The sequence below is a fragment of the Paraliomyxa miuraensis genome, assembly GCF_026337845.1.
GTDB classification, from domain to species: Bacteria; Myxococcota_A; Polyangia; order Nannocystales; family Nannocystaceae; genus Paraliomyxa; species Paraliomyxa miuraensis.
The window spans coordinates 1-115074 of record NZ_JAOVZF010000156.1 but is presented as its reverse complement, the minus strand read 5'-3'; the positions used below and the strand labels follow the sequence as shown (position 1 = coordinate 115074).

At 69.1% G+C, this 115074-nt stretch carries 102 protein-coding genes (1 of these 102 only partly in view); 43 read left to right on the top strand and 59 right to left on the bottom strand.

Features of this window, described 5'->3' with window-relative positions; genetic code table 11:
- The 4 genes from OEB96_RS25930 to OEB96_RS25915 form a co-directional block, all read right to left on the bottom strand.
- Positions 1–1193: the 5' portion of a LeuA family protein gene (locus tag OEB96_RS25930; RefSeq protein ID WP_266219421.1), read on the bottom strand. The gene continues 61 nt to the left of window position 1, outside the view; the window shows 1193 of its 1254 coding nt (coding positions 1–1193); it begins with the start codon at positions 1191–1193; its stop codon lies off the left edge, out of view.
- Positions 1194–1252: 59 nt separating this feature from the next.
- Positions 1253–1996 carry a GNAT family N-acetyltransferase gene (locus OEB96_RS25925; protein WP_266219420.1) on the bottom strand — a complete coding sequence of 248 codons (744 nt, stop codon included), beginning with the start codon at positions 1994–1996 and terminating at the stop codon, positions 1253–1255.
- The gene (locus tag OEB96_RS25920; protein WP_266219419.1) at positions 1983–2666 is read right to left on the bottom strand and encodes a hypothetical protein; all 684 of its coding nucleotides are present in this window, start codon (positions 2664–2666) and stop codon (positions 1983–1985) included. Before OEB96_RS25920 ends, OEB96_RS25925 begins: the two co-directional genes overlap by 14 nt.
- A gap of 125 nt (positions 2667–2791) precedes the next feature.
- On the bottom strand, positions 2792–3991 hold the full coding sequence (locus OEB96_RS25915; protein WP_266219418.1) for an acetyl-CoA C-acetyltransferase: 1200 nt from the start codon (positions 3989–3991) through the stop codon (positions 2792–2794).
- Between the two features lie 260 nt (positions 3992–4251).
- Between OEB96_RS25915 and OEB96_RS25910 the strand changes: the two genes are divergently transcribed.
- Both OEB96_RS25910 and OEB96_RS25905 read left to right on the top strand, forming a co-directional pair.
- The gene (locus OEB96_RS25910; RefSeq protein ID WP_266219417.1) at positions 4252–5064 is read left to right on the top strand and encodes a hypothetical protein; all 813 of its coding nucleotides are present in this window, start codon (positions 4252–4254) and stop codon (positions 5062–5064) included.
- Between the two features lie 145 nt (positions 5065–5209).
- Positions 5210–6640 carry a hypothetical protein gene (locus tag OEB96_RS25905; protein WP_266219416.1) on the top strand — a complete coding sequence of 477 codons (1431 nt, stop codon included), beginning with the start codon at positions 5210–5212 and terminating at the stop codon, positions 6638–6640.
- A 33-nt stretch (positions 6641–6673) separates the two neighbouring features.
- On the opposite strand, the gene OEB96_RS25900 is transcribed toward OEB96_RS25905, so the two are convergent.
- Positions 6674–7276, bottom strand: a complete 603-nt coding sequence (locus OEB96_RS25900; RefSeq protein WP_266219415.1) for a DUF4276 family protein — start codon at positions 7274–7276, stop codon at positions 6674–6676.
- On the bottom strand, positions 7273–8508 hold the full coding sequence (locus tag OEB96_RS25895) for an AAA family ATPase (protein WP_266219414.1): 1236 nt from the start codon (positions 8506–8508) through the stop codon (positions 7273–7275). The genes OEB96_RS25900 and OEB96_RS25895 overlap by 4 nt, the downstream gene beginning before the upstream one ends.
- Before the next feature lie 97 nt (positions 8509–8605).
- Here OEB96_RS25895 and OEB96_RS25890 point away from each other — a divergent pair, with 97 nt between their 5' ends.
- The 6 genes from OEB96_RS25890 (at position 8606) to OEB96_RS25865 (ending at position 15160) form a co-directional block, all read left to right on the top strand.
- Positions 8606–9454 (top strand): mechanosensitive ion channel family protein, encoded by an 849-nt coding sequence (locus tag OEB96_RS25890; protein WP_266219413.1) that lies wholly within the window; start codon positions 8606–8608, stop codon positions 9452–9454.
- A gap of 143 nt (positions 9455–9597) precedes the next feature.
- The gene (locus OEB96_RS25885) at positions 9598–11127 is read left to right on the top strand and encodes a bifunctional GNAT family N-acetyltransferase/carbon-nitrogen hydrolase family protein (RefSeq protein WP_266219412.1); all 1530 of its coding nucleotides are present in this window, start codon (positions 9598–9600) and stop codon (positions 11125–11127) included.
- Between the two features lie 29 nt (positions 11128–11156).
- Complete coding sequence (locus OEB96_RS25880) at positions 11157–11831, top strand: cysteine peptidase family C39 domain-containing protein (RefSeq protein ID WP_266219411.1); 675 nt, start codon at positions 11157–11159, stop codon at positions 11829–11831.
- Positions 11832–11859: 28 nt separating this feature from the next.
- Entirely contained in the window at positions 11860–13332 is a 1473-nt protein-coding gene (locus tag OEB96_RS25875; RefSeq protein ID WP_266219410.1) for a RimK family protein, read from the top strand.
- A gap of 56 nt (positions 13333–13388) precedes the next feature.
- The gene (locus tag OEB96_RS25870) at positions 13389–14147 is read left to right on the top strand and encodes an N-formylglutamate amidohydrolase (RefSeq protein ID WP_266219409.1); all 759 of its coding nucleotides are present in this window, start codon (positions 13389–13391) and stop codon (positions 14145–14147) included.
- A gap of 53 nt (positions 14148–14200) precedes the next feature.
- Positions 14201–15160, top strand: a complete 960-nt coding sequence (locus OEB96_RS25865) for a cation diffusion facilitator family transporter (RefSeq protein ID WP_266219408.1) — start codon at positions 14201–14203, stop codon at positions 15158–15160.
- Between the two features lie 26 nt (positions 15161–15186).
- On the opposite strand, the gene OEB96_RS25860 is transcribed toward OEB96_RS25865, so the two are convergent.
- Positions 15187–15867 (bottom strand): cytochrome P450, encoded by a 681-nt coding sequence (locus OEB96_RS25860; protein WP_266219407.1) that lies wholly within the window; start codon positions 15865–15867, stop codon positions 15187–15189.
- 4 nt (positions 15868–15871) lie between these two features.
- Here OEB96_RS25860 and OEB96_RS25855 point away from each other — a divergent pair, with 4 nt between their 5' ends.
- Positions 15872–16204, top strand: coding sequence for a hypothetical protein (locus OEB96_RS25855; RefSeq protein ID WP_266219406.1), 333 nt, complete (start codon positions 15872–15874; stop codon positions 16202–16204).
- Between the two features lie 180 nt (positions 16205–16384).
- Here OEB96_RS25855 and OEB96_RS25850 read toward each other — a convergent pair whose 3' ends face one another.
- The 3 genes from OEB96_RS25850 to OEB96_RS25840 all read right to left on the bottom strand — a co-directional run bounded on the left by OEB96_RS25850 (position 16385) and on the right by OEB96_RS25840 (position 18981).
- Positions 16385–17623 (bottom strand): carboxylate-amine ligase, encoded by a 1239-nt coding sequence (locus tag OEB96_RS25850; protein ID WP_266219405.1) that lies wholly within the window; start codon positions 17621–17623, stop codon positions 16385–16387.
- A 71-nt stretch (positions 17624–17694) separates the two neighbouring features.
- A complete protein-coding gene (locus OEB96_RS25845) occupies positions 17695–18216 on the bottom strand; it encodes an RNA polymerase sigma factor (protein ID WP_266219404.1) in 522 nt (173 codons plus the stop codon).
- A gap of 246 nt (positions 18217–18462) precedes the next feature.
- Positions 18463–18981 (bottom strand): hypothetical protein, encoded by a 519-nt coding sequence (locus OEB96_RS25840; RefSeq protein WP_266219403.1) that lies wholly within the window; start codon positions 18979–18981, stop codon positions 18463–18465.
- A gap of 174 nt (positions 18982–19155) precedes the next feature.
- Here OEB96_RS25840 and OEB96_RS25835 point away from each other — a divergent pair, with 174 nt between their 5' ends.
- From OEB96_RS25835 to OEB96_RS25815, 5 genes are all read left to right on the top strand, one after another.
- Positions 19156–19662 carry an OmpA family protein gene (locus tag OEB96_RS25835; protein WP_266219402.1) on the top strand — a complete coding sequence of 169 codons (507 nt, stop codon included), beginning with the start codon at positions 19156–19158 and terminating at the stop codon, positions 19660–19662.
- Between the two features lie 63 nt (positions 19663–19725).
- Positions 19726–20343, top strand: a complete 618-nt coding sequence (locus tag OEB96_RS25830) for a MotA/TolQ/ExbB proton channel family protein (RefSeq protein ID WP_266219401.1) — start codon at positions 19726–19728, stop codon at positions 20341–20343.
- A gap of 24 nt (positions 20344–20367) precedes the next feature.
- On the top strand, positions 20368–20784 hold the full coding sequence (locus OEB96_RS25825) for an ExbD/TolR family protein (protein ID WP_266219400.1): 417 nt from the start codon (positions 20368–20370) through the stop codon (positions 20782–20784).
- A 19-nt stretch (positions 20785–20803) separates the two neighbouring features.
- The gene (locus OEB96_RS25820) at positions 20804–21637 is read left to right on the top strand and encodes a hypothetical protein (protein WP_266219399.1); all 834 of its coding nucleotides are present in this window, start codon (positions 20804–20806) and stop codon (positions 21635–21637) included.
- A gap of 58 nt (positions 21638–21695) precedes the next feature.
- Positions 21696–22991 carry a TolB-like translocation protein gene (locus OEB96_RS25815; protein ID WP_266219398.1) on the top strand — a complete coding sequence of 432 codons (1296 nt, stop codon included), beginning with the start codon at positions 21696–21698 and terminating at the stop codon, positions 22989–22991.
- Positions 22992–23022: 31 nt separating this feature from the next.
- On the opposite strand, the gene OEB96_RS25810 is transcribed toward OEB96_RS25815, so the two are convergent.
- Both OEB96_RS25810 and OEB96_RS25805 read right to left on the bottom strand, forming a co-directional pair.
- Complete coding sequence (locus OEB96_RS25810) at positions 23023–23508, bottom strand: FKBP-type peptidyl-prolyl cis-trans isomerase (RefSeq protein WP_266219397.1); 486 nt, start codon at positions 23506–23508, stop codon at positions 23023–23025.
- A gap of 47 nt (positions 23509–23555) precedes the next feature.
- Positions 23556–24488, bottom strand: coding sequence for a spermidine synthase (locus OEB96_RS25805; protein ID WP_266219396.1), 933 nt, complete (start codon positions 24486–24488; stop codon positions 23556–23558).
- Between the two features lie 195 nt (positions 24489–24683).
- Here OEB96_RS25805 and OEB96_RS25800 point away from each other — a divergent pair, with 195 nt between their 5' ends.
- Together OEB96_RS25800 and OEB96_RS25795 are read left to right on the top strand one after the other, a co-directional pair.
- Positions 24684–25238, top strand: a complete 555-nt coding sequence (locus OEB96_RS25800; protein ID WP_266219395.1) for a hypothetical protein — start codon at positions 24684–24686, stop codon at positions 25236–25238.
- Positions 25239–25352: 114 nt separating this feature from the next.
- Positions 25353–26528: an aspartate kinase gene (locus OEB96_RS25795; RefSeq protein WP_266219394.1), complete on the top strand. Its 1176-nt coding sequence runs from the start codon at positions 25353–25355 to the stop codon at positions 26526–26528.
- Between the two features lie 6 nt (positions 26529–26534).
- On the opposite strand, the gene OEB96_RS25790 is transcribed toward OEB96_RS25795, so the two are convergent.
- The 7 genes from OEB96_RS25790 to OEB96_RS25760 form a co-directional block, all read right to left on the bottom strand.
- Positions 26535–27224, bottom strand: coding sequence for a hypothetical protein (locus tag OEB96_RS25790; protein WP_266219393.1), 690 nt, complete (start codon positions 27222–27224; stop codon positions 26535–26537).
- Entirely contained in the window at positions 27221–28429 is a 1209-nt protein-coding gene (locus tag OEB96_RS25785; RefSeq protein ID WP_266219392.1) for an AAA family ATPase, read from the bottom strand. The genes OEB96_RS25790 and OEB96_RS25785 overlap by 4 nt, the downstream gene beginning before the upstream one ends.
- Positions 28430–28481: 52 nt before the next feature.
- Complete coding sequence (locus OEB96_RS25780; protein ID WP_266219391.1) at positions 28482–29045, bottom strand: hypothetical protein; 564 nt, start codon at positions 29043–29045, stop codon at positions 28482–28484.
- A gap of 12 nt (positions 29046–29057) precedes the next feature.
- Complete coding sequence (locus OEB96_RS25775; protein ID WP_266219390.1) at positions 29058–30587, bottom strand: hypothetical protein; 1530 nt, start codon at positions 30585–30587, stop codon at positions 29058–29060.
- Positions 30588–30662: 75 nt separating this feature from the next.
- Complete coding sequence (locus OEB96_RS25770; protein ID WP_266219389.1) at positions 30663–31235, bottom strand: hypothetical protein; 573 nt, start codon at positions 31233–31235, stop codon at positions 30663–30665.
- Entirely contained in the window at positions 31225–32073 is an 849-nt protein-coding gene (locus tag OEB96_RS46720) for an endonuclease/exonuclease/phosphatase family protein (protein WP_407674678.1), read from the bottom strand. Before OEB96_RS46720 ends, OEB96_RS25770 begins: the two co-directional genes overlap by 11 nt.
- 15 nt (positions 32074–32088) lie before the next feature.
- A complete protein-coding gene (locus tag OEB96_RS25760; protein ID WP_266219387.1) occupies positions 32089–33906 on the bottom strand; it encodes a hypothetical protein in 1818 nt (605 codons plus the stop codon).
- 259 nt (positions 33907–34165) lie between these two features.
- Here OEB96_RS25760 and OEB96_RS25755 point away from each other — a divergent pair, with 259 nt between their 5' ends.
- On the top strand, positions 34166–34999 hold the full coding sequence (locus OEB96_RS25755; protein ID WP_266219386.1) for a metal-dependent hydrolase: 834 nt from the start codon (positions 34166–34168) through the stop codon (positions 34997–34999).
- Between the two features lie 43 nt (positions 35000–35042).
- On the opposite strand, the gene mutM is transcribed toward OEB96_RS25755, so the two are convergent.
- From mutM to OEB96_RS25735, 4 genes are read right to left on the bottom strand one after another with little or no spacing between them, the layout of a single operon-like run.
- Positions 35043–35906 (bottom strand): bifunctional DNA-formamidopyrimidine glycosylase/DNA-(apurinic or apyrimidinic site) lyase, encoded by an 864-nt coding sequence (gene mutM / locus OEB96_RS25750; protein WP_266219385.1) that lies wholly within the window; start codon positions 35904–35906, stop codon positions 35043–35045.
- A complete protein-coding gene (gene rsmA, locus OEB96_RS25745) occupies positions 35899–36831 on the bottom strand; it encodes a 16S rRNA (adenine(1518)-N(6)/adenine(1519)-N(6))-dimethyltransferase RsmA (protein ID WP_266219384.1) in 933 nt (310 codons plus the stop codon). Before rsmA ends, mutM begins: the two co-directional genes overlap by 8 nt.
- Positions 36828–37862 (bottom strand): tRNA (adenosine(37)-N6)-threonylcarbamoyltransferase complex transferase subunit TsaD, encoded by a 1035-nt coding sequence (tsaD, locus tag OEB96_RS25740; protein ID WP_266219383.1) that lies wholly within the window; start codon positions 37860–37862, stop codon positions 36828–36830. Before tsaD ends, rsmA begins: the two co-directional genes overlap by 4 nt.
- Before the next feature lie 4 nt (positions 37863–37866).
- Entirely contained in the window at positions 37867–41163 is a 3297-nt protein-coding gene (locus OEB96_RS25735; RefSeq protein ID WP_266219382.1) for a response regulator, read from the bottom strand.
- A gap of 298 nt (positions 41164–41461) precedes the next feature.
- Between OEB96_RS25735 and OEB96_RS25730 the strand changes: the two genes are divergently transcribed.
- Positions 41462–42622: a rhomboid family intramembrane serine protease gene (locus OEB96_RS25730; protein WP_266219381.1), complete on the top strand. Its 1161-nt coding sequence runs from the start codon at positions 41462–41464 to the stop codon at positions 42620–42622.
- Between the two features lie 1027 nt (positions 42623–43649).
- On the opposite strand, the gene OEB96_RS25725 is transcribed toward OEB96_RS25730, so the two are convergent.
- Positions 43650–44285, bottom strand: a complete 636-nt coding sequence (locus tag OEB96_RS25725) for an RsmG family class I SAM-dependent methyltransferase (RefSeq protein WP_266219380.1) — start codon at positions 44283–44285, stop codon at positions 43650–43652.
- A 44-nt stretch (positions 44286–44329) separates the two neighbouring features.
- On the opposite strand from OEB96_RS25725, the gene OEB96_RS25720 reads away from it, so the two are divergent.
- Positions 44330–45568, top strand: coding sequence for an aminotransferase class I/II-fold pyridoxal phosphate-dependent enzyme (locus OEB96_RS25720; protein ID WP_266219379.1), 1239 nt, complete (start codon positions 44330–44332; stop codon positions 45566–45568).
- Complete coding sequence (gene bioD, locus OEB96_RS25715; protein ID WP_266219378.1) at positions 45568–46332, top strand: ATP-dependent dethiobiotin synthetase BioD; 765 nt, start codon at positions 45568–45570, stop codon at positions 46330–46332. Before OEB96_RS25720 ends, bioD begins: the two co-directional genes overlap by 1 nt.
- 24 nt (positions 46333–46356) lie before the next feature.
- Here the strand turns inward: bioD and OEB96_RS25710 are convergent, their stop codons facing one another.
- The 4 genes from OEB96_RS25710 to OEB96_RS25695 all read right to left on the bottom strand — a co-directional run bounded on the left by OEB96_RS25710 (position 46357) and on the right by OEB96_RS25695 (position 51278).
- The gene (locus tag OEB96_RS25710; protein ID WP_266219377.1) at positions 46357–47694 is read right to left on the bottom strand and encodes a tRNA modification GTPase; all 1338 of its coding nucleotides are present in this window, start codon (positions 47692–47694) and stop codon (positions 46357–46359) included.
- A gap of 40 nt (positions 47695–47734) precedes the next feature.
- Positions 47735–48166, bottom strand: a complete 432-nt coding sequence (locus tag OEB96_RS25705) for a helix-turn-helix domain-containing protein (protein WP_266219376.1) — start codon at positions 48164–48166, stop codon at positions 47735–47737.
- A 95-nt stretch (positions 48167–48261) separates the two neighbouring features.
- Complete coding sequence (locus OEB96_RS25700; protein ID WP_266219375.1) at positions 48262–50097, bottom strand: dynamin family protein; 1836 nt, start codon at positions 50095–50097, stop codon at positions 48262–48264.
- Positions 50094–51278 (bottom strand): M48 family metalloprotease, encoded by a 1185-nt coding sequence (locus tag OEB96_RS25695; RefSeq protein ID WP_266219374.1) that lies wholly within the window; start codon positions 51276–51278, stop codon positions 50094–50096. The genes OEB96_RS25700 and OEB96_RS25695 overlap by 4 nt, the downstream gene beginning before the upstream one ends.
- Positions 51279–51379: 101 nt before the next feature.
- On the opposite strand from OEB96_RS25695, the gene OEB96_RS25690 reads away from it, so the two are divergent.
- A complete protein-coding gene (locus OEB96_RS25690) occupies positions 51380–52210 on the top strand; it encodes a tetratricopeptide repeat protein (protein WP_266219373.1) in 831 nt (276 codons plus the stop codon).
- Between the two features lie 49 nt (positions 52211–52259).
- On the opposite strand, the gene OEB96_RS25685 is transcribed toward OEB96_RS25690, so the two are convergent.
- On the bottom strand, positions 52260–52844 hold the full coding sequence (locus OEB96_RS25685; protein ID WP_266219372.1) for a hypothetical protein: 585 nt from the start codon (positions 52842–52844) through the stop codon (positions 52260–52262).
- A gap of 537 nt (positions 52845–53381) precedes the next feature.
- Here OEB96_RS25685 and OEB96_RS25680 point away from each other — a divergent pair.
- Positions 53382–53723: a hypothetical protein gene (locus tag OEB96_RS25680; RefSeq protein WP_266219371.1), complete on the top strand. Its 342-nt coding sequence runs from the start codon at positions 53382–53384 to the stop codon at positions 53721–53723.
- A 31-nt stretch (positions 53724–53754) separates the two neighbouring features.
- Here OEB96_RS25680 and OEB96_RS25675 read toward each other — a convergent pair whose 3' ends face one another.
- The 7 genes from OEB96_RS25675 to dnaA all read right to left on the bottom strand — a co-directional run bounded on the left by OEB96_RS25675 (position 53755) and on the right by dnaA (position 63122).
- The gene (locus OEB96_RS25675) at positions 53755–54285 is read right to left on the bottom strand and encodes a biopolymer transporter ExbD (RefSeq protein ID WP_266219370.1); all 531 of its coding nucleotides are present in this window, start codon (positions 54283–54285) and stop codon (positions 53755–53757) included.
- A gap of 263 nt (positions 54286–54548) precedes the next feature.
- Entirely contained in the window at positions 54549–57047 is a 2499-nt protein-coding gene (gyrB, locus tag OEB96_RS25670; RefSeq protein WP_266219369.1) for a DNA topoisomerase (ATP-hydrolyzing) subunit B, read from the bottom strand.
- A 220-nt stretch (positions 57048–57267) separates the two neighbouring features.
- The gene (gene recF, locus OEB96_RS25665; RefSeq protein WP_266219368.1) at positions 57268–58443 is read right to left on the bottom strand and encodes a DNA replication/repair protein RecF; all 1176 of its coding nucleotides are present in this window, start codon (positions 58441–58443) and stop codon (positions 57268–57270) included.
- The gene (locus OEB96_RS25660; RefSeq protein ID WP_266219367.1) at positions 58440–59195 is read right to left on the bottom strand and encodes a trypsin-like serine peptidase; all 756 of its coding nucleotides are present in this window, start codon (positions 59193–59195) and stop codon (positions 58440–58442) included. Before OEB96_RS25660 ends, recF begins: the two co-directional genes overlap by 4 nt.
- A gap of 121 nt (positions 59196–59316) precedes the next feature.
- Positions 59317–59925, bottom strand: a complete 609-nt coding sequence (locus tag OEB96_RS25655; RefSeq protein WP_266219366.1) for a hypothetical protein — start codon at positions 59923–59925, stop codon at positions 59317–59319.
- Positions 59926–60096: 171 nt separating this feature from the next.
- On the bottom strand, positions 60097–61218 hold the full coding sequence (gene dnaN / locus OEB96_RS25650; protein ID WP_266219365.1) for a DNA polymerase III subunit beta: 1122 nt from the start codon (positions 61216–61218) through the stop codon (positions 60097–60099).
- A gap of 551 nt (positions 61219–61769) precedes the next feature.
- Entirely contained in the window at positions 61770–63122 is a 1353-nt protein-coding gene (dnaA, locus tag OEB96_RS25645) for a chromosomal replication initiator protein DnaA (RefSeq protein ID WP_266219364.1), read from the bottom strand.
- Between the two features lie 822 nt (positions 63123–63944).
- Between dnaA and rpmH the strand changes: the two genes are divergently transcribed.
- The 5 genes from rpmH to OEB96_RS25620 are packed head-to-tail and all read left to right on the top strand — an operon-like array spanning position 63945 to position 67059.
- Positions 63945–64094 carry a 50S ribosomal protein L34 gene (gene rpmH, locus OEB96_RS25640; RefSeq protein ID WP_266219363.1) on the top strand — a complete coding sequence of 50 codons (150 nt, stop codon included), beginning with the start codon at positions 63945–63947 and terminating at the stop codon, positions 64092–64094.
- On the top strand, positions 64094–64519 hold the full coding sequence (gene rnpA, locus OEB96_RS25635; protein WP_266219362.1) for a ribonuclease P protein component: 426 nt from the start codon (positions 64094–64096) through the stop codon (positions 64517–64519). Before rpmH ends, rnpA begins: the two co-directional genes overlap by 1 nt.
- Positions 64516–64815 (top strand): membrane protein insertion efficiency factor YidD, encoded by a 300-nt coding sequence (gene yidD, locus OEB96_RS25630; RefSeq protein ID WP_266219361.1) that lies wholly within the window; start codon positions 64516–64518, stop codon positions 64813–64815. Before rnpA ends, yidD begins: the two co-directional genes overlap by 4 nt.
- Positions 64812–66452, top strand: coding sequence for a membrane protein insertase YidC (gene yidC / locus OEB96_RS25625; protein ID WP_266219360.1), 1641 nt, complete (start codon positions 64812–64814; stop codon positions 66450–66452). The genes yidD and yidC overlap by 4 nt, the downstream gene beginning before the upstream one ends.
- A 49-nt stretch (positions 66453–66501) precedes the next feature.
- Positions 66502–67059 (top strand): Jag family protein, encoded by a 558-nt coding sequence (locus OEB96_RS25620; protein ID WP_266219359.1) that lies wholly within the window; start codon positions 66502–66504, stop codon positions 67057–67059.
- 250 nt (positions 67060–67309) lie between these two features.
- On the opposite strand, the gene OEB96_RS25615 is transcribed toward OEB96_RS25620, so the two are convergent.
- Together OEB96_RS25615 and OEB96_RS46715 are read right to left on the bottom strand one after the other, a co-directional pair.
- Positions 67310–68341 (bottom strand): HlyD family secretion protein, encoded by a 1032-nt coding sequence (locus tag OEB96_RS25615; RefSeq protein ID WP_266219358.1) that lies wholly within the window; start codon positions 68339–68341, stop codon positions 67310–67312.
- Positions 68342–68421: 80 nt separating this feature from the next.
- Entirely contained in the window at positions 68422–68664 is a 243-nt protein-coding gene (locus OEB96_RS46715) for a hypothetical protein (protein ID WP_407674677.1), read from the bottom strand.
- Here OEB96_RS46715 and OEB96_RS25610 point away from each other — a divergent pair.
- A complete protein-coding gene (locus OEB96_RS25610; protein WP_266219357.1) occupies positions 68580–69071 on the top strand; it encodes a hypothetical protein in 492 nt (163 codons plus the stop codon). The genes OEB96_RS46715 and OEB96_RS25610 overlap by 85 nt on opposite strands.
- Here the strand turns inward: OEB96_RS25610 and trmB are convergent.
- Positions 69044–69691: a tRNA (guanine(46)-N(7))-methyltransferase TrmB gene (trmB, locus tag OEB96_RS25605; protein ID WP_266219356.1), complete on the bottom strand. Its 648-nt coding sequence runs from the start codon at positions 69689–69691 to the stop codon at positions 69044–69046. The genes OEB96_RS25610 and trmB overlap by 28 nt on opposite strands.
- A gap of 151 nt (positions 69692–69842) precedes the next feature.
- On the opposite strand from trmB, the gene OEB96_RS25600 reads away from it, so the two are divergent.
- Together OEB96_RS25600 and OEB96_RS25595 are read left to right on the top strand one after the other, a co-directional pair.
- The gene (locus OEB96_RS25600; protein ID WP_266219355.1) at positions 69843–70526 is read left to right on the top strand and encodes a histidine kinase; all 684 of its coding nucleotides are present in this window, start codon (positions 69843–69845) and stop codon (positions 70524–70526) included.
- A gap of 1 nt (position 70527) precedes the next feature.
- Positions 70528–72117: a hybrid sensor histidine kinase/response regulator gene (locus tag OEB96_RS25595; RefSeq protein WP_266219354.1), complete on the top strand. Its 1590-nt coding sequence runs from the start codon at positions 70528–70530 to the stop codon at positions 72115–72117.
- Between the two features lie 43 nt (positions 72118–72160).
- On the opposite strand, the gene OEB96_RS25590 is transcribed toward OEB96_RS25595, so the two are convergent.
- The 7 genes from OEB96_RS25590 to OEB96_RS25560 all read right to left on the bottom strand — a co-directional run bounded on the left by OEB96_RS25590 (position 72161) and on the right by OEB96_RS25560 (position 80276).
- The gene (locus tag OEB96_RS25590) at positions 72161–73078 is read right to left on the bottom strand and encodes an alpha/beta fold hydrolase (RefSeq protein ID WP_266219353.1); all 918 of its coding nucleotides are present in this window, start codon (positions 73076–73078) and stop codon (positions 72161–72163) included.
- A 23-nt stretch (positions 73079–73101) separates the two neighbouring features.
- Complete coding sequence (locus OEB96_RS25585) at positions 73102–74133, bottom strand: extracellular medium-chain-length polyhydroxyalkanoate depolymerase (protein ID WP_266219352.1); 1032 nt, start codon at positions 74131–74133, stop codon at positions 73102–73104.
- The gene (locus tag OEB96_RS25580; RefSeq protein ID WP_266219351.1) at positions 74130–74762 is read right to left on the bottom strand and encodes a TetR/AcrR family transcriptional regulator; all 633 of its coding nucleotides are present in this window, start codon (positions 74760–74762) and stop codon (positions 74130–74132) included. The genes OEB96_RS25585 and OEB96_RS25580 overlap by 4 nt, the downstream gene beginning before the upstream one ends.
- A gap of 205 nt (positions 74763–74967) precedes the next feature.
- Positions 74968–77181: a nucleotidyl cyclase domain-containing protein gene (locus tag OEB96_RS25575; RefSeq protein ID WP_266219350.1), complete on the bottom strand. Its 2214-nt coding sequence runs from the start codon at positions 77179–77181 to the stop codon at positions 74968–74970.
- 132 nt (positions 77182–77313) lie between these two features.
- Positions 77314–77862: a TetR/AcrR family transcriptional regulator gene (locus OEB96_RS25570; protein ID WP_266219349.1), complete on the bottom strand. Its 549-nt coding sequence runs from the start codon at positions 77860–77862 to the stop codon at positions 77314–77316.
- A complete protein-coding gene (locus tag OEB96_RS25565) occupies positions 77862–79148 on the bottom strand; it encodes a pectin acetylesterase-family hydrolase (protein ID WP_266219348.1) in 1287 nt (428 codons plus the stop codon). Before OEB96_RS25565 ends, OEB96_RS25570 begins: the two co-directional genes overlap by 1 nt.
- A 72-nt stretch (positions 79149–79220) precedes the next feature.
- Positions 79221–80276 carry a N(4)-(beta-N-acetylglucosaminyl)-L-asparaginase gene (locus OEB96_RS25560; protein ID WP_266219347.1) on the bottom strand — a complete coding sequence of 352 codons (1056 nt, stop codon included), beginning with the start codon at positions 80274–80276 and terminating at the stop codon, positions 79221–79223.
- Positions 80277–80330: 54 nt separating this feature from the next.
- On the opposite strand from OEB96_RS25560, the gene OEB96_RS25555 reads away from it, so the two are divergent.
- Positions 80331–82208 (top strand): D-arabinono-1,4-lactone oxidase, encoded by a 1878-nt coding sequence (locus OEB96_RS25555; protein WP_266219346.1) that lies wholly within the window; start codon positions 80331–80333, stop codon positions 82206–82208.
- Between the two features lie 69 nt (positions 82209–82277).
- Here the strand turns inward: OEB96_RS25555 and OEB96_RS25550 are convergent, their stop codons facing one another.
- Positions 82278–83288 (bottom strand): hypothetical protein, encoded by a 1011-nt coding sequence (locus OEB96_RS25550; RefSeq protein WP_266219345.1) that lies wholly within the window; start codon positions 83286–83288, stop codon positions 82278–82280.
- A gap of 70 nt (positions 83289–83358) precedes the next feature.
- Between OEB96_RS25550 and OEB96_RS25545 the strand changes: the two genes are divergently transcribed.
- Positions 83359–84810, top strand: coding sequence for a hypothetical protein (locus OEB96_RS25545; protein WP_266219344.1), 1452 nt, complete (start codon positions 83359–83361; stop codon positions 84808–84810).
- A gap of 118 nt (positions 84811–84928) precedes the next feature.
- Here the strand turns inward: OEB96_RS25545 and OEB96_RS25540 are convergent, their stop codons facing one another.
- Positions 84929–86089: a cytochrome P460 family protein gene (locus OEB96_RS25540; RefSeq protein ID WP_266219343.1), complete on the bottom strand. Its 1161-nt coding sequence runs from the start codon at positions 86087–86089 to the stop codon at positions 84929–84931.
- Positions 86090–86478: 389 nt separating this feature from the next.
- On the opposite strand from OEB96_RS25540, the gene OEB96_RS25535 reads away from it, so the two are divergent.
- Together OEB96_RS25535 and OEB96_RS25530 are read left to right on the top strand one after the other, a co-directional pair.
- Complete coding sequence (locus OEB96_RS25535) at positions 86479–88176, top strand: CehA/McbA family metallohydrolase (protein ID WP_266219342.1); 1698 nt, start codon at positions 86479–86481, stop codon at positions 88174–88176.
- Entirely contained in the window at positions 88173–89087 is a 915-nt protein-coding gene (locus tag OEB96_RS25530) for an FkbM family methyltransferase (protein ID WP_266219341.1), read from the top strand. The genes OEB96_RS25535 and OEB96_RS25530 overlap by 4 nt, the downstream gene beginning before the upstream one ends.
- A 28-nt stretch (positions 89088–89115) precedes the next feature.
- Here the strand turns inward: OEB96_RS25530 and OEB96_RS25525 are convergent, their stop codons facing one another.
- Together OEB96_RS25525 and OEB96_RS25520 are read right to left on the bottom strand one after the other, a co-directional pair.
- Complete coding sequence (locus OEB96_RS25525; protein ID WP_266219340.1) at positions 89116–89943, bottom strand: hypothetical protein; 828 nt, start codon at positions 89941–89943, stop codon at positions 89116–89118.
- Between the two features lie 68 nt (positions 89944–90011).
- A complete protein-coding gene (locus OEB96_RS25520) occupies positions 90012–92987 on the bottom strand; it encodes a serine/threonine-protein kinase (protein ID WP_266219339.1) in 2976 nt (991 codons plus the stop codon).
- Between the two features lie 303 nt (positions 92988–93290).
- Here OEB96_RS25520 and OEB96_RS25515 point away from each other — a divergent pair, with 303 nt between their 5' ends.
- A complete protein-coding gene (locus tag OEB96_RS25515) occupies positions 93291–94307 on the top strand; it encodes a hypothetical protein (RefSeq protein WP_266219338.1) in 1017 nt (338 codons plus the stop codon).
- A gap of 44 nt (positions 94308–94351) precedes the next feature.
- Here OEB96_RS25515 and OEB96_RS25510 read toward each other — a convergent pair whose 3' ends face one another.
- The 7 genes from OEB96_RS25510 to OEB96_RS25480 all read right to left on the bottom strand — a co-directional run bounded on the left by OEB96_RS25510 (position 94352) and on the right by OEB96_RS25480 (position 99487).
- Positions 94352–95347 carry a DUF6265 family protein gene (locus OEB96_RS25510; protein WP_266219337.1) on the bottom strand — a complete coding sequence of 332 codons (996 nt, stop codon included), beginning with the start codon at positions 95345–95347 and terminating at the stop codon, positions 94352–94354.
- Positions 95348–95350: 3 nt separating this feature from the next.
- Positions 95351–96100, bottom strand: coding sequence for a hypothetical protein (locus tag OEB96_RS25505; protein WP_266219336.1), 750 nt, complete (start codon positions 96098–96100; stop codon positions 95351–95353).
- 41 nt (positions 96101–96141) lie between these two features.
- Positions 96142–96972, bottom strand: a complete 831-nt coding sequence (locus OEB96_RS25500; protein ID WP_266219335.1) for a DUF2306 domain-containing protein — start codon at positions 96970–96972, stop codon at positions 96142–96144.
- Between the two features lies 1 nt (position 96973).
- Positions 96974–97414, bottom strand: a complete 441-nt coding sequence (locus OEB96_RS25495; protein WP_266219334.1) for an acyl-CoA thioesterase — start codon at positions 97412–97414, stop codon at positions 96974–96976.
- A 26-nt stretch (positions 97415–97440) separates the two neighbouring features.
- Positions 97441–97995 (bottom strand): nucleotidyl transferase AbiEii/AbiGii toxin family protein, encoded by a 555-nt coding sequence (locus OEB96_RS25490; RefSeq protein WP_266219333.1) that lies wholly within the window; start codon positions 97993–97995, stop codon positions 97441–97443.
- Positions 97988–98185, bottom strand: coding sequence for a hypothetical protein (locus tag OEB96_RS25485; RefSeq protein ID WP_266219332.1), 198 nt, complete (start codon positions 98183–98185; stop codon positions 97988–97990). The genes OEB96_RS25490 and OEB96_RS25485 overlap by 8 nt, the downstream gene beginning before the upstream one ends.
- A 135-nt stretch (positions 98186–98320) precedes the next feature.
- Positions 98321–99487 carry an FHA domain-containing protein gene (locus tag OEB96_RS25480; protein ID WP_266219331.1) on the bottom strand — a complete coding sequence of 389 codons (1167 nt, stop codon included), beginning with the start codon at positions 99485–99487 and terminating at the stop codon, positions 98321–98323.
- Between the two features lie 136 nt (positions 99488–99623).
- On the opposite strand from OEB96_RS25480, the gene OEB96_RS25475 reads away from it, so the two are divergent.
- The 8 genes from OEB96_RS25475 to OEB96_RS25440 all read left to right on the top strand — a co-directional run bounded on the left by OEB96_RS25475 (position 99624) and on the right by OEB96_RS25440 (position 113035).
- Complete coding sequence (locus OEB96_RS25475) at positions 99624–101078, top strand: hypothetical protein (RefSeq protein WP_266219330.1); 1455 nt, start codon at positions 99624–99626, stop codon at positions 101076–101078.
- Positions 101079–101331: 253 nt separating this feature from the next.
- Positions 101332–103062, top strand: a complete 1731-nt coding sequence (locus OEB96_RS25470; RefSeq protein WP_266219329.1) for a DUF1592 domain-containing protein — start codon at positions 101332–101334, stop codon at positions 103060–103062.
- Positions 103062–104465 carry a DUF1552 domain-containing protein gene (locus OEB96_RS25465; RefSeq protein WP_266219328.1) on the top strand — a complete coding sequence of 468 codons (1404 nt, stop codon included), beginning with the start codon at positions 103062–103064 and terminating at the stop codon, positions 104463–104465. Before OEB96_RS25470 ends, OEB96_RS25465 begins: the two co-directional genes overlap by 1 nt.
- A 167-nt stretch (positions 104466–104632) precedes the next feature.
- On the top strand, positions 104633–106072 hold the full coding sequence (locus OEB96_RS25460; RefSeq protein WP_266219327.1) for a zinc metalloprotease: 1440 nt from the start codon (positions 104633–104635) through the stop codon (positions 106070–106072).
- Positions 106063–106902 (top strand): FG-GAP repeat domain-containing protein, encoded by an 840-nt coding sequence (locus OEB96_RS25455; RefSeq protein ID WP_266219326.1) that lies wholly within the window; start codon positions 106063–106065, stop codon positions 106900–106902. The genes OEB96_RS25460 and OEB96_RS25455 overlap by 10 nt, the downstream gene beginning before the upstream one ends.
- 58 nt (positions 106903–106960) lie before the next feature.
- Positions 106961–107437, top strand: a complete 477-nt coding sequence (locus OEB96_RS25450) for a hypothetical protein (protein ID WP_266219325.1) — start codon at positions 106961–106963, stop codon at positions 107435–107437.
- A gap of 599 nt (positions 107438–108036) precedes the next feature.
- On the top strand, positions 108037–108723 hold the full coding sequence (locus OEB96_RS25445) for a hypothetical protein (protein ID WP_266219324.1): 687 nt from the start codon (positions 108037–108039) through the stop codon (positions 108721–108723).
- Between the two features lie 427 nt (positions 108724–109150).
- Complete coding sequence (locus OEB96_RS25440; protein WP_266219323.1) at positions 109151–113035, top strand: serine/threonine-protein kinase; 3885 nt, start codon at positions 109151–109153, stop codon at positions 113033–113035.
- A gap of 506 nt (positions 113036–113541) precedes the next feature.
- On the opposite strand, the gene OEB96_RS25435 is transcribed toward OEB96_RS25440, so the two are convergent.
- Both OEB96_RS25435 and OEB96_RS25430 read right to left on the bottom strand, forming a co-directional pair.
- Complete coding sequence (locus OEB96_RS25435) at positions 113542–114042, bottom strand: hypothetical protein (protein ID WP_266219322.1); 501 nt, start codon at positions 114040–114042, stop codon at positions 113542–113544.
- 17 nt (positions 114043–114059) lie between these two features.
- A complete protein-coding gene (locus OEB96_RS25430; protein ID WP_266219321.1) occupies positions 114060–114737 on the bottom strand; it encodes a hypothetical protein in 678 nt (225 codons plus the stop codon).
- Positions 114738–115074: the final 337 nt, after the last annotated feature.

Sequence of the window (115074 nt, the reverse complement as noted above, 5' to 3'; positions counted from 1 at the left end):
TTCTTGGCCAGCCCGAAGATGTGCTCCACCAGCCCCTTCTCCGGCGCGATCCCCCGCTGCTCCAGCCAGAACACCACGTTGCTCTCCCCCGACATGAACCCGACCTCGATGGCCTGGTGCTTGCCAAACCACCCCGCGGGCACGCCCGAGTACACGCGATCGGCCAGCTCGTCGTCGCCCTTGTGGATCGCCTTGATCACCGCCGCCGCGTGCACGCCCGTTGCGGTACGGAACGCGTCCTCACCCACCAGCGGGTACTGCGGCGGAATCGTCACCCCCACCGCATCGGCCACCAGCTGACACCACGGGACCAGGTTGCGCAGGTCGTGATCGGCATCGAGCTCGCCGAGCAGCTTGAGGTTCATCAGCGTCTGGTCGAGCGCCGCGTTGCCCACCCGCTCGCCGATGCCCAGCGCAGTACCGTGGATGCGATCGGCACCCGCCCGGATCGCCCGTAGGTTGTTGGGCACGCCCAGCCCCCGGTCGTTGTGCCCGTGCCAGTCGATCCCGACGTGGGTCGCGCCGATCGACTCGAGCAGCATGCGCGTGAACGAGATCAGATCCGAGACGCCATCGGGCACGGCATGGCCCACGGTGTCACACAGGCAAAGCCGCTGCACCCCGTGGTCGACCGCCACCCGAAACAGGCGATCGAGGATCCGGGGCGGGGTCCGAGTGGTGTCCTCGGTGACGAACGTCATCGGCAGCCCACGCTCGCGGCAGAGGTCGGCGGCCATCACGGTGCGCTCCACCAACAGGTCGACGTCCCAATTCTCCGCGTACAAGCGGATCGGGCTGCTGCCCAGGAACGCATACACCGTGATGCTCTTGCCGGTCGCGTCCGCGATGTCGGCCACCGCGTTGATGTCGGCCGGGTGCGTCCGCGCGGCGCAGGCATACTCGATGCCCAGCTTCTCCTGCTCGGCGAACTCGATGAGCGCGGTGACGTCGGCCACCGCGCGCGGTCCCGCACCGGGCAGGCCCAGGTCGACCGCATCGATGCCCAGGCTGGCCGTCAGCCGCAGGATCGCCTGCTTCTGCTCGATGTCCGGATCGCGCACCGAGGGCGACTGGATCCCGTCGCGCAGGGTCTCGTCGAAGAAGCTGAGCTTGCGGTCGCGCAGCGGGCTCAGGGGGCCGCGACGGTTGCGGGCGTTCCAGTCGTAGATGAGCTCGTCGGGCTTGGCCTCCATGGCGCTCCTCTTGCGGCGTCATGGTAGCGCGAACGCAGTGCCGCGAGCGAGCGACGACCTCAGCGCAGGCGCCGAACCCCCACCATGGGCATCTCCACCCAAGGGGCTCCCCCGAGCTTGCGCAGGAGGGAGAAGACCGGGTCGTTGCCCTCGACGCAGTGGAAGAACACCCGATCGCCGCGGAGCGCGGCGTGCCGAAGCAAGCGGAATCCGATGCGGCTGGCGTACCCGGCCCGGGCGAACTCGGGAAGCGTGCAGACGGTGCTCACCTCCTGGTGGCCCGGTACCCGCATGCGCTCGCCTCCCATGGCGACCAGCCGGCCCTGGTGGCGCACGCCGAAGTAGATGCCCAGGGTGGCGGTGCGCTCGCGAAAGAAGAAGGGGTAGACCTCCTCGGCCAGCGCGAGCATGTCGGGCCGATCGTCCTCGCCCAGCTCCAGCACCAATGGATCGGGGTCGGTCGCGGCGAGGGCGGCCAGGTCGAGGTGGGACCGGAACTGGTGGACCACGTGGCGGCTGCACAGCTCCCAGTCGTCGTCGAAGCGAGGGGCGGGCCCCACGAAGAACACCCGCTCTCCCACGTCGCACAGCGGCACCACGTCGGGGAGCGGCACCAACGAGTGCTCGACGGCCACGAAGGGCGCGATGTCGTCGGGGAAGCGCCGGGCCGAGCCGTGCACGCGGGCCACGGCGCGGTGCGAGGTGGCGAGGGTGGTGAACACGGGGTTGTCCAGCCCGTGCCCTCGCTCGAGGTCTGGGCCGTGAGCCCGTTCGCGATCGTCGACGGGCTCATGCAGCAGCATCGCTCACCAGCTCCAGCGACTTGCGGTGGGTGGGGCGAACCCGGCGGCGCCCGGCGACGTCGATCGTGCCGAGCCGGGGCTGCACGAGCAAGCGGTGGTCGGTGACCTTGTGCTGGAATATGACGTGCTCGTCGTCGATCCACGCGCACTCGGCCCGGGTTCGCGCGAAGCTCTCGTGGTCGGGCTCGGTGATGGCGATCATCCACCGCACCCGGCTCTGCTCGAGGGCGTCGATCACCACCCGAAGCTGCTCGGCCTTGAGCCGGTGCATGCGGTCGTAGGAGATCTTCACGATCGATTCGGTGCGGTGCAGCGTCTCGAGCCAACCGGCGGCGTACTGGTTGTCGTGGAGCAGGAAGCGAGCGTGGGTCTCCACCCACACGGTGTAGGTCCAGCGTCGCGAGACCTCCACCAGCGCCGACAGCAAGGGGTGACGCGAGGGCTCGCCACCGCGCAGGGAGAGTCCGTTGACGGGCTCGCCCAGGCCTTGCAGCGCGTCCTCGAGCGTCTGCGGCGAGAGGAACAGCTCGGGGTTCTGGGCGAGGACCACGGCTGGATCCTCGCGGGTGCGCAGCGTGGGGGAGTAGCAGCCCGGACACGCTCGATCGCAGACGGTCGTGACCTCCACGATGAGGTCCGGGGTGAAGGTACCGGTGGCTCCACTGAACATGAATGGCACTCCCGGTGGGGAGTCCCGATCGAAGCCGATTTCGTTCAGCCTGAAAGCAAAAAAAGCGACCGAGTCGTGATGGTTCGTGCGGCATCGCGCCACCGCGCGATGCCGCACGCTCGGATCTACACGCTCTCGAGCACCAACGCGATGCCCTGGCCGCCACCGATGCAGGCCGAGCCCACGCCGTACTTGGCCTTGCGGCGGCGCAGCTCGTGCACGAGGTGCGCGGTGATGCGAGCGCCGGAGGCGGCCAGCGGGTGGCCGAGGGCGATGGCGCCACCGTCGACGTTGGTCTTGTCGCGATCGAGCCCCAGCTCCTTTTCGCAGGCCAGGTACTGCGGCGCGAATGCCTCGTTGATCTCCACCAGATCCATGTCTTGCAGCGACAGCCCCGCGCGCTCGAGCGCGCCGCGAATGGCGGGCACCGGGCCGATGCCCATGATCTTGGGCTCGACGCCGGCCACGTGCCACTGCACCAGCCGCGCCAGCGGAATCAGGCCGTGCTTCTTCACCGCCTCGCCGCTGGCGATGACGAGCGCCGCCCCGCCGTCGCAGATGCCCGAGGCGTTGCCGGCGGTGACGCGGCCGTCCTTCTTGAACACGGGGGGCAGCTTGGCCATCTTGTCGAGCGAGGCATCGGGACGCGGGTGCTCGTCGGTGTCGAACGTCTCGGGTCCCTTGCGACCCTTGATCTCCACGGGCGCGAGCTCCTCCTTGAAGCGGCCCCCCTCGTGCGCGGCCGCCCATGCCTTCTGGCTGCGCAGGCCGTACTCGTCGCTGGCCTCGCGAGAGATCTCGAACTGCTCGGCCAGGTTCTCGGCCGTGTTGGCCATGGCACAGCCCGCATGGGGATCGTAGAGCGAGGACCACAGCGTGTCCTCGAGCTCGGGGCTCTTGCCGAGCTTGGTGCCGAAGCGGATGTCGCGGGCGGCATGCGGTGCCTGGCTCATGTTCTCGGTGCCGCCCACCAGCGCGATCTCGGCGTCGTGCAGCAGGATCTCCTGCGCGCCGCTGACCACGGCCTGGAAGCCCGAGCCGCACAGGCGATTGACGGTGAGCGCCGGCACCGGGACCGGTACGCCCGCCTTCAGCCCCACGTGACGCGCCATGTAGAGCGCGTCGGCCGAGGTCTGGGCCACGTTGCCGAACACCACGTGGTCGATGATCGAGGGATCCACCTTGCCGGCCTCGAGGGCCGCCTTGGCTGCGACGACCCCGAGGTCGATCGCGCTGAGCTTGGTGAGCTTGCCGCCGAAGGTGCCAAATGGCGTGCGCTTGGCGGCAACGATGAAGATGTCTCGCGGGAGAGCTTTGGCGGGCATCGAAATTCCTCCAACCTGGGCGTCGACCTGCGAGCATCGAAAGGGCTCGCGGCGCGCAGCGAAACTGTAGTGCAGCCGATGCCTCGATGCCGTCGTGGCCCCGGACCTTTGCGACCGAAGTCGTGGATTTTCCTCACGGTTTGAGCAAGGGTCGCGTTTTGGGGTTGAATGCCAGGTGCGTGCTCGAAGGCAGAACCCCCAGCGTACGGCCAGTCGCGTGGCCGCGTCGCATGGTGACGCGACGATGGGGCGTGGCGACGATGATCGCAGCGAGCGTGCTGATGCTGGCGCCCGAGGCGGCTGCATCGACACACGGTGAGCCTGCGGCTTCGCAGCCCGAGCCTGCGGCTTCGCAGCCCGAGCCTGCGGCTTCGCAGCCCGAGCCTGTGGTCGAGGTCGCCACGCCGACCCCGGGCGCCGACGATGGTCGTGCGTCGCGATATCTCCAGCGACCCGTTCGCTTCGGAGCACACTTCGTCGATCACGGCGTGCTGCAGGTCGCGGCCGCGGGTGGCTACCCGCATCGCTATCGGCTCGAGCTGTCGCTGGGCGTGCTCGATCACCTCACGCTCGGCGCCACCACGCACTGGCTGCCCGGGCAGAAGGCGCCGAAGTTCTCGCCCGTGATCGCGGTGGCGTTCTTTCGCAATCGACTGTTCGAGGTGGGAGCTCGACACTTCTGGTCGCTCTACCCTCCGCCGGTCGACGACCTGGATCCGGTGACCTCGTCGTACCAGCGCAGCGCCCAGTGGATCCTGGGCACCGCGAGCTTCGGCCAGTCGTGGCTGACGGGTGGGTTCGACGTCGGGGTGGTCCGCGCTCGCGTCAACGACCCTGGCCAGGATCCCGAGCCCGACACGACCAACCCGTCGGTGATCCGCTGGATGTTCGGCGGTGGTCTGCATCTGCGAGCCGGCACGCGCCGCTGGGGGTTCACTGCACAGATGCTCCTGCCGCAGCTGCTGGCCGAGGTGCGCTTCGACGTGCGCTTCGGGCTGTTCGAGAAGCGCCCGCGGGGCGGGTGGAGGCCCCGCGGGAAGGCCGAGGACTGGGACCGCGCGCCGCCCTGGTGACCGGGGCGTTGCAATCGACGGCCACGCTCGTGCCGTGCCGCAGATGTGGGCGACGCCACGCTCGATCGACCCGCGGCACGCGGAAAACGGTGACCGTACCTCGGGGGCTCGTAGACGGGGCGCGTAGGATTGGTACGATGAGGCCGTGCGGGTCTCGGGGATCGCGTGGGCGTGCGCGCTCGCGCTGAGCAGTGGGTGTGCGATCGGCGACGGGCAGCCGGGCGCCACGGAGCAGGGCGACCCCAAGGGCGACACGGTCGTTGGCTCGGGTACGGCCGACTCGGCCTCCACCGATCCCAGCGCGACGACCAGCGCCACCGCGTCCACCGCGTCGACCGATCCCGACGACAGCAGCGGTCCGCCGCCCCAGGACTGCGGCGACGGCAACCAGGACTCGGGCGAGCAGTGCGACGACGGCAACCAGATCAACGCCGACGGCTGCAACGTGGACTGCCGCACGTCGGGCACGCTGCTGTGGGACGACGCGTTCGGCAGCGGGTACGGCTTCATCGACGATGGCATGGCCGTGGCGGCGGCGAGCGACGGCACCGTGTACGTGGCGGGCTACGTCAGCGACGCGGGAGAAGCCAGGGACGCGTGGGTGCGGCGCTACGCGGCCGATGGCGAGGCGCTGTGGACCAAGGCCTACGCGGGCGCGGGCGGGAACAACGACGAGATCCGGGGGCTGTTGCTCGACGACGCGGGCAACCTCTACGCGGCGGGCTACGAGAGCACGATGACCACCGGGCTCGATGCCTGGCTGCGCAACTACAACCTGCAGGGCACCGAGGTCTGGACCCAGACCTACAACGGGCCCGCGAACGCCACCGACGTGTTCCAGTCGGCGAGCTTCGATGCCGCGGGCAACCTGGTGGTCGGTGGCTACCACGGCGTGACGGGCGAGGCGGCCGACGTGCTGCTGCGCAAGTACTCTCCCGACGGCGGCGTGCTGTGGACGCGGACGTATACGGGAGCCCATGCGGGCAACGACATCATCCAGGACGTGGCGACCTCGCCCGCCGGGCACGTCTACGTCGCGGGCTACGAGACCGGGCCCGCGACGGAGGGGCGCAACGCGTGGCTGGCCAAGTACGACACCGACGGCAACGTGCTGTGGACGCGCTCGTACAACGGGGCCGAGAGCCTCGACGACTACTTCGTCGGGGTGGCGGTCATCGGCGACGACGACGTGGTGGTGTGCGGCTACGAGTCGGCGGTCGACTATCCCTGGCATGCCTTCGTGCGCCGCTACGACAGCCTGGGGATGACCACGTGGACCGACCAGTACCTGGGCGCAGGGGGTGAGGGCGCGCACTGCTTCGGGATCGCGGCCGACTCCGACGACAACCTGGTGGTCGTGGGCGGGGAGATCGTGGCCGGCATTCGCGGGGTGCTGGTGCGCAAGTACGCCGCCAACGGCGACGTGTGGTGGAGCCAGGTCATCCCCGGCGGCAGCGTCGGCCCCGACTACGGCCGCCGCGTGGCGATCGGCCCCGACGACGCGATCGTCGTGTCCGGAGCGGTCGACACGGGCGTGGACGTACGCGACATCTGGGTCGGCGTGCTGACGCCCTGATCGACACCGAGCGGCACGGGCATGCAGTAGAGGTCAGGTCCCTCGTAGTCGTCGCTCGAGCTCGCGGCAAAGCTTGTCGAAGGACGGACTTCCGCCGCGACACTGTGAAAGGTCCATCGCCGCCGTGAGACGAGGCTGATCGATCGGGGGGCTATAGGGGCTTCCAATGAAGCGCCGCTCGATCCACCCCTTCTTGAGGCGGCGCTTCTCGGGCTCCAGCGGTGGCTGATCGTCGATGCTCAGGTACTCGGATAGTGACTGCGCGGCAGCGACGAACCATGTCTCGTACTCCGGATTGGCCAGTACGCAGGTGGTATCCACGTCGTCTCGTCGCATCTGTTCGAGTAGCCTCGGGGCCAACTCGCACGGCGGATCGTCGTCCGCATCCAGCAACACGAGCACGAGCCCATGGTCGAAGCTCGCGCGATGCTGCTGCAACTTGAGCGCCGCCAGCCCCACCGCGCGCTCGAGCTCACGTGGTTTGGCGACCAGCTTGGAACGAGGCTGGCGAATCGGCGGCAGCACCACGGGCCACGGGCCTTGGAGTAGCTCGTGCACGGTGCGCGTGAGCAAGGTACGAATGGCCTGCAGCTCGCCGTGGCCCTCCACGATCGGGGCGATTCCAAGTGTACTCACGGATTGGCCTCTGCATCGGTCAATCCCGCAAACAGCTCCACTTGGCGCTGTCGTTCGACGTCGGCATCATCGGCCCGAAGCTGATCCATTCGCAGCAGCTCGCCTGGACTATATAGGTGTTGTTGCACCGCCTCGCGGCTCGCCGCATCGATGCCCGCGAGCTCGGTCTTGCCCTCTCGGGATTGCACCACCACGATCGTATCTCGATCGAGATCGAGGTCGTCGAGTAGCTCGGGGCTGTGGGTCGTGACCGCAATTTGAGTGCTGTGCGACGCTTCCCGAAGTGCCGCCACCAGGGCACCCGCCGCCGCCGGGTGCAGCGCCGTCTCGGGTTCCTCGATGCCGACGAATCGCACGCGATCTCGCTTGTCCGAGAGTTGTGCCACCGCCACCAGGATCCCCAGAGCACGCAACGTTCCATCGGACATGTTCATCGCGTAGAAGCGCCACGGATGCTCGGAGCCTTCCACCCGAGTACGAAATTCGATCGTTTCCTGGGGACCGATCGAGATCCGCTGGAAGCCTTCGACGCCTGGTACGATCCGCTCGAGGTAGCGCCTCACGCGGTCCATGTCCTCCGGAGCATCACGGCTCAGTCGGTCGATCACGCTGCTCACGTTCGATCCATCTCGGTGGAGGAGTTCTCCTGCGTCGGGACTCTGTGGACGTTTCATCGCCTCCGGATTGAGGTTGTAGAACCCCATGGAGGCCAGTGCGTCGTAGATGGGGCGAAATAGCGGCAATCCGGAGACCGTGACGAGGTAGAGACGATCAGACGAGGCTTGTGGCATGGAGCCACTCGTGGACTGCGTCACTTGCCCCTCTTCGACGCGGTAGTGGGCATCTCCCTCCGCCCAGCGCACCTGGAGATCCTCGCGCTTGACCACGAAGCCACCACCGCTCCGACTCGCGATCTCGAAGGCATAGGCCGCCCGAACACCACCCCGTACCTCGAGATCGAGGCCAATCGAGAAGTTGCGAGGGTGTCCAGTGCTGTGACGTCGAACCGCTGCCAGTCCTCCACGTTCCCGCAAGGCATGATCGAGGGTCGTGCTGAGCCCATCGGAGACGAAACGCATTGCGTCCAGGAAGTTGCTCTTTCCAGAACCATTCCGCCCCACGAGCGCGACCAACCGGCCCAAGGCGACGTTGCACGTCGCGATGCTCTTGTAGTTCTTGAGCCGTACGCGCCTCAGGAAGGCAGGTGACGGCGGGATGCGTTCCCGGGTCATTGGTGCGCAGTATAGCCGTTGTGCCGTCGCCCGTCCGCCGGGCCGCAGGGAACCACTACGTGCATCCTCCGGCCACCAGTGCTATCCCCCGCCCGCAATGGAGATCCTGCAAGAGCTCAACGACTTCGCACGCACCAATGCCGCGGCGCTGCTCTGGCGCCTGGTGGCCGCGCTCGCGACCCTGCTGGTGACCTGGCTGGCACTCCGGCTGGCGCGTCCCACCCTGCGCAAGGCGTTCTCTCGCAACACTTCGGCCCGCGCGCGCACGCTGCAGCCGCTGGTCCAGGCGCTGGTGTCGGTCACCCTCTTGGGCGCAGGCATCGTGCTGGCGCTCGAGCAGCTGGGCTTCGACCTCACGGCCGTGATCGCCGGCGCCGGGGTGGTGGGCCTGGCCATCGGCTTCGGCGCTCAGACGCTGGTCAAGGACGTGATCTCGGGGTTCTTCCTGATCTTCGACGAGGTGCTCGAGTCGGGCGACTGGGTGGAGATCGATCAGGTCGCGGGCACGGTGGAGGAGGTGGGCCTGCGGGTGACCAAGATCCGGGCCTTCGACGGTCGGCTGTGGTACGTGCCCAACGGGCAGATCCAGATGGTGGCCAACACCAACCGCGAGTGGATGCGCGCGGTGGTCGAGGTGAGCCTGGCCTACGAGCAAGACGTGCCGCGCGGCATGGAGGTGCTGGCCGAGGTCGGGCAGCAGTGGGCCAGCGAGAACGGCGACACGGTGATCGAGCCGCCCGAGACGCAAGGGGTGCTGCGGCTCGATGCCTCGTCGATCGTGGTGAGGCTGGTGATCAAGGTCAAGCCGGGCACGCAGTGGGCCACCGAGCGAGAGCTTCGCCTGCGCACCAAGGCGGCGTTCGATCGCGAGGGCATCGAGATCCCGTTCGGGCGGCAGGTGCTCTACCTGCGGCGCGAGGAGGCCGACAGCACCACCGCCGCATGAGGCCAAGGCGATAGGCCGAGGCGGTGGCGCGAGTAGCGCAGCGCCGCTCGAGCACCCTGCGGGGATCGGGCACCGTTTCGGGCGCCAATGGCTCTCACGGTAGACTTTCCACCATGGGCAAGGGCGTTGTACGAGCCAGACGCATGCGTCAGGAGGACCTCCCCGGGGTCGTCCGCTGCGAGCATGCGTGCTACCGCGACTATCCCCCCGAGACGCTGCTCGACCAGCGCAACTTCGAGCTCGAGCTCGCGGCGTTCCCCGAGGGGCAATTCGTGCTGGAGAAGGACGGCGAGATCATCGGCTACGCCATGTCGCTGATCGTGCAGCTCGACGGTCTGCCGCACGAGTACACCTATCGCGAGCTCACCGGCTCGAGCACGTTCAGCACCCACGATCCCCAGGGCGACACGCTCTACGGGGCCGACATCGCGGTGCACCCCGACCACCGCGGGCAGGGGCTGGCCGCCAAGCTCTACGAGCTGCGCAAGAAGCTGCTGCGCCGCTTCAACCTGCGCCGCATGCTGGCGTTCGGGCGGATCCCGGGCTACGCCGAGCACGCCGGGCGGCTGACCGCGCGCCAGTACGTGGACAAGGTGATCGCGAGCGAGCTGCGCGACTCGGCCCTCAATGCGCACCTGCGGGCGGGCTACCGGGTCGAGTCGGTGCGGCTGGACTTCATGCTCGACCACACCAGCCACAACTACTCGACCCAGCTGATCTACGACAATCCCTACTTCGACGCGGCCAAGCGCCGAATCGCGGCCGCCCCGATCGCCCGGCCGGTCCGCAAGGTCCGCGTCGCGGCCGCGCAGTGGCTGATGCGCCCGGGCCTGACCCGCGCCCAGTTCGACGCCACGCTGTCGTTCTTCGGGCAGAGCGCCGACGTCTATCACTGTCACTTCCTGGTGCTGCCCGAGCTGTTCACGGTGCAGACCTTCACCTCGTGGGGCCGCAGGCTCGAGTCGCGGGCGGCGATGGAGCGCCTGGCCGGCGAGTACGACCGCTACCGCGAGCAGATGATCGAGCTGGCCCGCAAGCACCAGCTCTACCTGGTGGGCGGCTCGCATCCCGTGCGCGAGGGCAAGGAGCTCTACAACCGCTGCCACCTGTTCTCGCCCACCGGTGGCGTGTACGTGCAGGACAAGCTGCACCTGACCCCGGTGGAGCGCGAGCTGTGGGGCTTTGGCAGCGGCACGACCCTGCGGGTGTTCGACACCGTCATGGGCCGCATCTCGGCGCTGGTGTGCTACGACATCGAGTTCCCCGAGCTGTCGCGCATGCTGACGCTGGCCGGCACGACGATCATCTTCGTGCCGTTCTCCACCGACGAAAAGCAGGCCTACTGGCGGGTGCGGCACTGCGCCCAGGCGCGGGCGGTGGAGAACTCGATCTACGTGGTGCTGGCCGGCAACGCGGGCAACCTGCCGATGAGCAGCTACCTGCTGAACTACGCCCGCAGCGCGATCCTGACCCCGTGCGACTTCGGCTTTCCGCAGGCCGGGGTCGCGGCCGAGGCCGACCCCAACGTGGAGACGGTGGTCACGGCCGACCTCGACCTCAGCGCGCTCGACCAGCACCGCGACGCGGGCAGCGTGCGCCTGCTCCACGACCGGCGCGCCGACCTCTACGAGGTGCGCGCCAAGATCCCGATCGAGCGAGTGACCGTGGAATGAGCCGACTCCGCACGTCCCTGGCGGTACCCATGCGCCCACAACCCGACGACCGCAGCTGCGGGCCCACGTGCCTGCAGGCGGTCTACGCCTACTACGGCGACCACGTCGACGTGCACCAGCTCATCGAGGAGATCCCCCAGCTCGAGACCGGGGGCACCCTGGCGGTGCAGCTGGGCTGCCACGCGCTGGCGCGCGGGCATGCGGCGACGATCTACACCTTCAACCTGCAGCTGTTCGACCCCACGTGGTTTCGCGACCCGCGGCCCGACATGGTCGAGCGCCTGATGGCGCAGGCCAAGCACAAGGTCCACGACGGCAAGCTGGTGCACGCGACCAGCCAGTACCTGCGCTACCTCGCGCTGGGAGGCCGCATCGAGTACGAGGTGCTGAACGGCTCGCTCATCCACCGGTTCCTGTCCGCGGGTCGGCCGGTGCTGACCGGCCTGTCGTCCACCTTCCTCTACGGGGCCTCGCGCGAGTTCGGCGACCAGGACACGCCCGACGACGTGCAGGGCCTGCCGGCGGGGCACTTCGTGGTGCTGTGCGGAGACGACCGCCAAGCCCGCACGGTGGTGGTGGCCGATCCATGGCCCTCCAAGGACGGACCGCGACATCTGCTTGCATTCGATCGCCTGGCCTGCTCCATTTTGCTCGGGGTGCTGACCTACGACGCGAACCTCCTGGTGGTCCACCCACCCGACTAGTCCTCGCGCGCCGGGCCGGATGGAAACGATGCGCACGCTGATCGTCGTCAACGACGTTGCCCACGGCCCCGTGCTCGAGGGCACCGAGCTGGTGGCCGCGCGCGACTACCTCAGCGACCCGAGCTGGGCCGAGCAGCGCCGCTGCCGGGTGCTCAACCTGTGCCGCTCCTATCGCTACCAGAAGGTGGGCTACTACGTGTCGCTCCTGGCCCACGCCCGCGGGCACCGGCCGATCCCCACCCTGGCCACCATCCAGGCCGCCAAGTCGTCGACGATCGTGCGCTTCGTGTCCGACGAGCTGTACGACGAGATCCAGCGCAGCTTCGCCAAGGAGCCGTCGGGCTCGGTGACGCTGGAGATCTTCTTCGGCCGCGAGACCACGGGGCTGCACGCGCCCCTGGGGGCCGCGCTGTTCGGGCGCCTGGCGCTGCCGCTGATGCGGGCCACCTTTGGTCGCAACGACCGCACGGGCGAGTGGTCGCTGTCGTCGTGCGCCCCGCTGGCCACCGAGCAGCTCGCGCTCGACCGGCGGGCGCTGCTGGTCGACGCCATGCGCACGTTCCTGCGGCGGCGGCACACGCCGCACCGACCCGACCACGGGCGCTACGACCTGGCGATCCTGCACGACCCACGCGAGGCCGAGCCGCCCAGCAACGACAAGGCCCTGCGGCTGTTCCAGAAGGCCGCCGAGGCCGAGGGCTTTGCGGTGGAGATGATCGCGGGCGAGGACTACGCCCGCATCGGCGAGTTCGATGCGCTGTTCATCCGCGAGACCACCGCGGTCAACCACCGCACGTTCCGCTTCGCCCAGCGGGCAGCGGCGGCCGGGCTGGTGGTGATCGACGACCCCGAGTCGATCCTGCGCTGCACCAACAAGGTGTACCTGGCCGAGGTGCTGGGGCGGCACGGGATCCCGGCCCCCAAGACCCTCATCGCGCACCGCGGCAACCTGGCCCAGGTGGCCGAGGCGCTGGGGTTTCCGTGCGTGCTCAAGCAGCCCGACAGCAGCTTCTCGCAGGGCGTGGTCAAGGCGGCCGACGCCGAGGCCTTCAAGGTGGAGACGGCCAAGCTGCTCAAGCGCTCGGACCTGGTGGTGGCGCAGGCGTTCATGCCCACCGCGTTCGACTGGCGCGTCGGCGTGCTGGCGCGCAAGCCGATCTATGCGTGCAAGTACTTCATGGCGCGGCGCCACTGGCAAATCGTGCGGCGCGATGGAGGCCAGCTGGTCGAGGGCAACTCGGTGTGCGTACCGCTCGAGGACGTGCCCCCGTCGGTGCTCGACGTGGCGGTGCGCGCGGCCAACCTCATGGGTGATGGGCTCTATGGGGTCGACCTCAAGGAAGTCGACGGCAAGGCCCACGTGATCGAGGTCAACGACAACCCCAGCATCGATGCCGGCTGCGAGGACGAGCGGCTGGGCGAGTCGCTCTACCGGACGATCATGGCGGACTTCCGCCGACGGCTCGACGAGCGCCGCGGGCTGCGCTCGCCCGGCGGATGAGCTCGCCCCCGAGCCCGAGGTCCCGAGCGCGAGGGGATGACGAGGAGCACGACGGAATGGCGCGGCGTACGGCGGTGGCGTTGGTGTTGACGTGCGAGCACGGCGGGGCGCGGGTGCCTGCGCGCTGGAAGGCGCCGCTGGCCGGGCAGGAGGCGCTGCTGGCGAGCCACCGGGGCTACGATGCGGGCGCGCTGGCCACCGCGCGGGTGCTGTCGCGAGAGCTCGACGCGCCGCTGTGCGCGGCCACGGTCACGCGGCTGCTGGTCGATCTGAACCGCTCGGCCCACAATCCAGCGCGCTTCTCTCGGTTCACGCGAGACCTGCCCGCGCCGCAGCGAGCCCGGCTGCACACGGAGCTGTGGGCGCCGCATCGCGCCGCGGTGGAGGCGATGGTGGCCCAGGCCCAAACCCAGGCCCAAACCCAGGCCCAAACCCAGGCTGGCCCGCGGGCCGTGCTGCACGTGGCGGTGCACTCGTTCACCCCGGTGCTCGACGACGACGTGCGCGACTACGACGTGGGCCTGCTCTACGACCCGGGGCGGGCGTGGGAGCGTGGGCTGGCCACGGCCTGGACGCGAGCGCTCGCCCGCTGCGAGGGCGTCGACGGGGTGCGGCGCAATGCGCCCTACCGGGGGGTCTCCGACGGGCTGACGCGAGGGCTGCGCGGGCTGCATGCCGATCGGGCCTATGCGGGCATCGAGCTCGAGCTCAACCAGCGTCGGCTGGCCGCGAGGGGCGACCGGTTCGAGCCCGCGCTGGTCCGCGCGGTCGTGGGCACGCTGCGGGCGTTGCTGGACCCCGGCCCGGCCGGCTGAGCGGGGTCGGGCGACGCGCGGCGGCGGGGTGTGTCAGGCTCGGTTCCACCACCGTGAGCCACGCGCACGACCACCACGGGCATGGGCACGGGCATGGGCACGGCCACCATGGTCACCACCACCACGGTGACCCCTCGTCGCGGGGCTTCGCGCTGGCGGTGGTGCTCAACGTGGGGTTCGTGGCGGTCGAGCTGACCTATGGCCTGCTGAGCTCGTCGATGGCGCTGGTGGCCGATGCCGCTCACAACCTCGGCGACGTGGCGGGGATCGGGCTGGCCTGGGCCGCCACCGTGGTCGCGCGCAGCCGCCCCACCCCACGCCGCACCTATGGCCTGCGCAAGGCCACCGTGCTGGCCGCGCTGGCCAACGCGATGCTCCTGCTGCTGACCGTGGGCGCCGTGGCCGTGGAGGCGGTGCAGCGGCTATGGGAGCCGCAGGCGGTGCCGGGGCTCACCCTGGTGGTGGTGGCCGCCGTCGGGGTGGTGATCAACGGCGTGTCGGCGCTGGCCTTCATGCCCCGTCACGAGCACGACCACGACGTCAACCGCCGCGGGGCCTTCCTGCACCTGGCGGCCGACGCCGCCGTCTCGCTCGCGGTGGTGGTGGCCGGCGCGGCGATGATGATGGTGAGCGACTGGTGGTGGCTCGATCCGGTCACGGGCTTGTTGGTCTCGGCGGTGGTGCTGATGACCACGTGGTCGCTGCTGCGCGAGGCGCTGGGCCAGGCGCTCGATGCCGTGCCCGGCCACGTGGATGCCGAGGCGGTGCGGCGCTTCCTCGAAGGGCAAGCGGGGGTGGAGGACGTGCACGACCTGCACATATGGCCCTTGGGCAGCACCGAGGTGGCGCTCACGGTGCACCTGGTGATCCCCGAAGGCCGCCAGGACCCGGGGCTGTTGGCCGCGCTCTCGGGTGGGCTGCGCGAGGGCTTCGGGATCGGTCACTGCACGATCCAGGTGGAGACGCCCGAGACCCGGGACGACTGCGCGCGAGCGCTGCAGGGGTGCGGGTAGCGGCCGTTCGGGACCGCCGCGGGCCCTCACGCCTTCGAGCAGGTCACCACGGCGCCGCGCAGCTCGTAGCTCATCAGCAGCCCGGACCACCCGATGTCGGGCTCGCGCTCGAGCCGGATGCCCGGCACCCTCAGCAGCGCATCGAGGAACATGCGCGTCTCGTGCAGCGCGACCTGTCGGCCGGGGCAGTGGTGCGAGCCGGTGCCGAAGCTGAGGAACGCACCGTTGGTCTTCATCTTCGTCGCCCGGTCGGGATCGAGCGCATGCGGGCAGGGGCCCACCGCCTCCTCGTCGAGATGCACGGCCCGTAGATCGAGCGCCAGCAGCTGCGACTCCGCCCCGCGGCTGGGATCGGTCCGCCGGTGGAGCAGCGCTGCGATCGGCTCGAGCCGCAGGATCTCGAGGAGGATGGCGACCTGCCGCTTCTCGTCGCCCGCGAGGAAGTCCTCCCGCAGCTCCGGGCGCTCGAGCAGATACCAGGCCGCCATCACGATGAACTCGCGGGTCGTGACCATTCCGGCGCCGGCGTAGGTCATGCACTCGATGAGGATCATCTTGCGCGAGGCCTTCTTCTCGAGCAGGTGAGAGAGCACGTCGTCCTGCGGCGCTCGCTGGCGCGCTCGAATGGCCGGAGTGACGTCGTTGCGGTAGAAGCTCAGCACCGCCATCGATCTGGCGGCCGGCCAGATCACCGAGCTGCTGGGCAAGGCGATGCCCGTGTTCGTCGCCAAGGACACCCGCGGGGCCTGTGTGGCGCTGTTCGACTACGTCTCGCAGCGAAGGGCGCTATGGCGTGCGCTGCTGACCGGAGGCGCCGCGCCGATCCTGCGTGCGCAGTTCATCGAGCAGGCGCGAAGGCTCGCGACGGGCTTTCCGAGCCGCTCGGGCGACTTCTGCCCCGTGGACCTGCGAGTGACGCACGCGACGTCGGCCACGATCGAGATCCTCGCGTGGTGGCTGGGACACGAGCCGGAGCTGGCGATCGATCGGATCGCCGAGATCCTCGACCGGCTGGTGATCACGCCCTCCGTGACCGAGGACTGAGCCGCAGCAGCCGAGCACGCTCGCACGCACGAACGAACGAAAAAGGGGAGGAGCCACCACGGCTCCTCCCCCCGGCGTCGACCTCCGCCGACACCACCCCTCGTATCGAGCTCACTCGAGCCTCGCTACATGCCGTGAGAGCCGGCGGCGTCGGCAAAGGGTGCAGACCGAGCACTCTGGCTAGGGAACGAACAGCTGGCCCTCGAGCGCACAGTCGGCCAGCGCGCCGTAGACCTCGATGATGCGCTGCTCCGACGGCTTTGGGCCGACGGCCTTGGTGATCCGCGAGGCCAGCGTGCCGCGACCGAGGATGGTGACCAGCGCGCCGCGCAGGCCCTCGGCCGGCAGGCGATCGAGCAGCAGCGACTCGGCCAGGTGCGTCCACAGCTCCTCGACCGTGGCCTGGTGGCCGTCGTAGCCCAGCGCCCGCAGGAGCGGCTCCGACTCGACCACGGCGTGCTCGGCCCGGGTGATGGTCTGGTCGAGCACACCGGCCAGCATGGTGGTGCTCAGGCGATCGAGCTCGGTCAGCGGCACCCAGCGCTGCTCGGCCAGGGCCCGCACGGTCTCGGCCACCAGGCGCGCGATGGCCAGGTCGGCGCGCGGCGTCTCCTGCACGTCGAGCAGGCGGATCTCGATGGCCCCGCGATCGAAGCGGGCGATGGCGCCGCGCGAGTTGAGCCACTCGTGCTGGAGCAGGCCCTCGGGATCGAGCGGGGCGATCTCGCGATACATGGGCTTGAGGATGTGCTCCTCGTAGTCGTGCGCCGAGGTCACCGCCTCGGGCACGACCTTGCCGATGATCGAGCCGAGCTTGCGCTGGTTGTTGCGATACACCTGCAATCGCGTGTCGAGCACGCCGGTGACCTTGCCCTCGACGATCGGCGAGCTCGCCGCCAGACCGGGCAGCAGGGTCAGCACGGGGCGAATGGCCGAGTGCAGGCGATGGAGCTCCTGATCACCGTGGAACGGCAGGTTGAGGTGACAGCTCTGCAGGTTCGACCAGCCGTGTCCCGAGCAGCCGAAGATGCGATCGTAGGCCGCGTAGACCGGCTTGCCCTCGTGCGACCACAGGATGGTCTCGCGAGCCGGGTCCATCAGGGGATGCATCGCCGTGGGCAGCACGCGGGCGCCGAACGTTGCGGCCAGCTCGTCCACGCGGCGCAGGTCCTTGGTGAAGTCGGCCGCCTTGTCGGCATCGAGGCGAGTGGTGGGGCCGGAGGTCTTGAGCTCGATGACGTGGGCCGCCAGCTCGTTGCTCCAGCCGATGGGACCGCGCTCGAGCTCCGTCACGGGCTCGCCGGCCTCGGCCGCGAGCACGCGATCGCAGACGGGGGCGACGGCCAGCGTCTGGCGGTCGACCAGCATGTACTCGAGCTCGATGCCGTAGGCAGCGAACAGATGGAGATGGGAGGCCATGATCTTGATCCGTGGAGTCCGACTGGTGGACCCGGTGGGTGGAGGAAGGGTACGTCGCGCGGTCGAGCGCGTCAGGCGGCCGGGTTCAGCTGCCCTCGCATCGCCACCCGTGCGCGGTGCAGGCGAGTCTTGACCGCGGGCACGGTCAGGCCGGTGGCGGCCGCGACCTCGTTGGCGCTGTAGCCCTCGAGGTCGCGCATCACCAGGATCTTGCGATCGATCGCCGACAGGTGTGCCAGGGCGTGGTCGAGGCGCGCCCCCAGCTCGCGGTACGCCACGCGATCGTCGAGCGTGCCCCCCTCCTCGGGCTCGGCCAGCGCGATCAGATCGCACGCGGCATCGTCGGCCACCGGACGCAGCTTGCGGGTCCGACGACAGCGACAGGTTCGAACGATCGTATAGGCCCAGGTGAGGAAGGCCGCCTGCCCGCGGTAGCTGGGCAGCGCGCGGATGAGCGCGATGAAGACGTCTTGCCGAAGATCCTCGAACGAATCGTCGGCCGGGCACATGCGACGACACAGCCGCTCGATCGAGCGCCAGTGCTGGCGCAGCAACGAGTCGAGGGCTTGGGGGTCACCGGCCTGCGCCGCCATGAGGAGATCGCAAGCTGGTGGAGGTGCGCGCAGAGGGAGCAGCGATTCCGATGCGGAGGGGTGCACGAGCTTCCTCATGAGCAACCACCGTGCCGGACCGTCGCAGTTGGCAATCCATTGAAATCATTGGGGGTCGAGCGCGAGCAATCCGAGTCCGGTACCGTAGGCTCCTGTTTGTTATCGGAGTTGGAGCATCCGATTTCGAACAAGCAGACCTTGGAGATCCGATTCTTGTCGGAACGCCAATCAGCGGCCGGTCAAACGTAGCTCCAGGAAGCCGTCGCGTCGGGCGGCAAAGCAGCGAACGGGGAGATCGGCGGCGACCTCGAGGACCGCGTGCTCCACCCCGCCACGGGCGAACGCCCACAGCGCCACCGGCCGACCGGGGTGGTCGCGCTGGGCCTGCTCCCAGCACGACAGCAGGACGTCCATGTGCAGGCGCCCGCGTCGAGCATCGATCAGCACCACGACCGTCCTCTTGCTGCGCCGCCATAGCGCCATGGAGACCACCAGCCCCAGGGGGCTCGATGCGATCGCGGCCCAGCCGATCACGCGCATGGCAAGCGAAGGCCATGGGCCCAGGTGCATGGCCAGGGCCCCCACGCCCAAGAGCAAGACGAGGGCCGACCCGAGGGCGAGATCCCGGGAGCGTCCCGGAGGATCGAGATGACCCACGACGGTGGCGCGGCCTCGCTGCAGCTCGAGGGGTTGCCGGGGTCGTGCGGGCGTTCGCAGCGCCAGCGCGTCACGAGCGTACCCCTCCACGCGCGCCACGAAGCGCGCTCGCTCCTGTCGCTCGCGCTCGGGCAGTGTGGCCGTACCTAGTTCGAGCCACCCGGACCCGAGAGAGATGCAGCACTACCGAAATTGCAGCACTCGAGTGCACCGATCTCGCAAATGACGGCTCCAACGACGAGGCCCACAGGAGGGCCCTGGACCGTGAAGCGTACCGCCATTCTCCTCCTTTGTTGTGTCAGCGTGATCGCCTGCAAGAAGGCCGAAGAGCCCACCACCGCCCCCTCCACCGGCGACGCAACCGACGCGAGCGGCTCGGGGAACGAGCAAGCCGCCGAGCAAGCCGACGTCGGGGTGGACGACGAGATCGCCAAGCTGTGCGATCTTCCCACCGCCCGCTTCGCGTTCGACTCGAGCAAGCTTTCGAAGGACGCCAAGAACGTGCTCGACCAGCTGGCCAGCTGCTTCACCACGGGGCCGGCCAAGGACCAGTCGATGCGCCTGGTCGGTCACGCCGACCCCCGCGGCGACGACGACTACAACATGGGGCTGGGCCAGCGCCGGGCCGGCAGCGTGTCGACCTACCTGGCCAAGCGCGGGCTGCCCGACGGGCGCATGGAGACCTCGTCTCGTGGCGAGCTCGATGCGGTTGGGACCAGCGAGTCCAGCTGGGCCAAGGATCGCCGCGTCGACATCGAGCTGGCCCGCTAGCCTCCTTCGAGGGGGCATCCGCCCCTTCGTGTTCGTTCGTTCCCCTCCCCTCGCTCACTCGTCATGAATCCCACGTCGTCCTTCTTCGAGGCGTCCGGCCCGGCCTTGATGGTCCTGTGGCTCCTGCTGGGAGCCACGGTGGCCGTGTGGACCATCGCCTTCGTCAAGATCCGCCAGCTGGCCCGGGTGGGCCGGGCGCAGCGGGCCTTCGAGAAGGCGCTCGATGGCGTGCACACGGTGGGCGAGGCCGAGGCCCTGTGCTCGCACCACCGTGGTGCGCCCGGGGCCCATGTGCTCGTTCGCATGGTTCGCAAGCAAGGCTCGCCTGCGCTGCTCGAGGCGGTGGCGGAGAGCGGGGTGACGGCGGAGCGCGAGGCGCTGTCCTCCTTCATGCCCACGCTGTCCACCATCGCCGCGGCCGCCCCGTTCGTGGGGCTCTTGGGGACCGTGTGGGGCATCCTCGATGCGTTCCTGCGCATTGGTCAGCAGCGGGCCACCGATCTCACCGTGGTGGCGCCCGCCATCGGCGAGGCGCTGGTGGCCACCGCCATGGGGCTGTTCGCGGCGATCCCGGCCGTGGTGGCCTACAACTACATCGGCCGGCGGATCGGCGACGAGCTCGACCGTCTGCGTGCCACCGCCCGGGTGTGGGCCCAGACCCTGGCCTCGCGCCCCGAGTGATCACGAGGAGGATCGAGGACCACCATGCAAGGCTCGTTCGATCGCGGCTCGGAGGGCTTTCGCGAGATCAACGTGACCCCGCTGGTCGACGTGATGCTCGTGCTGCTCATCGTGTTCATGGTGACCGCACCACTGATGCACGGCGGCCTGACGGTCGAGCTGCCGCAGACCGAGGGCACCAAGGCCGAGCCCGCGCCCAAGGCGGCGGTGGTCACCATCACCCGTGACGCGCGGGTGTGGCTGGGCGACGAGGAGGTCACGGCCGCGGTGGGCGAGGCGCTGGCCGCCGACCCCGAGGCCCATGGCCCGGGCGGGCTGCGGGTGCGCGCCGACAAGGACGTGACCTACGAGCGGGTGGCCCAGGTGCTCGCCGCCGCACGAGCGGTGGGGATCGTTCAGATCGACCTGGTGGTGGAGCCCGCGGATCGTGGCCCCGGCTGACGGCGGTGGAGGGCGGGCGATGATCTCCGTGCGTTGGCTCGACGTGGCTCCCCGGCGACGTCTGGCGATTCCCTCGCAAGACCTCGCCGTGGGGATCACCGGGGGCCTGGTCTTGTGCCTGGTGGCGCTGGTGCTGGCCACGAGCGTCGGATCCGGGCCGCCCCAGCCCGAGCCGCCGCTCCGCGTCTCGATTGGAGTGATGGAGCGGACCCCCTCCGGTGGCGCCGGCGGTGGGGTCGCCGATGGGCCCTCCACCCCGGGGACCGAGGCCACGCAGACCCTCGAGCAAGGGCCGCCGATCGAGGCGCCGACCTTCGTCGACCCCACGGCCTCACCCGCCCCGGAGCAGCCGAGCCCGAGCCCCCTGCCGCGGCGTCGTACCCATCGACGCGTGGCGGGACCGGTGCCCATGCTGCCCGGCCTCGGCGACCTCGAGGGGCCCGCCGAGCCCCCGGGCGGTGGAGGTGCCGGGAGCGGAGGCGGCGGCCCGGGCGACGGCAGCGGCGATGGCAACGGCAGCGGCTCCGGTGGAGGCACGGGCGACGGAGCGCTGGCGGCGTACCGCTCGCAGCTCGCCGCGTGGCTCTCGAGCCGCTTCCACGTGACGGGCTCGGGCCTGAGCCCCTCGGCCCTGCGAGCGCTGCGGGTCCGCGCGGTGCTCGAGCTCTCCGAGGACCGCGTGGTCGTCGACTTCAGCCTCGAGCCCACCGGCACCGCCGCGATCGACGACGCGGCCCGAGCCGCGCTCGAGTCGGTGCGGGGCCAGCCGGCACCCGAGCCCCCGGCCGGATATGGCGCGGTGCAGTCGCGGATTCGCGTGACCTTTCGGTGCCGCCCCAATACCTGTAGCTAGCGACGGGGGATCGACGATGATCGGAACCGAGCGCAAGAGATCCACGCAACGAGGCACCATGACGCGGTGGCTCGCCACCCTCGGGTTGGGCTGGGCACTGACGCCGACCCCGCTGCAGGCCGCGCCCGCCCCCGATGGCGGCGACGTGCTGGGCGAGATCGAGGTGGACGCCACCGAGGGCGAGACGCCCGTGATCCACCTGCCGCCCCTGCTGGTCCGGCCGATGGCGGGGGCCCGCCCCGAGGTCATCGCCCTGCACGCGGTGGTGGCTCGCGATCTCGAGCTGTCCGGGCTCTACGAGCTGGACGCGGGGCACTCTCCCCCGCGAGCCGACGACACCCGTCCTCGCGTGTTCCTCGACGTGATCGACGACGGCGAGCACCCGCCCTCGCTGCTCGCTAGCATCGAGCGCTTCGCGGACGATGAGTGGACCCAGCGGGAAGTGGTGATCCCGGCCCCGACCTTGCGCGACCGACCGTCGTTCCATCGCCTGACCGACCGCGTGCTGGGCGAGCTGACCGGCCGCGACGGCGCCTTCGCCGGACGCCTGGCCGTAGTGCGCCGCACCGACGCAGACCCCCGCCTGTTCCACGCCGACCCCGATGGCAAGGGCGCTCGGGTGGTCACCCCACCCGAGCAGCTCGTGGTGGCGACCGCCTTCGATGCCAAGGGGCGCCTGCACTACTCCGCATCCACGCGCGGCGGTACGGTGCGGCTCTATCGCGAGGACGACCTGCTCACGCCGATCCCCGTGGAGCCGCGGGGCTCGATCTACGGGATGGGCTTTGGTACCGACGGCCGCATGGCCCTGTCGATCGGCCGCGGCACGGGCATCACGGTGTGGATCGGCAAGGAGCCCGCCACCCTCACCCAGTTCCGCGAGGGCTCGCTCGACCTGCATCCCGTGCTCGGACCCAAGGGTCGCGTGGCGTTCGCGGGCGAGGATCACGGCAACATGCGGATCTTCGTGGGGCGCCGGGCGATCTCCCCCTATCGCGGGGGCACCTCGTCGCCCACGTGGTGCGATCATCCCGACGGAGCGCGCCTGGTCTGGGTGGAGCGCTCCGGCAAGTCGTCGTGGGTGTGGAGCGCCCGACCCGGGGTGAGTGCGCCGCAGAAGATCCTGGGCCTACGCGGCAAGATCTCCGCCACCACCTGCAGCCCCGATGGCCGGATCGTCCTGTTCTCCTATGACGGGCGTGGCCTCGAGGGTCCGGGGGTCTACCTGGGCAACGTGGACGTGCTCCGGCCGCGCCGCATCATGCCGCAGCCGGCTCGCGCCCTCGCCTGGGGCGTACCCGTCGAGGGGCCGAAGCCTTCGGGCGGCTCGCCGACCGCCCGGCCCTCGGACTGACGGCGGCTCGCCGGCGGCCCGGGCCCGGGCGTCAGTGATGGTGATGACCCGGCATGTGCACGTGCCCGTGCGCCAGCTCTTCCTCGGTCGCGTCGCGCACTTCCACCACCTCGACGTCGAAGCACAGCGTGATGCCGGCCAGCGGGTGATCGGGTGAGAGGAACACCACCTCCTCGTGCACCTCGGAGATCCAGAACTGGGCCTCGTTGCCGTCGTCGTCCTCGATGAGCAGCGGCATGCCCTCCTGGGGCTCGGCGCCCTCGAACGCGCTGCGAGGCACCGGCTGGGGCTGCATGCCGCTGAGCTCGCCATAGGCCTCGGCCGGCGGCACGACCGCCGTGAGCTTGTCGCCCACGCCCTTGCCCTCCAGCCGACGCTCGAGCCCCGGGACGATGTTTTCGAAGCCGTGAAGGTAGGCGAGGGGCTCTCCACCGGCGGAGCTGTCGAGCTCTTCTCCGTCACCGCTGGTGAGCGTGTAGTGGATCGAGACGACCTTGTTGACGGCGATGATGGTCATGCTTCGCGACGGTGTAGCACGACCGCGCGGGGTCTGCTGGAGCCCTGCTAGCGCGTGGAATGGGGATAGTTGCAGCCCGCGCCCTCGCAGCGCTCGTTGTGGCGCTCCACCCCCCGCCGAAGGTCCTTCGCCTCGAAGTCGTCGTGCAGGACATGGACGTCCTGGTCGTCCCAGTCGCGGCCGAGGTACCAGCGGGCGGCCACTCCGGTGAGGTCGAAGTCGAAGGCCGGCTGGGCGAGCAGGGCATTGCGCCGCATCTGGTAGGTGCTCGTGGTCTGCTCGGCCGCCGAGGCCACGAAGATCGTCTGCCGGCCGCGCTCGGTGTGGAACGAATAGCCCTGCGGGAACACGTGCGCGAACGTGGTGCGATCGTGCTTGTACATGGGGGTGGCGTTGTGGAGGTTGGCCACCACCACGCCCTGCGGCGACAGGTGATCGAGCAGCGTCTGGTAGTACTCGGCGGTCTTGAGGTGCAGCGGCACGAACACGCCGCGAAACGCATCGAGCATGATGATGTCGAACGCGGGCTCCCGGGGCGCCTGCTCGACCCACAGCCGTCCGTCGGCCGCGTGGGTGCGGTAGCGGGGGCTGTCGGGCACGTCGAAGTACTTGCGAGCCAGCCGGATCACCTCGGGGTCGATGTCGACCGCGTCGATCTCCAGCTCGGGGATCCGCTCGAACAGGTAGTTGCTGATCTGCCCCCCGCCGAACCCGATCATCAGCAGGCGCCTGGGCTGGGGCTGCAGCAAGAAGCCCGCCATCATCGTGCGGGTGTAGTCGAGGTCGAGGCTGCGCGGGTGGCTGCGATCGAGCCGAGACTCGATGTAGTAGGTGCCATCGACGACGAAGTACATCGTGACCACGTCGCCGTGCTCGGCGATCACGATGTGGTTGTAGGGCGACTTGGCCTCCTCGAGCACCGTCTCGCGCGGGGCCAGGGCGGTCGCGATGCGGGGCACACCGAGCCACCACGGAACCACGAGGCCCGCGGTGGTGGCCGCGCCTTGGAGCCATTCGCGACGCGTGAGAGCCCCACGTGCGAGGCCACGTCCAGCGAGGGCTTGCCCAGCGGGGGCTCGTCGGGCGGGGTGCATCGGCGGGCAAGGGTAGCAGGGGCATCGGCGGCTTCGCCCAAAATTGGCGCCCGTGCTTCCGCCCGTGCTCAAGTCGAGCTCGTGCAACGCGCCGCCGCCTGCCTCGGGATCGTCGCCCTGGCCGCGGCCATGGGGGCCATGGTCGTGGGGGAGCTCGTCGTGCGGCCTGGTCTGGAAGCCCAGGCCGGGCTGGTCGACCTCAACCTGCTGACCCGCATCATCGCGCCCGTGCAGCTGCGCTGCACCGAGATCGCGCTGGTGGGAGCCGTGGTGCTGCTGGGCGTGGCGCCCTACTGGCTGCGCTCGCGGCTGGCCACCACGCTGGCGTTGCTCACCGTGGCCAGCACCGGTGCCCTTCGCATGGCCGTGCTGCCCTCGCTCTACGAAGCCTGGTCGCGGGTGGACCGCGTGGCGCTGGCTCCCTACGAACCCCTGATGCGAGCCGAGGGCCTGGCCGAAGATGCCTACTGGCTGGGCCTGGGCAGCATCACCATGCTGGTGTTGATGGGCGTGCTCGCCGGCCTGCACTGGATCGTGCCCGTACCGCAGCGACGGATGCCCCACGACACCCCCACCCTCTCGGACGACGCGCACACGACCGACGAGACCCCGGTGGCCACGACTCACGCGGCGTGATCGACCCTCGCGGGGCTCGATCACGGGCTCGTGGCGTGTGACGAGCGGCTCACGCGGCCGCCGAGGGCCCGCCGCTTGCCCCCGCGTGCGGCGCTCGCTATCTCTCCCGGCCACATGGCCAAGCGCATCGTGGTCCAGAAGTACGGCGGCTCCTCGGTCGCCGACGTCGAGAAGATCCGTCACGTCGCCCGCCGCGTGGTCGCGACCCACGAGCAGGGGCTCTCGGTCGTGGTCGTCGTGTCCGCCATGGGCAAGACCACCGACGAGCTGCTCGCCAAGGCCAAGCAGATCTCGCCCTCGCCCTCGCGCCGCGAGCTCGACATGCTCTTGTCGTGCGGCGAGCGGGCCTCGATGGCGCTGCTCTCGATGGCGATCCACGAGCTGGGGCACCAGGCGATCTCGCTGACCGGCTCGCAGTCCGGGATCATCACCAACAGCCGGCACTCGGGTGCGCGCATCATCGACGTGCGGCCGTTTCGGGTGCAGGACGAGCTCGAGGACGGCAAGATCGTGATCGTCGCCGGCTTCCAGGGCGTGTCGTACAAGCGCGAGGTCACCACCCTCGGCCGCGGCGGCTCCGACACCACCGCGGTGGCCCTGGCCGGGGCGCTGCAGGCCGAGTACTGCGAGATCTGCTCCGACGTCGACGGCGTCTACACGGCCGACCCGCGGGTGGTGGATGCCGCCACGCTCTTGAAGGCGATCTCGCACGAGGAGCTGCTCGAGCTGACCTCGCACGGCGCCAAGGTGCTGCACGCCGAGTCGGTCGAGTTCGCTCGCCGCACCGGCATCGCCCTGTGGGCCCGCGCCACCTCCGGCGAGGGCGAAGGCACGCGCATCGACAAGCCGCAGAACGTCGACCACGAGCACCCGATCACCGGGGTGACCGGCATGCGCAACCTGGTGCGGCTGCGTGCGCGGGTGACCCAGTCGATGGATCACATGCTGGCGGTGGCCGCCGACGCCTCGCTGCCCGTGCTGCACCTCGACGCCGACCACGAGATCGCCGACCTGTGGTTCTCGCCCACCGACGTGCCCGACTGGTCCAACGTGCGCCAGAAGCTGATCGGCCAGGTGGAGATCGAGGAGGACTGCGGGGCCGTCTCGTTGGTGGGCGACTTCGTGGGCCGCAACGCCGCCAAGCTCGCCCGCGCGCGCTCGGTGGCGGCCGGAGCCGGCATCCGCCTCAAGGCCATGGCCACCTCACCGCTGCGGGCCACCCTGTTCTGCGCCCAGGACGACGTGGACGAGCTGACCCGCGCGCTGCACCGAGCGTTCCGCGAGGGATGAAGGGGCTCACTCGAGCGGTGCCAAGGTCACTCGCCCGGGCAATTCCAGCAAGCGAGCAAACGAACGCAAGTGCCGCGGAGTCTGGGCCGTGGCCCTTGCCCGCTCGCACAGCGCGAAGAAGTAGGGCTCGGTTGCCGCAGGACCGGGGTTGTGCTTGGTGTAGCTCTGCTTGCGTTCCCTGAATGCTGCCTTGAGATAGCTCAGGCAGAGCGCCGCGCGTGTCCGATGAGTTGGCCTCGGGAGGATGCCTTCGGGATCGTGCTCCCTGACGTCATAGTGCTCCAGGAAGGAACGCAGCTCCTCGTCCTCCGGGTTGCGCCGCACGAACTTGCGGTTGCCCAGCAACCATGCCTCGATGCAACAGTTGGCCACGATCACGGTGAACGCCACGGAGCAACCAGCATCCCTCATCACGTCCTCGATCTCGGCGAGGCGCTCGTCATGGCTGCATTCCTCGGCATCGACGCTGACCAACAGATGCGTGAACCGCATCCCGTCGAGGTTCATGTCTGCGATCGCGTTCCTGATGCGATCCAGATAGGAAGGGTAGCCTTCTCCCGCGAGCAGGAAGAAGTGGTTGCCGATGGCGTCCTCGATCCGTGGAGCTTCCTGGATGCCCGGAAACAGCAACGGAAGCCACGCTCGGTAGAGTCTCGGCTCGGTTCGACGCCCCTCCACGACGACGTAGAGGCTCACTGAATCCCTTCCCTGTACTCCGCTGCATTCAGGAGCCGAATGAACGCGTCCTGCTTCGACCTCGTGTCCAGTTCGGGTATCTCGGATGCGGGCACGATGCGTACATTCGACCCCTTGCGAGTGACGACTCGCCAGAGATTCATGGGAACGTTGTTGATCACGTAAGGATGGTGACTCGTGATGATGAGCCGGAGATCTCGCGATGGAGAGAGAAGCCGCTCGGTGACCGCATCGAGGCAGTTCACCCCCATGCTGTTCTCGTACTCGTCGACCAAGAGCACCGTGCCTCGAGGAGAGAGCTCGAGCTCGAACAAATGGCGCAGCGTACGGCGCATCCCAGACGACATGTTCTCCCACGATATTGCGCTTCCAACCCCGTTCTCCTCGATCGCGATGCCAAGGAACTCATAGCTCGTCGACTGCTCGTCTTCCGTCGAGCGCAAGCCGAGCTCCGAGGTGGGGCCAATCTTGATCTCTCGCACCTGGGGGAAGATCTCTCGGTAGGCATCGAGTACTGCAGCGAATTCGGAGCCAAATCTGCGCTGGAGCAGATATGCCTTTTGTCCGATGGGAATCGTGGCCTCTCGCAATGCCTCGACCGAATCGGTCGATTCTTCGAGTTGCCGTACTCGATTCGGATCGAAGGGAATGTACGACCACTGAGCGGGGCTGCTCCGATGGACTTTCCTCAGGGCTTGGAAGAGCGGAGCCATGGTCTCTTCGTCCTGCAACAAGGACACCACGCTCTCCGAATCCTTCATCCGTATGGGCCGATCCGAACCAGCCAATCGAATCTCGCCCTTCGTCCGATGGACCAAGGACCGTCCCTCCGCATCTTGAATGAGCTCCTCCACGAACGTGGGTGGTGAGCGTCGCTCGCCGTGGAACTCGACACCGCTTCCGGAGGCATCGTCGACGTCGACATGAACCCGAGTCGTCACCGCCTGGATCGGTGGAGCACCTCCGGTAGTCGCTCTCCAGGTCAATGTTCCCGCATCGGTGGCGATCTCGATCGCCCATCGACAGTCGTAGAGGCCGGAGTTCCGCCCGCGAGCGGCTGCACACACGGCGGCGATACTGTTCAGAGTGAGCGTCTTGCCTGCTCCAGAGATCCCCACGAGAAGGGTGAGCTCCGAGAACTCCACAGGCTCCAGATGCCACGGAGAGCGGCTGTCGTCCTGGAATTCGAATCGAAGGATGCTCATCGGGCTTGCTCGCTACTCTAGCACGAAGCACTCCGGCCAACGGCCCCCGCGCTCACTCGAGCGGTGCCGTCTCGTGCACCTCGGGTGAGAACTCGAGCGCTCCGTCCTTGATCGTGCCCACCGCCTCGTAGGTGGCCAGCTCGCCGTCGCAGTCGAGGTCGCCCACCGCTCGCACGGTCACCGTCTGCCCGTCGACCGCGATCTCGTAGGAGTAGCGGTGCGGCTCGGACAGCTGGAACATCGCCGCCTTCCAGCCCTCGTGCGACCAGTCGCCCATGTCGGGCCGGCAGGTGCCACCGGGTTGCTTGCAGCAGCTACCGGCCGGCGGAGTCATCGGCGCGGCGAGCAGCCGGCCCGTGGTCGCGGTCATGGTGGCGGGATCGAAGAGCTCCTCCTCGAAGGCCATCTTCACCCCACGGGTGATCACCCCCACGTTGACCTTGGCCTCCGCCGCCATCGACTTGGCCTGGTACGCGGAGAATGCATCGAGCGAGCCGCCGGCCTTCGCCTCGGTCTTGGCCTCATCGCCGGCCTCGACCTCGCCGCCCTCCTTGGCCTCGCCACCGCAGGCAACGAGGATCGACACGAGCACGAACGTCCAGGGCGCGGCACGCATGGCCGAGGTCTATCACGTCGCACCGTCCACCGGCAGGCGTCGCGGGAACGCGGGCGGCAAGGCGATCGGATCGGATCGTCCGAGCATCTCCTGCTCGAGGTGCCGCCCGAGCCGGCGAAGGTCGGGCGGCGGGCCGTCATGACACACCGGACCCATGCGACGCTGCAGCAACTCGAGCGCCTCGCGATGCGGCTCGCCGGGCGGCAGCGGGCGCCCGTGCTCGGCCGCCAGCGAGCGGCACGCCTGGTAGAGCGCGAGCGCGGGCGACGGCGCCCACGCCAGGCTCGCGAGGTAGCCCGAGAGCTCCGAGCGCGCCCCGATGCCCATCCCGTCCGAGCACGAGGCACACGGCAGCGGCTCGTCGAAGCCTTCCGCGAGCGCGTCGTCGGCGAGGTGACGCGCCTCGTGGATCGCCACGTGCTCGGCCGTCAGCGCCACCAGCTCCTCGAGCGCCGCTCGCAGCGCGGGGTCGGGTCGTAGCGAGGCGGTGGCCCGCGCGAGCGCGCCGACCTCGTCGGTGGTGATGCCGGGGCACGCACGATCCTGGTGACGGCTGGCGATCTCGGTCAGGCGAGCGAGCCGCTCGGACGAGAAGCCGCTCCACGGCACCTCGTTGATGCGCAGACCGCTGTCACACTCGCGACGACGCGCCTCGATGGCGCGCACGGTGCTGGCGATCGACCACCGCGCCGCAGCCGAGCCCTGCAGTCGCCGCAGCGCCGCCGCCGAGAGCCGCGCCCGCGCCTCGGCGCGAATCGGCTCGGCGAAGCTCGCTCGAGTGACGGAGCGCAGCTCGAGCCAGGGATCGAGCAAGGGCCAGACGTCGTCGAGCGCGAATTCGACGAGACGGTCGACCACCACCACCGCATCCTCGCGACCGGCCGCACCGAGGTAGGCCTCGCGCAGGTTGGTGCCGTCGATGCGCGAGACGATCCGTACGCGATGCTCCGCCGAGCCCACTCCGACCGCTGCATCGGCATGTACGTGGTAGATCGTGGCCGCCAGCGACGGCCCAAAGCCCTGCGCACGCACGCTGGCCTGCACCATGAACGGCGCGTGGTCGTGATCGAGATAGTCGTTCCACGCCCAGAACAGGTAGAGCGCGCGCCGAGGATCGTCGCGCAGGCGCGCTGGCGAGGACAGCTCGCGCAGCTCCTGCAAGAGCGCCGCGAGGTTGGCATCGGGCTCCACCGCCGCCTGGAGGGCCTGCCAGGCTTCGATCTCGGCCTCGGCTCCATCGCCGCGAGCACGATGGCCTTGCGCCACCAACCAGCGCGGTAGCAGCTGCGCGTGCACCTGCGGGAGATCGACGCGGTCGAGCGCCACCGGGTGCTCGGGCTCGTAGATCCGCTGTCCACGCCAGTCGAGCTCGCTCCGCCACCAGCCGCGCACCATGGGCGTCCGCCCGAGCGACACCACCAGCAGCGTCAACAGCACACCGCCCGCCAGCACCCACAGCGCCCGCCTACGCCAGACCCACACGAGCTCGATCTCGCCCTCGTCATCGACCCCCTGCCCCGCGCTCGGCTCGTCCTCCTCCACGGCAGACCACGGCCACCGCCCGCACGGCACGCCGGGGATCACTGAAACCAGCCGCGGGCGCCTGGTTTCAGTCGACTACTCAGTGTGCTCGCTTGGGCTCCGTGACTGCCCGGCCGGTGGCGCCCCGTCCCCCTTGGCCGAACGAAGCTCCTCGTACCGCTGAATGAGGGCGCGCAGTTTTCGACCGGTCATGGGCCGTCGGAGGATGCCTGCGAGACTCCGCCGCAAGGCCGTCGCATCGTAGCAACCTTCCACTTGTGTTCCACTGTCGACGGTTACGGGGTACCCGCTCTCGGAAAGGTTCAACGAGCACAACTTCCGCCTGTCGTCATCACTCCGACTCGCACGCTCGATCGTTGCGAGCAGATCATACAGTCCTACGTAGCGATCTTCTGGATCCGCAGGGTTTTGCAGAAAACCGATGACCGTCTCAGTGTACGACACCATCGATCGATGGACCCCTGGTCTCTCTAGAATGACGCTGACGATCTCGTTGGTGCCCTTCCTGACTGTGCGATTCAGGTTCGACAATTCCGCGTCGATTTCTCTGATTGCGTGCTCGAGCTCATCGGCTTGCTGAAACCCCTCAGCAAGTGAATGCTCGAGATCGAGATCGTGGTCGAGATCGGCTTGCGCTTCAGCTGTCATGGTGGAGTCTCCTTGAATAGATGTCGAGTCGGACGGGGATGTGATCGCCTGCATCGTGGACGTTTGGAGCAGGACCTGCCCAGTGATAGCAAAGATCTCGATCCTGCAAGAACTCAGCAGATATTATGATCTGATCGAAGGTGCGCCATCGCGTGGTCTCGCCATTGCGATGAAAGTACGTTCCGCAACGTCGTGTGTGCCGGTCTTCGTGCCCGAGGTGGCGCCAAAATGGATTGAACAACAGATTGCAACTATCGCGAACGAGGTGGATGTCACGACTCGTATTCATGCCCTCCAGCGCCTTGTCGAAGGGCTCGTCATTGAAGTCACCCATCACGACAATGGGTCGCTTCTCCTTCTCCATCGACGTGGCCAACTCCTGCCCGCATCTTTGCCTCCCCAAGGCCCCGTCTCTCAAGCGGCTCCTCCAGTGCGCCACGTAGATCGCCACTTCGACCCCCGTCGACCGATGTAGCAGGGGCCGCTTCCAGCCGGCCTTGTACGAATGGTTCCCGTACCGAGCAACGATCCTGCGAGCGTGCCCGCATGCCTTCCAGGCGGCGGAGTCGAAGGCAAGCGCGAGGTCCCAGTGAAGGCCGTTGACTGGTCCCGTGCATGGATGCAGATCGAAGCCTGCGGGCAAGAATCGCCGCAGGGACTGTAGGCTGGCGTCGTTCACCTCGCACAGGCCTAGCACCTTGGCGCCATCGTGCACGAGTTGGCGGATCGTGCGGCCCGCCGTCTCGCAAGCCCCTGGCTCTGGACGGGTTTCGCGCCTAACCGTCGGCGCAAGGCCGCAGTTCCAGAAGACGATCGTCTCGATGGGGTTCTGGACCATGGTTCCCGCCGATAGTCAGTCCACCCGCGCCGCCACGAAGACCTCGATCTCCGAGTCGCCACCCGCGGGCATCACCGCGCGCAGGCGGTAGGTCTGCCCCCCGTCATCGGCGAAGTAGACCACCGTCTCCCCCGGGCCGAGCGCGAGCTTCTCGTGGGTCTCGTCGCGCACGCCGTCGATCTGCAGGCTCGAGATCTTCTGGGTGAGGTCCGGATCGGAGAACAGCCCCGGGGTGCCATAGGGATACTCGACCCCGGGCACGAGGTCCTCGGCCGCGGTGAAGTAGAGATATGCCACCCCGTCCTCCGCGCGGCGGTAGACCACGTCGACCGCGTCGTTCTCCTCGCGATAGTTGCCCAGCAGCAGATCCGACAAGAGCCCCGCCTGCTCCTGCAGGAACGGACGCACCGCCTCCGTCGCCTCCTCGCCCGACAGACCCACCGGAACGTCGCGCACGGTGAACGCCACGCTGGCGTCGCCCTCGTCGAAGTCGTTCCACGGCGTGTGGTGCAGCGCCACCTGGGCCACCTCGAGCACCATCTCCCACAGGTACTGATCACCGGGGGGATCGCCCAGACCGTTCTCGATCTCGTAGTGCACCCATCCGGGCGGCGCGCCCTCCTGGCCGATGTGCACCTGGGCCAGGCCGTTGACGTAGATCGCCCAGTAGACCCGCTGATCGTAGTCGAGCTTGGCCGCCGTGGTCACCGTGCGCTCGAGCAGCCACGGATCGATGGTCCACACCGACGCATCGTCGAGCGGCGACTCTGGGAGGTTGCTCTGGCACGCGGGATCACCCACGCACGAGGCCACGAACTCGGGATGCTCGAGCAGCTGCACCCGCAGGTCCACCGCGAGGTCCTCGGCCAGGCCCTCGAGGCGGAAGCGATCCGGATCGTTGAAGTCGAACTCGAGCTCGTCGTCGTAGCTGGGCCCCACGCGGTCGTCGACCACCGTGGCGTAGCCCTTGCCCCCGCTGCCGTCCACGCCGTCCACGATGCGGAGGTTCGAGCCGGCGCTCACGATCATCTTGAACCCCGGGCCGAACACCTCGCCCGAGACCTCGCCCGCGATGATGCCCGGGTGATCGTCCGTCGGGCCGTAGCGCTCGGCCAGCGGCGCCATGTCGGCCAACGCATCGGCCAGCGTCACCTCGAGCTTCCCGTCGGCCCCCACCTCGGGGTGCGTGGTCACCAGGTTCTGCATCAACGCGCTGAGCAGCGCCTCCTGCGAGACCATGGGCTGGGTGTTCTCGAGACCCAGTGCATCCGCCAGCACCTGACCAAAGGGATCGATCTCGCCCACGCTGGCCAGCGCGTCGACCAAGTCGGCCAGGTGCTCCGAGGTGGTGCCCGTGACGTCGACGTTGGCGGGCGTCATCGTGAGCAGCCGGACCAGCGCATACTCGGCGCTGAGCTGCCACGGGATCACCCCGCCGTAGCCGAAGCTCTGGCCGAGCTCGGTGAGCGAGCAATTGTGGTTGGGGTCGGGCGAGTCGAGCTGCCAGTCGGTGCCGCACGCGTTGCGCAGCGCATCGAGGGTGTTGGCCAGCAGCGGCGAGGGATCGAGGCTGAGCAGCGTGATCTGGCTGGCCTGCTCGCCGAACAGGTCGGCCACCTCCTCGCGGCTCATCTGCAGCTGCAGCGGTGGAGGCTGCTGCTCGTTGAGCCGCAGCGGATAGCTCTGCTCCGGCCCGAACTCGGCGTCCGACGGATCGCCGGTGGTGGTGGTCTCCTCCCCGGTCGTCGCGCCGGTCGTCAGGCCCGGATCGTCCTTGCCACAGCCAGGGAGCAGCGCGACCAACGAGGCCAATGCAACCAACGAGCGCTTCACGATGCTTGCCAAGGTACCAGCGGGGCGAAGAGCCGACCACGCGAACCTGCGGGGGCTCGATCACCTCGGTCGCGATCGACCGATCTCGCGGAGAACGCGCAGACCGGCACCTGCGCCCACCTCGGCCCAGAGCAGCGCGTTCGTGGCGGCGGGACGCCCATCCGGACGCTCGTCCGAGATTCGCTCCATGAGATTTCAGTCGCCGGTCCCAGCCGGTCCAGGTTGCCGCCACCGTGGGGGCAGGCCAGGATCGGAGTCGATGGCCGACGGCACGAGCCCCGGAGGTGGCAACCCAGTGGTGTTCCCCGTGCGCAAGATGGGGTTTGCGTTCTCCGAGGTGCCGCGCGAGTGGTTCTTCGACAGCGTCTTCACCAGCCAGACCGCCAACGCGCTCTCGCTCCTGTTTCCGGCCGGCGAGCGCTTCTTCGTGCGCAGCGTCAAGCACTACCTGCCGCGGATCACCAACCCCACCCTGCGCGCGCGCGTGCGAGCGTTCTTCGGCCAGGAGGGCAGCCATGGCCACGAGCACGAGCGCACCTTCGAGATGCTCGAGGCCCAGGGGTTTCGCATCCGCGAGTGGCTCGACTGGTACGAGCGACTTGCGTTCGGGCGGCTCGAGCCGGTCATGCCGCCCGTGATGCGGCTGTCGATCACCGTCGCGCTCGAGCACTTCACCGCCGCGCTGGCCGAGGTCGCGCTCACGCGGGACTACTTCGAGCACGCGCACCCGCAGATGCGACGGCTCTTGCTGTGGCACTCGGCCGAGGAGCTCGAGCACAAGTCGGTCGCCTTCGACGTGCTGGAGGAGGTCGACGGGCGCTACTGGGTGCGCATGGTCGGTCTCGCGATCGCCTTCGTGGTCCTCATGGGGTTTTGGCAGTCGAGCGCCAAGATGCTCCTGCGACAGGTGCCCGGCTTCACCAAGGAGCAGCTCCAGCGCGAGCGCAAGGCCGCCAAGGATCGGGGGCAGGATCGCACCGCGCTCTTGCGGGCGATCGTTCCGTACCTGCGGCCGGGGTTCCATCCCGATCGGAACGACACCGACGCACTGGCGCGGGGGTATCTGGAGAGCATCGGACGGCTCGAAGGGTAGCGCGGGGCCCCGTGCGGGCCTCCACGAGAACGATGGCGCGGTGTCACGACACCCGGCGCGATCGTGGCCGGCGCTGGTCCACCGGGCACAGCACCCCGCCGCGACCCCCGAGCACGAACCCCTGCAGCGCCGCGCCGCACACCCGACACGGCTGTCCCGCGCGCCCGTAGACCCATAGCGCCTGCTGGTTGCTGCCGGCGTTGCCATCGGCGTCACGATAGTCGCGAAGGGTGGTGCCGCCGTTGCGCAGACCCTGCTCGAGCACCTGCCGAACCGCCACCGCCAGGCGATCCCACGCCGAGGCCGCCAGTCGCTGCGCCGGCAGCAGCGGATGCAGTCGCGCCAGGAACAGCGCCTCGAGGGCGTAGATGTTGCCCACGCCCGCGACCACGCGCTGGTCGAGCAGCACGTCGCGTAGCGCTCGACGGCTGTGGCCCGCGACCCGGTAGAGGCACGCGCCATCGAAGCCGGGGCCCAGCGGCTCGGGACCCAGGTCGCACAGCGGCGGCTCGGCCAGCAGTGCCTCCCACGGTCGCGCCCGCACGCCTCCGAAGCGGCGCGCATCCACGAATCGCAGCACGCGATCGTCGTGCAGCCGCAGCTCCACATGGGTGTGCAGGGCTCTCGGCGCGCCGGTCCGGGCGACCTCGAGCCGGCCAGTCATGCCCAGGTGCACCAGCATGCCCAGCGGCTCGTTCGACTTCGAAGCAAGCCGCCACAGCAGGTGCTTGCCCCGTCGCTCCCAGCGCTGCGGGGTGGCCCCACGCAGCAGCGACAGGTGCTCGTCTTGCCAGTGCTCACCCGTGCGCAGCGCATGCTCGCTGCGCCAGATCGACCTCACGGCACTGCGCAGCCGGGCACGCGTCAGGCTGCGGCGCACCGACTCGACCTCGGGCAGCTCAGGCACCTTCGATCCCCTCGTCGGGCGCATCACCACTCGCGTCGTCGCCGTCGAGCTCGCCCGCTTCGCTGCTCGCGTCCTCCCCCGCATCACCGCCGTCGGCCTCGCGTGCGCGCTGGATCGCCGCGAACTCCTCCGGCCCCAGCCGCTCGGGCCGCAACCTCGGATCCACCCCCGCCGCCTCGCACCACGAGAGCACCCGCTCGCGCGGCGCGAGGGCCGAGAGCGCATTGAGCAGCGTCTTGCGTCGCCGCTGGAACGCCACCCGCACGAGCCCCAAGAACCCCGCCTCGCTGGTCACCTCGCCGCGCGGCGTGGCCCGGGGATCGAGTCGAATCACGGCCGAGTCGACCTTGGGCGGAGGCAGAAACGCTCCCGGTGGCACCCGCACGATGCCGATGATGTCGCGCACCCGCGAGAGCGCGGCCGTGATGCCACCGTAGGTCTTGCTGCCCGGCTCGGCGCACAGCCGATCGGCCACCTCCTTTTGGATCATCACCACCCACGGCCCGGTGACCGCGTGCGCTTGCAGCAGGCGAAACAGCAGCGGCCCCGTCAGATGATACGGAAGGTTGCCCACGATCGTGGGCGGCCGCCCTCCCGGCGTGGCAACCCCCACCGCGGAGTAGTCGAAGCGCACCGCGTCCGCCTCGTGCAAGCAAAAGCGCGGGTGCTCGCCCAGCTCGGCGCGCAGCACCTGACACAGATCGCGGTCGCGCTCGATCGCCCACACCTCGGCCCCGGTCTGCAACAGGTAGCCGGTCAGGGTACCGAGCCCGGCGCCGATCTCCACCACCCGATCCTCCGGCCCGAGCCGCGCCGCCTCGACGATCGCCGCATGCACCGAGGGCTCGCGCAGGAAGTGCTGCCCCCATTGCTTGCGCGCCGACAACCCGTGGCGACGCAGAACCTGGCCCGGCGGCTCGATCACGACGCCAGCACCCGTGGATCATCGAGGGCCAAGCTCGTGTGCACATGCACCCCCTGGACCAGCCCGGCCTCCAGCCGTGCCGCCGCCGCCGCCCCGATCATGGCCGCGTTGTCCCCACAATAGCGCAGCGGCACCGCCTCGAACGAAAAGCCGTGCTCCCTCGCCGCGCGCTCCGCCGCCGCTCGCAGGCCCCGGTTGGCCGCCACGCCGCCCACGATGTGGAGCCGGTCGCGCCCCGTCTGGCGCAGCGCGGCCTGGGCCTTGAGCATCAGCACGTCGATCACCGCGGCCTGGAACGATGCACAGAGATCGGCCAGCGCTTGCCGCGAGCCGGGCTGACCATGGCGATCCACGTACACGCGCACCGCCGTCTTCAGCCCGGAGAACGACAGCTCCAGGGTGCTGCGATCGGCCATCGCCCGCGGAAACGCAATCGCCGTGGGATCGCCCTCGGCCGCGAGCCCGTCGATCACCGGCCCTCCGGGATAGCCCAGCCCCAGCAGCTTGGCGACCTTGTCATAGGCCTCGCCCGCCGCATCGTCGCGGGTGGCTCCCAGGATGCGGTACTGCCCCAGCCCCGCCACGTCGCACAGCTCGGTATGACCACCCGAGACCAGCAGCGCCACGTGGGCCCGAAGCGGGCGAGCCGGGCGCTCGTCGTCGCCGAGGAAGGCCGACAGCAAGTGCCCCTCCATGTGGTGCACCCCGATGAGCGGCACGCCCAACGCGGTCGCGAGTCCGCTGGCCATCTGCACGCCCACCAGCAGCGCACCCACCAGGCCGGGCCCCTCGGTCACCGCGATCGCATCGAGCTCGGCCAGCGAGCAGCCGGACCGCTGCACCGCCTCGTCGACAACGGGAACCACGCCGCCCAGGTGATGACGGCTGGCGAGCTCGGGCACCACTCCGCCAAAGCGCGCATGGATCTCGATCTGCGAGCGCACCACCGACGCGAGCACGTGGCTGCCCTCGACCACGGCCGCGGCCGTTTCGTCGCACGAGCTCTCGATGGCGAGGATCCGAGGGGCCACGCGGTTAGCCGCCTGCAGCCTTGCTCTCGAGCTTGCGGAGCGTGTGCTTGATGACCGGGCCGAGCTTGGACGACGGCTCGAGCTCGAGGAATTGCTGGTAGGCAGCGACCGCATCCTCGATCTTGTCGAGCTGCTGGTTGACGACCCCGAGCGCGAGGTAGCCGTCGGCATAGCGCGGGTCGGCATCGACCGAGGCCTTGGCTGCGGCGAGCGCCTCGTCGAGCTTGTCCTCCTCGATGAGGAGGTTCGATCGCAACACCAGCGCACGAGGGTTGCCAGGCTGGGCGGCCAACACCGCATCGACCTCGACGTGGGCATCGCGACGGCGACCTCGCTCGAGCAGGCGCTTGGCGTTCGCGAGGCGCTGGTCGATCGTGGCAGGGTCGGCGGCGTCGGGCACCAGGCCCTCGTCGTCTCCTTCGGCGGCCGACTTGAGGTGCTCCTCGAGGCGCGGGCTCAGCGGGGGCTCGGGTCGCGGAGGCTTGGTCTCGCCCTTGGCCTTGGGCTCGGTCGTCTTGGGCGAGGAGGTCTTGGTGGGCAGGCCCTCGCGGGACGATGGATCGCCGGGCGGGCTGGAGTCGCCGTTGCGCATCACGCCGTAGGCGATCGCCATCACCGCCACCAGCACGATCACCGCAGCGACCATGCCGTAGGGGCGCGGCGAGCCGGTGGGCCGACGCGGCACCTCGTCGCTCGGCCTGGCGTCCTCTCGCCACAGACCCGACTCCTGCACGGGCTCGCGTACCCTGACGCCGATCGGCTCGAAGTCGTCCTCGGCTTCGGGCGGCGTCGGTCGATCCGGAATCTCGGCCGTGATGTCCGACCCGGGCAGCGTATCGGCCTGGGATGGCGGCCGCGTATCACTGAGCCCGAGCAATCCCGCCGGCACCTCGATCTCGAGGGTGGGCCGCTGATCCTCGGACGTGGGATCGACCAAGCCCAGCGCCTCGGGCGAGCTGCCGGCTTCACCGTAGGCCGCCAGCTCCTCGAGCGAGAGATCACCGGCGTAGCGCGGCTCCTCGGGCTCGGGGATCGGGCGACGGCTGGTGTCGAACGCTCCCTTGGCCGCCGCGCGCAGCACTCCCACGGGAGGACTGACCTGGCCCGAGGTGGGCGCAATGAGGCGGGTGGTCCCGGTGCTTCCCGAGCCCCAGTCGTCGGGATCGATGAGCGGCTGCTCGACCACCGTGTCGGCCGGATCGAGCGCCGAGCCGATGAGGGGCTGGGTGACCTCGGAGTGGATCGACTCCTCCGGGACCGCGTCCGACGTCGGCTCGGACGCGGGCTCGGGCATTCGCGGCGCCTCGTCGATCGCCTCCGGGCCCGACGCGTCGCGCAGGCTCGACGTGTCACGCAGGCTGCCCATGTCCCGCAGGCTCGAGAGTGCATCGCGCAGGTTGCCGGTATCGCGTACGCCGCTCGGCTCGCGCGCCCCCGACCAGGGTGGCGAGCTGCTCTTGGGCGCCGGCTCCGATCGCTCGATCCCCGCCCTGGCCCTTCCCGGCGGCAAGAACCGCGGGGCAGCCGACGTGGGGCCCGAGTCCCGGCCCGATGACGCCGTCAGCGGCAGGTCGAGAGGCCGTACCGCGCCCGCCTCGGCATCATGGGGCTGCACCGCGCCCGCCTCGGGATCCTCGGGATCCTCCATGGAGGACTCCTCCGCACCCGCACCGGCATCCGCGGCCACTGGGGCGCCCGTCTCCTCGTCGCGCGGAGCAATCGCGCCCGACTCGAGCCCGCTGGGTGCATGCTCCTTGGGCTGCACCGCGCCCTCTTCCTCGTCGTGCGGCGCGATCTCCCCCTCTTCGGTGGAGACGATCACCGCGGGCCGCACGTGCTCGGGCTCGGCCGTCGGGTGGGCCGTCACCGGAGCCGAGGTCCGGGTCTGCGCCACGTCGCTCGTCTCGTGCGGCGCACCTTCCTCGCGAGTGGGCTCGAGCCCCGGATCGCGCTTGCTCGCCCCGGGCATCGGGAAGCGACCGCGTGGCGGAGCATCGAGATCCTGGGTCGCGGTCGCGGTCACCCGATGGCGTAGCGTGACCGGTCGCTCCGCCGTCGACGCGGCCGTCTCGTCGAGCGGAACGAGCCGCGAGCCAAATGCGGGACGGGGGGCCGTGTCCTCCGGGATGCCCGGCTCGAGGACCACGTCGTCGTGGTCTTCCTCGTCGGCGCGCAGCTGAGGGAACGGCGCGGGGAAGTTGGGCGGAGGAGGAAGGCTCAGGGAGTGGTCGGGAGTGGTCGGGATCGGACCCGTGGGATCGCGCCGGATCGGACGCGACGGAGAGTTCCACTCCTCCAGCCCCAGCGCGACGCCGGCCGCCGCTGGCGTGGGCTCGATCGGCTCGTCCTCGGCGGGACCTTCGTACGGAGTCAGCAGCCCTTCGAAGAAGAAGGTGGAGATCGTGGTGAGGGCCTCGGTGTCGTCCTGGCCGCTCTCGTCGACCACCTCGATGATGGTGCGGCGTCCGTCGAAGTGATGGAGGATCGCGAGCTGCTCGTCGGTGAGATCGGCCTTGCGATCGGCGAGCTGCTCGGCATCGGGCGCGAGCAACGAGTCGAGCGGGGGCAGCTGCTCCATCAGCCGGCCCCACTCGTCCACGCGGCGCATGCCCTCCATGAGGATCGCCTGCGTGCCCTCCTGAATCACCTGATGGCGGTTGACGGGCTTGAACTCGACGTCGAAGTGGCCATCGCTCTGCCCGAGCAGGCGGTAGACCGCCGCCACGCCCTGCAAGCGACCCATCTCGGCGTCGATGATCGCGCCGTCGCGAAACCACACCGTGGCCTCGCCGAAGTCCGTCGACAACGAGATCGTGCCCGTCTTGCGGCTGATCTCGATGGTCTGGACGAGGTCGACCACCGCCATGTCGGCGAGCTGACCGCTGAACTTGGTGCGAGCCGCGTCCTTCTTCTCGAGGCGCTCGTGCTGCTTGCGTTGCAGCAGCATCGTCACCCGGGTGGTGATCTCCCGGATGTAGATCGGCTTGGTCAGGTAGTCCTCGACCCCCAGCTCGAGGCCGCGAACCTTGTCCTCGATCGACTTCTCACTGGTGAGGAAGATGAACGGGATCTGCTTCCACCGCTGGTTGCCCTTGACCTCCATGCAGAAGTCGAAGCCATCGCGGCTGGGCAAGCGCGTGTCGGAGATGATGAGATCGGGCTCGGCGTGCTGCAGGAAGTCGAGCGCCTCCTCGGCCGACTCGGCGGGAGTGATGGAGAAGCCCGCCTTGCGCAAGCTGACCTCCAGCACCCGCCGGTTTCTGGCATCGCCATCGACGATGAGGAGGTTCTGACGCGGCATGGCCTCACTCCCCAGGCGCTATCGGCTCGACCCGTGCCGTGGGGGCCACGTTGGTCACCTTGGACCTTCTTCCTCGAGATCCGGCCGCCGCCAAGACGCCTGAGTGTTGCTCGCCTCGCGTGCGCGCGCCACGGAGAAACTGCGCGACCATAGCAATCGGCGGATGCGCGTCGCAAGTCGGCGGCGCTGTTTCGGGAGGCCTGCGCGATTCGCGGGTGAGCCCCTATGGGGGGAGCCCGTACGCCGCCCGGGCGGGAAGGATCATGTTTGGTTCGAAGCCACGTACGATGGCCACCGCATGACGAACGCCGACCTGCCCGACGAACTGCGTCCGGCCGATGAAGCTCGCGAGCTCGGGGCTGGACCGCACGACCTTCGGGCGCGTGCGCGGATCTTGGCGGCACCGGTGACCGTGGTGCTGATGGGGCTGTGCGTCGCCTCGTTCCTCGCGACCCTGGGCGCGTGCGTCACGAGGATCGAGGCTCCCTCGGCCATGCTCACCGGCAGTTGGATTCGGCTCGAGGGATGCGGCGACACGCTGGCTGGTCTGGGTGCGCTGCGGCTGTCCGATCTATGGCTCGACGGCGCCTGGTGGCGCGTGATCACCGCTGGTTTGCTCCATGGCTCTTGGCTCCATCTCGTACTGAACACTTGGAGCCTGTGGGTCGTGGGCGAGTGGGTCGAGTCCACGTGGGGCCACGCTCGAGCGGCCGTGGTCTTTGCGATCTCGAGCGTCGCCGGGTGCCTGGCCTCGGCGGCGTGGGTCGAGGCACCAATGGTCGTGGGCGCCTCGGCCGGGATCATGGGCATGGCCGGAGCCCTGTTCATCGGCCGGGTGCTGGGGCGCGGCACGGTGGGCGCACGACTGAGCCCGCTGTCGGCACGGGTGTTGGGGATCTGGCTGGCCGTGCTGGTGGGCCTCGGCTTCTTCGTGGAGATGATTGCCCAGGCCGGGCACCTGGGAGGCCTGGTCGCGGGAGGTCTACTCGGGCTCGCGTGGTCGGTTCGTGGACCGGTGGTGGCCCTCGGGGCTCGCATGGGTCTGGGGATCCTCTTCGCGGGGCTGGTGCTGGCCGCCCGTCAGCCTCAGGGGCGGGCTCGATACGACGAGTACCTCGGCTATGCCTACCTCGAGCGCGGGCGGGACGAGGAGGCGATCGTGGCGTTCGAGCGGGCGCTCGAGCAGCGGCCGAGCGATGCCGCCTTGGCCAATGCGGTGGCGTACGGCTGGGCGAAGGAAGGCCGGGAGCTCGACCGGGCGGAGCGGCTGGTCCGGGGTGCGCTGGAGATCGAGCCGGAGAATGCCGACTATGTCGATACGCTCGGGTGGATCCTCTGCCGGCGCGGGGAGACGGAGGCCGGGCTGGTGGAGATACGGCGGGCGTCCGCGCTGTCGGAGGGGAAGGTTGCGGAGATCGAGGAGCACCTCGAGACCTGTGCCACCGCGGCGGAGCGGTGACGTTTCACGTGGAACGGTGAAGCCGGGGCGCGGGGGTGGGCTGACGAGGGATCGGGGTTGGGCCGCGGGCGGGCTGACGAGTGATCGGGGTTGAGTGGCGCGGGGCTGACGAGTGACCGGGGTTTGGGGGCACGGGGAGAGCTGAGAACGACGCGACAGCGGTCGGCAATGCGACGCGACAGCGCACGATGAGGCAGCCCGGGGCGATGGGAGACGGCTCGGCTGGGGGCGACCTGGGTGCGGCGGCGCGACAGCGGTCGGCAGAAGGGCAACGAGAGAGCGCACGATGAGCGGGTTGGGGCGACACGAGACGGCCCGGCAAAGACGCGAGACCAGGCGATGAGAGCGGCCCGGGAGCCACGAAACGGCCCCGCCGGAGGGCGAAGCAAGAGCGGCCTGGGTGAACGCGAGAGCGGTCGGGGACAAGTGGTTCGGCCCCGCAGTCTCCAAAAGCTCAGTCGAGAAATCCGGTCGGCTGGCCAAAGCGTCGGTCGGGGGCTTCTGATGTTTCACGTGAAACATGCAGCACGGCACTTGAGGAGGACCGGCAGAACGGGGAGCGACCAGCCCGCCCAGGCTCGAGGCGTCGGGTACCTTGCAGGCCACCTGGGACAGATCACCGCCCATCCAGGGGATCAAGTGCCTCTGTACCCGGTGCCCGAACGAGAGGGTCATCCAGGAAAGGGCTTCAGCACCTGCCATCACCGGACCGAGCACCCATCCAGGCGAAAGCAAGTGCCCCTGCACCTGCAAGCACTCGGACCGAGCAGCCGAAGCCCGGACTCGCGTAGAGGCAGGCCACTCCCGTGGTCCGACTTCGGGGACGGCAAGGCGCTGTGACATTGGGAGGCCAGCGAAGAGCTGGTGCGAACGGAGTGGGGCCGTTTCACGTGGGGCGAGAGTTCCACGTGGAACATCAGCGGGAGATCCCATGAACCGCGGGTACTGCGCGAATGCGCGAATCCGCGCCCATCACCACCCTGTGACTCCCGCTCGACTCGACCCCGATCTCCCACGAGATGCGCCTTCAACGCAGAAATCCCAGCACACTCCAGCGCGAACCTCGCACCACGTTACTCGGCTCTCTCCCTGCCACCCTCTCGACGCCCAAATCCACGTGACAGAGGACGACACCACGTGGGAATTCGGCCTCCTCGCTCCTCTCCAGCCACTCCCCGGGCGAAAAGACCGCCCGACTACTGAGAATCAAGAACGAGCTTTCCCTCCGTGCTTCCAGCCTTCTCACGACCTCTTCGTTCCACGTGGAAACACCCCACCGACCCCGGATCACCCACCGATCACGCCCACCCATCGCCGCCAATCCGAGGTCCAGGAATGCGGCTCGCCGCTCGCGTGGCTCGATCAAGATCACCGCCCACGGTCGTACCGCGGCCACCACCAATCCGGGCAGACCACCGCCGCTGCCCACGTCGACCCAGCAACATCCCTCGTCCACGGCGCCCGCCCGCTCGGCACATGCCACGCACTGCAGGCCCTCCTGCACGTGCTCCCACAGAGCTTCCGCGTCGGTCGTGCCCACCAGGTTCATCGCCCGACCGTACTGCTGCCACAGCCCGATCAGGCGCTCGAGCCGTTCCCACGCGGCCTCGTCGACCGCCAGGCCTTCCGAGTCCGCCCACGCCTGCAGCTCTGCCTTCGTCACGCCCCCATCTTGCCACGCCGCGCCATGGTCTATGCTCCCCCGCCATGGACGCCACCCAGCGCGCGCGCCAACGCCTGGCCGAGCTCGACGCCGCGGGCCTGCTGCGCCGCTGTCCCTCCGTCGACCATCGCCGGGGCGTCCGCTACGAGCTCGACGGTCGCCCCGTGGTGGGCCTGTGCAGCAACGACTACTTGGGTCTCGCGGGTGATCCTCGGCTCGCCGTCGATCCTTCGTCCTCGGCGGGCGCTGGAGCCTCGCGCCTGATCTGCGGCGACCTGCCCGAGCATCGCGACCTCGAGCGGCGCCTGGCCGCGCTCGCCCGCACCGAGGATGCCGTGCTGTTTCCCAGCGGCTTCCAGCTCAACGTGGGCGTGCTGCCGACCTTGCTCGAGCCCCACGATCGAGTGGACAGCGATGCGCTCAACCACGCCAGCCTGATCGATGGCATGCGCCTGTCGCCTGCACGCGTCACCATCCTCGAGCACGCTCGATCCCCCGTCACTCACCCCCACCCCGTCCCCCAGCCCCACGCCCGCCCCGCGGATGCTCGCGCGATCCATTGGTGGATCACCGAGTCCATCTTCTCCATGGATGGCGACCGACTCGAGCTCGATGCCGCCCGTCGACACCTCGACCGCGGCGCGGCGATGTACGTCGACGAAGCGCATGCGCTCGGGCTGTTCGACGGCGGCCAGGGCTGGCTCGGTCACCATGGCATCCAGCCGACCGTGCTCGTGGGCACCTTGAGCAAGGCGTTGGGCTGTGCGGGTGCCTTCCTCGGCGCGTCCGGTCCCCTGTGCGCGCTGGTCCGCAACCGCGCGCGCAGCTTCGTGTTCAGCACCGGTACGAGCCCCGCGCTCGCGACCCGCATCGGGCAAGCGCTGGCGATCGTCACCGGCCCCGAGGGCGACGGCCTCCGCGAGCGCCTGTGGTCCAACACGCGAAGGCTCGCCGAGGCCCTCGGGCTCCCCGACGCCGATGATCCACCCTCGCCGATCCTTCCCGTGCTGATCGGCGACAACGCCCGCGCCGTCGGTCTCGCCCACGCGCTGCTGGAGCTCGGCTGGCACGTGCAGGCGATTCGTCCGCCCACCGTTCCGGCCGGCACCGCTCGTCTGCGCATCACCGTGAGCGCCGCCCACGAGCCCGAGCAGCTGCTCGCGTTCGCCGATGCGCTGCTCGAGCTGCTCGCACGCGAAGGCGTGCCGCTTCGCATCGAGCGTGGGGCGGCTCGCTCCTCGGCCTCGCCCGCCTTGCCAACGCTCGCTCGTCGCCCCGCCTGATGTCTCGCTCCACCCCGAGGCCGGCCGAACCCACGCGGATCTTCGTCGTCGGCACCGACACCGCCGTGGGCAAGACGGCCGTGACCTCGGCGCTGCTCTGCACCGCGCGCGCACGCGGCCTGCTCGCGATCCCGTTCAAGCCCGCTCAGAGCGGCCCGGACCGACCGTCGGACATCGAGCGCTTGCTCGCCGCCGCGGGCCTCTCCCCGACCGAGCTGCCGAGCGCATGCCCGCTGCGCTTCGACCCGCCGCTCGCGCCCGGTCTGGCCGAGGATCCCACGCCGTTCCTCTCACCCGCCTCGGCTCGCTCCCGCGCTCCCCACCCCGGCGCCCCGCTGGTCGGCATCGCTCGAGCGCTCGAGCGCTGGGAGCAGCGCCACCGCCCCTCGCTCGTCTTCGTCGAGGGCGCCGGCGGTCTCCACGTGCCAATGCCCGGCGGCACGTGGCAACCCGAGTGGATCGTCGGGCTCGCTCCCTGGACCCTCGTGGTCGGCCGCACCGGCCTCGGCACCATCAACCACTGCCTGGCGACCATCGAGGGGCTGCGCGCGATCGGTCGACCCCCGCTGGGCTTCGTGCTCTCGCAGACCGAGCGCGAGCCCGATCCCTCGGTCGCCCGCAACGCCGACGTGATCGCATGCGCCAGCGACCTGCCATGCCTGGGCACGCTTGCGCACGGCCCCGAGCCCGCGCTCGTCCCCGAGATCCTCGATGCGCTCCTGCAGCGTCTCGGCCGCGCGCACTCGTCGTCAACCGGACCATGACGCACCGGATCGCGGCGCCATCGATCACTTGCCGATGCAGAAGCGCGCGAAGATCGAGGCCAGCACTTCCTCACCCACCGGGCCCATCGCGCTGCGGCCGGTGATCTCTCCCAGCCGCGCTTGCGCCACGCCGAGCCCGAACGCCGCGAGCTCGAGCTGCTCGTCGTCGATGAGATGCTCACAGGCCTCGTCGATGGCCGCGAGCGCCTCGCGAGCTCGATCGCGATGCCGCGACAGCCCGATCCAGGCCTCGTCCGCGCCCGCGGAGAACCACGCGCGCAACGCCTCGTGCACGGCCTCGAGCCCTCGGGGCTCCTCGCCCGGTCGCAGCGCCACGCCGAGCCACTCCTCACGCCGCAGGCCTCGGTCGCGCTTGGTCTCCACCCGAATCACGGTCGCTCCCCTCGCCTGCGCGAGCCCGCCAGCATCGGCCGCCTCGGCATCGGCCGCCTCGACCCACAGCACGACGTCGGCCCCTTCGATCTGCGAGCGCGACAGCTCCACCCCCGCCTGCTCCACCGCCTCGGCACCGTCGCGCAGGCCCGCGGTGTCGACGAGCACACAACCATGGCGGTCGAGCTCGAGCTCGGCCTCCACGTAGTCGCGCGTGGTCCCGGGCTGGTCGGCCACCAGCGCACGCGCACGGCCGAGCAGCGCGTTGAACAACGAGCTCTTGCCCGCGTTGGGCGGCCCGGCCAGCACGACTCGCGCCTTCGCCCTCGCGCGCCGCCCGGCTTCGAACCGCGAGAGCCAGCGCGCCACCGCGGCTCGTCGCTCGCCCGCCTCTTCGCGCCACCGCGACACGTCGCCCGGATCCACGTCCTCGGGGAAGTCGAGGTTGGCCTCGATCTCCGCGCGCAGCTCCACCAGCGCTCGCCGCTGAGCCTCGACCTCGCGCCCCAGCTCGCCTGCGGCCAGCCGCCGCGCCTGATGCAGCGCCTCCTCGGTCTTGGCCCCGATCACCGCGGCCACGCCCTCGGCCTCGTCCAGGGTCATTCGGCCCAGCTCGAACGCCCGTCGCGAGAGCTCGCCCGGACCCGCCGCACGACCCCCCAGTGCAAGCAGCGCGCGCACCACCGCAGCCACGTTGCGCTCGCCCGCATGCACGTGCAGCTCGACCACATCCTCTCCGGTGAACGAGCGAGGTCCGGGCATGAACACGACCAAGCCGTCCTCGACCTCGCCTTCGCCCAGCGCAATGGCGCGACGCACCAGCCGACGCGGCGGCGGCAGTGGGCCGGCCACCGCCTCGAGCATGGCCCGGGCTCGACTGCCGCTCGCGCGCACGATCGCCACGCCACCGTCGGGCCGGCCCGTGGCCACCGCCACCAACGTATCCCGCTCCATTGCCCCGGTGCTCACGCGGCCGACCGTGGATGCTCCAACGCGATCCCGAACCAGCTCAGTGGCGACGACGCGCCACGATCGTCCCGGCGATCTCCACGATGAGCTCGAGGTCGTCGAGATCCACCCGATGCAGCAGCGTGTTGAGACGCGCGCGCAGGTTGGCCTCGGGGCTGGCTTGGTTGAGGCTGGGCATGTCGGGCAGCAACGCGGACACCGACAGCCCCATGCCCTCGGCGATGCGAAGCAGCGTGCGGAGGCCCGGGCTGCTGTAGTGACCGTTCTCGAGTCGAGAGACCATGTCGGTCGCGATGCCGGCGGCCTGGGCGAGCACCTGCTGCGTCATCCCGCGCTCCTCTCGAAGGTTGCGCAGCCGATGACCGAGCTCGCTCATGTACGCCTTCTCGTGGTGGACGCGGCTCGACTGCGCCTCACTGCGCATGGCCAGTCGAAGATCCTCGCCCTCGCCGTCGCGCTCCCCCATGCCCATGCGATCAAGGTGCCACATCCCGGGCCGGCCGGCGACTCCTCCGTGCGTTCGTCACCGACCCGGCAGCCGAACTGGCCGCTGCACCAGTGGGTGGCCTAACTCTCGCTCCCCACGGCCAGGTCGCGAAGCTCGTGTCGCAGCCCGTAGAGCTTGCGCTCGAGCTCCAGCAGCCGATGCTGCGCCAGCGCACGGCGCTGCGCGGCGTCGGAGGCGTCGTCGGGTCCCAGGCGCTCACGGGCCTGCTCGAGCACCGCCACCAGCTGGCGCCCGAGGGCCACGTTGGCCAGCACCAGGTGCTCCTCGACCGCCGCCACGTGCTGCTCGATCACCCTTCGGATGCTCTCGCGCAGAGCCTCGCTCGCCCGCTCGAGCGCCCCGGGCAGCTCGGCCTTGGCCCGTGCCCTGGCCTCGCGCAGCGACTTCTCGCGCAGCACCACCGTGGCCAGCGGCCCCGCCACCGTCATCGTGAGGCCGGCGACCAGGCTGCCGAAGTACATCACCGCCGTGCCCACCAGGCCGATCGCCACCAGGCCCGCCTCGAGCACCACCGACGGCGGATCGATGTAGATCGGCGGCCCGCGAAAGCCCAGCCGCATGGTGGCCTGGAACAGCCGCCGTCGGGCCTGCTCGCCGTGGGTTCGGATCGCCTGTCGCGTGAGCTCGTCGAGCTCGACGCGCAGGTGCTCGGACTCCTCGCGCCCGAACGCCAGGAAGGCATCGTGAAGCGAGCCCGGCAGGTGATTCGAGAGGATCCGCAGGTTCGCGGCGTCGATGCACGCCAGCGTGCTGGCCCGGAGGTCGTCGCGAAAGCGGTCGATCCGCTCTTCGCTCTCCTGCTGGAGCTTGGCCTGGCCGGCCGCGAGCTGCTCGCGCAGCACCACCAGGTCGGACTCGTGGTCGACCACCTCGCGCTCGATGGCCCGGATCTCGCGGCGCAAGGCCAGCTCCTCGAGCGTCAGCGCCCGCGCTGCAATCGCGGCGTTGTGCGCCAGCAACGTGGAGTGCCGCGCCAGGCTGGCCCGGGCGCGTGCGGGCAAGAGGTCGGCATGTCCATCGGCGATCTCGATGATCCGTCGCCGAAGACGACGCACCTCCTCGATGCCGAAGGAATCGTCGTTGGGTCGTCGCAGGGCCCCGCGGGCATCGGTCTGGAAGATCTCGATCGCGGCCTCGCCCGCCTCACCCGCCAGCACCTTCACCTCGCGGCGCAGGTACTCGACCAGGAGCGGCCGATCGCGCTCGTCCACGAGGTCGATGCGGTTGATCGCGAGCAAGAGCCGCGCCCCCGAGCCCGACAGCCCCCCCACCGCCGCCACCGCGTCGCGCAGGAACGCCAGCTCGGTGCGGTTGAGCAGCTGGGTCGCATCGAGCACCAGCACCAGCACATCGGCCCGCGGCAGCTCACCGCGGCTGATCGCCCCGCGCACCCGCTCCATGTCGTTCATGCCCGGCGTGTCGATGAGCTCGAGCGATGGCGGCAGTGCCCCCGCGCCCACCACCAGCTCCACCGCCGCGCCGGCCTCGGCCTTCTCGCGCCCGGTGGCCAGCGCACTGAAGCGCTCGGGGTCCAGCGGCTCGCGCGTGGCCTCGCCCGACGAGCCCTCGCGACACAAGAACGTGCCGGGATCGCGGCCCACCCGCACCGTGGCCACGGCCCCGGTGGTGGGCGTGACTCCGGTGGGCAGCGCGTCGTCGCCGAGGATCGCGTTGATGAGCGTGCTCTTGCCCTGCTTGATCTCCCCCAGCACCACCGCTCGCACGCGGTGGTCGTCGAGCCGACGCCGGGTGTCGGCCTCGATCGTGCGCGCGAGGTCGGGCAACCCCAGCTCGGTGGCGATGTCGGCCAGCGTCTTGGCGTGACCCAGCAGCACGTTGCGAGCGTCGCTCGGCGTGGGCGCCTGGGTAGTCGCGGTGGATGTGGTGGTGCTCATAGCAATCCCAGCCTCCGGGTCAGTCGCTGATCGCAGCGAGCGAGCGACCAGGCAGCCCGCAGCGCTTGCTCGAGCCGAGACGCCCGCTCGGGATCGATGGAGGGAGCGGCCTTGGCCTCCTGGCCATTCTCGGGCTTGGCCTCGGCCTTGGCCTCGGCCTTTGGCTCAGGCTCGGACTTGGCCGCTCGCTTGGCGCCTCTGTCGTCCTCGTCCTTCGCCTTCTCTCCGTCCCTGGCCCCCTCGGCATCCTTGGCCTCCTGGTCGGGATCGGTGCGCTCGTCGTCGCGAGCTCGGCGCTCGTAGCCTTCGATGCGCAAGGCCAGGCGACCGCCGAGGCGGATGGCCCCGTCGACCGCGGCCGCCACCTTGCGGCTGACCGAGTCCAGCTCTTCCTCGCGGCCCGGTGGAGCGATGGCCCAGCCGTAGCCGTCGGCGTCGGAGAGCACGCGCCTTCGCGCCATCAGGGTCGAGCGATCGAAGTCCTCGAGCGCCTGCCGGCGCAGCTCGAGCCGGGGGAGACGAGGCATCCACGCCGCGTACTCGGCGTCGTGCCGCTCGATCGCCCGCAGCGCGACCGAGAGCTCGCGCACCGCCACCAAGCCCGCGCGATCGGCCGAGAACACGGTCACCTTGGCCCACGGGCGCAGGAGCCCGCGAATCATGCCCATGCCCCGCCCGTGGTGCGCCATGAGATGGGCCGAGAAGATCGGTCCGTGCTCGCACTGCAGGTGAGCCAAGCCCGCTGCCAACGCGAAGGTTCGCTCTTCGGATGGCAGCGCCATGATCCGATCGAGGTCGAGCACCAGCCAGTGGATTCCTCCCTTGGTCGTACCCAGCGGAGTGACCATCGGCCACTGCGCGGCTACCTCGGATCGCAGCAAGCGCAGCGTGGGCAAGGGCGCTCGCAACATGTGGATGAGATAGGCGAGCTCCTCGAGCAGCGCCGTCGGCGGCGCCACTCGCAGCGGACGAAGACACTGCCCGTCGAGGTCCTCGACCAAGCGGCTCCAGCGGCGATCGACCGCGCGCATCAGCGGGTCGCCCACCGTGGAGCCCGACAACCACTGTGACCGGCGCAGGTCCACGCCATAGGCGTAGGCCGTCCTCGCCAGGCGCTGCTCGTACGCAGCCAGCTCGCGACGCTGGAGGAATTGGGGGAGATCCGCGGCGATGTGGACCACGACGCGTAGCATAGCCCGCGCCTGGCCTTCGCCTGCCTACCCATCTGGTCAGCCCTCGTCGATTGCGGCGCTGGGTGCACGCGCGGTACCTCTTGGCGGCCGTGAGCACCCCCGCAACCCCCCGAGCCGACCTCCTGGACGTGGAGGTCCCCAAGTCGGTGTGGTCCCGCAGTGGCCGCCCCCTGCAGGGCCGACTGACCCGCGTGATGTTCGGCTCGACCCTCGTCCTCATCGGGCTGGCCATGCCGTGGCCGGTCGTCGCCTATCCCTTGATCCTCGCGGGCGTGCTCGGGTTCGTGCTCATTCCCGTGCTCAGCGACCTGCTGATCGAGCGGCGCACACCGTCGATCCGCGCCGCCACCAAGGGCACGGCCCAGGGCTTGCTCGAAGCGCTCGACCAGTCGGTGGTGGTGACCGCGTTCGCACCCGATGCCTGGGTTACGCTGCAACGCGGGCGGCTGCACCTGGCGCTGGGCGACGGGCGAGCGGCCGCGCAGGCGTTCGCCGACACCGCTCGCATCGTTCGCGATCCCGACCTGCCTGCACTGCGCAGCGCCCAGGCGCGCGCGCTGATGCTGGCGGGCGACCGAGCCGCCGCGCGCGAGCACCTGCAGGCCCTCGAGAAAGCCGACGCGCTGTCGTCTCGTGATCGCCTCGACCTCGGCGTGGTGATGCTGGGTGAGGCCGCGCGGGCCGACCAGGCACGCGAGCACCTGCAGGCGGCCTACGAGGGACTCGGCCAACACCCGCAGGCCGCGGCTGCGCTCGCGGTGGCGCTGGCCCGCGCGGGCGAGGAAGAGCGCGCGCTCGAGCTCTTGCAAGCGGCCGAGACCGAGGCGGGCGACGGCGACGGCGACGAGCTGCTGCAAGATCTGCTCAAGCGCGCTCAGAAGGTGCTGCGACCGGTGAAGAAGAAGCGCCGCAAGAGCTGAGCGCGGCGGTCGGAATCGGCGCTGCGGAAGTCGCCAGGGGTCGCGTTCTTCAGCCCTGATCGTAGGCGACGTAGGCCAGCTCGCCGTCGACCTCGTACACGAGCGTCCAGGCGTTGACGTTGCTGTCGGGCGACAACCATGCGCGCAGGCTATCACCGGGCCCCGGCTGGAGCTCGGCGCGATGCTCCTCGATGAACGCCGCCACCGACTCGGCCGGCAAGCGCTGCGGATGCTCCTCGTCGAGCAGCAACCAGGCGATCTCCTCGCGCACGTCCTGGTCCTCGTGGGCGAGCAGCACACCGGGCTCGAGCATGCCGAGCCGCGTCACGATCACCTCGACCTCCGCACGTGTACACGGCATCGCAACGTGCAGCCGATCGATCACCCCGATGCCTCCGCTATAGAACGACAGGTCGTATCGCAGATCCTTCGCCTCCGGCACCGCGGCCAACCCCAGCAGCTGCCCCACCAGCGCGCGCCCGCGTCGTCGCGCCTCGGGCTCCGCGTCGTCGTGGCGAAACCGACGCTCGCGACCGTCGTAGGGGTGGAGATCATCGGCGCTGCTCATCGACCACACCGCCCGCCAGGCCACTCTACCGCAGCTCTCGAGCGCGTGGTAAGGCAGCTCTACCATTGCGGAGACAAGCTGGGCTGGGATTCCGAGCTGCCCACCAGCCGATGTGAAATTCACGGGGCGTGAGGACATGACACGCTGGGCGCGACTCCAGGAACGGTGGGACGATCCACGAGTCGTCCGGCAGCACAATGACGTTGGCTGTGGAGCAGCATGTGCAGTCATGTTGCTCGCCGACCGAGGCATTGCAGCCGATCTCTTGGTCGTGGCAGCGGGGCTGAGCTTGCCGTGCACACCACGAGAGCTCCTCATCAGAGTCGAGCAGTTCTGCCCGCCCGCGATTTGCTGGAATGGTGGCCACCTCAACCTCGATCCACCGCTCACTCCCCAGCATGTCGAAGCGCTTGCCCCGATCGGATCCTGGACTGCGCTCTTGGCGACGGGGCCATACAACGGCCACTGGGTCGTCATCGACAGCGCTCGTGGCGACGGCGTCGCCGTTCGCGATCCAAGGGGGTCGAGCTATCGTATGATGTGGAACGACTTCTCGGAGCTCATGTCCTTCATGGGCGTGGTCGTCCAGACACGAGGGCCATCATGAAGATCCTACTCCAAGCCATTCGGTCTGCCGACCAACGCACCCCGGAGCAGCTCGAGACCGGTGAGGTCGTCGAGCAAGAGGTCGTCGTGGAGGTGGACGGTACGTTGCGTACCTTTCGGGTGTTCTTGCGGGCCAACGTCTTGCCGAGCTTCGACGCGAGCATGATCTACGGCGACCCTCTGCTAGAAGAGCTACTACGCTTCGAGCCTCGTGCTTTGAGCACGCTCTACCGAATCGTCGGAAGATACCGCACTGGGTCTCCGATCTCGTTGCCGGTCACACTGATCGACCCGGATGAATCCGCAGCTCTCGAGCATGTCGAGGCACCGACGGCATGACGCCGTGGTGCCTCCGTGGTGCTCTTTTCCCCTAGACCGTGCCCGACTCCACGACCACGTTCCAGAACAGGCACTCCTGCGGCACGGACTCGCCGTAGAGCGCGCTCTTGAGCGAGCAATCGCGACCGCGCAGCGCATCCATCGACTCGACCAGCGTGCCGTAGCCGATCGCGTTCTCGGCCGAGATGTTGACCACGGGGTCTTCGGGGAACAGCGCCTTGAGCTCGGATGCGCGCTGCTCGAGCGCCGCGAAGTCGTGCTTGCCGTCGCCCCCCAGCGGGATGTCGACCGTGCGCTCCGACTCGGGCTTCGACCCATAGCGCACCGTGAAGCCGTCTTGACGCACCTGCACGCGGAACCGCAGCCGCTCCTGGGGCTGATCGGTGGGCGATGGATCCTGCAGCTGGCTGAACTTGGGCGGCTCCACCCTCACCGAGGTGAAGGGCGCGATCTCCATCGCCAGCAGCAAGGCGGGGATCAGCAGGAACATGGTGCTGAGCACCGGGATCATGTTGGCCTCGACCTCGCCGTCTTCGTTCTTCTTCTTGGCTCGCTTGAACATTCGGATGCACCTCCGTCGAGAGGCCCCGACAACAGCCTCCGAAGCGAAGTTCCTCGCGTTTGGCGCCACGAAGCCGAAACATTCCGAAGCGTTGGCGTTACCACCCCTCTCGAGAGCGTCCCGGGGCAACCTGGCTGCACCGCCTGCCCGCAACCGGCTGCGGGGCGCCAAAGCTGTGTCTCTCGACCGCCCACCAACAATGCCCCCCTCCGGGGGGCAACCTGGCTGCACCGCCTGCCCGCAACCGGCTGCGGGGGGCCAAATCAAATATCCAGATTGCGAGCGTTGAGCGCGTTGTCGGTGATGAACTTGCGCCGCGGCTCCACGTCGTCGCCCATGAGCACCGGGAAGATGCGCGAGGCCTCCACGCTGTCGCCCACGCGCACCTGCAAGAGCACCCGGCGCGCGGGATCCATCGTGGTCTCCCATAGCTGCTCGGGGTTCATCTCGCCCAGACCCTTGTAGCGCTGGATGTTGAGCCCGGCGCGACCCACCTCGCCCATGTGCTCGACCAGCTCGACCAGGCGGTGGATCTTGGCCAGCTCCTGGCCGCCCTTGCGCAGCTCGAACGGCAGCGGACCGAGCTCGGAGACCTCGTTGCGAATGCGCAGCAGCTCTTCGATCTCCGGCGACTCGAGCAGCTCGACGTCGATGACCTCGCGCTGGGTCAGCCCGTCGACGGTGACCGCCATTCGGATCGACAGCACGGCATCGTCGTCGTCGCCCTCGGCCTCCACGTGCGCCTCGACCTTGCCCTGGGGCACCATCGCCTGCACCGCGGCCACCAGGCCCTCGGCGCGCCGATGCAGGGCCGCACGATCGTCGAACGACCCGAGCACGGCAGGCAGGCCCTCGGCCCGCACCGCATCGAGCAGCCCCATCAGCACCTCTTGGCGATGATCGCGAGCCATCGCGTGCAGCACGTCGCGGAAGCGCAGCCCCTGCCCGGCGACCTTGGCCAGCACCTCGCGGCTCACCTCGTGCCCGCCCACCACCAGCGACAGGTTGTCGATGGCGTTGTCGATCACGTAGCGATCGAGGCCCTGGTCGTTCTTGAGGTACACGTCCTTCTTGCCGGCCCTGACCTTGTAGAGCGGCGGCTGGGCGATGTAGAGGTAGCCGCGCTCGATGATGTCGGGGAAGTGACGGTAGAAGAACGTCAGCAGCAGCGTGCGGATGTGCGAGCCGTCCACGTCGGCATCGGTCATGATCACGATGCGGTGGTAGCGGAGCTTGTTGACGTCGTAGGTGTCGCCCACCCCGGTGCCGAGCGCCGTGATCAGCGTGACGATCTCCTGGCTCGAGAGCATCTTGTCGAGCCGGGCCTTCTCCACGTTGAGGATCTTGCCGCGCAGCGGAAGGATGGCCTGGGTGCCGCGGTCGCGGCCCTGCTTGGCCGAGCCGCCGGCGCTGTCACCCTCCACGATGAACAGCTCGGCGTTCTCGGGGTTGCGCTCCTGGCAATCGGCCAGTTTGCCCGGCAGTGACAGCCCGTCGAGCACGCCCTTGCGGGTGATGGTCTCGCGAGCCTTGCGGGCGGCAGCGCGGGCCCGCGCCGAGAGGATCGCCTTCTCGATCGCCGCCTTGGCGCTCTTGGGGTTCTCCTCGAAGAAGCGCCCGAGCGCGTCGGTGACCACGCCCGAGACCAGCGCCGTGACCTCGCCCGAGACCAGCTTGTCCTTGATCTGCGAGCTGAACTTGGGATCGGGGTGCTGGATGGAGATGACCGCGACCAACCCCTCGCGCACGTCCTCACCGGCGAGCGTGCCCTTGTGCTGCTTGAGCAGGTTGTTCTCCTGCGCGTAGGCGTTGACCACCTTGGTCAAGGCCGTGCGCAGCCCCGTGAGGTGGGTGCCGCCGTCCTTGTTGGCGATGTTGTTGGTGAAGCACAGGACGTTCTCCTGGTAGGAGTCGGTCCACTGCAGGGCCACCTGGACCCCCAGCACGTGCTCGCGGCCCTCGAACTCGAACGGCGCGCTCTCGTTGAAGTACACGAGGTCGCCCACCGTCGTCTTGCCCTGGGCCAACAGTTGCACGAAGCTGGCCACGCCGCCCGCCCCGTCGAACACCTTCTCGCGCCCGTCTCGAAGGTCGCGCAGGGTGATGGTGACGCCAGGATTGAGGTAGGACAGCTCGCGGAAGCGCTGGGCGAGGATCTCGAAGTCGATCTCGAGGTTGCTGTAGATGAGCGGATCGGGGTGGAACGTGATGCGAGTGCCCCGCTTCTGGGTGGCGCCGCCCACCTCCACGTCGCCCATGGCCTCGCCGCGGGCGAAGCGGCAGCGGTGCACCCGACCCCCGCGCCAGATCTCGAGCTTGAGCCAGTCCGAGAGCGCGTTGACCACCGACACGCCCACGCCGTGCAGACCGCCCGATACCTTGTAGCTCTGGTTGTCGAACTTCCCGCCCGCGTGGAGCACCGTCATGATCACGATGGCCGCATCGACCATCTTGCCCTGATGCTCCATGGGGCCGGTGGGGATGCCACGGCCGTCGTCCTCGACGGACACCGAGTTGTCGAGGTGGATGGTCACCTCGATGCGATCGCAGTGACCGGCGAGGGACTCGTCGATCGAGTTGTCGACGACCTCGAACACCATCTTGTGCAACCCCGAGCCGTCGCTCGTGTCGCCGATGTACATGCCCGGACGCTTGCGTACGGCCTCGAGACCCTCGAGCACCGAGATGGAATCGACGCCGTATTCGCCGCTCGCGTTGGGGTCGCGGGGCTCGTCGCTGGCTGGCAGATCGTTGGGGACCATGAAGCGGATCGCAGATGGTGGTCGCGGGCGGATGCGCTGCCACGAGTCACTGCAAGGACCCTCGAGAGCGCGGCGGGACCATAGCACGGCCCCGATCCCGGGACCAGCCGTCGCTCTAGCAATAAACCCAAGGATTTCGGTGTGTTCGGGTCCCCTCCGACAACCGCTTCGGCGCACTGCCCAGGGGCGCCCGGGACCGCTTGGCCAGTGGCCAGGGTGCTCAGGCGATTGCCGGGTCGGGCGTGATCGTACCCTGGTCCACGCGATACCGCCGTGTCTCGACCTGGGCTGGCAGGTCGATGTAGCGCGGCGAGGTGGTGGTGAGGATGCACTGGCCGGCATGCTCGCCGAGGGTGCGGAACAACAGCGCCGTGCGACGGGGATCGAGCTCGCTGGAGACGTCGTCGAGCAGCAGCAGCGGCGGCGTACCGTCGGCACTGCGCTCGCGGGCCGTCTGGACCTCGGCCAGCTTGAACGCCAGCACCAGCGCGCGCGACTGCCCCTGCGAGGCGAAGTCACCGGCGGGCTGGTCATCGAGCAGCACCACCAGGTCGTCGCGGTGGGGACCGACGCTGGTGCCGCCGCGTCGCTCGTCGAGCGCCCGCCTCTCCAGCAGCGCCTGCAGCAGGGTGGGCTCGCGCTCGGCGGCGCTCACCGGCCCCAGCTTGCACTCGTAGCGTAGCGACGCCACCGGCCCTGCCCCGCCGCGGTCGGCCTGCTCGCCGGCCTCGCCGTGGATCGACGCGAACGCCCCGGAGAATCGCGCCTGGAGCTCGTGCAGCAGCTCCAGCCGACGCGTCCACAGCCGGGCCCCCGTCTGGGCGAGGCCGGTCTCATAGGTCCCCAGCAGGCGCTCGCGCTCCGCCGCGGGCAGGCCCTCCTCGCGCAGGATCCGGTTGCGCGAGCGCAGCAGCTTCTCGTACGTCTGCACGTCGGCGATGTGCCCGCGCTCGCGCCCGAACAGCACGCGATCCATGAACTGCCGACGCCCGGTGGGTCCACCCCGCAGCACTCCCAGATCCTCGGGCGTGAACAACACCGCGCGTACGCGTCCGTAGAACTGCGCGCCCGAGCGCACCGTCTTGCCGTCGGCCGTCGCCACTCGCCGCGTGGTGCTCCCGCGCCGCTCGAGCCTCACCTCGAGCGTACTGCTCACCCCGAGCCCAGCATCGAAGCCGCGCACGACCACCCGCGACGCCTCGGTCCCGCTGCGCACGACCACCCCGAGGTCACTGGTTCGAAACGACCGCAGCGTGCTCACCAGGTAGAGCGCCTCGAGCACATTGGTCTTGCCCGCCCCGTTGTGCCCATGCAGCACGGTGAAGCCGGGCCCCAGCGAGAGCTCCGCCTCCGCGAGGTTCCGGTAGTCGTGGACGGAGAGGGCTTGGATGTTCACGAACCCTCGGATCCGGGATCGTAGGGCGGAACAGCGTCGAGGGCGCTGAGGAACTGGGAGGCAAAGTCGTTGAAGGGACTGAAGGCGATGTCGGGGTTCTCGCCAGCGCATAGGTCGGCGCCCACGACCGGAGGACCCACGCCATCCAAGACGGTACCTTTGAGGATGCCAATGAGATCACCCGTAGCCGTGTTGAACAACGGGGCCCCCGAGGATCCATCCTGCAGCCCACCGCAGGTGAGCCCATCCAGCCGAATGTAACCATTGTAGTCGGTCGGGGACTCTCCTCCCGAGATCATCTTGGTATCGCAGCACGGGTGGTGGATGGCGTGGACATACAGCGGAAGCAGCTCTGCCGTGAGGTCCCAACCTGCAAAGTATGGATTACCATGGGCAACGAGATCAGCCGTCGCCACGTCGAGCTGGAGCAGGGCCATGTCGAAGCTCTCATCGAGAGCCAACACGATCGCTCCCTGAACGACATAGGGCTCGACCACGTTCTGCCCATCACAATCCGCGTCGAGCCCGAAGAAGAACTCCGCGTGACTGCCGAAGTGGCTGGCCTCGGCATCGGTGATGAACTCGTTGTGATCGAAGTCGATCAGATGGGTCGCGGTCAGCAGGTACGGCGCTCCATCGATGCCAAAACCATTGTTGATGAGCACCCCGGACCCCGCTGCCGTCCCTTCGATCGACGGAGCGCGGATCTTTGCCACCGCACGCCGCTCGGGCAGATCGTCACGGCAGCTCACCCGTATATTGCACGCTTCTGCCGACCCGGGACCGTAGGGGACCGTGCATGTGGCATGCAGCGACGAAGGCTCGAGGACTCCGGCCAAGCCGCCAAGGACGACCCCCGCGAGCCATCGGCGGCTACCACTCCACGAAGTCGATGTCGTAGATGTAGCCATCGTCATCGAGCTTGGTGGTGACTACGACCCGAGACATCTCGATCATGGGAGTCTCGGTGGGCCGCAACAGGCGGGCACTGACCCTCACTTCCACGTCCCCCTCCGTGAGCACGTTGAGAGCATGACCGAGCTGGAGATCGAGCTGGGTCACCCCGCCACCAATGGGGTCGAAGGTGCGCTGCGGCTGTGCGATGCGGATCGCAAAGGCGTCATCACGGCCCACCATTCGTGCAGTAGCCTCGTACTCGACCTCGACCCGCTCGCGGAGCAGGTTCTTGGCATTGAAGAAGATCGAGCTACGGGCTTGACGCTTGATCACGCGCTCGGGATACCAGTCGATGCGGATCGCATCCCCTGTCACCTCGGGGCATTCGTCTCCCATGACCGCGCCCGACTCGTCGAGTCCCTCCCCCGGATCGCAGATGCTGCTCGGCACCACCGCAGGCGGGTCCACCGTCTCTTGCGGCGGCCCCTCGCTCCCCCCCGTCCCCGAGCCCTCCTGCACGGGGCACGCCACCAGCACGACGATCGCCGCCGATAGCACACCTGCCCTCGTCACCCCGCTGGCCATTCGCCTCATCGTACCTCCGAACTAGCTCAGCGCATCAAGCGCCAGTTCGGGGCAAGCGCCGACCCGGCTGCAGGGAGCTGCACTCGAAGGGCCCGACACTGCTCCCCTTGGGGGCACCTGGTTGGGGCACCTGGTTGCCCGCCAGCTCCAAGCCGGTTGCGGGGGCCATGACTAGATCCGCATCGGCATGACCACCGCGAGGAACTCGGCCTCGTCGCCGGGCTTGATCACGCAGGGGTCGAGCTCGTTCTGGAACTGCAGCCGCACGTCCTCCGAGTCGATCACCTCGAGCGCCGCCATCAGGTAGCGCGCGTTGAAGCCGGCCTCGAGCCCGTCACCCTCGAGGTCGACCGAGATTTCCTGATGCGCCACGCCGAGATCGGGGTTGTCGGCGGTCAGCTCGAGCGTGCCCTCGGACAGCCGCACGCGAACGGTGGCCGTCTTCTCGGGCGCCATCACCTCGGCCCGGCGCAGGGCGCCGAGCAGCTCGTCGCGCGCGACCCTGACCTCGCGCTTGTGGTTGGCCGGAATCACCTGCTTGTAGGGCGGGAAGGTGACGTTGTTGAGCCGCACCGAGAGGGTCAGCTCGCCCGCCCGCAAGAACAGGCACTGGTCGCCGATGCCGAGCTGCACCTCGCCCGGCACGCGATCGAGCACGCGCCGGATCTCTCGCATGCCCTTGAGCGGGATGATGATGCCCTTGTCGAGCCGAAGGCCGTCGAGCGGCCGTGCGTACTTGGTGAGCCGGTGCCCATCGGTGGAGACCATGGTGGCGGTGGTGCCGTCGCTCTCGAGCAGCACGCCGTTCAGATTGACCCGCGCCTCGTCGGTGGAGACCGAGAACTCGGTCTTCTGGATCAGGTCGGTCAGCACGTGCCCGGTGATGGTGGCGAACGACACCGGCTTTTGGCCCTTGGCGCCGCGCTCGGGGTCGGGCAGCGCGGGGAAGTCGTTCTCGGGCATGCCCATGAGCTTGAACTGGCTCTTGCCCGCGACGATCTCGGCCCAGTGGTTGTCGAGCCCACGAAAGCGGAGGTCACCTCCGGGGAGGGTCTTGATGACGCCGTGCAGGTGCTTGACGCCCACCGTCAGGCTGCCTGGCTTGCGAACATCGGCGGGGATCTGCTCGGTCAGCGAGATCATCATGTCGGTGGTCGAGCACACCACGTGCCCATCGGCGCTCGCGCGCAGCAGCACATTGGCCAGCACGGGCATGGTGGCGCGCTTGTCGGCCACGGTCTGCGCCAGCGAAAGCGCGGACAAGAATCGAGCCTGGTCGATCTCGAATTCCATGAGTGAGGGCTCCTTGGGTCAGGGCAAGCGGAGGGAGAGTGACGCGAGCGAGCGAGCAAGCCAAGACCCGACCTGCAGGAGGCTCGAGCCGTGGTGCGAGCGGGGCTGGTGCAGGCGCGGGTAGAGACTTAACCCTTGAATGAATTTAATAGAATTCGTCGTCTGGATCTGGGCTGTGGAGCTGTGGCCAAGGACTGGGCTTCGCACCGTAGTCGCTCGATATCATTGGTGAAGGTTCCTGTCACGGGGTGGGGATGGCCCGGGGGTGGGTGCTGTGGATGGCCGGGGATGGCTCGGCGGGTCGCGGGCTCCACAGAATGCTCCCCGGGTTGATCGCAGCCCTGTCCACTGCCCATCCACAGCGATCGCCGGCCACGCCGCCACCGACCCTCGGTCCGCACGGGAGCCCGAGAGCCGAAGACAGGGGCGGCCCGCGAGGGACCGCCAAGCGAAGCCCTGGAAGGGCCGTTGACGAGGGCCGCGTCGATGTCGGCGGCCTGCAGCGCCGTGAGGCGACGGCCCCGCAGGGCCGCCGGTGCTCGAGAAGCCCCCTACGGACGCGCGATGAGCTGGGCGCGGAGCTGGTGGATCGTGGCACGCAGCTCGGGATCGTCTTCCTGGATCGAGGACATGCGCCGGCAGGCGTTGATGACGGTGCTGTGATCCTTGCCGCCGAAGCGCAGGCCGATCTCGGGAAAGCTGGCGCCGGTGAGCTCGCGGCTGAGGTACATGGCGATCATGCGAGGCCGGGCGATGCCCTTGTGGCGGCGCTGACCCTTGAGGTCGGCGATGCGCACCGAGAAGTACTGGGCGACCGCCTTCTGCACCGCCTCGACCGTGATGGGGGCGTTGCGGCGCTCGGCCTCGGCGGTCTCCCCGAGCACCTCGCGTACGAACGCCTCGGTGATGGGCTTGCCCTTGAGCGAGGCGAACGTGGCCACGCGCACCAGGGCGCCCTCGAGCTCGCGCACGTTGGAGCGCACCAGGGTGGCCAGGTGCACGCACACGTCGTCGGGGATGGCGATGCGATCCTGCTCGGCCTTCTGGCGCAGGATGGCCACGCGGGTCTCGAGGTCGGGTGCCTTGACGTCGGCCACCAGGCCCCAGTTGAGCCGCGAGGTGAGCCGCTCCTCCATGCCCTGCATGTCGCTGGGCGTGCGGTCGGCAGTGACCATGATCTGCTTGCCCGCCTCGTAGAGCGCGTTGAAGACGTGGAAGAACTCGTCCATCGTGCGGTCGCGCCCCGCGATGAACTGGATGTCATCGATGAGCAGGACGTCGCAGTCCTCGCGATAGCGCTGGCGGAACTCGTCGAACTGGTTGTAGCGCACGGCCGAGATGAACTCGTTCATGAAGCGCTCGGCCGACAGGTACACCACGCGCAGCTGGGGGTGGTTTTCGTGGATGGCGTGGCCGACCGCGTGCAGCAGGTGGGTCTTGCCCAACCCCACCCCTCCATAGAGGAGCAGCGGGTTGAAGCGCTGGCCGGGTTCCTCCGCCACGGCGGCGGCGGCCGAGGCCGCGAGCTCGTTGCTGGCGCCGGTGATGAAGGTGTCGAAGCGATAGCGGTCGGCCAAGCCCGCGGGGGCGGGGGCCGGGCTGGGGCTCGCGGGCGGAGGGGCCTGCGCAGGAGCGGCCTGGACGGGAGCGGCCTCGGTCCCCGCGTCGACCACGACCTCGATCTCGATCGTCGGGAGCTCCTCCACTCGGGTGCGCATCTCGTCGAGCACGGCGGCGAGGTAGTGGTTCTCGAACCACTCCTTCATGAACTGGCTCGGGGCTCGCAGGCGCACTCGCGCTTCATCCGCAGCCACCAGCTCGAGCGGGCGCAGCCAAAGGTCGTAGGTCTCGCGCCCCAGTCGAGGCTGCAATCCACGCAGCGCTTCGGTCCAGATGTCCGTCATAGCCCTCGCGTCCACAGGGAAGCCAATCTGTGGAGAAGTGTGGAAATGGTTGGAATCACTTGTGTCTTCCTGTGGACAAAAGGCTTCCATCCACAGGTTGGGGGTCACTTGGACCAACCTGTGGGCCAAAATTTCGAGGAAGGCCCGCGACCCCCGTCCCCGGCCGCGGCGCGACCTGGAGATTGGCTTCGGCTGACGGGCAGCCTAGGGGGATCCACGAGTACTGGCGCGGCCGCAGCGCGAACGACGAAGCGCGGCGACCAAGGGGCAAGGCTTCTAACCGGGTCACAACCGTGTCGCAAGCCCGGCGTTCGCGCAGGATCTCAACCGGTTGAGATCGTTGAATTCTACGATCGGTCAGGCCGGTCGCGAGCGAATTCGAGATCCTCGGCCCATAGGCCGGAACTGTCGATCCATTCGAGATCCCACGACAATTTCGGGTCGAAATCGGTCGCGTTTCGTACTGCCCCCGTGGCGAGCGGCCTTGCGGAGACGCGCACTCGCAAGTCGGCTTGTCGAGCCACTTTGCGAGCGCGACCTCGGATCGAGTCTCGGTTCGATCGACTGCGTGCCAAACCGGCGGCCGGCGCGGCAGCCGGGGGGTGAGATCGACCTCCCCTCGTCTCCCTTCGCCGTTCATGGAACCGCCTTCTGCGGGGCGGCCGGGGTTTGACAGGCTAGGAGGCCGCTGCTATCGATCCGCCCTCGTTTTCGCCCGGGCCGGGGGACTCGCCTTCGTCGATCCCTGTCACTGGCTCGGGTTTTCGGCACCTCGGGCGAAGCGCTCGAACCGGCCGCCCAGGAACGCCCAGGAGCTCACCCGTGAAACGCACCTATCAGCCCCACAACACCCGCCGCAAGCGTACCCATGGCTTTCGTGCGCGCATGGCCACTCGGCACGGCCGCAAGGTGCTGGCCGCTCGACGCAAGCGTGGTCGCAAGCGGCTGACGGTGGGTATCGGGCACAAGTAATGGTCTTGCAGGTGGGCGCCAGGGAGGGCCTTCCCCGGCGCCTTCGGCTCCGCCACCGGCGGGACTTCCTTCGAGTCCAGCGCAGCGGCACCAAGATCCACACGCGATTCTTCCTGGTGTTCGTTGCTCCGGTCAGCCCGCCCTCCGAGGGAACCGATGATTTGCCGCAGACCCGGTTGGGAGTCACCGTTACGCGCAAGGTAGCCAAGGCGGTGAGGCGCAATCGGATCAAACGATTGGTGCGTGAGGCGTTTCGACGCGAGCGTCATGCATTGCCCGCTGGCTTCGACATGGTCTGGGTGGCCAAGCGCGACGCCGATGGAGTCGAGCTCGAGGACCTCCTCCACGACATGCGAGCGATGCCCGGACGGATTCGGGCCGTCGTCACCAAGACCGTCACCAAGACCGCGAGGACGTTGCGATGAGCCTCGTGGTGCGAGTCCTGACGTGGACGTTGCTCGGCATGATCCGCGTCTATCAATGGTTGGTGTCGCCCATGCTCGTGTGGGCGCTGGGGCCGGCGTGCCGCTTCCATCCGAGCTGCTCGTGCTACGCCGGTGATGCCTTGCGCCTGCACGGGCCGCTTTGGGGGAGCTGGTTGGCGCTGCGGCGAGTGCTGCGTTGCCACCCCTTCCATCCCGGTGGTTTCGATCCCGTTCCGCCTTCAGTGGAGGGCTCGGCCGCCACGAGCGCTGCGCCCGAGGAGAGCGCACGACCATGAGCTTCCAGACGCGAATCTTCCTGGCGGTGGCGCTGTGCGCCATGATCTTCATCGTCTTCGAGGGGCTCAATCCGCCGCCGCCGACCGAGGAGGTCGCCGATGGCAAGGCGGCCGTGGAGACCAAGGCCGAGGCCGAGGAAGCGGGCACCGAGGCGGGTCGCACCGGTGGCGGGGCCGAGCGCCAGCCCGAGGCGGAGGAGTCCGAGCCGACTCCCGAGATCCCGGTCGTCGAGCACTCGCTGCACAACGATCTGCTCGCGCTGCAGATCACCAATCGCTCGCCGGGCCGCGGCGGGTTGGTGTCGGCGGTGCAGATGCTGTCGACGCAATTCCAGGGGCACGCCACCGCGACCGACAGCCTGGCCCTCGCGGGCAAGCGCACGCTCGAGGTCGCGATCACCGATGATCAGGGTGATCCCTTGGTCCCGCGAGGTGCCGCCTACGAGGTCACCGAGGTCACCGAGGATCGCATCACGCTGGTCCATCGCACCGCCAAGCTCGAGGTGACGCAGCGTCTCGAGCTGCTCGGTGGCTACGAGGGGCGCCTCGAGGTCGAGGTGAGCAACAAGGGCGGCCAGCCGCTGCCGCACCGCGTCCACGTGCGCACGCGCATCGGGCAGAGCGAGTCGCGCTACGACATTCGGCGGGGCGTGTGCCGCACGCCCGAGGACGTCGAGGACGAGGACCAGAGCGACCTCGAGGATGGCCCGATCAAGCACGGCCCCGGCGTGGTCTGGGGCGGGGTCGACGGCAAGTACTTCACCAGCCTGGTCGTGCCCAAGCAGCCGGTCCAGGACTGCGAGCTCGCGCTGTCGGACGATGGCGCGGGCCTCGAGACCCGACTGGGCACGGTGTCCGAGGAGGTCGCCCCGGGCCGTGCGAGCACGCACGTGTTCGGGCTCTACGTGGGGCCCAAGGAGCTCGAGCGTCTCAAGGCGTTCTCGGCCGTCGACAGCGGCGTGCAGCTCGAGCAGGCCATCGACTGGGGCTTCTTCGGCGGGGTCTCGGAGTGGCTGGGCAAGATGCTGCTGGCGCTGCTGCGCTGGTTCCACGACCTCGTGCAGAACTGGGGCCTGTCGATCGTGCTGCTCACCGTGCTCATCAAGCTGGTGACCCTTCCGCTGACGCTCAAGCAGATGAGCTCGATGAAGCGGATGAAGGAGATCCAGCCCGAGATGAACAAGATCAAGGAGAAGTACGGGGACGACCGCGTCAAGCAGGGCCAGGAGATGCAGGCGCTGTTCGCTCGGTCGGGAGTCAACCCGCTGGCGGGCTGCTTCCCGATGCTGGTCCAGCTCCCGATCTGGTTTGCGCTCTACTCGATGCTCGGGGCTGCGGTCGAGCTGGTCCACGAGCCCTTCTTGTGGCTGCCGGACCTGACCGAGCAGGATCCCTTCTACATCCTGCCCCTTGCGCTGGGAGCGCTGATGATCGTCCAGAACCGGATGATGCCCAGCACCATGGATGCCGCCCAGGCCAAGCTCATGCGCTGGGTCATGCCCATCATGTTCACGGTGTTCATGTTGTTTTTGCCTTCGGGGCTGGGGGTCTATATCTTCGCGAATATCGTGCTGTCCTTGGTCCAGACGGCCATCCAGGTCGGCACCAACAAGAACGCCGAGGCCCCCGCCACCTGAGCCGGCACGGCGCCCAGCGATACGAGACGAGATGCCAGGAGCCACACGCATGACGGACGAGCGCGAGCCCAACGGCGGCGACGGTGCGAAGAAGGCAGCGGGAGCCGACGTGCCCGCCGAGGAGCGCTACGGTCCCGCGGTTCCCGTGGTCCGTACCTTCCTCGAGACGGTGCTGGGCCTCTTGGACGTGGAGGTCGAGGTCGACATCGACATCGAGGACGACGGGCTGCACTGCGATCTCAACACCTCACCCGATGATGGTGGCCTGCTCATCGGTCGGCACGGAGCGACCCTCGATGCGCTGCAGTACCTGACGCTGCGGGTGCTGCAGGCGGAAGGGTTTCCGCGGATGCGGATCACGCTCGACGTGGCGGGCTACCGCACGCGGCGAGAGAAGACCCTGCGGCAGCTGGCGCAGAGCGTGGCGAGCAAGGTGCTCGAGAGCCGCCGGGCGTATCACTTCGAGCCCATGAGCGCGATGGAACGGCGAGTGGTTCACATGGCGATCATGGAGATCGAGGGGCTGACCACCGAGTCCGAGGGCGAGGGCCGCAAGCGCCACGTAGTGGTGTTCCCCGAGCGGCGCAGCAAGAGCGCCCAGGCGTAGACCTAGGCTCGCCCACTGTGGGCAAGCAAGGCGCTTGTTTGCCTACCGCTGGATGCGGGGCCGCGCAGAGTAGAGCGCCGCGAAACGCCTCCCCAAAGCCCCCCTTGGGGGGCAAGCAAGGCGCCTGCTTGCCTACCGCTGGATTTGCGGGGCCGCGCAGAGTAGAGCGCCGCGAAACGCCTCCCCAAAGCCCCCCTTGGGGGGCAAGCAAGGCGCCTGCTTGCCTACCGCTGGATGCGGGGGGGCTAAACTAAAACCTGCCGACCAACGAGAGCCCGCCGCCGTGGCGGGTGGCGGTGGGGACGAAGGCGGTCTTCTTGTCGTCCTCGGGGGACCACTTCTTCCAGCGCTTGTAGCGGACGTTGTAGCCGGCGCCCACGCCCAGGAGCATCACGCCGGTGAGGAGGGTGGCGGCGCCCAGCGGGATGAGGAAGTTGTCCTGGTTCTGTAGGCCGCACTGAAGGGGGCCGTCGTAGTCGCACTTGCGGGTCATGAGGCTGAACGCGATGGTCATGCCCAGGCCGGCGGCGCCCACGACACCGCCGGCGATCATCAGACCCTTGCCAGTGGCGGGCTTGTTGGCGATGCGCGGCTCGGGAGGACGATCGTCGTAGACCGAGGCGGCAGCGGCCTCGGCCTCGGCCTTGGCACGGGCCTCCTCGGCGGCCTTCGCTTCCTCGGCGGCCTTGGCCTCGGCCTGGGACCGGGCGTCGGCGATTGCAGCCTCGACCTCGGTGATCGCGGCCTCGACCTCGGTGATCGCAGCCTCGCGCTCGGCGAGCACCGCCTCGGTTCCCGCGATCATGGCCTCGCTCTCGGCGATCTCGGCCTCGGCGGCGGCCTTGGCCTTCTTGCCCTTGACGGTCTCGAGCGCGACCTTCTGCTCGTCGAGCGCGGCCTTGGAGGCGTCGAGCTCGGCCTTGGTCTCGTCGTAGGCGGTCTTGGCCTGCGCGAGGGCCGTTTGGGCCTCGCTCACGTCGACCTCGGCCTCGGCCAGCGCGGTCTCGGGATCGTCGGCCTCGGCGGCACCCGCGAGCTTGGCCTTGGCCTCGTCGAGCTGGGCCTTGGCTTCGGTCACGCCGGTCTCCATGGCAACGTAGCGGGCCTCCTCGGCCGAGAGCTCGGGTGGCTCGGCCTCCGGCGCCGGCTCGGCGGCGGTGGGCTCGGCCTCGGCGGTGGGGGCCTCGGCGGATCCTTCGTTGGCGTCGGCGGGGGCCGCCATGGCCGCGTGCATGGGAGCAAGCGCCAGCGCGGCGGCGACGAGCGAGGAGACGAAGGACACGGTCGGAGTGCTGGTGCGCATTGGGCCAGGCCTCGGAGCGGAGGGTGAGCAGGGCGGAGTATCGTATGCGCGCGGAGGCTTCACAAGCCCGGCGGGACCGTTGGTTGGGGCGCGATGGGATGGATGGCAGGTGGATGGGGTCCGAGGGACGGTTCGGCGCTCGGGGACCGGGGAGTGGCGGGGCGGACCCCGAGCGGGCTGCTAGACTGGCCCCGAAATCGAGGTCTTGCCGATGCCCATGCTCGCCGACATCGACGATCCGCCGCGGTCCCGGAGCCGAGAGCTCGTGGTGGGGATCCTGGTCGCGCTGCCCCTCGCCGCACTGCTGCTGGGGCTGGTGCTGCCCGCTCTGGTCGACGCCCTGCTCGGTGGGGCCAAGGACTTCGACGATCGCCTGCGCCAAGAGGACGCGTACATGCAAGCGGTCTGTACGCAGGCGATGAGCCTGCCGCGCGACGAGGCGCTGTGCGAGTGCACCCTGGCGGTCGAGTTCCCCGCGCTGGACTGCCAGGCCCCGTTCCTGGCCTGGTCGGTCGCCCGGCAATCGGAACACTGTGCCGTGCCCGAGAACGAGAAGGCCTCGCTCAGCTTCTGCACGTGCGTGCAGACGGTGGCCGAGCGCATGGGCCAAGCCGAGGACGAAGACGCCAGCTTCAAGGCCGCACAGGCCTATCGCAACTGTCAGGAGCTGCCCGACGCGGTCTACCTGCCGGCCATCGAGGCGCTGTAGCGCATCCTCCATACCCGCTGGCCGCGGGCGAGGGTGGTGTCCTCGCGCCGTGAACGGGCCGGAAACGGGTTGCCCCGCCAAAACCGCCACGGGCCGAGCTGGTTGCGCAAGCCCAGGGCGGGGCCCTGATCCTCGATCTCGGCCATCGCCGCCAGCGCCAGCTCGAACACGTCGCTGGCGAAGTGCAGCTCGCCGCCGGGGACGAGCCGCGTGCACGCCACCTCGAGCATCCAGGGATCGACCACCCGGCGCTTGCGGTGCTTGGCCTTGAACCAGGGATCGGGGAACAGCAGGTGGAAGGCCTGCACCGAGTGCGGCGGCAGCACCCGGTCGAGGTCCACGTTGAGGTTCACGTAGGCGAACGCGAGGTTGGCCAGGCCCTCCGCCCGGGCACGCGCTGCGTTCGCGGCCACCAGTTTTTCGCGGATCTCCAGGCCCACCACCATCGTGGTGGGGTGGGCCCGAGCCAGCTGGAACGAGAACTGGCCGTCCGCGCAGCCCAGCTCCACCTCCACGCGCGGCCGTGGGCCCAGCTCGGGCGCGATGCGCACGGGGCGGGCCCGGGGCACCACGTAGCGGGAGGCCAGCGGGTTGACGTGCTGTCGGACTCGGCGAGGCACGAGGCGCGGGAGCGTACGCCGGCGCACGCGGTCATGAAACCCCGTGTTGGCCGGACCCCAGGGCACCAACGGTGGTCCATGTGGGTCACAATCCTCCGTTCGGCCCGCAACTGGCTGGAAAGGGGGTGGCGCAGATGGATACCCTTGGGCCGTGTCCGAGAACGAAACGTCGAGTCCCGAGCAACGCGTCAACCAAGCCGAGGCGCAGCGCGAGGTCTTGCTCGAGGCGATGGAGATCTTCACCCACGATCTCAGCAATCCCCTGCAGAGCCTGATCGTGCTCACCGAGCTGGCGCTCGACGACACGCCCGAAGGGACCGAGGAGCACGATCGTTGTCGCCAGAGCCTCGAGGCGGCCGAGCGCATGCGAACGCTGGTGCAGGGTCTGGCCGGACTCACGCGGAGCATCGATGGCCCGCGCAACACCAAGACGGTGGTCGATCGCTTCGTGTCGGTGCTGTCACGCCGATGGGAGCGCCACCAGGTGCGGATCTCGGTCGACATGGGGCCGATCGAGCGCACGCCCACGCCGGCCAACCTCGAGACGGTGCTGCTCAACCTCGGACTGGCCACGGTGGCGGCCGCCACCGATCGCAATCACCCCCGCTACGAGCTGAGCGTGCGCGGGATCCTGCGCGAGGGCCAGGGGGCGATGCCGTGCACCATCGAGCTGACGCTGGTCGGACACAACGCCGGCGGCACCGCGGCCCCGGTCGAGCTGTCGCGCCCGCACATGGAACGCATGGGCCGCTTGCTCGACGGCGTCGACAACATGCGCCTGTACGAAGAGGCCGAGGCCGTCTACCTGGAGTTCGCCCCGGAGACGAGGCGCTAGCATGAACGGCTCCCTCGGCTCCCTCGCACGCGGGGGGTCGCGGCGGGCGTTTCCCGGCCAACTCCACCCGACCGGGGTGGTCCTGCTGGTGGAGGACGACCAGCTGGTGGCCAATGCGCTGCGCCTGCTGCTGGTGCGCGCCGAATATGAGGTCCACGTGGCTGCCGACGTGCAGGAGGCCCTGCCGGCCTTCGATGCGCAGCCGGTGGACGTGGTGGTCACCGATCTGCTGATGCCCGGGGCCACCGGGCTGGATCTGCTGCGTGAGATCGAGCAGCGCGATCCACAGATGCCGGTGATCATCGTGACGGCCGATCACAGCGTGCAGGCCGCCGCCGCCGCGGTGCGCGAGCACGCGTTCGATTACCTCACCAAGCCCGTCAAGCGCGAGCGCCTGCTCGACACGGTGGAGCGCGCGGTCAAGGCCCGGCGCCAGACGCAGATCCAGCAGCACGAGCAGGAGCGGCTGCGGGAGGAGCACCGCCAGCTCTCCATCCGCCACCAGCGGACCGCGATGCTGCTGTCGGTGCTCTACAACCGCGCGGCCGAGGGGATCATCGTGGTCGACCCCGAGGGGCGCGTGGTCGACGTGAGCGAGAGCTTCGTCAACCTGGTCGACAAGCCGCTCTACTCGCTGCTCGACACCGACCTGCGCGAGTGGTTCGAGCCCAGCCCCACCGGCGGCGACGTGCAGGACCTCGTGATCCAGATGGTGTCCGACAGCGACGCCGAGACCCACTGGCGCGGCGAGGTGACGGTGCGGGCGGGCGACCGGCAGATCCCCGCGCGCATGAGCCTGTCACTGTGCGAGAGCCCCGAGGACGAGGACCACGGCCCCACCCGCTACGTGATCGGCCTGGTGTACTTCGAGCGCTCGCACGAGGAAGTCAGCCAGCGCCTGCAGCGGGCCGACCGCCTCGCCACCGTGGGCCTGCTCGCCGGCTCGGCCGCGCACGAGATCAAGAACGAGCTGGGACCCCTGCTGGGCTACCTGACCATGATGGAGACCAGCGGGGCCGATCCGGTCGAGACCGGGATGATCGGCATCATGCGCGACAGCGTGCGGCGGATCCACGAGCACGTGGAGGAGATCCTCGAGCCCCTGCGTCCGCGCGTGCGCACGCGCGGCGCGGTGGTGCTGCGCGAGTCGGTGGAGGACATCCTCAAGCTCTTGCGCCGCGCCGGTCGCCTGCGTCGCATGAAGGTCGAGGTCGAGCAGCTCGGCGACGACGACATCGTGGTGCACGCCGACAAGGACGAGGTGCACCAGATCTCGCTCAACCTGATCTCCAACGCGATCGATGCGCTGGGCGACGGCGGGGGTGGCGATCGCGGCAACGTGCGGATCTCGATGCGGCGGGCCGGGGACTACGGCGTGCTGCGGGTGGAGGACGACGGCGAAGGGATCGCCGAGGAGCTGCGCAGCCGCGTGTTCGAGCCGTTCTTCACCACCAAGGGGTCGGCGGGGACGGGGCTGGGGCTGGCGGTGGTGCACGACATCGTGCGAAGCCTGCGAGGGCGGGTGGTGCTCGATTGCCCGGAGGAGGGAGGGACGATCGTGACGGTGGCGCTGCCGCGGTACCGGGGGTGAGCGGCGGGCCTGGATCTCGTGCACGACGGAGGATCTCGAGCGCTCAGATCGCCCCGACCTCGTCGAGGAATGCCAGGTGATCGGCCACCATGCGTCGCGCATGGGCCGTTCGGAAGGCCACGGATACGTGGTCGTAGCCCTCGCCGTACTCGCCCAGCCGGGCGCCGGGGATCGCAGCACACAGCTCCCGGGCCATGCCGATCTCCAGCGTCTGGTCGGCGATCGCGTGCTGCACGAGCACGGGCTTGCTCGCCAGCGCCTCGTGCCCCTCGCGGAGCCACGCCTGCGCCGCTGGCAGCTCGCGTACACAATAGTCGAACCAGTCGTGCATGGTGCGGATCGGGGTCGGGGCGAGCAGGGGGAACAGCATCCGGCGCATCACTCGGTCCTTGAGGCGTCCCCATGCCGACAGCGCGTCCCAGTCGGCCCCGAACAGGGCGCGGCGATAGACGGCGGACCACAGGGCATCGAAGGCGGGTCGATCCAGCGGGCGGTCCCATAGCGACGACAGCTCGCGAAATGCCACCAGCCGCTGCTCGATGCGGGCCGCCGTGGCGGCGATGCCGGAGAAGTCGCCGTGGTACCAGCCGTAGCCGGCCGCGCTGAGGATGCGCGCGGGGGCCCGGGCCGCCAGCCCCTGGAGCACGATGGTGCCCTGGCTGATGCCATGGAGATGCACCGCGGGCAGCTCGAGGGCGTCGAGCAGCGCGACGAGCTCGTCGGCGAGCCGCTCGATGCTCACGGGACCGTCGCGCCGCGACGAGCCGCCGGTGTCCGCATAGTCGTAGCGGATCAGCATGAAGCGCCGCGTCCAGCCCCCCTTGGCCACCAGCCGGTCCCACTGGTGGAGGTTGAAGATCGACCCGTTGAGCAGCACCAACGGGGGCAGCGACGCTCCCGGGTTCTCGATGCGGCAGCGGATCCGCAGGCCGCCGGGCAGGCCGACGAGCTGCTCTCGCATTCGTGCGCCCATCCGTGTGCCCATCAGTGCGACTGGAACCATCCGACGATTGCGGCGGGCGCCTCGTCGAGCCAGGCGTGCTCCACCCCTTCGCCGACCACCGTGGCGGTCTCCACCCCCAGAGCGTCCAGCGCGTCACGATAGGGCTCCATGGTGGACATCGGGACGATCGGGTCGGCGGTGCCGTGCAAGAACATCGTGGGCAGGTGCCCCGCGTCGAGGTCGTCCGGCACGCTGCACACCGGGCCCGCGCAGGTTGCCCACGAGGCGGACTGGATCGCGAGGGCGTTGAAGCGCTCGCGGTAGGCCTCGTCCATGCGGCTGGTCATGTAGCCTCCGCTGGAGATCCCCGTGGCGTAGAGCCGACTGGGATCGAGGGGACCGAATCCACCCGCGTCGATCTCCTCGAAGATGTCGAGCATGAACTGGTTGTCCTCGGCCGTCTCCCAGGCGATGGACATGGGCGGCACGTTGGTCTCCCAGGCCGTGAAGCCGCCCAGGTGGGCCTCGGGGGTGATCACCGCGAAGCCCGAGTCCAGCAGGGTCTTGGTCAGCATGCCCTGGTTCCAGTAGCCGAGGGTCTCGACGTCGAGCACCACCCAGAACAGCTCTGCCGTGAAGATCGAGCCCTGGAACACGATGGCCGCCGGCCAGCCGCCCTCGGGAGGCTCGCCCAGCGGCACCTGCCAGTGGACCTCGCGCGGCACCAGGCCCGTGAAGCCGGTGTAGAGCGTGGTGGACTGGTGCGTGCAGGTGAGGGTCAGGTCCGTTACCTCGCAGCGGGAGGCCGTCTCGCCTCCGGAGTCGTCCGAGTCGCTCGTGTCGTCGTCCGAGTCGTCCGTGGCGTCACTCGAGTCGCCCGTGTCGCCACTCGAGTCACCCGACGCTCCGTTCGCGGACGAGCCGTCGTCGTCGACGTCGCCGGTGTCCTCGTCGTTGGTGGCGGCCATGCCCGTGTCCGAGAGCTCGATGTTCGTGTCGATGCAGCCGGCCAGGGCCGGGAGCAGGGCCAGGGTCGGAGTGAGGACCAGGCGTGGAATGGATGCGTGTCTCATGCGGGAGCCTCCGTCACGTCGAGGTATCGAACGAGCACCCGGCCGAGCTCCTCGACGAGCGCCGAGGGGTTCTGCAGCTCGAGGGAGCGAACGAGGGTGTGGTGGTTGAGCGCGCCGAGCACGACCTTGGCGCCGAACACGATGGCCGACTCGGGGTCGGGATGACCGATCTGGTCGAGGCGGGGCTGGACCAACGCCGCCAGCGCGACCCCGAGGTGATCGTTGAGCGCATGGACCCGCTCGCGAAACGAGGGCTCCGCGGAGCTGCGGATGATGAGCGCCCGAAGCAGCCCTTCCTTGGCGGCGTAGACCTCCACGAGCAGAGCCACGAACCCGCGCAAGACCCGATGCAGCGGCGCACCTTCGAAGCGCGCCGGATCGAGCCGCTCCGTGATCAGCGCATGACCATGCTCGAGGAAGCGATCGTGGACGATGCACAGCAATCGATCTCGATCGCCGATCAGCCGGTAGAAGGTGCCCACCGAGGATCCGGCCATTCGCGCGATCTCCGCGACCCCGGTGGACTCGAACCGATGCGCGGCAAGCAGGGCTTCGCCGGTCTCGACCAGCCGCTCCAGCGCCCGCCGGCTCCGCTCTTGCTTTGGAATTTCAATGGGTTGCAAGTCCATTGGAGGCCACCGAAAACAGAATCGGAATTCTTGTTCCGTTTATACGGGCGGCCGTTTCGTTCGTCAAGCGGCACGAGGAGCCCGGGCGTACCGCGCGCGAGCGCCCGAGGCGATCCGCTACGCTCTGGCCGTGCTCGAGGACATGTGGCTCGGCACGGCGCAGGATCCCGTCACGGCGGCTGCGCGCGAGCACGTGTTCGAGTGGCTAGATCCGCACGTTCCCGAACAGGTGATCCCCCACCTGCACCCGCACGTCACCCCCGAAGTCGAGCTGGCGCAGCAGGTACTGATCCCGAACCCCGCGACCGGTGCGCGTGCCCACCCCGGGCAGGCGCGAGAGCACCTCGAAGCGCACGGGGGTCATCATCTTCTGGATCCGGCGAATGACGGCGTCGCGGTCCTCCACGGCGCGGATGTGCCGGCCCACGGTGCGATCGAGCGACTGGAGCAGGTCGAGCTGCAAGATGTCGCCGGACATCGGCACGCGATCACCACCGCCGCGCGGTGAGATCAACACGGCCCGCCACACCCCGGGGCCGCCCTCGTCGAGCTCGAGCTCGAAGCGATGCTCGAGCACCGTGTACCCGGGGCAGTAGAGGTTCAAGCCGTCGATGCCCTTGGTGTAGTACATGAGCGAGCGCCCGAGCTCGCGCAGCGCGGTGTACAGGGCAAAGTCGTTCTTGATGTTCTCGCCCTCGTCGTCGAGCGCCGAGGGCAGGGCGAGCGCGGAGCGGAGCTGGACCCGGCCGGCGTCGACCTGGCCGGCGAGGCGAAAGCGCAGATAGCCGAGCAGGGCGTTGACCACCCGCTGGCAGCGCGCGACCAGACCGGCGTCCTCGCCCTCGTCCTTGCCGAGCAACACCAGGCCGAACTCGTCGCCACCGTAGTGCAGCGGCAGCACCTCGAGCTTGCGTCGGCGGCGCTTCTTGGACAGCTCGGTGGCCGCATATTGCTCGGCGTCGATCTTGCTCTTCTCCTGCTCGACCAGCTGCAGGGCCGCGTGGCGGTTGTCGAGCAGCTCGGGCTGATGCGCCGCGATGGCCAGCCCCTCCATCATCGACTCGAGCACGCGGTCGCCCACGCGGTGGCCGTAGATGTCGTTCAGCTCGCGAAAGCCGACCAGGTTCAAGAATGCGACCGCCTGGACCCGCTGGCCGCCGGTGAGGTAGCTGTCGACGTGCTGGTGGCGCTGCTCGATGTAGGTGAGGCGGGTCTTGCGGTCGCGGTAGTCCTTGTCCTGGCGGTGGTCGGGCAACAGGTCGGGGAAGCGGCCCAGGCGGCTGGTGATCGCACGCCCGAGCAGCACGTTGGCCGGGTAGAAGAACGTACGCCGCGACGCGAACATCACCAGCACGCCCTCGACCTCCTCGCGACGCATCAGCGGGAAGAAGCCGCAGCTGCCGTGCTCCTTGATGCGCTGCAAGAAGTGCCGCAGATCCTTGCGCGCGAGCCATGCATCGGGCGAGAGCCCGCCGTCGCCGTCGCCGACGGACTCCATCACGCGCTCCTGCAAGCGGCCGAGCAGGGACGCCACCGTGGCTCCGTCGCTGCGCCCCGAGGGAAATGCCAGCGGCAGGTGCTCCCGGCTCATGACCTCGTAGGCGAACGACAGCAGCGAGGGCTCGCTGCCGTCGAGCGGGACGCTGGTGAGCACGTTGCCGCTCGCCGGGTCCCCGGCCGCGAGCGCGGCCTGCCGGTAGTCGGCCGTCGCATCCACCTGGACCAGCCGGTTCTCTTCCTTGATGAAGAGCGCACAGGCGTTGGCTTCGATTCCTCCGCCCACCCACGTGCCCTCCACCAGGCCGCCGGCCCAGGCAACGGAGCGAAACCAGGTCGCGACCTTCGCGAAGAACTCGGAGACCTCCGTCGCTCCACCGAGGTCCGAGAGCTCGCCGGTGATGCTCGGCTGTATCGCCCCGAGCACCTCCATGTCGTAGAGGAGCCTGCGGTAGGCATCGACCTCCGTGCCGAGATCGCGCACCAGATCCCGGACCTGCTCGCGCAGCTCCGGTGGCATCTCGGTCGTCCCGAGCCCCGAGCCCTCGGGGTCGAAGAGCGTGATCACGCCCACCCGCCGGGCGTCGTCCCCGTGGATCAGGTCGGCTTCCCACAGCGGCGCCCGGGGGCGCGGTGGGTCATGCTCCCTGGTCACCGCGTCCCAGCGCGGGTGCTCGCCGTCGTCGGAGCGATGCAGCAGCGTCAGCTCGGTCGAGGGCGCATCGCGGAGCTGCTCCGTGCTCGACGCGTACATGACCCTTCGCATCTCCTCCTCCTCCCCCACCGAGCACACCAGCTCGTGGAGCTCGTTGCTCGAGAACGGGCAGAACCACACGCGGTAAGCCGGGGCCGCCATGGTGTCGCGGAGCCACTGACCCAGGCGATGGATCTCGTCCAGCCGCTTGCTGCGGAGCTCGTCCAAGACCTCGATGCTTCCCTGGTGGAGTAGATGCAGATCCATTGCTCCCATAGAGATTGCCCTGGGGACGGACCGCACCGCAATTGGCCGCCCCAATGGGCCTGGAGCGAGACGAGGGGTCGACTGACGAGACCGTCAGGAGCGAGGTGCGAGCCCGTCGATCAGCAGCTCGAGCGCTCGCCTGGCGTGACGGCGTCGCGAGGCTGGCGAGGCATCCTGCATCACGACGGCCGCGATCATGGACAGCACGTGGATCACGTCCGTGATGGTGAGATCGCCGCGGACCGCTCCGGCTGCTTGGGCGGCGCGCAGCGGAGCGGTGAGGAGCCGCTTGACCCGGCGCACCAGCCCGCGCAGGTCGGGCACGCTCGTCCCGGTCATGATCGAGGGGATCAGCGCCCGGGCCTCGACTTCCTGCTCGACGATGGTGGACAGCAGCGTCATGAACGCATCGGGCTGGTCGCTCCGACCCTTCACGAGCGCCTCGAGAGCGGCGAGGTTGTCCTCGAAGATCGCCGCCACGAGCGCGGAGCGATCGGGGAAATTGCGGTAGAGCGTGGCCCGCCCCACACCCGCCCGGCGAGCGATTGCGTCGAGCGGGGCATCGATGCCGCTCGACGCAAAGACCTCCCGGGCGGCGGCGATCACTCGCGCGCGATTCTCCTCGGCGTCGCGACGCGCCATCAGGGCCCGACGTGGGTGATCTGACCGTCGAGGACGTCGCCGATCCACTCGGGGACCGAGGTGCCGTCGGCGAAGGTGATGTTGTACCCGACCCGAAGCACGGTGTGCCCGAGCCCCAGCACGTAGAAGGTCGAGATCTCCGGCTCGTTGTCGGCCCGGATCGCGGACAGATCGTCGGCGTAGGTCAGGGCGGGCACGGGCAGCGGCGTGCCCTCGCAGTTGTCGTGCTGCCCGTTGCCCCAGCCAAAGCCCATGTACGTGCTGATGATCGCATCGGAGGTGTTCGAGAACAGGCCGAAGCGGACGTTGGGATGGTTGGCGATCACGTGCTCGAGGTAGTCGGTCGCGAAGTCGGTGGGGTTGCAGGCGGGGCACTCGGCGAGGACGGTGCCGTCGAGGTTCCACGTGTCCCGAAACAGGGTCTGCAGGCAGGGCGCGATCACGTCGTCGCTCAGCGGGGGCCCCGAGTCGTCGATCACGGTCAGCTCCACCCCGTCGCCGTAGGCGTTGGCGACCTGGGTGGTGTTGAGGGCGGCGCCGAAGCCACCCGCGCTGATGCCGGTCAGGAGCACGCGGTCGGCCGGGAAGCTCGGCACCCACTGCTCGAGGTAGCGGGTGATGTTGGAGTAGCCGCGGAACTGGCGGAGCTGCCCGCCGAGCTCCTGCTCGGCGTCGCCGGCGTGGATGTCCCCCGTGCAGTAGGGCACGTAGATCATCGTCCAGTCCTTGACCGGATTGGCGTCGTTGCTGCGGCTGAAGATCCCGTCGCTGGGTGGCACGAACGGAATGCTGAACGCGGTGAAGTCACACGAGTCGTTGAAGCACGCACCGCCGCCCTCGAGGTAGATCATCACGTCGGTCGATGCGGGGTTGTGGCTGACCCCGAAGCCCGCTGGCGAGCCGTCCAGGCACTGGGTGCCCGGGATCTCGAAGTACGTCCACTCCATCGGAGGTGGGTCGAGGATCTCGACGGCGGTGCAGTCGCTCCGGCACCCGTCGAAGTCGTCGGCGTTGGCGTCGTCGCACTCCTCGCCGGGATCGACGTTGCCGTCGCCGCAGAACGGCGCGGCCGGGCCGGTGCTGGTCTCATCGGCGACCGTGGTCGCCCCCGACGTGGCTCCCCCGCTGGCATCATCGGGCTCGGCGGTGATGCCAGAGACCGAGACCCCGGTGCTGCCATCCGTCTCCGTGCCGCTGCCACCGTCGCCTCCACCCACGGGAGGAGGCCCGGAGCTGCAACCGGCGAGCACGACGAACACCCCCATCATCCATGGTCCAACGCGCATGGCGGCACCCTACCCGGATGCGGACACCCACGTCCACTTCGAAACCGGCCCGTGACGAAGCGGTCGTCGTGCTCACTCCTCGAACAGTCGGGCCATCGGCTCCTTGCGGTTGCCCTTGCCGTCGCACACGGCCAGCTCGCCGCCGTAGATCGCGGCTCCGCCGAAGCGGCCGGCCTTGTCGACGGCGTAGAACTTCACGTTGAAGTCGGGCTTGCCGTCGGGTCGCTGCAGCCGCTTGATGCGGGTGGCGTCGGTGATGCGCTGGCACGCCATCAGGCACGCGTCGGTGGGGTGCTTGCCCTGGCGCAGGCCCTCCACCACCGTCGCGCTGCCCGCGGTGATGATGTTGGCCTCGCCGCGTCCCGTGGAGCCGGCGGCCCCCACCGCGTTGTCGACGAACAGGCCGGCGCCGATGAGCGGGCTGTCGCCCACGCGGCCGGGGATCTTGAAGGCCAGGCCCGAGGTGGTGGTGACCCCCGCGAGGTTGCCCTTGGCATCGACCGCGTCGCAGTTGATTGTGCCGGTGATCCCGAACATCGACTTGGCGTCGGGGGGCAGCTCCTTGGGGTCGGTGGGCAGCCAGTCGTCGGAATCGGACAGCGTGGACTTCCAGTACAGCCAGATCTTGCGGGCCTCGTCGGTGAGCAGCTCTTGCTCGGAGAAGCCGTGCGCCCGGGCAAAGCGCAGCGCGCCCTCGCCGACGAGCAGGCAGTGATCGGTGTATCGCATCACCCGCAAGGCGACCTGCGAGGGGTTCTTGATCCGCTGAAGGGCGGCCACGGCCCCCGACAGCCCCGTGGCGCCGTCCATCACCGAGGCGTCGAGCTCGACCACGCCCTCCTCGTTGGGCAGGCCACCCAGGCCCACGCTGTGGTCGGTGGGATCGTCCTCCACCAGGCTCACGCCGGCCACCACCGCGTCGGCCACGGGAGTGCCCGCGAGCAGCTCTTCCATGGCCTTGGCGGTGCAGTGCGGGTAGCCGTTGGCCGAGGCCACGACCACGGGGTGGGGCGGACGATCGATCACGGCCGGCGCCTTCGCGCGACCGGACCGGGTGGCGAGGCAGCCGGTGCCGAGCACCGCCGAGGTGCGCACCAAGAAGCTGCGGCGCTTGAGCCTTCGACGCATGCCGCGAGGCTACCCCCGAACGGGCCCGGCATGATACGAGGGGATCGACCGACGATGCCGATCTCCAAGCTCCTTCGACCCTGGCCCCTGGTGCTCGCGTGCGGGCTCGTGTGTGCGTGCGGACCCAAGCTGAAGCCCGGATCGCCGCCGACCGAGTCCTCGCCGCAGTGGCACAACTGGAGCGGCGATCTGGTCTACCAGCCGTTCCCCGACGCAGATGCCTACTACTTCTCGCCGACGAGCCGCACCGAGCTCCAGGCGATCCTGAAGCGGCGGCCGCCCGGGATGAAGGTACGGGTCTCGGGCCAGCGTCACTCGCAGCCGCCGCTGGTGCTCGCCGACAACCGCGGTGCGACCCCCGAGGCGGCCCCCGGAGTCGGCACCTGGGTGATCGATCTGTCCTGCTATACCGACCTGGGGCCCGAGGGCAAGGACTGGTACCTGCTCGATGCCGCCAACGGCAAGATCACCGTCAACGCCGGCATGCGCGAGGATCAGCTCGACGCGATCCTCACCGAGAACGATCTGATGCTGCAGACCGTCACCGCCGGGGGCTTCTTCAGCGCGGGAGGCATGACGGCGGTCGACGTGCACGGGGCCACCGTGTCGTCGCCGATCTTCGCCGAGACGGCGTCCTCGTACACGATCATGGATGCCGAGGGCAACCTGACCATCGTCGACGAGGGGGAGGAGCCCTACGAGGGCTGGTCGCCGCTGCAGTTCGCTCGGGTCTCGCTGGGGGCGCTGGGCATCGTCACCGCGGTCACCTTCGACGTGCTGCCGCGACCCTACGCGACCACGGTGGAATCCGGACGAGAGAAGCTGCGGCTCACCACCGAGCAGGAGTTCGTCGATGCCTATCGGCAGCTGCTGGCCGCACACGATCGCATCGAGACGTTCTACAACCCCTACACCAGCGAGTTCCTGGTGCTGTGGTGGAACGTGGTGCAGTCGCCCAAGCGACGCAAGCGCAACAAGGCGCGGGGGGTCCCCGACGCATGCCTGCTCGCGGCCAACGATGCCTTCGGGGCGCCGTACGAGGGCAAGGTGGTCGAGAAGGACGCCGAGGAGCTCGAGCACCACGTGCAGTTCCACGGTACCGACGAGCAGGCCAAGCTGCTCATCGACGGGGCGCTCGACGTGGTGCACAAGCAGGTGAGCGCGGCCAACCGGCGCCACTCGGACCTGTGGCTGGCCAAGGCGACCCAGGGCATCTTCATGTCGTACTTCCTCGAGCTGCCGGGGGCCGACGACGCAGGGCTGCGCCGGGCCTGGCAGGGCTTGCAGGCGGTGGCCAACGCCGACCGCAGCCAATTCCGGCTCACGGGGCCGCTCGAGTTCCGCTTCATCCGCGGGGGCGACAGCGTGATGGCGGGGACCTACTCCAAGACCCCCAATGCGCTGTTCATCAATTACGACCTGATTGCGTTCGCGCAGACGACGAAGTCACCCGACTACCCGCAGCCGCTGATCGAGTTCTTCGCGGGCATCGAGCGGCAGTGGGTCGCGCTGGGGGCCATGCCGCACAACGGCAAGATGTACGGGTTCCACGATCCCGCGGATCCCGAGGGTGGGGCCACCCAGCCGTTCGACTATGGCTACCTCAATGCGCTGACCGAGCGCCGGCGCGAGCGGGTGGATGCGTTCGAACGCTACCGGCGGACGCGCGACCCGGAGGGGGTGTTCTGCAACGAGTATCTCGAGGGCCTGGGGCTGTGCCGGGAGGCGGACGCGGCCGCAGGCGGCGAGGAGGAGACCGGCGAGGAGACCCCGACCCAGGACGAGGCGACGCCCGGCGACGGTGAGGGCGAAGGTGAAGGTGAAGGCGAGGGTGAGGGCGAGGGCGAGGGCGAGGCCGACGGCGAGGCAGCCGACGCAGAGGGGGAGGACGTCGACGTCGAGGTCGAGGACGACGAGGACGCCGAAGACTGAGAGGCTCGCGATCTCCGGCTCGATTGCGTTGGCCCCGGCTGCGGCGCGTTGCGTCGAGGGCCTCGTGTCTCACCGTCGCCGGCAGTGCTCCACGCCGCAGTGGTGGCACTTGCCCTCGCGCTCATCCTCGGCCCGCTTGCGCAGCTTCGATCCGTCGAACTCGTAGCGACGCGTGCGGGTGTGATGGTTGGGCACGCCGAAGTCGCCGTCGAAGGCCGCCCACTCGGCCGAGGTGTGGATCGCTCGCAGTCCCTTCACGAACGGTGCGACGTTGGTCTCGTCGTCCACGGGTCCGACGATCGTCCCCACCCGGTGCCCGCAGGATCCACGCATCACATAGACGTCGTGGGGCACGTTCCATGGGCAGGGCTCCTTGCTCTCGCGTGGCACGTAGACCTCGGGCACGCCGTCGCCGTCGAGGTCGGGACCGGGCGCCGTGTCCACCGACCAGCGCGACTCGGCGTAGCGCGCCTCGCCCTCTTGATCGATGCCCGACGCCGACACGATCACCGTGTCCTTGCGCGAGGGGGGCACGACGCACCGTCCGGGCAAGCGCGCGAGGGGTCGATGCCCGGCGGGGAGCAGCTGCAGGGTGACGTTGATGGTCTCGCTGCCGGGGTAGGTGATGCCCGCGGACAGGACCACGAGTCGGTCGCCGAGCCGAAGGCGGCAGCCCTCGCCGGGCCGTAGCTCGCACGGCTCCGAGGCGGTGTAGCCGGCCTGGACCAGGCCCTGCTGAAGGCGTGTGCCGACCTCCTGCAGCCTCGCGGTGGGGGCCGACCAGCGCACGCGTACGTCGCCGGCCTGCGAGACCTGCACCTCGGCGTAGCTCAGGTCGGCGTCGGAGACCCAGGGCAGCTCCGCCGGCCAGCCCTCGGCCGGGTTGGTGTAGGGGGGTGGTGCCTCGACCAATTCCTCGAGGAGCTCCGACGAAGGCTCGGGCTCGGGCTCCGGTTCGATCGCGGGGCTCGGTCGAGCCACGGGAGCCGCCGCGGGCTCGGGCCCGGGATCGGGCGTGGTGGTCGGCTCCGCCCGACAGGCGAGCAGCACGCCCGCCACGAGCAGCCATCGACGCATCATGGTTCGCCTCGCCCTCTGCTTCACCGGGCCATCGTATCCTCGCGGCGGCCCATTGGTGTTACGTTGGCGCATGCTTCGAACGCCTGCGTTGCCCGCCACCGCCGCTGCCCTTGCCCTTGCGATGATTGCGAGCTGCACCGGCGGCTCGGGCAGCACGAGCGACGGCAGCAGCGGCCCGGACGGCACCACCGGGTCCGCCACCACCACCGGCTCGAGCGGTCCATCGCAGGTGGACACGAGCACCGGATCCGACCCCGATGGCACCGCGTCCAGCGAGGACACGGGACCGGAGCCTCAGCAAGCATCGTCGGTCAGTCAGTACGGCATCACGTGGACGTTCGACGGCACGTATCCGGTCGGGCAGTACGTGACCGGCGACTGGTGGGTGGTGGGCCCGGTGACGATCGAGTCGGTGTCGCCCGACCCCACCGACGGTCGCAACGGCTCGATGCTCGACCCGGTGGGGAGCCAGGACTACGACGACCGCGCGGGCAACCACGAAGCAGGCCTGCGCGTCTCGTTCCCGCTGACCGTCGAGGGCACGCACTCGCTGGTGTCGAGCATCAGCCACCCCGAGGAGCCCGAGTGCACCAATGGCTCGAGCGATGCCTGGCTGACCTACGACGGCGATTGTCAGCGCGGCCCGATCCACACCCAGGCGATCCTCACCATCGTCGACCAGGCACCGCCGGCCGACGCCTTCCGGCCGCCCTATGCGGGCCCCGACAAGCCCTCGCATCGAGCATCGGACGTGTGCTGGGACGCGCTGCCCAAGCTGGCGGGCCCCGCCGAGCTCCCCGATGCCGAGGCCTTGCTGCGCCACGTGGAGCGCCCGTGGGTGGATCACCTCGGCAGCTGGGTGATGCAGCACGGCTGCGCGACCCACAACATGTACTGCTACGGTCGGGAGATCGGCAACATCGTCGCCCAGCTCGCGACCTACGTGCTGCTCGACACGCCGCAGCAGCAGACGCTGGCGATCCGCCTGATCCAGCTCGGCATCGACAACCATGGCGTGCTCCAGGCCGGCGGCGGCTGGCCAGGCGATGGTGGGCACTTCAACGGCCGCAAGCTCCCCATCGTGCTCGCGGGCTCGCTGCTCGGCGACGCCGCGATGGCCAGCCCGGGGCTCGACGTCGGCAACGAGGATCGCATGACCTACTACGGCAGCGATGGCATAGCCCGGTGGGGTCGCGATTGCGACAGCTGCTACTTTGCCAGCGGCTGCGACTACGCGGGCGCCTGCATGAACGGCGCCAAGGACTGCCGCGACCCCGCGGGTCTGGAGGATGGCTGTGCCGACTATCGCAACTGCTGCACGTCGGTGACCTGGGTCGGAGAGGCGCTGGCCGTGCATGCGATGGGCCAGCGACAGGCCTGGGGACACGATGCCTTCTTCGACTACGTCGATCGCTGGGTGGCGGGTGACGTGGATGGTGGAGGCGGAGCCAGCAGCGACTTCGTGCTCGAGATGTGGTCGATGTACCGCGATGCGGCGCCCACGGTGGGCGGCTGTCGGTAGCTCGAGCGCATTCGCGACGCCGACATTCGACTCGACGACGTGCTTCGGCAGCTCGGCCTCGAGGCGACGGCGCCCGGCGAGTTCGCGCCCTCGCCAGGCGAGGGCGCGAACGGTCGGTCTACGGGCTGGGCAGAGGGCCTGGGCTGGTGAACACGAAGTCGTTCGCGCCTCCTACGAAGATGTTGTGGCAGCCAAAGCACGTCGTGTCGTCGTCCGCGACGCCGTCGGCACCTCCTGGCGCCAAGCCTCCTGCGCCGTTGGCCCACAGTGCATAGCCCCACTCGCCGGTCATGGCGAACGTCGCGGCGTCGCGCTCCATCACGGCGATGGCCGCCAATGACTGGGGCGCGATCATGTCTGGCCAATCCTCGAGGCCGGCGGCCGAAGCGGCGAACACGACATCGGCGAGGACCGTGCCCTCGGGCCACGGGTTGGTGTCGCCGGCCCGGGCGGCGTCCACGGCGGTTTGGTTGCCGAGCACCACCCGCATCTGCGTATTCGCGAGCCGGTGGTGGACGCTGATGAACCTCCACTCGAGCAAGCCTTCGTCCAGGGTCATGCCGTTGACGTGGGCCTCGGCCGCGCCGATGTCCATCGCGGTCGGCAGGGGCAGCGGCATGGTGAACACGAAGTCCTGGTCGGGGACGCGGGAGTTGTGGCACCCGTAGCACGTCGACTCGTCCACGTCGTCCGCGGGGTTGGCGATCACGTCGGGCTCGGCCGGCATCAGATCGTCCCCCCTGAAGATGGCGTAGCCCCACCCACCGGTCGCTGCGAAGCGGTCGGAGTCCTTCTCCATCACCGCGATCGCGCCGAAGGTGTCCGGCGCGACCATGTCGGCCGAGAACCCATTGCCGCCGTCGGTCCAGACGACATCGACCAAGATGCTTCCCTCGGGCCACGGGGAGGTATCGCCCGAGCGCGCCGCCTCGACCGCGGTATCGTTGCCCACGACCAGGCGGATGGTGCTGGCGTCTCCCCCGTCGGTCCGATCGGTCATCCCGATGATCGCCCAGTCCTCCCAGCCCACCGGTAGATCGGCCAGCTCGATCATCTCTCCTCCGCTGCTCGAGTCCGCCTCGGTGGTCGTCGTATCGACGCTCGTCGTGCCGACGCTCGTCGTGCCGAGCGTATCCTCTGCGCTCGTGGAGGAACCCGTCGAGGAGCCCGTCGTCGAGTCCGTCGTGCTCGACCCGGTGTCGGCATCACCTTCGCCAGCATCCGGACAGCCGGACAACGCCAGCACGACCGTGGATCCCAGGACCAGGGGGCGGAGCACCGGGCGACGAGTGCCAGAACGGAGATTCAAGTCTGATGTAGTCATTGTGTCGTGATTCCTCGGCCAAGGAGGCCGATATCCAAGTGTCTTGGCGTGCTGCTCCTCAGCACCGCGCGGGCCATCATGCACGATCTCTCGGCCGTCGGGGCTCGTTTCCCGCGAGCACGAACGACGACAACGGCTCGGCTGTCGCACCGAGCGATCGTCGAGGGCTCGAATGCGAGCACCGGCGACGCTGATCGAGCGCGAAGTTGCGATGGATCGAGCCCACCCGACCGTTCGTGCGCCGCGCGAGGGCGGAATCACGCCCCGCCGCCCGACGGCGACTCCAGCGCAGCTCGGCGGCCTTGGTCTTCGTCCACCCCGGAATTCGCATGTACGCTCGCCCCATGCTCGGCCGAGGCTCGAGGCTCACCATCGCCGTCGCCGTCGCCGTCGCTTCGTTTCCATCGCTCGTACGCGCGGCCGAGACGGTGATCCCGATCGCCGGCGACGTGCCCGACGACGGTCTCGATCACTTCCGGGTGCCGTTCGAAGTCCCCGAGGGCACGGTGGAGATCGAGGTCCGCCACGACGACCTCTCGATGTCCAACATCCTCGACTGGGGGCTCGAGGATCCGAGCGGCCGACGCGGCTGGGGCGGAGGCAATTCCGAGCCCGCGATCGTGGGCCTCGACGCGGCGTCGCGCAGCTACTCGCCCGGGCCGATCCCCGCGGGCACGTGGAACGTGATCGTGGGCAAGGCGCAGATCCTCGACCCGCCCGGGCAGTTCGAGCTCGAGATCGTGCTGCGTGATGCCGCATCGGCCACGCTCGCGCCGCAGCCCGAGCGCCAGCCGTACGTGCCCAGCCCCGCGCTGGTGGACGAGCCGGGCTGGTACGCGGGCGACGTGCACGTGCACTCGCTCGAGAGCGGCGATGCACGGCCGCCGCTCGACGAGATCGGCGACTTCGCCACGTCGGTGGGGCTTCACTGGGTGGTCATCAGCGATCACAACGTCCACACCGCGCTCGACTTCCTCGGCGACGTGCAGCCGCGGCACCCCGGGCTGCTGTTCGTACCGGGGGTGGAATTCACCACCTACGCCGGGCACGCCAACGGCATCGGCGCGACCAGCTTCGTGAGCCACGAGCTCGGCCAGCCCGGCGTCACGATCGAGGGGGCGGTGCAGGCGTATCACGATCAAGGTGCGCTGTTCGTGCTGAACCACCCGACCCTCGAGCTCGGGGCGCTGTGCATCGGGTGCGCATGGGATCTCGCGCTCGACCCCGCGATGATCGACGCCGTCGAGATTGCCACCGGTGGTCTCGAGCCGTTCGCGGGCCAGTACACCGAGTCCGCGATCGAGCAGTGGGACGAGCTGTGCGCCCAGGGGTTGCACGTGGTGCCGCTCGGCGGCAGCGACGATCACCGGGCCGGGGTCGATCTCTCGCCGTTCCAGAGTCCGATCGGTAGCGCTGCCACCGTGGTGCTGGCCGACCGGCTCGACGCGGCGGGGATCGTCGAGGGCATCCGTCGCGGGCGCACGGTGGTCAAGCTCCAGGGGCCCGATGATCCGATGGTGGAGCTCGCTGCTCTGCAGGAGATCGACGGCGACACGATCCGCGCCGACGAGGTCACGCTCACCGCGGTGATCACCGGTGCCGCAGGGCAGCAGGTGCGACTGGTCGAGAACGGCGCCAGCGCGGGCACCCAGGCGATCGACGAGGATCCGGCGATGGTGCAGTGGAACGTGACCGCGCCCGCGCAGGGGCAGGACCGCTACCGCGTGGAGATCCTCGTCGACGGCGAGCGCCGCGTGGTCACGAGCCACCTGTGGGTGGAGGCCGGGCCGGCCTCGTCCGATACCGGCGACATGGACACGGGCCTCGATGAAAGCGGAGGCACCACGAGCGGTGGCGGGGCCGACAGCAGCGGTAGTGGCACGAGCAGCACGGGCTCGGCCGGAGCGAGCGAGGGCGCCGATGACGGGTGCGGGTGCACGACGACCGACTCTGGCGGTCGTGCGTGGGCGTGGATGCTGCTCATGGTGCTCGGGGCTCGTAGGCGACACCGTCCGGGGCCCCTGCTACGATCGAGCCCTTGAGCGACTCTCCACGCGACGCCAACGGATCGCCGGGGCGACGGTCCTTCTTGCTGGGATCGCTGGTGGGCGTGGGCGCCACGGCCGGGCTCACGCAGGTGGCCCGGGCGCTGAGCACCGCCGCCGACGAGGCCAACGAGGCTGCGGGCGCCGTGAGCGACCCGGCGCCCGCGAGTACCCCGACCTCCGCGAGTCCTCCACCCCCGCTCGCGCCCGGAGAAATCCCCCCGCTGCCCACCGATCTCGGCCCCATGCCGCCCGACGGTCGTCGCCTCAGCTACGCCCAGCAGGGCGAGGACCTGGTGCTGCAGGCGGTGCTCGAGCACGTGGGGATCCCCAAGCCGCGCTACCTCGACATCGGGGCGTTCCACCCGAGCATCTCCAGCAACACGTTCCTGTTCTACGCAAAGGGCAGCCGCGGGGTGCTGGTGGAGCCCAATCCGTTCATGGCCGAGCTCCTGCGCCGCGCTCGCCCCGAGGACACCGTGCTCGAGGTCGGGGTGAGCGTGGACGGCAGCGACAGCGCCGACTACTACGTGATCCGCGAGCGCCCCCAGCTGAACACGTTCTCGCGCGAGCAGGCCGACCGCTACGTGGCCGAGTCGGGGCCCCAGACGATCGAGGCGGTGGTGAAGGTGCCGCTGCGCTCGATCGACTCGATCCTCGAGGAGCACTTCGGCCGCACCCCGCCCGACCTCGTCAGCATCGACGTCGAGGGGCTCGATCTGGCGATGTTGCAGACCCTGAGCTTCGACCGCTTTCGGCCGGCCGTGCTGTGCGTGGAGACGCTGGTCTACGGCACCAACGAGCAGCGCGAGCCCACGCTGGAGCTCTTGCGCGGGCATGGGTACGAGGTGCGGGCGGGGACGTTCGTGAACACGATCTTCGTGGACGAGCAGCGGCTGCGGGGCTGAGGTACGTCGCGCAGCCGGCCCGCCGGGGTCACAGCGAGATGCCGGCCGGTGGCACATTCGACAGGCGGATGACGGGGTCGGTGGTCAGGGTCTGGGTGCCACGGGTCGCCATGATCACGAAGCTCTCGGGGGTGGTCATCGGCGGCACGGGGGCTCCCCCGCCCGGAGAGGCGAGCTGGAGGGGGTAGGTGCTGCTGCTCTGGCCCACCGCCCACTGCTGGCCCGTCGCTCCCGCTCCCGCACCGTAGGTCCATCCGGTCAGGTTCCAGGTGTTCCCCGAGTTGTCCCGGACCGTATTGGGGATCTCCAGGATCATGGTCCCACCGCCCTGGTAGATGCCGAGCAGGACGGTGCCCTTGTCGAAGGTGGCCGAGTAGCTGCCCGTGCCTCCCGTCATCTGTCCCGTCGTGGAGTTCAGGCCATTGATCCCGGTCGAGATCACGAGCACGGAGTTGGTCCTGTGGTTGCCGTTGGCATCGGTATAGGTGAACGACTGAATGCTCGGATTCAGCGATAGCGTGGTGTTCACGCCGGCGTTGAACATCAGAGACTGTCCGCTGCGGGCATGGAAGGTGAACCCATGGTTGGTAGGGTTCTTCTGCTCCGGCTTCCATACCCAGAACGTGGCCTGAAACGCCTGACCCACGGTGGTCTGGGTCATCGTGGTCTGCACCCCGACATAGTTGTTCTCCGACGTGTTCGAACCGATGGCCGTGGCCGTGACGGTGGGCGGATAGTGGAGGAACTCGTTGAAGCTCACGACGTACGTGCCACTGGAGCCGGAGACGGTGAAGTTGTTGGAGAACGCCTTGGTGGTGTCGACGGTGCCGTTGGAGTTGATGGTTCCGTAGAACATGGTCTCGCTCGTTTCGCTCGATGGGTTGTTGGGTGGTGGTTCGAATGGATGTGGTGCGCCAAGTGGGTCTATCGATCGAAGGTCGCAAGCCACGTGCGGATCTCGTCGGCCCGCTCGCTCTGGCCGTGCTCGACATAGAGCTCGGCCGCACGCTCGGCTCGCGCGTGCACGCCCTCGCGAGGCTCACCGGTGGCGCGCTCGGCCCGGGCGAGCGCCCACAGCAAGTCGGCCTGCTCGAGCGGGTGCCCACCGTGGCGCTCGAGCAGCGCGAGCGCGGCCTCGAGCCGGGGAACCGCCTCGGCCGCGCGCTCGGTACCCAGCTCGGCCAGGCCCAGGCCCTTGAGCACGAGCATCGCCGTCAGCGGCTCCTGGTCGGCACGGGCCTGCACGGCGGGCAGCAGCGCCTCGTAGGCCCTCCGCGCCCGCTCGTGCTCGTCCAGACCCAGCAGGGCCTCGGCCATGTTGCTGCGCGTGAGCAGGGCCTCGGAATCATCGGGGCCGCGCGCGGCCACGATGTGCTCGAGGGCTTGCTGCCAGGTGTCGTGGGCGTCCTGAAGCTCGCCGCGACGAAATTGGACCAGGCCGAGCAGCTGTAGCGCTTCGACCTGGAGCGGATCGTCGGGATCACGGGCGACGGCGAGGATCTCCTGTCCCCGCCTGGCATGTGCGAGCGCGTCGTCGAGGGCGCCCGTCAGCTGGTCGAGCTGGGCCAGGGCCAGCTCCGAGCGACCGACCAGCAGGGTTCGTGCACCGTAGAGCTCGATCCACCTCGTGCGCGCGCGCTCGAGTCGTTGGCGTGCCGCGTCGACGTGGCCGAGGTCGGTCAGCAACAGCCCCTGGTTGTAGTCGTGCCGCGCGAGGTAGGGGTGTCCTGGGCCAAGGGCGTCTCGCCACAGTTGCTCGGCCTGGTCGTAGGCCTCGAGCGCATCGTTGGTGCGACCGGCACGACGCAGGGTGTTGCCCAGCGCCTCGAGCAGCTGGGCTCGCTGGAGCTCCGAGCTCGACTCGGTCTCGGCGGCCTCGAGGCCCTGGCGCAGGATCCTCTCGGAGGCGGTCGCCTCGCCCGCCCGGAGCTCGGCGACGCCGCGGCGAGCCGCCAGCTCCAGGCGCCGTCGTGGCTCGCCGGGGTTGCGCTGGCGGGCGATCTCGGCGCGGCGGGCCCACAGCCGCGCGCGATCGTGGCGTCCGCGGCTGTCGTCCTCCGACAGCAGCTCGAGCCAGATCTCGAACGACAGCTCGCGATGCTCGTGCAGCTCGGCCAGGTCGAGCGCCTGCCACAGCATGTCGAGGGCGGCGTCCTTGTCCTCCTGGTGCGGGCTGGCCAGGCGCACGCGGGCCGACTCGACCAAGGCCTCGGCGTGGACGGGACCGTAGCCGGTGGCCTCGGCCCGGGTCCGCGCCTCGTCGGCGAAGGCCCGAGCCTCGTCGTCGCGCCCCGCCCGTCGCGTCACCCGGGCCGTCGCCAGGGCCTCGCGCGTGGCCCGGACGACCTCGGGATCCTCGGGCGCCTGGGGTCCGAGCGCATCGAGATCCTGACAGCGCACCGGCTGGGGAAGGCCCTCCACCATGTCGAGCCCGTGCTCGACCACTCCCGCATCGGCGTCGGGCAGCGCATGCAGCAGCGCTCGCAGATCCGCGGTGTTGCGCTCGATGCAGGCCGTTCGTCGCGCGAGCACGTCGACGGGATGCGTCTGACGCACGCGCGTGTCCTCGCAGGCATCGCGCTGCTCGGCCCTCCACGCGTCGACCCGACCGTCGAGCGCCGCGATCACGCGCTCGGCTGCGTCCGCGCCATACGAGGGCTCCGCGGCGGCGAAGCTCGTGCGCACCCGGGCCCGGGCGTGGTCGTCCCATTGCGCGGCCAGCTCGGCGTCGGCCTGGGCGCACGGTTGCTCCGGGCTCGACAGCATCGAGCCCACCGTCGCACCGCCGAGCAAGAGCCCGCCCGCGACCACCGCGATCCTCCGTCCGCGCCCTCGCGGCCGCGACAGCTCGCGCAGCAGCGCGTTCATGTCGGCGAAGCGATCGTCGGGCGCCACCGACAACCCCCGCCGCACCACGGCTCGCAGCCAGCGTGGCACCAGCGAGCGCGTGGTGGGCTCCTCGAGTCTCCCCTGGGTCACTGCCATCAGGTAGGCAGCGAAGGAGCGGCCGTTGAACGGCCGCTCGCCGTAGAGCGCCTCGTAGAGCGTCACGCAGAAGCCGTACTGATCGCTGCGAGCATCGAGCGGCGTGGCGGTGAGCTGCTCCGGGGACATGTAAGCGAGCGTGCCCACCACCCGCCCCGGCTCGGTCAGCTGCACGATGCCGCGGCGCGAGCCCGAGCCCGAGCCCGGACGCGAGCCCGAGCCCGCAACGGACTCGGCCCGCATGGAGACCGCAGTGGGATCGTCCACCGACACCGCCGAGCTCGACGCGCTCTCGTCCACACCGGGCCGGGCCAGCCCGAAGTCCAGCACGCGCACGCGGCCGTCGTTGCCCACCAGCACGTTGTCGGGCTTGAAGTCGCGATGCATCAGCCCCTGGGCATGCGCGGCGGCCAGGCCCCGGCCGGCCTCGATCATCACCGGCACCACCTCCGACCACGGTCGCACCTTGGTGCCCTCGGGAGCCTGCTCCATCCACTCGCGCAGCGTGATGCCGTCGACGAGCTCCATGACCAGGTACACCTGACCCTCGTGGATCCCCGCCTCGTGGATCTGCACCACGTTGGGGTGGGACAGGCGCGCCAGCACCTGGGCCTCGCGAAGCAGCCGCTCGCGCGCGTGGTCGTTGGCCGCGTGCTCGCGCAGCAGCAGCTTGATGGCCACCCGCCGATCGAGCCGATCGTCGTAGGCCACGAACACCTCGCCCATGCCGCCGCGGCCCAGCCGGCGCAGCAGCTCGAAGCGCCCCACCCTCGAGGGCTCCGCCCCCACGTCGGGAAACAGCGCCTGGTGGATGCTCTGCTTGGCCACTTGCCATCCCACGCCATCGTCGACCGTCGGTGCAGTCCCCAGCGCGGCGCCGTCGGGCTCCGACTCGCTCCCGTCCTCCCCTGCCACGGATCGAGCATCTGGCTCCCGACTCGAGCGCGCAAGCCACGGGGCGAGGCGGGGCTCCCCACGCCCGTCCAGGGCCGTCCTGGCGACACCCAGGGCGTCGCTGTTGGTGGGGTCGAGCCCGTCCATTCGACGGGTAGTGACGCCGGGCGCCGATCGGATTGCGCCACCGTCGATGATTTCGAAGCCGTCCAGGCCGGCCGCCGCGGAAGCGCGGGCGGCAGGGCGGCCGATCCGCGGTTGCGCCGATCATCCCCGGTCCGTCATGCTCGACCCATGGACCCACGGTGGTGGATCGCAGCAAGCGTGGCATGGTGCGCGACCGGATGCGGCAACGAGCCCGACACGCGCGACGACACCGCCTCGGGCGGCTCGCTGCCGCTGACGACGCTCTCCGCCTCGAGCGACGCCAGCGACGACGCGCCCGCCGACACCGGCGACAAGCTCGACGTGGGCGGGGCCGACGGCACCGGCATGGCCGAGGACGGCGGCAACGAAGCGGGCTGCCAGAAGGTCGACTTCCTGTTCGTGATCGACAGCTCGGCCTCGATGGAGGACGAGCAGGACAACCTGCTGGGCAGCTTCCCCGGGTTCATCGATGCGATCGAGCAGACCCTGATGATCGACGACTTCCACGTGATGGTGGTCGACGCCGGGCTCATCGCCGGGGCGGGCTGCGACGGGATCCTCGGGGCGGGGCGCGTCACCTCGGGGATCGGCCAGGACTGCATGCTGGTCGGGGGCCTGCGCTATGCCACCGCCGACCAGCCCGACCTCGTGGCCACCTTCACCTGCATCGGCTCGCGAGGCTTCGGCGGCCCCGGCGACGAGCAGACCATGAGCTCCACCCTGGCCGCGGTGGGGCCCCTGTCCGCCCCCGGGCAGTGCAACGATGGCTTCCTGCGCGACGACGCGATCCTCGTGGTCACCATCATCACCGACGAGGAGGACAGCCCCGGCGACACCACCCCGGCGCCCCCGCTCGACGGAACCTGCGTGCCGGCCGACGCCGATCCCAACTCGAACGGCGACCCCGCCGGCTGGAAGGCGAGCCTGGTCTCGGCCAAGGGCGGCAACGAGGATGCGATCGTGGTGCTGTCGCTCATCGGCGACTGCGACGCGGGCGGGACCTGCCCCGGCATCGCGCTCGAGCCCACGGGCGGCTACTCGGGGGCCGAGCCCGCGCCGCGCCTGCGGGAGTTCACCCAGTCGTTCGGCTACGGCTCGGTGGGGCCGGTGTGTGCGCCCGACTATGCGCCGTTCTTCACCGAGGCGGTCAGCGTGATCGCGAGCGCCTGCGACGGCTTCGTGCCGCAGGGCTGAAGGCAGCGTGCTCGCTCGAGGCGCGCGACCGCCTCATTGCGCCATCACCGGTCCGGCACACCCGAGTCGAACGCGATGTGCCACCCGTCCGCCCGCTTTCGCCAGATCGTCACGAAGGTCCCCGTGCTCACGACCTCGTTGCCCGCTTGGGCGACCACGCGGTAGCGCCCGGTGGTGAAGCCGAGATCACCGGCCGGGGCGAGCCCGCTGGCGGTCGGGCTCCACTGCAGATCGTGGCCACCGGCCCGCATCGCGTCGATGCCCGCCCCGCTGGTCTCGGCGTCGCGGCGGTCCGAGCCCCGCGACCACGCAAAGCCCTCGGCGTCGAAGCGCTCGACCCAGGCCGCTCCGCCTCGCGCCGCGCTGTCGGCCGCGAACGCGACGTCGAGGTCCTCGAGGGTCGGTGCCGACATCGGCTCGCGACCGCGCAGCTCGAAGCGGCGTGGGCCTGCGGCGCCGTCGAGGGCGATCGCGAGCCGGTCGCCTTCGCGGCGATAGACGATCGCCGTGGGATCGTCGTGCTCCGGGTTGGTCAGCCGCAGCTCGTCGGGCTCGACCGCGACCTCGAAGTCGACGATCGCCTCGCCACCGGGGATCGCAGTGAACACGGCGTGGCCATCGGGGTGGTGGAGGAGCATCACCTCGAACCACGCGGTGGTCTTGCCGTCCTTGGCCGAGGTGAAGCCGATGCCCACGAGGTGCTCGCCCACCGCGGTCCAGCGCTCGACCGCGCGGCCGTCCTCGCTCGCCCACGCGCCCACGAGGATCGAGACGGCATCGGGCAACGGATGCTCGGATGATTCCACCGAGGGGGACTCCTTCGCTGCGGTGGCAGGCTCGTTCGACGCTGGAGGGGCCGCGCTCGGATCGCCGTGGCCAGGAGCCGGGTGGGCGCAGGCGAACGCCACCAGCGGTGCGACGACCAGGGCTTGGACCACGTGACGCATGCGTCGATGGTGGGCTCGGCCGCCGTGGCCGTGCAAGTGCAGGCCGACGGTTGCCGACGTGCCGCGCTCGGCGGGCCCGCACGAGGTGGACATCGGTCAGCAGCCGTTGGCCTCACATGCGCACGTCGATCCCGATGGATTGAGCTGTGGGTCCGCGTCTTGGCCCACCGTGCAGGTCACCACGCTGTCGTCGGCTCCGCAGTTGAACTCGAGCTGATCGCAGGCCTGGTTGTGCGACTGGCACGTCAGCGAGCATGGACCGCCGCCGCAGTCGACCACCGTTTGCTGGCACGCCTGCTCTCCGCTGCACAGCACCTGGCACTCGTGCGCGACCGGGCACTCGATGGTGGCCTGCTTGCAAGCCTGGCTGCCCTCGCAGGTGACGGTGCAGGGCCGATCGGGGGCGCAGGTGATCGTGGTCTCGTTGCCGTCACAGACGTTGTCTCCGATGCAATCGACGAGGCACTCCCCACCGGCACAGAGATCGCAGGCTGGGTCGCAGCCCCCGGGGCCCGGCAGGATCTGGCCGCAGGCCGGCCCGCCCGAGCTCGTGCCCGTCTGCTCGGGACCGGTGCTCGTCGAGGAATCGTCGGTCTCGCCCATGCCCTGCGTCGTCTCGGCCGTCGTCGGTTCCGGCCCCGTCGACGGGGTCGAGGTGCCTCCCATCGAGGCACCGCTCGTGCCGTCGACGGTGCCTCCGGTGGCGGAGCCGTCGCTCGTGGAGCCCGTCGAGGGGCTGGTCGAGGACGAGCTGTCCCCCGGGACCGCATTGGAGGTCGTGCCCAGCGAGCTGCCGTCGAGCTGGCACGCGCCCAGAGCCAGGAAGCAGATCACGAGGTGGCGCATCGGTACCATTCTACTCTACCGGAAGCCCGATTCTCGTTGGCTCATGCCGCCGCCGTGCTCCGTCGCCTGGCGTAGCGCACGAACAACCAACCCGCGAGCAGGAAGAACGGCGCCCAGAACCCGAGGTAGCCCCAAAAGAACGGAGAGTAGGCCCCTGGTCGATCACCGACGTAGGGCCCGATCGCCTGCGGGGGCCCCTCGAGCGCGATGGCCAGCGCCGGCCCGAACCCTTGACCCGCCGCCCACCAGCTGAATGCCGCGAGCAGCAGCATGTGGAACCGGTGCTCCACCACGTTGGCCGCGGCCTCGGCCGCCGCACGTCGTCGCCACCGAACGCTCAGGATCACGCCCGCCATGAACGTCCAGATCATCCACAGCGCACCGGTCCAGGAGTTGTAGCGCGCATGGATCAGCGCCGTGAGCCCCAGGCCCAGGCCGATCAGCCCCCACGGCACCCACCGATCGACCGCCGTGCTCGGGCTCGTGCGTCGCCGCGAGAACACCCGGCGTCGGGTGCCCTGTCGAAGCATGAACAGCACGCACAGCGCCGCGTAGATGAACCCGATGCGGGCGGGATACGTGCTCGGCGACGCCAGCCCCTCGTACTGGGCGTGGTTGTCCGCCACGTGGGTGCTCAGGCGGATCGCGTTCAGGGCGATGCCCGTCAGCGCGGCCACGGCCATGGTCCACACGAACACCCGCCCGGCCCTCACGTGGATCCTTCGGCCCTTCTTGGCCAGCATCGCCGCGATTCCGGAGATCGTGCCCGCGCCTCCGGTGAGCGCATGGACCCACACGAGCACGAGGAACAGTAGATTGGCCAGCTCGCTGCCGTAGACGATTGCCTTGAGGTGCAGCGGCGTGGCGTCCATGTCAGCCGCCCTCGTCGTCGTCGAGATCCTGTCGATACGGCGCGAGCAGCCCGCGAAACTCCGCCGTCCACTCCGTGGGCCGCTGGGACAGAGGATCCACCCGCACGATCACCCGCTCGCCTCGCGCATGGTCCACGTCCTCGTCGAGCGGCATCACCCGCAGCCCGAAGGTCAGCGACGTCCGCCCCAGCCGCTCGACCCAAACCCGCACTCGCACCTCCCCCGTGCCCCTGACCGGCCGCAGGTACTCGATGTGGTTGCTGCGCACCAGGTGGTACTGATCGGGATTCTCGTTGAAGTCCAGCGCCCCGCCCCACCCCATGTGCCGCCAGAACGACCCGATCGCGTGCTCGAACAGCAGCAGGTAGCGCGCGTTGTGGAGGATCTGGAACGCGTCGAGATCGTCGAAGTAGACGCCGTGGGTGCGCTCGTGGAATCGCAAGGCGGAAGGGATCCTACGCCAAGGCGTCAGCTCGCCGCCACCTCGGCCCACTCGGCCTGCAGCCCCAGCTGGTTCACCTTCGACTCGAGCTCCGCCCGATCGACGCGATCGCCCTGCGATCGCAGCATGCCCCGGATGTCCTGGAGGTGCTTGGCGCTGCGTCCCTCGCGATAGTACTCGAGCTTGCGCACGATCACGTACTCCGGCGGAGCCACGGTGATCATGGCGTCACCAAATGGCACGCGGCGCCGTTTGGCGAGGGCCCAGCGGTGGAGCGGATCCTGGCCCGCTACGTAGACATCGGCCTTGAAGCCGGTCTCATGGTGGATGATGTTGAAGTGCCCACGCTGCGGACGCCGAGCCTCCACACGGATCACGTCGGTCGGCGCACAGTAGAACTCTTCATCGGGGAAGGCCCGAACCAGCGCCTCGATGCTCGAGTCGTCGAGCAGCATGACGAGGTCGATGTCGTGGGTGAGCCGTGGCTCGCCATACAGCATCGCCGCCACGCTGCCGGTGACGACGGTCTCGATTCCCGCCGCATCCAGCCGCGACGTGAACAGCGTGAACAGGTCATTCATGGTGGAACAAGAACGCTTCCCGGACCGCCGCCTTCACCTGGTCCTCGGTCCACTCGGGGTGCTCGTACCGGAACCACGCCGCCTTGAGCTCGCGTGCGGACCAGTAGAGCCGCATCGCAGCCCGCAGCTTCTGCTCGGGCGTCATGCGCCGGAAGATCTCGGTCTGCACGTCGCAGGGCTCGTCGGCCATGAGTGGAGCCATGGTAGCGCAATGCTCACGGAGGTGCTCACGGCACGGTGCCCGCGACGCGGGCCCTCCGTCCAGCTTCCGCCCCGGGCCCAAGGCGCCGCCGTCGCCCGGGGTCTCGCCCGACCCGCCCCTCGTTCAGAGCGACATCAGGCGGCTGATGTTCGCCTGCAAGAGCGCCGAGACCTCGGGCATCGGTGCGGCCCTCAGCCGGTCGAGCTCGATCACGAAGTCGGTGCGCTTGTCCTTGCTGAACACGCCGGTCTTGTCGACCTCGAGCCAGATCTTGAGGTTGGTGCCGAGGTACTGGATGAGCACGTTGATGGCGTCGATCCCCACGCGCTTGGCGAGCTGGGCGGGCGGGTGGAACTTGCCCTTGAACTCCTGACCCAGCGGCTTGCTCTCGAGGTCGACCACGCGGAAGTCGAGCGCACCCAGGGCGTCGCGGATGCGCTCGACGTCCTTGTTGCGCATGGTGATCGGCACCTCGACCTCGATGTCGTAGGCCCACGCGATGTCCACGTAGCCGCGGATCTCCCAGTGCACGTCCTTGCCGCTGATCGAGGTGGCCGAGGGCACGCGCAGCGAGAACGGCATGGGCACCACGTCGCCCTTGCGGCACTTCCACGGGCCCTGCTTGACGATCATGCGATCCCACGCGTGGCCCTTCTTGGCGCTCTTGCGGTGCACCTCGACGAGCTCCACCGTGATCGACGAGACCGTCTCGCTGTCCATCGCGGTGAACTCGAGGAAGCCCTCGAGCGTGCTGTCGTTGGTGAAGGTGTCGGCCGGCAGCGCCACCAGCAAGACGCCGTTGTTGTTGGAGCCCTGCCGCCGGTAGGTGAGCTCGGCGGGCGTCGGACCCTGCGTTCCGCCCACCGACAGCCCCGTGGCCCCGGGCTGGGGCGGCGTGCTGTACTGCGACGCGGCCTGCTGCTTGCGGGCCTCCATCAGCGCCAGCAGCTCGGCCGGCAGCGCACCCATGACCGTGGCGCCGACCTGGGGTCCGCCCTGCCACTCGACTGATAGAGGCACGTGCCCGACGAACACCTGCTGCCCCGGCAGCAGCTCGACCGCGTCGGCGCCCACCGGCGAGCCGTTGATCCACGTGCCGTTGGACGAGCCCATGTCGCGGATGAACGCGCGGCCCTGCTGCAAGAACACCTCGGCGTGTCGCCGCGACACGCTGGCGTCGGGCGTGACGAGGTTGACCGATTGCTCGTCGCGTCCGATGAGCAAGCGGGGGTTGTTCTCGGCGAGCTGGACGGCGGAGTGGCCGATCTTGAGCTGAATCGTTCCCTGCACGGCAAAGGCCTCCAAGGTGGGGGACCCGGACCTTAGCACGCCCGGCCGGCCGCCCCGCGAGTGGCCGAAACGAACGTAATGTGCGGACCCGCAGGGGGCATGCGGCACGCGCCCCGAGGGCTGTTATCGTAGGCCAATGCGCCGCTCGACGCTTGCCTTGCTCACGACGCTCTCGGTGCCATGCCTGCTGCCGGGTTGCGGCGACGACCTGCCCGACTTTCCGCTCACGGGCGCGGACGGCTCGACCAGTGCCAGCGGCGGCCCCGATGGTTCGGGCACGAGCGCGACTCTGCCCGGCACCTCCACGGCCGTGCCCACCACCGAGGCGCCGACCACCAGCCCGGAATCGACCGGCCCGGGCTTCGACTGCGGCAACGGGGTGGTCGACGAGGGCGAGCAGTGCGACGACGGCAACCTCGACAACCAAGACGGCTGCTACACCAGCTGCGTGGTGCCCTACGAGGTGCTGTGGACGGCCACCCACAATGGAGGCGAGGACGACGTGGCCACCGAGGCGCTGTTCGACGCCGAGGGCAATCTCTACGTGCTGGGCAGCACCCAGGTGGAGGGCCAGGGCTACGACGTGTGGCTGCGCCAGTACACGCCCGACGGTCGCGAGGGGTGGACGTGGACCCACGACGGAGCGCTGCACGGCGACGACTTCGGCTCCGACCTCGCCTGGCACGAGAGCGGCGATCTATTGATCTCGGGCAGCGAGGTCACCGAGAACGACGACGACGTGCTGGTGATCCGCCTGCGTCCCGAGGACCAGAGCGTGGTGTGGATGCGCTACCACGACGGCGTGGGCCTGGGCCCCGGGCCCAACGACGACGTCGACTTTGCCAACGACGTGCGAGCCGATGCCGATGGCAACGTGCTGGTGGCCGGAGCCGAGCGTGTGGACGGCAGCGACTCCAACGCCTGGCTGCGCAAGTACGACGCCGATGGCACCGACCTGTGGACCGTGTCCTACGACGGACCGGCCGGGTCCAGCACGGCCACGTCGGTGGTGGTGGCCGACGACGGCACGATCTACCTGATGGGCAACCACGAGGTCGGACCGAGCACGACCGAGGGCTGGGTGCGCAAGCTCGACGCCGATGGCGGCGAGCAAGGGATGCAAGCGCTGCCCGGATCGATCGTCAACCACGGCACGCTCGACTCGCAGGGCAACCTGGTGCTGGTGGGCATCGACGTCGAGACCCCGGGCAACGAGAACGTGTGGGCCGCAAAGTACGACCCCGACTTCACCCCCATCGGCAGCCACCAATTCGAGGGTTCCTCGGGGGCGACCGACGTCGGCCTCAACGTGGCCCTCGATGGCGGTGATGGGGTCTACCTCGTCGGCTACTTCACGGTCGTCGGTCAGTCCGCCGACATCTGGGCGACCCGCACCAACGCGGGCCTGAGCCTCCAGTGGTGGACCGATGGTTACGGCAACGAAGAGGCCAAGCTCGACGACGTCGCTCGCGGGGTGGCGGTGAGCAACGACGGGACCCGCGTCGCGGTGATCGGCTCCGAGTCCGTGATCTTCGAGGATCGCAACACCTGGGTGCGGATGATTCAGAACAACCCGGTGCCGCTTCAGTAGGCCGAACGGGGGCGGTGGACCCCATGGTTTGCTCGCGATCGCAGCCCACGGCCCCCAGGCGCGAAGACCCTCGAGAACACGGTTCTGAGGCCGTCTACGCACGGGGTTCGATTGCGCGCGCTGACACCTGGCCGACACTGTCGAATGCGTAATCCTCCTCGCCAACAAAGCCGCCCGATCATCGTTTCTTCTGCGAATTTGCTTGAGACAAGGCCCCGAGATCCTGGACTCTCAACCCCGGGTGACCATGGGGATGCTTCAACGGCATGCAGTGGTCGGGGTAATGGGGCTGGCGCTCACCACGAGCGCGGGTTGTTACTCCGGCGTAGGGGAATTCGGGAAGGACGACGCGGGCCTCGACGGAGGTGACGACGCGGGGGAGGACGCGGGCGAGGACGCGGGGGAGGATGTCGGTGACGACGGCCTCGGCCCCGTCGACGAGCTGCCCGCCGACAGCACCCGCTTCGCTCGGCTCACGCACCAGCAGTGGGAGAACACGGTCCAGGATCTATTGATGCTGGACGAGCCCACCGGGTTGTCGTCGGAGCTGCGCGCCGATCCATTCGTGGGTGGCTTCGTGTTCGACAACAACGCCTCCTCGCTCGAGGTCGATCAGGCGCTGTGGTCGGGCTACCAGCGGGCCGCGGTCGAGCTGGCCGAGATGGTCGCCAACGACCCGACCATCATCGCCAACATCGCGCCCGACACCGGCGCCGACGAGGACACGCGGGCCCACGACTTCGTGACCAACTTCGGCGCGCGGGCGTTCCGTCGCCCGCTGACCGACATCGAGGTGGCCGACTACACCGCGCTGTTCGACCGCGGTCCCGAGCTCTACGAGGACACCGCGGGCTTCGAGGCCGGGGTGCGGCTGGTGCTCGAGGGCATGCTGCAGTCGCCCCACTTCATCTACCGGGTGGAGAGCAGCGACGAGATCGTCGAGGGCGTGATCCCGCTGGGCTCGTGGGAGATCGCCGCGCGGCTGTCCTACTTCTTGTGGAACAGCATGCCCGACGACGATCTGTTCGCGGCCGCGGCGAGCGACGAGCTGCGCGATCCCGAGGCGGTGCGGGCCCAGGCCCTGCGCATGCTCGAGAGCCCGCGAGCCGAGCGCGTGGTGGAGCACTTCCACCACCAGCTCTTGCAGGTCGACAAGTTCGCCAGCGCCGACCCCTCGCCGGCCTTCTACCCCGAGGCGCCCGAGGATCTCGGCATGCTCGCCATCGAGGAGCACCAGCAGTTCCTGCGGCACACCGTGTTCGATCGAGACGGCTCGTGGCGCGACCTGCTGACCTCGACCGAGACCTTCGTCAACGACGAGCTGGCCGCGGTCTACGGGCTCGAGGGCACGTTCGGCCCCGACTTCGGCCTCGTCGAGCTGCCGGCCAGCGAGCGCCGCGGTCTGTTCACCCAGATCGGGTTCCTGGCCGCCAACTCCACCTCGGTCAACCCCGACCCGATCCACCGCGGGGTGTTCATGGCCAAGCACGTCAGCTGCATTCCCATCGCGGCCCCGCCCGACGACATCCCGGCGCTTCCGGTGCCCGATCCCACCCAGACCAACCGCGAGGCCATCGTGGCGCTCACCGAGGTCGAGGGCAGCGAGTGCGTGGCCTGCCACAGCCAGCTCATCAACCCCTACGGGTTCCCGTTCGAGAGCTACGACTCGACCGGGGCGTTCCGCACCATGGACAACGGCAAGACCGTCGACGCGGCGGCCACCGTGGCCTTGAGCACCGGGCCCACCACGGTGAACAACGCGCTCGACCTCATCGACGCGATGGCCGAAGACCCGGGGGTGCACCACTGCTACGCCGAGCACTGGCTCGAGTTCGCGATGGCGCGCCCGTACGAGGAGATCGACGAGCCGCTCACCGAGCGCCTGGCCACCGAGTCCCTCGAGGACCTCGGGGTCAAGGAGCTACTGGTCGAGCTCGCGGTGTCCCGCCCGTTCCTCACCCGTTCCGCGCAGGAGATGCAGTGATGAAGACGCAGCGTCGAACCTTCCTCAAGGGCCTTGGGGGCTTTTCCCTCGCCCTGCCCGTGCTCGAGGGCCTGCGCACCGGTGGTACTGCCCGCGCGGGCGAGATCGTCATCGATCCCTACGCGATCTTCCTCCGCCAGGCCAACGGCTGTGCCTCGGCGCAGAACACCGAGGTGGGGGCCGAGCCCGAGCGCTTCTGGCCCAGTGCCCAGGGCGAGCTGACCCCCGCGACCATGGCGGGCCGTGCGATCGACGAGCTGACCGACCACTACACCAAGATCCTCGCGGTGGGCGTGGACGGCATCAACTTCGACTACGGCGACGGCCACGCCCGTGGCGCCCTCCAGGGGCTGACGGCGCGGGGTCCGGTGGTTGCGGGTGCCGGTGGCGACTCCGAGGCCAACGGCGAGTCGATCGACCACCGCATCGGTCGCGAGCTCAACCCCGACGGGCGCGACTCGCTGTTCCTCTATGCCGGCCGCAACAACGGCTGGCTGGGCGGCGCGTGCATCTCGTACCGCGGCCCCGGCAACCGCCGTGCTCCGCTGCACAACCCGCTGACCGCCTACCAGACCATGATGGGGATCGATGGCGGGGTCATCAGCGAGCTGCTCATCGAGCGGCGCAAGAGCGTCAACGACCTCGTGCGCGAGCAGATGGATGCGCTGCTGACCAACCCGGCCCTGTCGAACAACGACGTGCAGCGGCTCGAGCTGCACCGCTCGTCGATCCGCGACCTCGAGGACACGCTGGCCTGCAACCTCACCGCCGAGCAAGAGGCCGCGCTCGAGGGTGAGTCGGCCGGCTACGACAGCGACAACGGTGACCTGGTGCTCGCGGCGGTGCGGGCCCACATGGACGTGGCGGTGCTGGCCGTGGCCTGCGGCTACACCCGCTCGGTGGCGATCCAGGTGGGCAACGGCAACGATGCGTCCACGCGCTACACCAACACCGACAACGGCGAGCTGATGGAGAACTACCACTTCATCTCGCACCGCCGGCTGTCGCACGACAGCTCCGGGGCGGTGATCCCCGGCTCCGACCTGCTGCACCACCAGATCGACCGGCACTTCGCCAGGACCTTCAAGTACCTGCTCGATCGGTTGGCCGAGTACCAGCTGCCCGTGGGCAACTTGCTCGATGCCGGCGTCTCGGTGTGGATCAACGACCAGGCGCAAGGTCCCAGCCACAGCAGCATGAACCTTCCCTACATCATGGCGGGCTCGGCCGGCGGGTACTTCCGCCAGGGCGCCTACGTGCGCGCCCAGGCGACCGGTACGCACTGCCGGCTGCTGAACATGATCGGCACCGCCGTGGGTCTGCGCAGCGCCAGCGGGGGGGATCTGGACGACTTCGGGGATCCGAGCTCGCCCAAGGAGCCGATCCCCGAGCTGCTCGGGTAGGGACGACGCCACGTCGCCTCGCGCAAGGGCCCGGCTCGCACGACCGTGCGACCGGGCCCTTCGAGCAAGCCGGCTGGTCTCGGTACGTCTCGAACCGCTCATCTCACTCGGGGATGGTTGCCGGTCTGCGGAGTTGCGGGGCTTGAATCGCTCCGTAGGCTGGCGCGGTGATCGATCGTCCTCCGTGCAGCAAGATCGACGCGAAAGCGGGCCAACGGCTCCGGACGGCACTCGGGGCATGGGGCCTCTCGTGGGTCGTGGGTATGGCGTCCGCCTGCCCGGGCTGCCCCGGCGATGATGACCCGGCGGGCTCGGGCACGGGTGGCGACGAGGACATGCCCGACGACGACCCTGGGCCCCACGGCCCGGCGTGTGGCGAACGGGCCGGCGGGCTGGTGCCCGAAGGCTCGCCCGATGACCTGGCGTGGGCGTCGCAGCCGGGCGAGGTCGAGCGCGTCGTGGTGCTGCGAGGCGAGCCCATGCTTGCGGAGGACGAGCCACCGCCGCAGAGTTCATCGCGAGCGCCGGCGACGCTCACCGGAGATGACCGCCCGGTCGGCGCCACGACCCAGGGGCCTCACATCCACGAGCGCTGGGGGGAATCGAGGAAGCTCGAGCTGTCGTACTGCATCAACTTCATGCCCGGCGAAGATGCGGAACGCGAAGCCAACTACCACAAGACGATCCGAGCGCTCCACTCGACGATGGCGGAGTGGGAGCGGGTGACGGGGGCGAACTTCGTGCACATCGTTGCAGACGACACGCCTCATCAGGGCCCGCACTTCACATGGCTCGGAAATGATTCGTCCAGCGTGGAGGCTGATTGTGCACCGGGAACGAAGGCATACTTTGGCATGTTCGCGTACCTTTCCAGTTGGCAGGGTGCGACGAATGTGGCTCCGCAAGCTTGGAATGACCCCGAGCTGGAACCGCAGGGCGGAGGGGTTCTGCCGCGTGTGTTGCAGATCAACTCCGACATCATCGCGAGCTACGGTGACGCCACTCTGCTCCTGGTCCTACGACACGAGATCGGGCACATCATGGGCTTCGTTCATGAAGAGGGCAACGTCCCCGATCAACCCTGCGAGATCCCCGACGCACGGCCGCTGACCCCCGTCGATACCAACTCCGTCATGACGACTCCGTCTCAGGTGTGCGACGGCGTGCTCTCCGACGACGCCGACCATCTCACGCCTCGCGACCGACTCTCGGCATTCTTCCTTCAGCACACCCCTCGCGCTCGCTTCGAAACCCGGTCGCCCTCGCTTGGCTACCGCTACGCCGGCGTCTTCGGCGAGGGTGCCGAGATCCTCTGGCACACCGAAGGCTCCACCGAGGGGATCCTCTGGCGACCTCAGGCAGGACCCGCCGGAATCTCGTTCGTGGAGGAGGCCTTTCCCCATTCCTGGCCCGTGCCACCACCTCCCGGGGGCTGGTATCCGAACGAGAGCGAGGTGGTCATCCCGTTGCAGCTCACCAGCGGAGTGACCTCGTTCGACCTCTTCTTCCACGGACCCGGCCCGACGTCACCGATCTCGCGGTCTTCAACTCCGGGCTCACCACCACGACCGTCGAGCACCCGCAGGATTCGTTCGCGGTGCCCGTGATCGGCCGCTTCGACACCAGCGACCTCGATCGAGACATCGTCTACCTGTACCAGCCCGGAGACGGGCAGGACGCCGCGCTGGTGGCCTCGGACGGCAAGATCTCGACGGCGACCGATGTGGCCCAGCAATCTGCCTTCGCATACCCCCTGGCAGCTCCCTACCGCGGCGAGGGCTTCCCCGATGACATCGTGTGGCTCGAGCCGCACGAGCGCCGGGTGACCACGTGGCGCCTCGGCGATGGTGTCCTCGCGCTCGAGCAAGCCACCCAGGTAGGACAGGGAGAGCTCGGGCTCGTCCGTGGGGAGCAGATTCCGGCCATCGGCGACTTCAACGGGGATGGCCGAGCCGACATCATGTGGCAGGGAGTCTCCAACCTCCCCGCCGGCCTACAGGACACCGTCGACGTGCTGTGGCTCTCGCAGAGCACCGCGACGGAGCTGTCCTTCGCGGTGGTCTCCAAGAGTATCGGCTACAGCTATCGCCCGTTCGTGGGCGACTTCGACGCCGACGGTATCGACGACATCTTCTGGCAGCGGAGCTGGGGCCTGACCTCTCGTGGGCCTTCGGCATGGTCCACGGGTCCGAGCTACGTGTGGTACTTCGACGACACGGGCGGCCACGAGGCAAAGGCGTTCGTCCTCGATGCAGACTACAGCCCCTACGTGGGCGACTTCGACGCCGATGGCTGCCATGACATCGCCTGGTTCGACGCCGTCGGAGACATGCTGCACGTGTGGCGTTGCCTGCCGAACAGCCGAGACTTCGACTGCGGCGTTCTCGTACCAACGCCGCCCAGCGCTGCACCCGTGGGGATGCACTGGGGGTTTTGAGATGCTACAAGGGATCATCCACGAGGCCGGGACCCACCACCGAACGACGGCGGCCGCCATGCGCAAACCACTCATCACGTTGGCCATCATGATGGTCGTGATCGCATGTGGCCCCGAGGTAGGTGACGAGAACGACATCCCCGGCAAGCTCGAGTACGAGCAGATCTATAATCGAGTGTATCGCCAAGACCACCGAATCGACGTTGTCAAGGAGCTTCCGGGCGAGAACGACGAGCGCCGAGAATGCGGCTTCTTGACCGATCGGGCGTACGACGATCTAGCAGGAACGATCGAAGCGCTCGATCCCAGAGCAGACTATGGCGATCACCCCGTGGACTGCGAAACCCACGGAGCCCTAATCCACATCGAGGGCTTCGAGCGCAGCCCGTTCGACTGTAGCTACGAATGCTGTCACCCGGATCTGCGCCGGGCCGCGATCGTCTACAGCGTGATCCTCAACAATTTCGATGGTCTCGCCCCCCCCTACGACGGCGAGCCCTACATCGCCATCGAGCCCGATCAGCCGTGCCCATAGGCAGGGATCGAGATCCGTTGTCATCCAGGTCTGGAATGCATCGACGGCTGATGCCAGCCTTCGCACTAGATCGGAGTCAGCAACATGAGGAAGGAAATCGCACTCGGAATCGCACGACCCCTTGGAGTCACATTCGTCACGGGAGGGGGCGATGGGCGTCCGCGATGCTGCTATATGGCGTTGATCGGTCCCGCATGTACATCCAGAAACTGATCGCGCGGCGGCGCCCGCTCCGGGAGCAGGGATCTTCCGCCCCCGTTCGGCGATCCCTCCTGCCAGCCACTGTCAGGATCACCCGAACCACTGGCACGATTCCGATCGCGCCGTCTCACGTGATGTCACGATCCCGCGCGCGTGAATTTTGATCTGATTTCGGGCGTTTGCGATCGTTGACCTGAACGACTGCGCAGTTCATACTGTCAAGGTCGCTGGCGCATTCGCGAGCCCTCGTGGGCTCGAACGTTCGTCGTGGTTTCCGCCGCACGAGCCCATGTACCCGCGCCGAGGAGGCCGCCGAGCCCTCCGCCCTCGCTTGCCCTTGGTCGCTCGGCGGCCGGCCCAGGATCGGGTCGCGCCTCATGCCTTGGATGGTCGTTCCCATGACCGAGCAAATCGTTCGTCTGCATCCGCGCATCTCCGCCAACAAGCTCGGCGAGTACCTGGTGTCGCCGCCGCTGCGCCGGCAGACCATCATCGAGCGCCAGAAGTATCCGTGCTCGTACATCGGCGCCTACTACGAGCCGGCGCGGGCGGCGATCGTCGACTTCATCGTGGGCGAGATCGATCGCGCCCAGCTCTTGCGCCGAACCGAGCAGATCGTGACCGGGCCGCACGAGTCGAGCTACGCCATGCACCAGGCGCACGGCTGCGCCGAGGCGGTGCTGCGCTTCCTCGACCTCGAGCCGCGCCTGGACCTGCACGGGATGACGCCGGTGCTGGTCGACCGGCACGACAAGCTCGACGTGGAGGGCGTGGACGTGAGCGTGTACCCCGACGTGGTGCTGCAGGGGCATGACGACAAGGGGCGGCCCACGGTCGGCGCGATCAAGCTGCACTTTCCCAAGAGCCATCCGCAGACCGAGGCGTCGGCCGAGTACGTGGCCACGCTCTTGCGCATGCACGCACACCTGGCCATGGGCGAGCGCGGCAAGGTCCGTGAGGACGTGTGCATCGTGATCGACGTGTTCGCAGGCCAGGTCCGCTGCGCGCCTCGTGGCTACCGCCGTCGCTGGCGCGACATCGGAGCCGCATGCGAGGAAATCCGCCGGGTCTGGCCGACCGTGTAGCCGAGCCCGCGCTCGGCCGACCCCCCATCGACGAAATTTCCCACCCGAGGGCCCGCATGCAGGGCCGTGGGGACGGTGCTCTCGCCGAGGTCTCGCTCCGTCGAGCCGTGGTTTCAAGAGAGGCGTGCCTGGGGCGAACGCCTCGGCGAGAGCACCGTGAATCTCGCACATCGTGGTCGTGCACCAGGGTTCGAGCCGACGTGCCGGGAGCTGGCTCGAAACGTCTCGATGCGCGGATCAGACCGGCCCCGCGGGGCCCCACCCGAGCCCACCTCCCTCCCCAGTATCGTACCGGTGCGAGGGGCCTGGGGCCTGCCGACGGCGCTCGAGGACCTCGATCACCTCCCCATCCGGCCAGGGCGGCTCGACGCCGTCGCTCGCGGCGGTTGCCCGCGCTCGCCAGCGGTGTTCTGATAGGACCTCGCTCATGAGCATCCCCGAGAGCCCGCTGCTCAAAGGCCTGCTGGAGGCCGGCCAGGAACAGGCAGCCAAGGGAGAGTGGTCCCCGGGGCAGGTCTTGCTCGGGAAGTACCGGCTGCTCGAGCCGATCGGCTCGGGCGGCATGGGCGTGGTCTTCGCAGCGCAGCGGCTGTCGCTCGGCGACGTGGTCGCGATCAAGAGCATCCGGTCCGAGCGCACCAACGAACGCGACCGGCCACGGTTCATGCGCGAGGCCCGGGCGCTGGCTCGCATCCGTCACCCCAACGTGGTGCAGGTGTTCGACTTCGGCGAGTCCGAGGACGGGCGCCCGTTCATGGTGATGGAGCTGCTGGACGGCCCCACCCTGTCGCAGGTGCTGGCCGAGGGTCGGCTGCCGCTGGCGCGGGCGCTCGAGCTGTTCGTCGACATCTGTCGGGCGATCGAGGCCGGCCACCGCCGCGGCGTGGTGCATCGCGACCTCAAGCCCGGCAACGTGATGTTCGATCACGCCGACGACGGCGCGGAGACGGTCAAGGTCCTCGACTTCGGGCTGGCTCGCTTCACCGAGGATGCCATCGAGCAGTCGCGGGCGGGTCTGTTGGTGGGAACGTGCGCCTACATGAGCCCCGAGCAGATCGAGCGCGGGGCGGGCGGGCCGGCGGCCGACGTGTTTGCGCTGGGCGTGATGCTCTACGAGCTGGTGGTGGGCGAGCGGCCGTTCGATGCGGGCAACCCGGTCACCACGATCATGCGGATCTGCGACGGCGAATACCCGGCGCCGCGCAGCAAGGTCCCCAATCTGCCCGATGGCGTCGTCGAGGCGATCACCGCGGCGCTCCAGAAGAGCGCCGACGCCCGGCCCGGCTCGCCGCTCGAGCTGGCCTCGCTGGCGGTGCAGCGCCCGCTGACGTTCGGCCCCACCACGGTCGCGTCGCGGATCCACTCCGATACGCGCCTGCGCTCCCTGGCCGGCGACTCGCTGTCGGGAGACGCTCGTTCGGTGGCCGACGAGGACGTGGGTCGCAAGCGAGGCGACGCGACCGAGGTCATGGCTCACCCGTTCGATGACGACGGGATCCCCATGCCGCGCACGCACGCGGGCTCGGACCTGGTGCAGAGCGCGGCCAGGACGGGCTCGGGTCCGATGGCAGCGGCGAGCTCCACCCTCGACTCGGGCTCGGACTCGGTCTCGGGCCCGATCTCGGTGGGGCCGAGCGCGGATTCCTCGGGAGGCTCGACCACGGGTCATGGTGCGGCCCGATCCCATCCGGCGATCGCCACCGCACCGTTCGTGGGCCGCCGCCTGGAGCTCGAGTCGCTGCTCGATCTGCTCGCGGCCAGCGGCCAGGGCGAGAACCCCATTGCGGTCGTGCTGGGCGAGCCGGGCATGGGTCGCACGCGCTTGCTTCGGCGGTTCTCCACGGTGGCGCGCGAGCAGGGGGCCGTCGTGCTCGAGGGTAGGTTCTGGGGCTACGAGGCCGATCGCGCCGCCCCGGGCGAGACCTATGCACGCATGCTGGGGGCCGCCGGTCAGGGCGTCTTGCCGGGTGAGCCCCGCTCCGAGGTCTCGCCAGGGTTCGACAGCCGCGAGGGCTCGGCCCGGCTCGCGGCGGCGTTCGAGAGCCTCGCCAAGGACTGCCCGCTGGTGCTGGTGCTCGACGACCTCCACTTCGCCGCCCGCAGCGACCTCGAGTTCCTCACCTACCTGGTGCGGGGCCGACAGCGAGCGGTGCCGGTCGTCGTGGTCGCCTCGGCGCGGACGCTGGCGGCCCGCAGCGACGCGCAGACCGAGCTGTCGCGATGGCTGCTGCAGCTGGCCTCGCTCAAGGCCCGCACCACCTTCACGCTGACCCCGTTCGATCCCGACGAGCTGCGGGCCTGGCTCGACGGGGTGTTCGGTCGCCTGCGGATCCACCCGCGAGACCTTCGGCGACTGCACCGGGCCAGCGCGGGCAACCCCTACTTCCTGTCCGAGATGGTCCGCCACCTCGTGGCCAGCGAGCAGATCACCCGCGTCGACGAGCCCGGCGGGAGCACCGGAGCTTCCGCCAGAGGAACGGCGGGTGGGGCGGCCAGCGGCAAGGCCAGCGGGATGGCCGGTGGGATCGATGGCTGGGTGTGCCAGCCCCTGCGGCGCAACGTGCTGCCCGAGGGCGTGCGCTCGGTCGTGGCCGACCAGCTGTCCACGCTCGACGAGGGGCTGCGCGCGGTGCTCGAGACGGCGGCGGTGCTCGGCGAGCAGTTTCGCTTCGACGTGCTGCAGCAGGTGCTCGAGCGCGCCAAGACCCCATTGCCGCGCGAGCTCGACGACCTGGTCGACGATGCGGTGAGCCGCGATCTCCTGGCCGAGCACCGGCTCGAGGGTGACGCCGACCTCCGGTTTCGCAACGCGACGATCCGCAAGGTGCTCTACGAGCTGTTGGGAGCCCGCCGACGCCGGCGCATGCACCAGCACGTGGTCGAGGCCCTGGTGGACAGCAATGCGCCACAGACGATCTCGCGGCGCCTGGCGTGGCACTACCGCGAGATCGGCGACTGGCCCAACACCCTGCGCTGGGGTCTGCATGCGGCGCGGGAGCGCCTGGTTCGCTACGACCACGACGCGGCCGAGGCCGTGCTCGATCACGCCGCCACCGCCCTCGAGGCGATGGGACGCGGCGCCGAGCAGCCGTCGCCGCGCGATCGCATCGAGCTCGAGGCCCTGCGAGGCACCCTCGACGTGCGCCTGGGTCGGTTTGGCGAGGGCCTGACCCGGCTGCGCGCCACGTGGGCCTTGCTCGAGGGCTTGCGAGGCTCGTCGGAGTCGGACGCAGACGGGGACGCAGAGGTCGCCGCAGACGCAGATGCAGACGCAGAGGACCCGTCGCTGACCGAGCTTCGCTTCGAGGTGGCGCTGGAGCTGGCTCGCTGCAACCTCGGTCTGGGCGAGCTCGATCGCGCGGTCAGGCGCGGCCACGAGGCGCTGGAGCTGGTCGGCACGCTCGTGGGAGACGAGCTGCGGCGCGAGGCGGACTGGAACGCTCGCATTCACCTCGGGAACGCGCTGGGCCGGCTGGGCGCGTGGGAGCGCGCCAGCGAGATCCTGCGCCCGGTGGTGCAGGCCTCGCCCGTCCCGCGCCATCGGGTGCTGCACGTGCTGGCCCTGCGCGAGCTGGCCTGGGTCGAGGCTCGCCGTGGCAAGGTCGGCGATGCCACCCGTCATGCCTCGCAGGCGGCCGATGAGGCGAGGGCCTGCAACGATCCGGTGGCCGAGTATCACGCGGCTTCGGTCATGGCCGTGGTCCAGGCGGCCACGGGCGACTGGCCGCGCGCCGTGGCCAACTACCAGGAGGCGCTGCGAGGCGCACGAGCCCTGTCGCTGCGTCGGCGCGAGATGATCGAGCTGGCCAACCTCGCCCTGGCTCAGGTCGAGGTCGGCGAGCTCGATGATGCGCTGCGCAACATCCTGGCCGTGATCGGCCTGAACCGCGAGCTCGGCGACGCGGCCTCGGCCGCCGATGCCCGCGTGGGCCTGGGCAAGGTGCTCGCGGCGCGAGGCGAGCTCGAGGAGGCGATTGCCCAGCTTCGGCGTGGGCACAAGGAGTGCGAGGCGGTGGGCCGGCACGAGTACGCTGCCATTGCCTTGTTCGAGCTCGGCCGCTGCGAGCTGGCGCGCTCGCACTGGTCCTCGGCCCGCGAGCTGCTGCTGATGGCGCGCGATCGCCTGGCCGAGCTCGGCTCGCTGTTCCACTGGGAGGTCGAGCTGGCCCTGGCCCAGGCCGCACGGGGGTCCGGTGACGACGAGGCCCTGCTCGCGCACATCAACGTGGCCACCGAGCTGCTCGAGGAGCAGGCGACGGGGGCCAAGCTCGAGCGCGGGCTGGCTGCGATCCGCGAGCTGCTCGAGGGGTGAGTGGTGCGCCAAGGATGGAACTAGACACTAGACAGTTTTTGTTTCGGTCTTGGGAAACGTCGCACCCTCGATCAGCACGAACCTCCGGCGCAAACGCTCTTTTGCTGCGTTGGTGACGCTTCTCATATCGCTATCACGTGGGACATTGAGCCCACGCAACCCCATATGAGCCTGTGCTCCCGAGAGGGTCAAACACTCTTCTCTCAGTATCCGCTCTGGCACGATATCAATCGTAATGTGAAGTTCATCGGCAACTGACTGAATTGCCTCATGTGTTACCATCCAAGCACAACACTCTCGGTCCTGTCGGGCAACGCATGCTCGTACAGAATACGCTTCCTCCGGAAGCGCTTCTTCCAGGTTCCACACGGACAAGGAGGGCCGGTAGTCTGGGTCAGCTTGCCACCGTTGCTTTGCTTCTTCTCGTTCGGGCGAGCTGAGGCATAGTGCATCAAGAGGAAGCGTATTTTGCCCCAAACACTTTATTGAGGCGAAGCGAAGTACCCTCATGATTCCTCAAACTTTGCCTTGACAAAGGTGAGAATGGCCAGGGGAGGAGAGGGCCAGTTTGCGGACGATTTAAGTTCGCTGTAGTCTCGCTCAAAAAGGTAATCTTCTGCGTTTTCGTTGGCCCATGCATAGAGGGACGCGTCGTCGAAAATCTCCACGACGATAGTGCGATGTGGGTTTGTCCAAGAGAGGATGACGGCGTCCTCGTCTCCAACAGAGATCTCGGGCATCGGGACCGTTGGAAGATGCTCTCGGAGCGTCGCCCAAAGATCGTTCGCAATATGCACTTGTAACCCGTTGAGGAGCTTGAGCGAGGTGGAATCAAGCTGTGCCGTGATGTCTCTCGGTTTGTCCGTGCGGAGTCTTTCGCGTCTCTCCAAGTGCCGCTCGATGGCCTCGGATGTGCGTATCGCCCTCTCGATTTCATCCTGTGGGCTACAGGCCCACCCTGGTGTTTTCTCATGCCCTCGCCCGTCGTGGTCGCGGACGGAGACCACGTTGCTTGGCCATTTTTTTACTTCTTTCGGCTGCATAGGAGGCTCCCAATGCCGGACCACGTAACGTTGCTGGCCTCAAGAAGAAGATTGTCGGCGACTCGAAGGTTGATGTTTGCCTTGACCGAAACAACCATTGTTTCATCTGGGAGTATGAAAGCGCTGATTGTCTTAAAGGGACCATCATTCTTGTCTGAGCGCCAATGATGGCCAAAATGACGAATCTGTTGGTTGCCGACCACGAGGGGCTCTTGCTGCATAGCTACACCTCCGAGGCTGGGGGACCAAACGTCGCCGTTTAGCTCAAGAGTGACTTCGCTCCTAACATCAAGCAGGTGTTCAAGCTTGATGCCTTCACGCAGCTTGAGAAGAAAGCCGTCAAGTCCACCTGTTTCGGGCCCTGCGATTGGGATGCCTTCCGGAGGTTCGCTTTTTGGAGGCTCATCCGCGGTGAGAACCCAATGAAGCCTATCCTCATGAGAGTGCTTGTGTATATCTGCGAGTAGTCGAAGGTGTAGCGCGCTTGATTCAGTTGGTAGAATGAACGAATAGATCCACCATGAAAGCCCTCGGAATTTTTCTTCATCAGCCTTGGGATTCCAGCGAAGCGGCAACTTCAGAGTCTCTGCAAGTGATTCCGCATCGGAATCATCTGGGCACGGCGTGTACCATGACAGAGTCATCTCTGTGATGGTCACTCCTGGACGATTTGGAAATCCGCTCATACTCTTGGTTGCTGGTCGCTGGATCGTAGCAGGGTAACGCATCGTTGCCACCCCTGAGACAAACGTCTAGTAACAGGCGTGCGCAGTGCACGCAAAACCAGGAGCCTGGTGGCACAGAGGTCGACGAAGCACTGCCATGCAGGCAGGGCCGCGGGCATTGCGCGCTACGGAAAACAACGGGTGATTTGGCCCGGGTCTCGCAGTTTCGCGCCGTGTTGGAGTCCCTGGCTAGCAAGAAACCGGATGTCGGAGGCTCGGTCAAGCGGCCGGGCGGAGCTCGACCTCGTAACCCAGGCCCTTGAGGCGCTGG

Excerpts from the sequence above, each read along its gene's own strand:
- OEB96_RS25705 (WP_266219376.1), bottom strand. The coding sequence starts at position 48,166 with ATGGGCATGGGGGAGCGCGACGGCGAGGGCGAGGATCTTCGACTGGCC.
- OEB96_RS25885 (WP_266219412.1), top strand. The coding sequence starts at position 9,598 with ATGCGTCAGGAGGACCTCCCCGGGGTCGTCCGCTGCGAGCATGCGTGC.
- OEB96_RS25780 (WP_266219391.1), bottom strand. The coding sequence starts at position 29,045 with ATGCGTGCCGCGCCCTGGACGTTCGTGCTCGTGTCGATCCTCGTTGCC.
- OEB96_RS25925 (WP_266219420.1), bottom strand. The coding sequence starts at position 1,996 with ATGCTGCTGCATGAGCCCGTCGACGATCGCGAACGGGCTCACGGCCCA.
- OEB96_RS25735 (WP_266219382.1), bottom strand. The coding sequence starts at position 41,163 with ATGCCGCGTCAGAACCTCCTCATCGTCGATGGCGATGCCAGAAACCGG.
- OEB96_RS25545 (WP_266219344.1), top strand. The coding sequence starts at position 83,359 with ATGCTTCGAACGCCTGCGTTGCCCGCCACCGCCGCTGCCCTTGCCCTT.
- OEB96_RS25590 (WP_266219353.1), bottom strand. The coding sequence starts at position 73,078 with ATGCGAGAGCAGCTCGTCGGCCTGCCCGGCGGCCTGCGGATCCGCTGC.
- OEB96_RS25560 (WP_266219347.1), bottom strand. The coding sequence starts at position 80,276 with ATGCGTCGAAGGCTCAAGCGCCGCAGCTTCTTGGTGCGCACCTCGGCG.
- OEB96_RS25555 (WP_266219346.1), top strand. The coding sequence starts at position 80,331 with ATGCCGATCTCCAAGCTCCTTCGACCCTGGCCCCTGGTGCTCGCGTGC.
- OEB96_RS25870 (WP_266219409.1), top strand. The coding sequence starts at position 13,389 with ATGGCGCGGCGTACGGCGGTGGCGTTGGTGTTGACGTGCGAGCACGGC.
- OEB96_RS25720 (WP_266219379.1), top strand. The coding sequence starts at position 44,330 with ATGGACGCCACCCAGCGCGCGCGCCAACGCCTGGCCGAGCTCGACGCC.
- OEB96_RS25485 (WP_266219332.1), bottom strand. The coding sequence starts at position 98,185 with ATGGCCGACGAGCCCTGCGACGTGCAGACCGAGATCTTCCGGCGCATG.
- OEB96_RS25820 (WP_266219399.1), top strand. The coding sequence starts at position 20,804 with ATGATCTCCGTGCGTTGGCTCGACGTGGCTCCCCGGCGACGTCTGGCG.
- dnaN (WP_266219365.1), bottom strand. The coding sequence starts at position 61,218 with ATGGAATTCGAGATCGACCAGGCTCGATTCTTGTCCGCGCTTTCGCTG.
- OEB96_RS25850 (WP_266219405.1), bottom strand. The coding sequence starts at position 17,623 with ATGGCCTCCCATCTCCATCTGTTCGCTGCCTACGGCATCGAGCTCGAG.
- OEB96_RS25500 (WP_266219335.1), bottom strand. The coding sequence starts at position 96,972 with ATGGACGCCACGCCGCTGCACCTCAAGGCAATCGTCTACGGCAGCGAG.
- OEB96_RS25910 (WP_266219417.1), top strand. The coding sequence starts at position 4,252 with ATGATCGCAGCGAGCGTGCTGATGCTGGCGCCCGAGGCGGCTGCATCG.
- gyrB (WP_266219369.1), bottom strand. The coding sequence starts at position 57,047 with ATGGTCCCCAACGATCTGCCAGCCAGCGACGAGCCCCGCGACCCCAAC.
- OEB96_RS25505 (WP_266219336.1), bottom strand. The coding sequence starts at position 96,100 with ATGCGCCACCTCGTGATCTGCTTCCTGGCTCTGGGCGCGTGCCAGCTC.
- OEB96_RS25610 (WP_266219357.1), top strand. The coding sequence starts at position 68,580 with ATGCTCGCCGACATCGACGATCCGCCGCGGTCCCGGAGCCGAGAGCTC.
- OEB96_RS25700 (WP_266219375.1), bottom strand. The coding sequence starts at position 50,097 with ATGAGCACCACCACATCCACCGCGACTACCCAGGCGCCCACGCCGAGC.
- OEB96_RS25465 (WP_266219328.1), top strand. The coding sequence starts at position 103,062 with ATGAAGACGCAGCGTCGAACCTTCCTCAAGGGCCTTGGGGGCTTTTCC.
- OEB96_RS25770 (WP_266219389.1), bottom strand. The coding sequence starts at position 31,235 with ATGACAGCTGAAGCGCAAGCCGATCTCGACCACGATCTCGATCTCGAG.
- OEB96_RS25585 (WP_266219352.1), bottom strand. The coding sequence starts at position 74,133 with ATGAGACACGCATCCATTCCACGCCTGGTCCTCACTCCGACCCTGGCC.
- OEB96_RS25845 (WP_266219404.1), bottom strand. The coding sequence starts at position 18,216 with ATGGCGGCGCAGGCCGGTGACCCCCAAGCCCTCGACTCGTTGCTGCGC.
- yidC (WP_266219360.1), top strand. The coding sequence starts at position 64,812 with ATGAGCTTCCAGACGCGAATCTTCCTGGCGGTGGCGCTGTGCGCCATG.
- OEB96_RS25580 (WP_266219351.1), bottom strand. The coding sequence starts at position 74,762 with ATGGACTTGCAACCCATTGAAATTCCAAAGCAAGAGCGGAGCCGGCGG.
- OEB96_RS25920 (WP_266219419.1), bottom strand. The coding sequence starts at position 2,666 with ATGTTCAGTGGAGCCACCGGTACCTTCACCCCGGACCTCATCGTGGAG.
- OEB96_RS25655 (WP_266219366.1), bottom strand. The coding sequence starts at position 59,925 with ATGGCCAGCGGGGTGACGAGGGCAGGTGTGCTATCGGCGGCGATCGTC.
- OEB96_RS25490 (WP_266219333.1), bottom strand. The coding sequence starts at position 97,995 with ATGAATGACCTGTTCACGCTGTTCACGTCGCGGCTGGATGCGGCGGGA.
- rnpA (WP_266219362.1), top strand. The coding sequence starts at position 64,094 with ATGGTCTTGCAGGTGGGCGCCAGGGAGGGCCTTCCCCGGCGCCTTCGG.
- OEB96_RS25565 (WP_266219348.1), bottom strand. The coding sequence starts at position 79,148 with ATGCGCGTTGGACCATGGATGATGGGGGTGTTCGTCGTGCTCGCCGGT.
- yidD (WP_266219361.1), top strand. The coding sequence starts at position 64,516 with ATGAGCCTCGTGGTGCGAGTCCTGACGTGGACGTTGCTCGGCATGATC.
- OEB96_RS25470 (WP_266219329.1), top strand. The coding sequence starts at position 101,332 with ATGCTTCAACGGCATGCAGTGGTCGGGGTAATGGGGCTGGCGCTCACC.
- OEB96_RS25890 (WP_266219413.1), top strand. The coding sequence starts at position 8,606 with ATGGAGATCCTGCAAGAGCTCAACGACTTCGCACGCACCAATGCCGCG.
- OEB96_RS25440 (WP_266219323.1), top strand. The coding sequence starts at position 109,151 with ATGAGCATCCCCGAGAGCCCGCTGCTCAAAGGCCTGCTGGAGGCCGGC.
- OEB96_RS25875 (WP_266219410.1), top strand. The coding sequence starts at position 11,860 with ATGCGCACGCTGATCGTCGTCAACGACGTTGCCCACGGCCCCGTGCTC.
- OEB96_RS25730 (WP_266219381.1), top strand. The coding sequence starts at position 41,462 with ATGACGAACGCCGACCTGCCCGACGAACTGCGTCCGGCCGATGAAGCT.
- OEB96_RS25880 (WP_266219411.1), top strand. The coding sequence starts at position 11,157 with ATGCGCCCACAACCCGACGACCGCAGCTGCGGGCCCACGTGCCTGCAG.
- bioD (WP_266219378.1), top strand. The coding sequence starts at position 45,568 with ATGTCTCGCTCCACCCCGAGGCCGGCCGAACCCACGCGGATCTTCGTC.
- dnaA (WP_266219364.1), bottom strand. The coding sequence starts at position 63,122 with ATGACGGACATCTGGACCGAAGCGCTGCGTGGATTGCAGCCTCGACTG.
- OEB96_RS25525 (WP_266219340.1), bottom strand. The coding sequence starts at position 89,943 with ATGTTCTACGGAACCATCAACTCCAACGGCACCGTCGACACCACCAAG.
- OEB96_RS25550 (WP_266219345.1), bottom strand. The coding sequence starts at position 83,288 with ATGATGCGTCGATGGCTGCTCGTGGCGGGCGTGCTGCTCGCCTGTCGG.
- OEB96_RS25570 (WP_266219349.1), bottom strand. The coding sequence starts at position 77,862 with ATGGCGCGTCGCGACGCCGAGGAGAATCGCGCGCGAGTGATCGCCGCC.
- OEB96_RS25755 (WP_266219386.1), top strand. The coding sequence starts at position 34,166 with ATGGCCGACGGCACGAGCCCCGGAGGTGGCAACCCAGTGGTGTTCCCC.
- OEB96_RS25825 (WP_266219400.1), top strand. The coding sequence starts at position 20,368 with ATGCAAGGCTCGTTCGATCGCGGCTCGGAGGGCTTTCGCGAGATCAAC.
- OEB96_RS25815 (WP_266219398.1), top strand. The coding sequence starts at position 21,696 with ATGACGCGGTGGCTCGCCACCCTCGGGTTGGGCTGGGCACTGACGCCG.
- OEB96_RS25855 (WP_266219406.1), top strand. The coding sequence starts at position 15,872 with ATGCCCGTGTTCGTCGCCAAGGACACCCGCGGGGCCTGTGTGGCGCTG.
- OEB96_RS25895 (WP_266219414.1), bottom strand. The coding sequence starts at position 8,508 with ATGACCCGGGAACGCATCCCGCCGTCACCTGCCTTCCTGAGGCGCGTA.
- OEB96_RS25510 (WP_266219337.1), bottom strand. The coding sequence starts at position 95,347 with ATGTCCACCTCGTGCGGGCCCGCCGAGCGCGGCACGTCGGCAACCGTC.
- OEB96_RS25620 (WP_266219359.1), top strand. The coding sequence starts at position 66,502 with ATGACGGACGAGCGCGAGCCCAACGGCGGCGACGGTGCGAAGAAGGCA.
- OEB96_RS25475 (WP_266219330.1), top strand. The coding sequence starts at position 99,624 with ATGCGCCGCTCGACGCTTGCCTTGCTCACGACGCTCTCGGTGCCATGC.
- OEB96_RS25810 (WP_266219397.1), bottom strand. The coding sequence starts at position 23,508 with ATGACCATCATCGCCGTCAACAAGGTCGTCTCGATCCACTACACGCTC.
- OEB96_RS25445 (WP_266219324.1), top strand. The coding sequence starts at position 108,037 with ATGACCGAGCAAATCGTTCGTCTGCATCCGCGCATCTCCGCCAACAAG.
- OEB96_RS25675 (WP_266219370.1), bottom strand. The coding sequence starts at position 54,285 with ATGTTCAAGCGAGCCAAGAAGAAGAACGAAGACGGCGAGGTCGAGGCC.
- OEB96_RS25785 (WP_266219392.1), bottom strand. The coding sequence starts at position 28,429 with ATGAGCATCCTTCGATTCGAATTCCAGGACGACAGCCGCTCTCCGTGG.
- OEB96_RS25535 (WP_266219342.1), top strand. The coding sequence starts at position 86,479 with ATGCTCGGCCGAGGCTCGAGGCTCACCATCGCCGTCGCCGTCGCCGTC.
- OEB96_RS25685 (WP_266219372.1), bottom strand. The coding sequence starts at position 52,844 with ATGGTAGAGCTGCCTTACCACGCGCTCGAGAGCTGCGGTAGAGTGGCC.
- OEB96_RS46720 (WP_407674678.1), bottom strand. The coding sequence starts at position 32,073 with ATGGTCCAGAACCCCATCGAGACGATCGTCTTCTGGAACTGCGGCCTT.
- OEB96_RS25680 (WP_266219371.1), top strand. The coding sequence starts at position 53,382 with ATGAAGATCCTACTCCAAGCCATTCGGTCTGCCGACCAACGCACCCCG.
- OEB96_RS25915 (WP_266219418.1), bottom strand. The coding sequence starts at position 3,991 with ATGCCCGCCAAAGCTCTCCCGCGAGACATCTTCATCGTTGCCGCCAAG.
- OEB96_RS25595 (WP_266219354.1), top strand. The coding sequence starts at position 70,528 with ATGAACGGCTCCCTCGGCTCCCTCGCACGCGGGGGGTCGCGGCGGGCG.
- OEB96_RS25830 (WP_266219401.1), top strand. The coding sequence starts at position 19,726 with ATGAATCCCACGTCGTCCTTCTTCGAGGCGTCCGGCCCGGCCTTGATG.
- OEB96_RS25450 (WP_266219325.1), top strand. The coding sequence starts at position 106,961 with ATGCGCAAACCACTCATCACGTTGGCCATCATGATGGTCGTGATCGCA.
- OEB96_RS25795 (WP_266219394.1), top strand. The coding sequence starts at position 25,353 with ATGGCCAAGCGCATCGTGGTCCAGAAGTACGGCGGCTCCTCGGTCGCC.